Source organism: Vibrio sp. MMH1-50, from assembly GCF_022347645.1.
In the GTDB taxonomy this organism is placed as follows: Bacteria; Pseudomonadota; Gammaproteobacteria; order Enterobacterales; family Vibrionaceae; genus Vibrio; species Vibrio harveyi.
Genome location: NZ_JAKRGG010000007.1, coordinates 1 through 115,343 on the forward strand (window position 1 = coordinate 1; position 115,343 = coordinate 115,343).

Genomic DNA, 115,343 nt, shown 5'->3' on the forward strand with positions numbered 1-115,343 from the left:
ACAGCAACAGCAACAGCAACAGCAACAGCAACAGCAACAGCAACAGCAACAGCAACAGCAACAGCAACAGCAACAGCAACAGCAACAGCAACAGCAACAAAAGTCTCAAAATGAGGCTAAGAAAGAGCAAGGACAACAGTCACAAAATCAGCAAGAATCTGAAAATAAAAAAGAAAAGCAGAAAGCCGAGCAGCAACGCGCTAAACAAGGAAAAGAGAAACTGGATGAGCAGAAAGGTCAGCCAATGCAGGCTCAAGCTCAACCAGAGAAAACGCATCAGGATGACCCTGAGTTCCGACGCTTAGAAGCGGTGGAAAGTGCTCGTGACCCAAGCTTCCTGATTCGTGCTCAAATGCAGTTGCAAGCTCAACAAAAACAACCTCCACAACAATCAAATAAGGAGTGGTAAGTCCATGATGAAAAAAGGCGCAAAACTGGTCTTTGTTCTAATGGCCAGCCTACTAACTAGCTTTTCGGTTTTTGCTCAAAGCCTTCAAGCCAGCGTAAATAAGACTCAGGTGGCTAAAAACGAAGTGATCAACCTTAGGATCATGGCAGACACAGAGCTAGGCTCAGATGCGATTAACTTTGATGCTCTGAAAGATGATTTCTTTTTGGGTCAGCCGCGTTATGGTCGCTCGAGTAATAACATCAATGGTCATAAAACCGTTCGCACTGAATGGAGTATTTCAATTGCTCCAATGAAAGAAGGTGTCGTGACCATCCCTAGCTTCTCTGCTGATGGAATGACAACAGAGCCTATCAAACTGCGCGTCACCAAAGATCAAACAGAACCAGACATGGATGAACTGTTTAGTTTCAACATGGACGTGGATAACCATACGCTTTATCCCCAGCAGTCTACAACGGTGCGAATGCAGTTAGTCATAAAGGCAGATCCTCGTCGCCTTGATAACCCTCAAATCCTCCCACCAAGTATTGAAGGGATGAAAATCGAGCCAGCAAGCGATGCCAAACAAGGTCGTCGCGTTATAGATGGACTTGAAGTTACGGTGTTAGAACAGTCATTCCACATTACTGCGGATCAACCAGGCACGTACACACTTAACGGCCCTAAGCTGACTGGTTCATATATCTATGGGGACAGCTTAACTGGCTCAACCAAGATCATGCCAATCAACACAAAAACAGAGCAAATGACAATTACCGTCAAGCCAATTCCAAAAGACTTCAAAGGAAACTGGCTGCCTGCAAGTGCGTTAGAAATGACACAGAGCTGGCAAGATGATCAGGGTAATCCTCTGTCTGTGAATAAGATAAACACTGTGAAGCAAGGTTCTTCTATCACTCGTACGATTCGCATTCGAGCACATGGTACTCAAGCGGAATACTTGCCACGTATTGGTATTATTTACCCAAGTACATTACGTGTTTACCCTGAACAACCACAGTTTGAAACCTCGCGCGATGGCACAGTGACGATGACCGTCAAACAAGTGCTAATCCCTACCGAGGCAGGCAGCCTGACACTCCCGGGGTATTCTGTAAATTGGTGGGATAGCAATCGAGATCAAGAGAGAAAAGCAGAGATCACCCAGCTCAAATTGAATGTCGAAAAAAGTGATAGTGGTTTAATTACCTTGCCAGAAAGTGCGTTACCAACGCAACCTGCAGCTACTTCGGCACCCACTGCGCCAAGTGGTGTAGATTCAATTTGGCAAACACTCACTTTCGTATTCGGCGTATTGTGGCTTGTCACTTCTGCTATCGCGTTTGGACTATGGAAAACACGCGCAACTCAACAAACAGAAAAGGCAGTAAGCGCGCGTCATGGTTCGCCAATTCAAGATTTAGAGCGCACCATCAAACAAGGTGACAGCGTGATGATTGAAAGAGCAGTTAATGACTACCTAAACACCCATCATAGCAGCAGCGAGTCTGACGCAGTAAGAGCGGTGAAAGAGGAGTTAGCCATTATGAACCAATCTCGCTTTAGTGCGACACAACAAGTGTGGAAAGCAGAAACTCTACTCGTCAAACTTAAACAACTGGCGAAAGAGAAGCACACTAAATCTAGCCACCAGCTAGAAAAGTTGTAATCTCCTTCATCTTACTAACGCAAAATGGCAGCTCAATCAGAGCTGCCATTTTTGTATTTTGGTGATCTTAAGCAACGATTTGATCCGGCGTGTCGAACATACGAACACAATTTCGACCGCTATTTTTCGCCTGATAAAGCGCTTTATCTGAAAGTTGATAAAGGTGATCAAAATTAAAATCTTTTCCTTGAGTTTGATAACAGGAATAACCGACAGAAACCGTAAGCAATTCACCTTCTGGGTTGTGACAATGCTTGATTCCTTCATCCTCGATACAACGTCGAATACACTCCGCACGTAGCCTAACCTCTTCTTGGTCAGATCCGATCATAAGAAGGACAAACTCCTCACCACCAATGCGACAAAATACTTCGTCTTCATCTTTGGTATGATGCTCAAGAATATTGCCAATTCGCATTAAGGCAATATCCCCTTCTAAGTGCCCATAATGGTTGTTAAACAAACCAAAATGGTCAATATCGATCAGAATAAGACCGAAAGGCATCACCTCATTATGTTCGATATAACAATACTTTTGCATCACATGCTCTAACATGCGGCGGTTGCCCAAACGTGTTAGCGGATCAAGTTTGGACAAAACCTCCAATTGTCGATTCGCTTCTTCCAGCTCTTTTGTTCGATTCTTGACTTCAAGCTCTAGGTTCTCATTGAGCTCTCTAATCGCTTCCTGCGCTTGCGTTCTTTGCAGCACTTCAGCAAGGCTTGAAGCAAACATTCGAATCACTTCACGTAGCTGAGATGTCAACGGTGCACGGGTAAGGAGGTTATCCACGGCGATAAAAGCGATAGGACCGCTGCTATTCGATGTCAGCACTGTCATGGCAGCCCAACCGAACCCTACAATGTTACAGTCATGGTAAATAGGTACCGATTCTTCAAAGGCGACCTCATTTGGCATCGAGCGGGCTAAATTGATCAAAGAGAAGTCTTGCGTCTCACCAAAAAAGTAAGATTCATCAACCACATTCCCTTGAATGTCGGTTCCCCACGTTCCTTGCATATAAGAGCAATTTTCATCGGTTAAGAACACGGCCATACGGTCAATGCCAAGGTTCTTAATTGCAAACGTCACCGCAGATTTACAGACATCACTCACGGTCGTACAACGTGATAATTCAACCATACTGGAGTGCAGCATACGCACATTTTGCTCTTGGCGTTTTCGGATAAAAATTTGAGAGAAAAGCGAACCAAAAGACTCCAGCATTTGCTTTTGGTAAGCGGTAATCGGTTTACGGTGAATAAAGTTGTCCAACGCAAACCAGCCAAATGGCTCATTCCCATCGCGCAAAATCAACATCGCGTTCCATCCCTGCCCGACAACTTTGCCTGCGGTATATATAGGGGCATCTTCAACGATGACCAGATTGCGCTCTATGCTCGACAAAGCGGCGATGTACTCTTCACTCAATTGGTGAAGATCATACTGAGTGTGGAACTCGTCAATAGTAGTACCCGACTCATCTGTACCGTACGTGCCACTGAAACTGCGCTTTTTCATATCAAGCAACATCAAGGTTGAGCGATCAAAGCCTAGACGCTCACGCAGTGCCTCTACTGCTTTTAGATAGAGATCTTTCAAAGAGTCTGGGTTGGAAATTTCTAAAGCGACTTGTTGTACGAGCTTCATATTTTCGATGAACCGTTCACGTTGGCTGAGTTCATCAACATATTGGGCTTCTCGTACATCGCGATGCTTCATCTCAAGCGACGCGTGTTTTTCAGCTCGAATGCACTGCCAACGAGCAGCAGCGAGCTGCATAGCGTCGTAGCTTTCTTCGTAAATATTGTGAGCCGATCGGGCTTGAACGTTTTGTACTAGTAGATAGGTGCGCTTAATCGGTGTGTTATCGAGCATCATGATGTAGCTGTCGCCACCCAGGTCTTGAATATGTTCCCAATTGCAGGTGTTGATCGCAAGGGGAATAATACTTTCTGAGGTATCAAACTGGCTTGCCCAATCCCAAAAAGCTTCTGGATACTGACGAATTGGAAATAAGTCACCACGGGAAAAAAGAATGGTCCCGGTTGGATTAGTCAGCGGATCGTCGAAAATCGCTATCGCGCTGGGGGAAAAGTGCTGTTCTAGATGCTCGAAGATGGCTTCCGCCAAGAGCCTATGATCTCTCGTCGAAGAGACTGTTCTTGTAAAACTTTTTAAACTCACCTGACCAACCTAATCTACTTTTTTATTTTCGATAAAAAACTACTTAGGTGTAGATATGCAATCAATGGAATCCAAGTTGAGCTGTTAAGTCTTTCGCAAAAAATATTAACTTAATTTCACATTCGAGAACCTTTCAACATTTTTAGACAGGTGTTTCATCAGAATTACATACTGCAAAAAAAATGAGCAAAAATGAATCAACATGAGCATTGCTAATAATGATAGGCAGTCACACCCAAAATAAAAAAAGCCCCTCACTAGGAGGGGCAAGAGTACCATCGCTTATAGTTATTAACGTATATGCTTGTAAATACTGTAATTAACCAAAGTCACCGTTTACATAACCTTGGGTGCGGTCGTCTTTTGGATCGCTAAAGATAACTTGTGTATCGTCATGCTCAACCAATTCGCCCATCAGGAAGAACGCAGTACGATCTGAGATACGACGCGCCTGCTGCATTGAGTGCGTTACGATCACGATGGTGTAGTTCTTCTTCAACTCTTCCATCAATTCTTCGATTTTGTGGGTCGCTATCGGGTCAAGTGCTGATGTTGGCTCATCCATTAGAATCACATCAGGCTCCATCGCGATTGTACGTGCAATACATAGACGCTGCTGCTGACCGCCAGATAGACCAAACGCGTGAGACTTAAGACGGTCTTTTACTTCATCCCAAAGTGCTGCACCACGCAGGGATCGTTCCACGACTTCATCGATGTGCTTTTTGTCTTTGATGCCTTGAGCTCGCAGACCGTACGCCACGTTTTCATAAATACTCATTGGGAATGGGTTTGGCTTCTGGAATACCATACCAACCTTAATACGAAGGTCAGCAACATCGATATTGCCGTAAATATCTTCACCGTCCATTGCCAACTTACCCGTGATCTTAACGCCTTCAATCAGGTCATTCATGCGGTTCAAGCAACGTAGCAATGTTGATTTACCACAACCTGAAGGACCGATAAGCGCCGTCACTTGGCGTACTGGGATTGGTAAGTTGATTGATTTCAGTGCTTGGTTGTCACCGTAAAACAGATCTAGGTTTTCAATATCAAACTTGTTCATTTTCTTAATCTCTTAAATCTTGAATTCGTGTCTTTTAACGTGCGTTCTTAATTCGTTTTGTTAGTAAGTTGCGGTGTTAAAACGTCGTGCGATAAGTTTTGTAAACATGTTGATCAGTAGAACAACAACAATCAGAACTGTCGCGGTACCGTAAGCCTGATTCCATTCTTCAATGGTAAACAGTTCGGTAGTCAGTTTGTATAGGTGAACGGTTAACGTACGACCTGAATCCAATAGAGAATCCGGAATACGTGCAACCATGCCTGCTGTCAGGAATACTGGAGCAGACTCACCAATGACACGACCAATACTTAGAATGACCGAGGTTAAGATACCTGGCATTGCGCTTGGAAGAATTAAACGCCAGATAGTGTAAATCTTAGAAGCACCCAGACCGTAAGAACCTTCACGGTATGTTTGCGGTACTGCCATCAACGCTTCTTCCGTAGTACGGATGATCACTGGCAGGATAAGGATACTTAGCGTTAGGGCACCTGATAGAATCGAGAAGCCAAGACCAAGAATTGCCACAAAGAAAGTCATACCGAATAGACCGAAGATGATCGACGGGATACCCGCCAATGACTCAGTACAAAATCGGATAATCTTCACTAAACGACTGCCTACTTTCGCGTATTCGGTCAAGTAGATTGCTGTCATGATACCGAGTGGAGCAGCCACTGCGATAGATGCGATAACCATGTAAATTGTTGCCACAATCATTGGGAAGATGCCCTGCTCTTCACCTGTACGCGTATAGTTATCAGTAATGAAGTTCCAATCTACGTGTTGTAGACCGTTTGATAGGATGTACCAGATAATCCAGAACAAAAAACCTACCGTCAGTGCTGCCGAGATCCAGACAAATGCGTTAAAGACATTATCTTTGAACTGGCGTGCTTTTTTAAGTTTTGCGCGATCCATAATAGTCACCTTTAACGAGCGATTACTTCGCTTTTTCTCGGTTTAGGTAAAGTAGTACAGCGTTCAACGACATGATGAAAACCAGAAGTACCACACCTGTAGCGTAAAGTGCGTTTGCGTGAACACCACTTGCGTAAGACATTTCAATAGCGATGTTTGCCGTTAGCGTACGAGCCGAATCCAAGATGCCTTCTGGCATAGCTGGCGCGTTACCCATAACCATAATGATCGCCATGGTCTCACCCAACGCACGACCGATACCCAGAATCACACCTGTCATGATGCCTGAGCGAGCCGCTGGAACGAGCAATTTAAAGATGGTGTAGATTTTAGATGCGCCTAGCGCCAAAGAACCTTCTTTGTAAGTACGAGGAACCGCGCGGATAGACGTTTCAGAAACCGTAATTACCGTTGGTAGAATCATCACACCAAGAACGATGATACCTGCAAGGATAGTATTACCCGCTGGCACATCAAAAACGTTTTGAATCAGTGGAACGATAATAACTAGACCAAAGAAACCGTAAACGACGGAAGGGATACCTGCGAGCAGTTCTACTGCCGGGCGAATAATGTCCGCCAAGCGCTTTGGTGCGATTTCCGCGATAAAGATAGCAGTCAAAACACCAATTGGAACACCCACTAAAACCGCGCCAGCTGTCGATACGATAGAAGCGACGATCATAGTGGCAACACCGTATAGTGCAGGTGGTAACCAGTTTTGACCTAGGACAATGCCCGAGACGCCCGCTTCTTGGAATGCTGGGATACTCTCTCGAACGATGAAGTATGCGATAACTGCTAATGATACGATGCCGATAACAGCACTCGTTAGGAACAAGCCGTGGAAGATGCGTTCTCTCCAATCGACGCGGCGTTTTTCGCGTAAACCTGGCTTGCTGATCGCTTTAGCGTCAGTAGTCATAAGCTTTTCACTATTTGTTGCGATGGTCATAAAAATCTCACGGTTCTTGGCAATGCCGTTGAACACAATGGATAGAAAAGGCTCAGCCCGAAATGTTGGGCTGAGCAAACTTTAGAGTCCCGATAGGATTAGTTAACTGAGATGTAACCTTTTTGGTCAACTAGCGCTTGCGCTTCGTCAGTTAGCATCCAGTCTAGGAATTTTTGAGTTTCAGCAGATGGCTTGCCTTCTTTGTAAAGGACAAGGAAAGGACGAGCAACTTTGTAAGAACCGTTCTTCACATTGTCTACCGATGCTTCGATACCATCGATTGGAAGCGCGTTTACAGAGCCATCAACAGTACCAAGAGAAATGTAGCCGATTGCGTATGGGTTAGAAGCAACCATAGTCTTCAGTGCACCGTTACCGTTAGCAACTTGAGCGCGTTGAGAGATTGCAGATACTTTCTTACCAGAAATTTTCATTTTTAGAGACATGATGTCTTCGAATGCGCCACGAGTACCAGAAGCCGTATCACGAGTGATTGCTACGATTGGCTTATCTGCACCGCCAACATCTTTCCAGTTTGTCACTTCGCCTTTGTAGATAGCAGTAACTTGCTCAGCCGTTAGACCTGATAGTTTGTTTTGTGGGTTTACAACAACTGCGATACCGTCTAGAGCAACTGTCTCTTCTTTTAGAGCAGGCTCTTTCTCAGAGTCTTTTAGGTTACGAGAAGACATACCTAAGTCTGCAGAACCGTTTTTCGCTGCTTTAACACCAGCAGATGAACCAGGACCTTGAACTTCGATAAATACGTTCGGGTTTGTCTTCATGTATGTTTCAGAGAAAACTTCCATCAGTGGAGTTACGCTGCTAGAACCCACTGCAGAGATAGTTTCTTTAGCAGAAACAGGAGTCACTGCCATTGCGCCTAGAAGTGCGATTGCACCGATTACTGTCTTTTTCATCACAATTTCCTTTAAGTGGCCTTATTGCCGTTGTGTTTCACTTGAACGGTGCTCACTTTAGAATCCAAATATGACAGTTGTGTTTCACTTAGTTGAAGCCTCTATGACACGTTGTCATTTCTGCTTAATAAATCAGCAATCAAACTTTATTTACTTTCGAGCTCAAAATACTTTGACTGCTTTTTGTAATAGCAAAATGCCAACTACATCGCTTTTAATATATTTCATAACAAATAAACATTGTTAAATGATTGATATATCGAGACTAATGATTAGAATCGTTACGCTTTACTTACAAAAATGATAATAGTTACAATCTTTAGAGGGTCAATCATGCGTCAATTACTTAGTGCGCTGTCTATTAAGCTACAGGTTTTCGTGCCCGTACTTTTCACTGTCATACTTCTCATCGTAGGTTTGAGCGTAGGCATAGGAAAATTAGAGCAAGCGTTCGATAAAGTTACGGTTTCAACAAATAACCTTATCGTGCACAAAGAAGAACTGAGCTCAATCGTAGACAACACTTATGCCATGCGCATTAAGGCTATCTACAGTCTTTTCAGGGCTGAAGATGTCAAAACACTTAACCAAGAATTACAACGACGTCAGGCGACAAACCAAGAATTTTTAAACTCAATCGATCAAATTGAAGGTATTCATGCAGAGGTAAATGCCATGCGTGAGGCGATGAACCACTATGTGGATTTCACTCGAGTCACCATGACACCTCTGTTAAATACCAAGCATTCATCGGACTACACAACATCGGATTTTGACCAAGAATACGAAACCGCAATGGGCAAATACCGCCTCGCTGGTGAGGCAATGATCAATGCCATTGACAGCTTGTCTAAAAAGCTCAATCAAATCGTAACGGATGAAGTAGAAGAAAACGGAGTATTGCACTCTAATACGCTAACCTACAGCACCATCTCGCTGGTCATCATCCTTTCTATTGCTTCATTAATCAGTTGGCTGCTGGCAAGCTATATTGTTGCGCCTATTCGTAATCTGCAACAAACCATGAAAGAAGTAGCAAAAGGCAACTTGCTTGTAGAAGCAGAAGAAGTAGGTAAAAACGAAGTATCCGAATTGGCGAGTGACGTTAACCAAACGATCCATCAGCTTCGTGGCACCGTCGATTCTCTAGTACGAATCAGTGAAGATGTCGCTTCGGCGTCTACTGAGCTTGCGACAGTCATGACACAAAGCAGCGCAAACTCTGATCAAGAAAAACAAGAAGTAGAACAAGTCGCTTCTGCAATTAATCAACTTGAATCTACCGCTGCGGAAGTGTCAACTAACGCACAGCAAGCGGATAGCGCGTCTAATGAAGCGACGAAATTAACTTCACAAAGTTTGAGCATGTTTGAGGAAAGCACGCGTGCAAGTACTAAGATGGCAGATCAACTCAACGAAGCTGCCCACGTAGTGACATCACTAAAAGACCAGTCGGAACAGATTGGTAAAGTGATTGAGGTAATTGAAAGTATCTCTGAACAAACCAACCTGTTGGCACTCAATGCCGCTATTGAAGCAGCACGCGCAGGTGAAAGTGGTCGTGGATTTGCCGTAGTTGCAGATGAAGTACGTATGCTTGCAGCAAGAACTCAAGAATCGACCAAAGAGATCCAAACCATCATTGAAGAGCTACAACAACAGTCTGGTCAGGCAAACGAAAGCATGCATTCAAGCTTAGCCATGCTAGAAGACAACCAGGCGCTTGCTGCAGAAGTAAGCCGTTCTCTGAGCGACATCAACAGCGCGATTTCTGACTTGAACGCGATCAATACTCAAGTCGCAACCGCTTCAGAAGAACAGAAACAAGTCACCTCTGACATCAACAACAACTTAAGCACTATTTATGAGTTGGTCAGCCAGAACGTAACGGGTATCACCCAATCAGCCGCTGCAGCGCAAGAGTTGTCTGGTTTGGCAGAAAATCAGAAACACCAGCTTAAGCAGTTCCAAATCTAAGCGTTCGACTCAACGCATAATTTACACACGAGAAAACAAAAAGCTCCGCAATCGCGGAGCTTTTTATAAACAACAAAACTATAAGTCTTTGTTGATATAATGATTATTACTCATCCGTCACTAACAATACAGTAGCTTTGAAGGCTGAATTTAACGGCTTTCGATTAAAAATCTCACCATTAGTCGTGTCAAAAGTTGCAACATGCTCACCGTCGCCATTAGGTGTGTTACTCCACACATAAATCCCTAGAACATCATCTCCACCTTTCAAACTATAGCCGCTAACAAACCCTGTACCATTCATAGCTGGACTGTGGCAAGCTCGCTCAGTTAGAGATACCAGCTCTTTGATATTTGCTAGTCGCCAGTTTTTTTTGCCAGCAAAATTGTGAAGAGGATGGTTGCCGTCCTTATTACGAATTTGTTTTGCTGTGGAGAGAGCTAATTGCCATGACATTGTAGATCGCGTCCCCTGACATTCTTGATTTCCTACATTCCATGTCATACCGACTGGACAGCGCATCCATGTTAGACCTGTTTTCAGATCAGTTACGGTACCGTTCTCAGAATATGTATAACGCGTGTTAGGTGCCGTTTTAGAAAAGTCAGTAGAACACTCTTGTGCAGCCATTCCAGTTTGAGAAACCAAAGCAAGAGATAGTACAGTTATTAATTTCTTCATCTTATTGCCCCTTAACTGCGACTAGACGGATTGGGAATTGGTAAGAATCATCAGCACCTACACTTGTGTTGCTTGAGCGAATCTCGACGTATGAAATAGTTCCTCTTTCTACGCCCCGAGAGACAATCGCAGGGAAATAAACCTCACCATCAATGAGCTGTGATGATGCATTCGTAAACTTAAAGTCGCTATGCCAAAACGCACCATATTCTAAATAAGGACTACCTATGGTTTGCTGTGGGAAGTATTTAACATTAAAACCATAGACGTTGTATGGCGCATATTCGTCGTTCGGAGCAAACAGTGTTTGTTCACCAAAGTCTAGTAAGTCATAAGTCTCACGGTAAGTCGGCAAACGCCAACTAGCAATTCCACATAACGACTGCTTGTTCGTGTACTCAACGTATTGGCTTGTTGTACAAACTTCATCACCCGCGTCTTTACAACTTGCAAGATCGACATCTTTGCTAAATGGTTTAAATGTTTCAGACTCAAACGCAAATAGGCGGTCTTTAAATTGAATTGAGTTAGAATCCCCACTCTTGTTTTCCCAAACTAGACCAGTACGCTCATCCAAGGTACAAGACCACTCTGACGCATCATCAGCCAAAGCTGTACCTTTCGCATCAAGCTTGACAAATTTAAGTCCTGATCCTGTTGTTGTTTGCTTGTCGGTTTTATCGAAGCCATAAGAAGCATCCTGACCTGGGTAATCTAGCGGTTCTTTCGCAACACCAGAAGTTCCTTCAGCGAAAAACAACACGACACCGGTGTCGTTACGACCTATAGTCTGATCAGCAAGTTCACTAATTTCTTTAGCCAACGATGCGATTTGAGCATCAGATAGCGACTCTGAGACAAGCGCTTTACTTTGGTAGCTAAGATTCTGAGAAAGGAGAGCAACACCTTGCTTCATTTGCTCCGGCTTCATACTTTTTAGTACGGCAGCCGTATTTTGTTCGAGTGTGCTTAGCTCGCTTGCCGTTGCACTTGACATCACGGAACCAGACAAAGAAACGCCCGCACCAGCCAATTGCGTTTTTACAATTTCTTCCGACTGAGCAAGCGTTTTACCATCTACAACTAAGCCCGAAATTAGGCTTGTGACACCATTAAGCGTGTTGCCTGTCGCTAGGTTTTGACCTGGGGCACTTACTCGAAGTGTTTGATTTGAGCCCTGAGCAACTTCAGCAAGAATCGTGCTAGTCAAAATGTTTTTGTCGCTTGATGTCAGGGTGAACTTACCAGCATTATCACTTTTTGTACTAGGTTCAGATGAATCACAAACGTAGTTTTGGTTTAAGTCGATACACACAGGGGTATCCAGCAATGTGCCTTGGGCTGCAATCGTACCCGCTAGGTTGTATGTCGGAGCGGCTGTGTCACCACCAGAACCGCCGCCACAGCCAGCAAGGGCGAGCGATATAGCAATGAAAGAATATTGAAACTTCATAAATATTATCTTCTTTTGATTAATAATTTGTGGTTTAACGAGAGCGAATCACTCTCACCATTGAAAGCAGTAACAGACCAAACAATGCGAAAGGTGAACCACTACCACCCGAGCCACCATTACTGTTTTCATTAGTGGTATCAGCACGACACTGATACTGAGCAAAGTGACTCACACCCCACTCTTTCAACACCCCAGAGTTTCCAGACACGCGATCCGAAACCTCGAGACGCCAAGTACCCCAACTCGGTTCGCCAACGAGTTCTTTTAACTCATCATCGTACTGAGCTGTAAAGTAACCTTTAAATCCATTTGAATTACTTGTTTGATGACTAAGCAGCACGGCAGTCTTGCCCTGAGGCGATACCAACGTCACTTGTAGATCTTGAAGAGACTCATGTTCAATATTTAGGTAAACAGCAAACGAATCATCAATCTTTAGAGACCTATCAGATAAAGTTTGCGAAAAGAGCCTGTCACCTTGTTCTGGTAACGCTGAATTCAGAGCTTGAGGTTTGATGTCTAATTTAGGTACGCCGTTAACCAGCTTGATACTTTCTGTCCATTGGTGAGTTTTTAGATCTTCACCAAATCGATAATCGAGCGCGATAGAAGAGTCAAATTGAGTCCCACAAGTAACCCCCTGCGGTAAAGCAACCTGCATAGATGTAGAATCCGAAAGCGCCTGATCAATATCGAACACCGACTTACCATCGAGTTGCCATTGACCTTTAATCGTCGCAATTCGACCGTTCTGAGCAATGCTAACTCCGACATCTTTACCAACTTGGATGTAACGCGCGTCATAACGCGCACGAAATGGTGCTTTCAACAAATTGTGTTTGTTAAAGCTATCTGTCAAAAATTGCGCATACTCTTTATCTGGAAACAGTGTTTTTGCCGCAAAAACTGTAGATTCTGCAAGGTCATGCATTTTCACGCCACGTCCTATACCATACATGCCCTCCAACACGATGCTATCGAACTCACGAAAGACCTTATCTGTACCGTCTCCATAACGCATAACCGAGGTTTTTAACGCTTGGAAAAGTGGCGTAGACCAAAGCTCATCACCATTCTCTCCTCCTACGCTTATATGAGCTGGGTACTCTGCACCTTCAAAATATCGAGCACGCTGGTTCCATAAGCTTCTTGTCCCTCGACGAACGCCGAACATCCCGTCCCAATTAAAGACAGTATCAATCTCAAATTCTTGCCCACGGCGGGTGGCATCTTGATATTGTGTTCGATAGCTAGCACTTCCTGCCCAATAATCGGCAAAGCCTTCGGCTATCGCACCGGTATGACCGTATGCCCAGTCAGGAACGATTTGATAGTGAACACCATGCCCGAATTCATGTAGCACAACGTCAGCATCAACAGCATCAGGAGACACACCACCGACGCCAAGCATCAGAGCGCGTGGACCGTAGTAATAAGTAGAGTTATCTTTTGCTAGACCTCGACCATCAAAACGCAAAGGAGCATTAAAGAGCTCATAATTAATACTCCTTAGGTACTGAATCGAGTTATCAAGGTGGTAAAACGCCATTAACTGTGGAAACGCATTATCTCCAAACTTCGTTTGCTGCATTTGTTCAATGCTGTCAAAAGACTGGAGACCTTCGGCAGGTAAAAAATTCGTTGTATCGCGCTCAGGCTCTGCACCAGGGGCTGTCACTGCTAACAACGCCGTGGCGTCAACTTGTTTTACCCGACTGTTCGATAGGTAAAACTTACCACCAGACTGGAGAACTTGGACCGATTTGGTGACATACTCGATTGGTCTTGGGTAATCCGATAGGGAAGACCACGCAGACTCTGGCGCAGGCTGTTGCTGCATAGTACGCAAATCAGGATTGAACAGTGATACATCCACATCCACCATATGACCGGTGCTAAGTGCTGGCGGTTCTTGCGCTTCTAGCTGTCGAGGTGTTTCCATCTCAGCTGCAACCGTCGGTTTGCCATTGCGGATGATGGTGTCCTCGAGGCTCTTAAATACTCGAACCACATGGTGCTCTTTGTCCGTTGTTACCACTACTGTTCTTTGAGCTTGGTATTCTCCTTTAACCCAAACATCAAAGTTGTAATGCTCACCGAGCCGAGATTGCGTTTTGTAACGGAACTTAAATTCACCTGCATTCGCGTAATTACTATCTAAATAAGTCTTCGCTTCAGCTTCATTATTCACTACAGAGTTCGTTATGGGGTAGTCCCACTCTGCGGCCTGTACCGAAAAGGTACAGGCAACAACAAGTGAAAGCGCTAATGGTTTTAGCTTCATGATTTCGTCCTAGAATTCGTATTTCACGTTAAGTGTGACGTAGCGTCCTGGTTCAGTTGAGTAACGTTTGCTTTCCTCAGCGATACCAGCAACGTCTTGGTAGCGGATGTATTCTTTGTCGAGAAGGTTGACGATGTTTGCGCTCAAGCGCAGGTCTTTTGTCACTCGGTAGGTAGCACCGATATCAAAAGTATTCCATGCGCTCGTCTGAGCACACTCTGTAGCTAGACCGAGTGAGGTCTGACATTTCGGCACTCGATCCATGGCCGCGGCCCAATTCCAAGCGACATAAGCCCCTAACTTTTGACTCATGTAATCAAGCTGAACATTACCTTCAAAGGGAGTGATACTTCGAACGTAGTCACCATCAGCATCTTTACCATCGACATATCCAAACTTGGTGTTGATATTCCAGTTTCTGGTAAATGCATAACCCGCAGAAACCTCAGCACCGTAAGTCTCTACCCCATCAAGGTTTTGGTACTGCTTGATGAAATTACCCGAGTTGGAGTCAAACCCTGTTGTTACAACATCGATGAAGTTGTCATACTTGTTGTAGAAAGCAGCCACAAACAAATGCACGTGACCGTTATCGAACTTATTACCAATTTCAAAAGAATCAGAGGTTTCAGCTTTGAGGTCTAGATTAGGTGCAATAACAAAAGGAGTTAGTGGTACAAAATCATGATTTACGAAGCCATACGCTTTATCGTATTCAGGAGCGCGATAACCGTGGTTGTACGAGACATAAACGATGTCGTTAGCAAACACTTCACGAGAAACCGACAAGCTTGGCGAAACTTCCGAACTATCAATGTCTTTAAGAGCAAAACCACCAATCTCACCTTTTCCATCTGGTGTTAGTCGGTGCGCATCGAATCGCAATCCGCCCGTAATGGTCCACTTATCTAACTCCACCATATCTCGGACATATAGACCAAAATTATAAGATCGAGCTGGGGCGAAAGGTTGCTTTATAGAAGGTGTAACACCATTCCAATCAATCTTAGAATCACTGTCTTTGCGCTCGTAATAATCTGTCGATAGCTCGACACCATAAGCAAGCTGGTGCTCAGTGTTTATCGCGTTAATTGTGTGTGTGAAATCTCCTCGGAATCCCATCGTTTCATCAATAAACTTCTTGTGCTCAAGCTCACGACGTCTAACAGTCAAACCATTGTGGTCTGTCTGTCGCATCAAACGATTTGTATCTTCAACCACTTCGGTATGGCGCCAGTAAACTTTGGCATCGAGTTCTTCAAACCAAGTAGGTTCAAGAGGCGTCATTTCCACACCAACGTAAGTACTGTATTCTTCGGAAGCTTCATCCTCATCAAATGTTTCGATATCCCAGCGCCCGTCAGGTTGAATTGATGGGGAACCTTCTAAACGCTTTTGGTTCTGGGTGTAAAGTTCTGTTCGTGCTTTCAACATCAATTCATCGCTGTAGAAATGATTGATCGTGTATGCACCGCTATAACCATCAAGATCTCGGTTATACAGGTCTTCATCAAAGTTTCGAGTTTCTTGTCCTTGCCAGTAAGCTACATTGAAGAGACTTTCCGTATTGCCAGAACGAAATGCTAAGTTACTTGTCGCTTTGTACTTCTTGCTGATATCGGTAAACGTTCCAGATGCATCCACATAAAAGTCTTTATTCTTTAGGAACTCACCCGGTTGTTTCGATTTCAGGATAACAGCACCACCAATGGCTCCAGAGCCATGAATAGATGAGCTCGCTCCTTTGATGATCTCCAACGAACCAAAATTTGATAAATCAAAAGTATCTCGTCCTACCGCATCGTTAATATCATTTGCGCCAAATCCGTCCGCAGAGCGAATACCGTCACGCATGATCATAATTCGGTTACCCGTCATACCTCGGATAGTAATGTTTTGAGGACGACCAGCTCCTCCAGTCACACTTACTCCAGGTTCGTTACGTAGTGCATCATAAAGTTCGGTTTCTCCCCGCGACTCAATTTCGTCGCCAGTAACAACCACAACACTGCCCGCGACTTTCGATAATGGTTGTTCAATTTTATTAGCAGTTACAACTACCTCTTCCATAGAGAAAACGTTAGATTCGGCGTGCACTTGACTGGCAGCAAGTACCGATAGTACTGCCGCTGACACTGGGGTAAGCTTCATTTACTGCTCCGCTTCAGATTTTTTGATTAGTGATAATAAAAATGCATATTCCTTTGCTTGTTGCTCCCTAGCCTGCCTTGGGTCCATGCGGTGGCCTGAGTTAAAGTCCGTTTGCAACAAATAAGGTCCTGTCGATTCACTAGTCGACGAAATTTTGGCGAGATATTTAGCACCTTCCCAGTAAGGCACACGTTGGTCGTTCAGTCCGACTTGAACCAACATGGGTGGGTAAGCGTCTTTATAGATATTGAGGATAGGGTCGTAAGCTTGCATGATAGTGCGTTGCTCAGGGATGGTCGGATTCCCCCACTCACCATATTGTTGAGCCGTTAATGGCAATGATTGGTCAGACATGCTTGCTACAACATCAACGAATGGTACTTTTAGCACAGCACCAGCAAACAAATCAGGTTTTTGGTTGATTGCGCCAGCAACCAAAGTGCCGCCAGCGCTTGAACCGAGTGCATAAACATCACGTTTACCACTTTTGAAGTGTTTTAGTGCTTGAGCGACAGCAGTAAAGTCATTGATAGAATTAGCTTTAAGAAGACCACGCCCCTGTTCATGCCACTCGCTGCCAAAGTAGCCACCACCACGGACATGCGCAATCGCATAAATAACGCCTTGGTCAAGCAAGCTTACCGTTTGAGGCATAAAGTATGGTTTCATCGTAAAGCCGTAAGCTCCATAACCATAAAGGACGACAGGAGCGTTATCAGAAAACGTATCTTTTCGGTAAGCAAGCGACACGGGTACTTCTATACCGTGGCTTTCAACCATAATACGCTTGGATACGTAGTTTTCGCTTGAGAAGTTGTTGTAAGTATCCTGAGATAAGTCAGATTTCACCAGCGTTTCGACATCGAACTCTTCCCAGAGTGGAGGCGTTATCATTGACATACTGCGAATGCGTAGCTTGTTTGACTGGTAATCTCCGAGTGTACTCAGCCAAGCCACTCGCCCTTCAGTTTCTAAAGGAAGTGATTTTTTAGCCTGACCATCGTATGAGTACACAGTCATCGTCGTAGCATTTTCCCTCTTAGCTAATGCCACAAGTCCCGCATCATAAAGATAAAACTGCTCAATACCGCCTTCTGCACTCACAAAAGGGTGCCACTTAGATGCAGGCGATTGCAGTTTAGTATCAGAGACTTTCATCTCAAACAGCTCAAAGCTACCGTTAAGATTACTGTTGATGAATATGGTGCCCTTAGCGACATCCGCATAATACTCAACACCAAGTTCAGGCTTACGTAACGAAGCCGTTAATTTTCCTGAATCCAAATCCAGCAATTTTTGCTCTGTCGTAGAATCATTATTGCTTTGTACTAGCGCATAACGAGCATCAGCAGACGGATAAAATGACATTAACCAGTCATTTTTATTCTCTTGCCAAATAACTTTGCTTTCACGCGTCTGAGTATCGATTTGAATAATTCGATATGGGCGTTGTGTTTTCGCTTCTTTCGCTACGGCATAAGCAAACTTTCCATTGCCTGACAACAACACATTGTCATCAACATTCTCGGTCAGTTCTGTCGTCTGGTTGTTGGAGACATTCACGAGTACAGCACGATATTGTTCGCCGCCATCAACATCCTCAGTGAACAGTAGCAAAGAACCTTGCATGCGCCACTGACCGATTTGGTAGTATTGGTGTTGATTCTGTCGAGATGAAAAATCGTAAACAACTTTTTCTTTCGCAGTTTTGCTTGGACGAGACAGTAGAATGTAATTGCCTTCACGACGAGTCAGGTTCCATTCTTGCCCATTACTGATTCTCCATGGCTTGTCACCTTTCTCTGCCGTCATCAAATCCCATTTATCTAATAGATTTTGAGTAATATCACTGTAACCTTTTTGATAACCCTCTGTTGCTTGGTTTTGCTTCTTGAGGTAAGCAATGACTCGTTGATCTTGACGTGAGTCATCTCTCAGCCAATTAAAATCATCAGCAGCAAAGCTAGGTAAAGAGGTAACGAAAAGCCCCAAAAAAACATGACTAAATTTCATATAAAAGGCACAGATATTTATAGAATTAATGATATCGGCGTATTCTGCCCTTAAATGAAAATGAGATCAATTATCATTACGGAATTTGTTTGGTATTTTTATCTAATTACAAAACGCAAACGTTTAAATGTTAGGCAAATGCACTAAGTGGAATAGTATTTACTGGAGAAGTAATCTGTAAGAAAGAGACAAACTTTACGGTAGCGTCTCCTAAATACAGAGGCAATACCGCAAAGCTTTCAAATATCAGGTCACAGGAAAGCAAGACTCAATTAGAAAAGATGTGTCGTTACAACCCAAATTAGAGCGAGGAAGCCAACAAAATAAAGTGAGGAAACAACAATGGATTTTATCAACTCTCCCATCTGTGATTTCTCAGTAATCATGGGTTCCTCCACGATACATAACCAAAGCACAGCTTATTACTGCCATACAGAGAAACGAAAACATCTCAACGAACACAGTTGTTTGTTCCCACCCTAGTTCTCGACATTGTTGCTCGGTAAGGGTCATGTCTATTTCTTCTAACCATTGCTCTTTTTGCTGCTGAAGATCTTGTTGCTGCATGTCGTATTCTCCTCTTTACACCCCGCTCATGCTAAGCAAAAAATCCGTTCAGAAAAATCAAAGCGTCTTTAACCCACGTTTAGAATAAATAAACGTAAAGCTTATACCCAAATAACCTCAAGATGCTTGGTTCAGCGAGGATGACTTGGTTTGTAGACGCGGCGGCGATTTAAAGGCTTGGTGGGTCTAAATCAAAAATCGACAACAAAGTATACAAGCCAAGGCCCTTACTATTTACAAAGAGTGCCCTTCGGGAGCGTGTCATTGACTCGCTTTTTTAGTCAAACAAATGGCTACGTCAAACAACTTGGAAAGAGCTGGCTATTACGCTGCGTCGTTTTCCTTGAAGTCAAATCAATAACAACGCTCTGAACTCTGCATCTTGAAGTCACTTGGGTATATCTGTATCGTTTGTTTGAAAGCATAAGGCATAAAAAAACCGAGCTCTTAAGCTCGGTTTTCGTCTATCAGTTTTGTCACTTTCGCTAAAGATTAATCTTCAGAACTTGGTGCTGCTGGCTTCTTTTTAGGGATAAACACGTTATCACCCACTGCCACGTTTTGATAGAAACCTTTGTCGCGCTGAGCTGGTTTCTTCGGCGTTTTCTTAGCTTGAGGACGTGCTTTCTTAGGAGCCACTTTCTTATTGCGGAAATCTGGCTTACGTGGCTTCAGGCCTTTGAATTTACCTTTTAGATCTTCAAACACAGAGAAGCTCAAATCTTGCTGTAAGTAAGTTTCTACGCGCTTGAAGCTATCCCAATCTTTCGGGCCGACCAACGAAACTGCATCACCTTTGTTACCCGCACGACCAGTACGACCAACACGGTGAACGTATTCTTCTGTATGCTTAGGCATATCGAAGTTAATTACGTGTGTCACAGTCGCGATATCAAGACCACGAGAAGCAACGTCCGTTGTCACCAGAATCTTAAATACCGCACGCTCAAACTGGCTCATGATGGTATTACGTTGAGTCTGGTTCAAGTTACCGCTTAGTGCGATAGCTTTCAGTTTCTTCTCGTTCAACTTCGCTGTTAGACGCTCAGTATCATCGCGAGTCGCAGTAAAGATGATCACCTGACGGTATTCAGCTTCTTCTAGAACTCGTTCAAGAATCGCTTCTTTGTGATCTAAGTGATCACATAGGTAGAATTTCTGAGTAATGTCTTTGTGTTCTTCGTTCGAAACACCAATTGCAATACGTTTTGGCGCATTCAGCATTTCTGCCGCGATGTCATTCACTTCTGCGTGATCAAGTGTTGCAGAGAACATCAAAGTTTGACGACGACGGTGTTTTGCCGCTTTATGAATGCGACGCAACTCTGGAGCAAAGCCCAGATCCAACATACGGTCAGCTTCATCTAGAACCAATGTTTCCAGACCATCAAGGAACAAAGAACGGTGCTCCAGATGATCAGCCAAACGACCTGGAGTGGCAACGATAAACTTAGGGTAGCGACGCAGTGCTTTAACCTGATCGTTAAAATTTTCACCACCAAGAATCAATGCAGCGTCGTAGGACAAACCACCAAGCATTGAGCGAAGCTCACCATATACTTGTTTTGCTAGCTCACGCGTTGGCGCAAGAATCACAGCTCGTGGGTCTTTTGCAGAAAACGACTTATTCTTTAGTGACTTATGTAGCATTGGCAATACAAACGCCAAAGTCTTACCCGAACCCGTTTTCGAAGATGCCAATAGATCCTTGCCTGCAATCGCAACAGGAATCGCCTGCTGCTGAATGTCAGTCGCTTTTTTGAAATCGTAGTGTTTTAGGTTCTTCAACAATCGGTTGTCTAGGCCTAGATCTTTAAATTGCAAAGTATTCTCCAATAAATAGTCAGCGTCTTGAGCGCTTTTTCAGTGTCGTTTCCGCTCTAACGCAGCAAAAAATAAAAGCTCGATATAATACCGCAAATCATAGGAGTATAGATAGAGATCACACAAACTAATTCCAATAGAAAAAATAAAGTTTCCGCTTAGAAACTTTCATTTGTGTCAATATCGTCTAAATTATTGATATCAGGTAGTAGCAAAAGAGCTGCTGTACTACCTGATACTGGCGTTAGCAAGTGAGTAATCACTTACATTTGTAAGAAGAAAGTTAGCGTCCGTATCAGGTACTCTATGAAATCCTTGGATTTTTTTGACTTTTGCTACATCATGTTCTGATAGAATGTATTCACATTTGACCCTATGACTATATGACACAGAATTTATAGCGTAGGAATTTCACTATATGCAAGGAGTTCTAATATGAACAAAACGTTGATCGCAGCTGCAGCAACTTCAGTACTTCTACTAGCAGGTTGTGCTTCTTCTGACGAAGCAGCAACAGCTACTAAACTAGACGAACTAAGCAACCAAGTTAGCCAACTAAGCCAAGACGTACAGTCTCTACAATCTGACGTTCAAAAGTCTAACGACGCGGCTATGGCAGCTCAAGAAGAAGCTGCACGTGCTAACGAGCGTATCGACAACATCGCTCAGTCTTACACTAAGTAAGATTTGATTCCGCGCTTTAACGCCCGTTAAGGCGCGGTTATTTCAACTGGAACACCATTCTGCGCAGCAATCGCTGCTTTCGCTTTAGCATTCGTCATACCAAACTCATCAAGCCACCAGTCCAATTCTTTTGGAATGACTAAGTGATCCTTCTCGCCATTGCTGCGAGTTAACGGCTCGTGGGCTTCAACAAACACACTACGATCTGGTTCTAATGCGACTTTAACCGGTTGATTGATGATTTTTACTTTTTCGCCACGACGTACTTTATCAAATAACCATTCGATGTCTCTTGGGTCCATACGAATACAACCCGCACTCACACGCATACCAATACCAAAATCTTTATTGGTGCCGTGGATCAAGTATTCACCATGCCCATATGCCAAACGAAGTGCAAACATACCTAGTGGGTTATCTGGTCCAGCAGGAACGACAGCAGGTAGGTCAATCCCCTTTGCTTTGTACTCTGCACGAATAGAGGAAGGTGGCGTCCAAGTCGGATTAGGACGCTTTTGACTGATGCTTGTAGTCATTTCTGGAGTGTCTCGACCGATTCGACCTATACCTACAGGAAAAACATGAACCACGTTTTCGTTTTCTGGGAAATAGTAAAGTCGCAATTCGGCAAGGTTAATGACAATACCTTTATGAGGGACATCAGGAAGAATAAGCTGAGTAGGGATCGTTAAAACGTGACCATCTTGAGGGAGAAACGGGTCAACCCCTTTGTTTGCAGCCATTAGCGCAAGCATGCCAACATCATATCGCTTCGCAATATTCGCCATGGTTTCGCCTTGTTCAACCACATGGTTTTCCATGCGACCTATAACGCGAGCTCCGTCCTCTGGTAGTTGGTACATTTTAGCGAATGACAAACTACTCACTAAAGACAACGATACAGACAACAGGGTTCTTTTAGCGATACTCATTGGACGCTTCTTGCTAGGCATCTCTCTCTATTCCTTGGCATTTTTGAAGAGCCGTAAGGTTATCTCTCTTTCCACCTTGTGATCAACCATCGGCTTGTGATAATCCAGTAAATTAAAGCCACTCCATAGCCAAGGGTTATGAATGAATTTGTTTGGTACTTGTTTTATTTCCGGCACCCAATGGCGAACAAAGGTTCCGTCAGAGTCAAATTTCTCGCCTTGGCTGATCGGATTGAATATGCGGAAGTAAGGCTGCCCGTCGCACCCTGTTGATGCCGACCATTGCCACCCACCATTGTTGGCGGCAAAGTCTCCATCCACCAGCTTACTCATAAAATAAGCTTCACCCCACCGCCAATCGATATGAAGATCTTTGGTTAAGAAGCTTGCCACTATCATACGTAGTCGATTGTGCATCCAACCTGTTGTATTAAGTTGGCGCATTGCCGCATCCACGATAGGGTACCCAGTATTTCCTGCTTTCCAGCGTTCGAAGGCTTGCTCATCGTACGACCACTGAATCTTGTCTTCCCAAGCAATGAAGCCTCTGCCCTTGACCAACTTTGGCTCGAATACCAATAAGTGTTGATAAAATTCTCGCCAAATGATTTCGCTCAGCCACGTCGCTTTACCATCTGATAGGTCAACCATAGGGCTTTCAGCATACAACCTAGCGATGCACTGCCTTGGTGACAGAGCGCCGATAGCCAAATACGGAGACAATTGACTCGTACCATCAACAGAAGGGATATCCCTTTCAGCTTGGTAGGCATCACTACGGTCTCGAGCAAATTCTCGCAAATGCTGAACAATATCACTGGTTGCTGCGAACCATCGCTTGCTAGATTCTCTAGGATAAGAGAATGCGACACCATCATGGTAGCGATCTGGCTGAATCGGCTGGATGGTAGACGGTGACAGCTCGGCTTGCGGCTCAGGTTTCGATACAACTGGCATTTGAAACTTTGCCAACCAAGCACGTTTAAACGGGGTGAATACTTTAAAGTACTCCCCCTGTTTATTTAAAACGGTAGTCGGAGCATGAACGCACTTATCGTGAAAAGTATCAAAGGCAATGCCTCGAATTGAAAGTGCGTGAGAAACCTCTCTATCTAGTGCTTGTTCATTCACCTCGTAATGGATGTTCGCCATGACACGTTGAGCGCTTAAAGAAGTAGCCCAATCATTTATGACCTCTGTTACATCGGCAAACTCGGGCACCTCTTTGTATAAAAATGGGATGTTGAGTTTGGCGAGTTCTTCATTAAGGTGAGATAAACGTCGAGCAATCAAATCAGCTTGCATCGGTGCCATATGGTGCTCTCGCCACTGCTCAGGGGTCGAAACAAAACAAGCAACAACCGGAAGCCCAGTATCCAATGCAGCCTTAAGTGCTGTGTGGTCTAACGTTCTTAGGTCACGTCGAAACCATACAAGAATCATGTCGCCTCCTTACGAGGATGGATTTATTGCGGGAAATGCAGTTTTTCGATGACTTCAGATAGCTGCACTTGCTTCGGAGCTTGCTCTAATAACGTCGCCAAAGCTTCAACTTGCTTGATAGGCAGCGCTTTATTCGAGAAGAAATGCACGTATTGGTAACGTGACATCACATCATGCTCAACTAAACCCGAGATGTCTTCGACTTTATCAATCAGAGTAATGTGATACCCCTGTTCACACAGCTTTGCCGCCTGAATCCAGCTCTCTGAGTCACGAACTTGTTCAAAACTCAAAAGCAAACATTTTCCCTTGGAAGATGCCTTATTTTCCGAATCGACAACCAAGGCTAATCGAGTAATCAAGCAAGTTTGGAACAAACCAAGCTGTAAAGAACGTAGCGAGACTTTCACCAAATCTAACGCTTCAAACACAGGATTGATCAGTTGTTCAATGACAATGCTGAGTGGGTACTCTTTTAACACATTCGATAACAGCGTTTCTGTTTTGCCACGATTGAGTTCAGATAACGCTTTGAGCATTGACTCCACTTCTTCTAGTCGTTGGATATCGGTCACTAAATCCACATCTGATTCCTGACCTAGCAAGCCTTTGACTTTGCCAATCGCAACGCCTTTCGCAAGCCAACCTTGAATTTCACGAATAGTATCTAAATCCTGCTGTCGATACAGGCGGTGACCCTTCTCTGTTCTTTGTGGTTGGATCAAGTTATAGCGTCTTTGCCAAGCGCGCAAAGTAACGGGTTTTACTCCCGTTAACTCTGATACATCTCGAATTGCGTATAGTTTTTCTTCTTGGCTACAATCCATAACGAAGTCTCATCTCCTGTGGATACGGTTCTAAGTATTTTTGTTTCTGTAAGTACGCGTCGGGGTACGTATTGAGATAGTGCTTAATTAACGTTAACGGGGCAAGTAATGGTAACAAGCCCGTACGATAATCACTGATCACCGTCGCCAGCTCCGCTTTTTCATTAGCGGTTAAAGAGCGTTTAAAATAGCCTTGCAAATGCATCAGGACGTTCGTGTTGTTTTTTCGACTGGCGCGATTCTGTAACGCTTTCATCAGACCTAGACGATATTCGTTGTAAAACTGTTCCATTTCGTAACTTGATACATCTGCAACCAAGCGTCCTAGCGAACGATAAGACTCTGGATGGTGCGCCATTAAAGTCAGCTTATAGCGAGAGTGAAAGTCAATAATTTTGCCGCGTGTGGGCTCGCCGCCCATCGACTCATAAAAGTCATTCAAACAGTAAACACGCGTAATGAAATTTTCTTTTAAAACCGGATCGTTTAGACGACCGTCTTCTTCTACAGGCAACCACGGCATTTTTTCCATTAATGTTCTGGTATACAAACCGATACCTTCTTTCGCCGCACTATTTTTGCTGTATACCTTCACTCGCTCCATGCCACACGTTGGTGACTTCGCACAGACGATGTAACCACACAGCTCTTCACCCTCTAATTCGTTCACCTTATTTTCTGAGTACGCAAGCATGTTGTCAGTGTGGTCGTTTTCTGGATTTTTCGTTTCTACCAGCGCGATTCGCTCCTCATTGCTTACCAAACGAATGGTAGGGCGTGGAACAGACATACCAACACCGACTTCTGGACATACGGGAACAAAGCTAAAGTAGCCGTCGAGCTCTTTCGTTACGAAGTTACTGATTTTATGTCCCGAATCGAAACGAACTCGTTCGCCTAGTACACAAGAACTGATACCAACTTTGATTGAAGATTCCATAACGAAGCATCCTATACAAAATGTTTTGTTGTATAACTTATAGCAAGTCAAATTACATTGTACAAGAAAATAAATTGTACAATTTAATCGTTTTACTCACTCTCTTCGAATATCGATCAGAAACTTTTAAGAAAAAATTTTGTGCTGAAAGACGAGATTTTGTGCGCGCAATCGACAAACTGCTCAAAAGCAAATCGATTGCCTTTTTGCTTTCAACAGATTTAGTTATCAACAGATTATTTAAACAATAAAACCGACCATTTTGTGACTCAACTCTCATGCCCCCTTACCCCGTCCCGATATTATTGCCTCAACGAAAACGAACAAGTTCAACAGAATTGGTAATAGCATTCTATAATTGATGCGTTTTACCTGAACAAAACTTTGGAGAGCACTTATGGCAACCCCACACATCAACGCACAACCAGGTGATTTCGCTGAAACAGTACTAATGCCAGGCGACCCATTGCGTGCAAAATACATCGCAGAAACTTTTCTAGAAGATGTGAAACAAGTTTGTGACGTTCGCAACATGTTCGGCTTTACTGGCACATACAAAGGTAAGAAAGTGTCTGTTATGGGTCACGGTATGGGTATCCCATCTTGCTGTATCTACGTACACGAGCTAATCGCTGAATACGGCGTGAAAAACGTTATCCGCGTAGGTAGCTGTGGTGCAGTACGTGACGACGTGAAACTAATGGACGTTGTTATCGGTATGGGTGCTTCTACAGACTCTAAAGTTAACCGTATCCGTTTCAACAACCACGATTTCGCAGCAATCGCTGATTACGGTCTTCTAGAAGAAGCGGTTAACCAAGCGCGTGCTCAAGAAGTACCAGTTAAAGTAGGTAACGTATTCTCTGCAGACCTATTCTACACACCAGAAGCTGACATCTTTGAGAAGATGGAAAAACTAGGCATCCTAGGTGTAGATATGGAAGCGGCAGGTATCTACGGCGTAGCTGCAGACCTAGGCGCGAAAGCTCTAACTATCCTGACAGTTTCTGATCACATCATCCGTGGTGAAAAACTAAGCTCTGAAGAGCGTCAAAAGTCGTTCAACGACATGATGAAAGTTGCTCTAGAAACTGCAATCAACATCTAAGAAATACTTAAGTAGTAATTTGCAGCCGGAGCCTGACCGGCTGCCTGAATTATCCCGAGGGGGCGATTGTGTCTAACGGCGAACTGCCAAAGGACGCAGATGGGTTACAACTCAACTTTTGTAAAACATTGGCGTGTGACAACTTTGGATTGAGTGATGCAAAGCGTTACGTCTTGCAGCATGCTAACCCTAAACGTCCGGCGATGGTGTGCCGTGAATGTGGAGCTTTCCCCCCCTTACTTAACAACCGCGATGTGGTCAACGAACTTCATCGTTTGAGACACGTCCACAGTGATGGACTACCTGCTTGTCGCAATGATGACTGCGACAACTTCGGACTTTCTGTCCACACTCATAAACACCTCTATCACGCTTTTGGTTACAGTGGCGATCGCCAACGTTACCGCTGTAAAGTGTGTCAAAGTACTTTTGTCGATAAATGGTCTGGTGCCAACAAAAAGCTTCAATTTCAAGAGAACTTGATGGGCTTGCTGTTCACGGGATATTCCGTCCGAGAAATCTGCCGTAAACTGAGCATCAATCCAAAAACCTTTTACGATCATGTTGATCACATTGCTAGTCGTTGCCGCCGTAAGCTTGCAACCATTGATGCACGCTGGGTAAACCACGCGCAGCATTATGAGCTCGCTTCTAGCTACGTTGCATTGCAACCCCATAGTAATAATGGCGTGTATTGGATTGCTTCTGGTGAGGCACATTCGGGCTACATTCTTTGTCAGCATGTGAACTATTCATCTGATGATGAGCCAGTGGCGTCCTTGGATCACAATCCATACGATGAAGTTTCTCGCTTTGTATCACAAGAATACACCGCTGAAGCAAGTGAACCACCACCAGAGCCATCAAAAAAGCTGCGTGAGCGCATCGATCAGAAATACCAAACGATTTTGGCCCGTGGTAACGTCGAAGATCCAATGGGAAATCTCTCTGTTTTCCACTATCCGTCTAAAGGTGCCTTAATTCGTCCACCTTATACCTCGTACGCACACTATCTTCATGTATTGGATATGTGTTGCCCAGAGAAGCGCGTATCGATCTACATGCCACAAGATCCCCTGCTCCGCTCAGCGGCGTTGAGCGTCTGTTTGTCTCGTATTCAAGAGAAAAACGTCGATCTTATGTACGTAGAAGAAGACGCAATTTGGGATATGAATGCCCCGTTTGGTAAGGTAGATATCGCTTATATGAGTTGGTGGCGAGATCGCTGGGCGATTTCTAGTCAATACGAATGTAACAAAGGTATTTGTTATCTAGCTGGTGATAAAAATGAACCTGAAGCTTGGTTCAATGTAGCAACAACTCGCCACATCCAATTCTATCAAAACCGTTTCCAACTGCTGTTTGAGAGCTTCATCAACGAGCCACGTCGCAAATTAAGACCTGCTGGTATATTGCCTCTTTTAGATATATTCAGAGCTTGGCATAATTTGTGCTATCAGGATAAGCAAGGACTCACTGCCGCTCAGAGACTGAAAGTCACCGACGCACCACTAACGATCAAACAATTGTTGTCATGACTATTTAACAGTTTACTCATTTAGAAGTGGTAAGTAAGCGCTGAACACGGTATACATTACAGTATCCGATCCCTTATTGGTGTGGCGATTTTCCACACCGAAATGATAAACGCATCTAACCACTTGTTTTTAGGTGTAAATTCCAGTTCTATAGTCATGGATGTGAACGTTGGATAAAAGCCAAATTCAGCTCGAAACTGAGCTAACTGCGCTTGAAGGTCAGATAAAAACTGATCCTGAGCGCGCATTTCGAATTGCAGAACAATGCCGGATACGCGCAGAACAAATTCTGTTTGTTGACGGTGAGATTCGTGCGCTTATTGTTATGTCCCATGCCTGCTGGTGTAGCATGGATTATCGACACGGCTTAAAGCTGGTTAAAGACGCCTATAACCTTCAAATTCAACTCGACACTGACGACCACTTACCTGAAATACTTCACTTATTTGCCCTACAATACTGGGGACAAGCTAAGTACTACTCTGCTCAGCAATACTGGATTAATGCTCTAGAGCAGTCTGCGCTAGTCGACGATATCGAGATTCAAATCGAAGCTTTGATTGGTCTTGGTAATGTTTGGCGAATCACCAATGAACACAAACTTGCCGCCTCAACCCATGAGCTCGCGGTAAAAGTGGCAAACAACGTTCGCATAGCTTGGCTAGAAGGGAAAGCCAGAATCCTGCTTGCTTGGGATTACTACTTGCTGAATAACTTTGTCGAAATGCTAACAGTGCTCGACGGTGCGACCGAAGTACTCCGAGATCACGAAGACAGCACTTGGCACGCAGAAATCTGGGATTTCAAAGGTCTCGCTCTACTGGGTTTAGAACGTTTAGACGCAGCGGAAGAAGCTACTCAAAAAGCCCACCAGCTCGCAATTGAACAAGATCTTACGTGGATGAAAGCGCATTCTTTCATCAGCCGAGCAAGGCTCGAATTACTGCGTAAAAATACCGAAAGTGCATCTGAGCTACTGCAATCAGCAGAACAATCCGCCCTCGCGTTTGATAACGGCGAATTGCTCAGTCAAATTTGTTTCCAACAATCGCGCGTAGCGGAAGAGCAAGGTGACTATCAAGGTGCTTTCCAAGCGTTCCAGAAATACCGCAAACACGCACTCAAAATGCTGAAAGAGCAAACGCATCGAGTCAGCATGGACAAAGCTCGAGGCTCAAAACGCCAGTTAGAACAGCGAGCACGCAAGCTCATCAATCGTATCCGTGCTCAACATGAATATAACCCAGAAAAGCAGTTCTCAAATGTAGTATCAGAAACTTACTGGTGGGAACAACTGGTTCTGTTTAAGACCGAATTAAAACGCTCTAATCATGCGATCATCATGATCCGCCACGCTGAGCCCGCATTTCTCGATATTTGTACCGAACTGGTTCACTCATTGACCACTTCCAGTGATTTAATTTCCCGCCTAAGCAGCGATCGCTTAGCCATGCTTATCGCAGAAAAAGACCAAGCGGCAGAAGATCTGTATCAAACCGTGTGTTCGATGTTAGACATCTATCCTTGGAAGCGTCGTGGTCTTGATGGTCCAAAACCGACACTTTATCTACAGGACATCCTAACCTTCCCGTTCACCTTAGAGCAGTTGGAAGAAAGCCATATTGAGGTATTGAAGAATGGAACAACTGCTTAGTAAGGTCACTGATGCGGGAATGGATCCCTCTTCTGTCGCCGGTGAAGAGGCATTGATTCTGTGGGAGCACATTCGCCTTCATATCGCCTCGACCAACAAAGAAAAAGCGCATTGCTACATCATTAGTGCTGAATATCGTAGCAAGATTAAACAGTTAACCGAGAGTATTGAAGAGCTACGCCTCGCACTTGATCTACTAAAACTCCCAGAGGATGTAGAAGATATCCTATCGGTAAAAGCGAGTTTAAGTGATCGCTTGGTAGAAAAAGGGGACTATAACGCAGCACTGACCGAATACATCGCCTCAACCAACATCGCCGTTGAGTACGGCTATATCGATGAATATGTTCTCGCCATCATTGGTATGGGCAATCTTTGTGATGCGTATGGGGATCATAATCGTGCCCTACGTTATTACCAGAAAATCGACGCGATTGACCATGCAATCGGTAGCCGTTCACTAAGACTGCGTTACAAACTCTACATGCTAGCGTGCTACATCAGCCTGCAACGCATCGGCGCAGCAACCGAGCTACTAAGTGAATGCGAAGAACTGAGTATCCTAGTAAGTGATAAGAACTTAACTGGGCAAATTCATTTATATCGCGCCAAGTTATATCGTCTCCAAAAGGAATATGAACAAGCCTTACTTGCGATTTCGCAAATCCAGTATGCGACAGGCAAGCAACATACTTACTGGCTCTCAACCATGGTAAAAATTGAAACGGCTTACTGCTTAAATGAGGTCGGTCATCAATCTTTAGCGAACTTGCTGCTGGCATCAACGGGCAAACGTATTAATGAGCACTCCTCACCACTTATTGCGAACCGATTCTACAATGCAATGAGCCAAGTATGCGCGTCGCAAGGCTTGTTCAAAGAAGCGTTAAACTACGAGAAGAAAGCTTTTCGAGTTGAGTCTGACTTAGTCAAGCATATTCCGATTAGTGAGTTGGGACCAGCACAGTTGCGCCGCCTCACTCGCTTTGAGCTGCAACTAAAACTCATTCTGTCTGAGATTGAAAACAAAGAACTCAAAGAGACCACCAAGCAACACAAAAATACCGTAGCTCAGCTTCAACAAGATGTATTCACCGATCCGCTGACTTCTTTACATAACCGACGTTGGTTGGAAGTGAAACTAAAAGATCTGCTGCTGCACGACACGCCATTTGCACTTATGGTGATCGACATTGACCACTTCAAATCGATTAATGACGAACTCAGCCACCTTGTTGGTGACAAGGCGATCGTCAATGTGTCGAAAGAACTCTCAGGTTACTTTAAATTCCGTGGGTCTTCATGTGTACGTTTTGGTGGAGAAGAGTTCTTGGTTATTCTTGAAAACACCGAAGTCGCTAAGGCTGAAATGCACGCAGAAAACTACCGAGAACGTATTTACCAATTTGGGTGGCATGAGATTCTTGGTGAACGCGGTCTGACCGTGTCGATAGGCATTACTTTACATCGGGAGGGAGAGAACACGCAACGTACCTTCTATCGCGCCGACAAAGCCCTATACCGCGCCAAAGCCAATGGTCGAAACCAAGTCTGCACTGAACTATAAAAAACGCCCCAGCAACAACTGGGGCGTTTTTATAAGCCGAATGACAAGCTTAAAGAAAAAACAAAGAAATACCGCCAAGTGCGACTAATGTACCAAGCATACTCTTCACGCCGACCTTTTCTCCTCGCAGAGCATAAATCACCAAAATAAACAGTGGGCTGGTTGCAATTAACGTCTGAGCAATGGCGGGGTTAGCGTATTTCAACGCGATTTGTTGTAGCCATAATGCCAGAAATGTCCCCACGAAAATTGCCAACAACAGCCAAACTAGCGCTTTGTTGCCCATTGCTTTTAGGTGCTGTTTAATGCTGCTAAATGGCACCGGTTCGACAATTTTCACCACCAAACACACTGCCAACACGCCAATACTAAGACGAATGAGAGCACCGAGCAGCGGTGGAAGATCGCCCGCAACCAACGCATAGTGAGAGATCACCACACCTGAGGCTTGGCACACACTCGCGAGTAACCCAAATCCGATACCGCTCCAGTTTGTTGCCGCTCCCGAGGTTGATGGTTGAAATACCACAAACGTAACCGCAACCGTGGTCACTACCACGCCCAGCCAACTTTGTAGTGTGAGTTCAGACCCAAGAAAAACCATGGCAAGCACGCCAGATAAAGGCGGTGCAAGGGATTCTAAGAGTAATGTTTTGTTCGGACCAATGCGCTTTAATGCAGCAAAATAGGCACTGTCACCAACAGCAATACCAATCACACCAGAAATTGCCAACACCGCGAGATGTAACGGCTCAATGTACGCAGGTATACCTTGAGGTAGAAAAGGAATAACAACCACCATCATCATTGAGGCGATCACACCTTTTACTATGTTCAACTGCATTGCTGAAAATCGGTGGCTGAATTGGCTGTAAATCCAAGTCGCAACCGCCCAAACGATGGCTGCACTTATCGCGGCAAGTTCACCAGAATAATGCACTACTCACTCCTTCGTATTCCATGCCGTATCTCTCAATAACTGTGTATCAAATTATAAATTACTTGATCCACCTATTGTTCTATCAAATACTTAAACAGTTAATTTACGTAAGTTTTTCTATTTAGCAACAAGCACAGGGAAGTAAGATGTTTCTAGACTATTTTGCACTTGGGTTACTCATTTTCGTTGCTCTGGTTATCTTCTACGGGATCATTGTCATTCACGATATTCCTTATGAAATAGCGAAGGAACGTGAACACCCTCATCAAGACGCCATTCACTATGCAGGCTGGGTCAGTCTTTTCACACTTCATGCTCTTTGGCCATTTCTGTGGATCTGGGCAACCTTATGGCGCAAAGAACGCGGATGGGGTTTCAAACAACTTGAGCAAGAAACGCATGATATCCATCATCGCCTCGAAGAGCTAATTGACGAAGTCAATGAATTGAAAAAAGAAGTCTCAACACTCACAGGTCAAAAACCTGCACAAAGTGTTCCTGCACAAAAAGAACAAGGTAAGGAGGAGCAATAATGGATTTACTACTGGTTCTGACTTACGCCGCATTATGTATCGCCATTTTCAAAATCTTTAACATTCCACTTAACAAATGGACAGTGCCAACCGCTGTGCTTGGCGGCGTTGTATTGGTCGGCACACTAATCTTGTTGATGAACTATAACCACCCGTTCACACAAATTGGTAATCAAGTATTCTCTACCACACCGGTGGTGTCAGGCGTTCGTGGGCGCGTCATTGAAGTGCCTGTACAACCAAACCAACCTCTACAAAAAGGCGACGTTCTTTTCCGTATCGACCCGATTCCATTCCAAGCAGAAGTCGATAAGTTACGTGCAAAAGTGAAAGAGGCAAGCCAAGGTGCACTTGGGCTTGAGTCTGGCGTGCAAGAAGCGGAAGCAGCGGTTATCAAAGCGCTTGCCGAGCGTGACAAAGCACAGCGAGAATTTGACCGTTATCAACGCGGTTTTGATCGCGGAGCATTCACTGAGCAGCAATTGGATACTCGACGCCAAGCATACAAAGCCGCACAAGCCGCATTGGAAGTCGCACAATCTAAGCAACAACAAGCGCAAATCGCGCTGGATTCTGAAGTGGGTGGTGAAAACACCCAAGTCGCTTCATTGCTTGCAGAACTTCGCCAAGCAGAGTTCAACCTAGAACAGACCGTCGTTACAGCTCCTACTGATGGCTATGTTACCCAGCTCGCACTGCGTCCTGGTGTTATGGCAGTACCATTGCCTCTTGCTCCAGTGATGACCTTTGTTCATACCGAAGATAAACTCTATACCGCTGCGTTTCGCCAAAACTCACTACAGCGTTTAGAACCGGGATTTGAAGCGGAATTTATGTTCCGCGCGCTACCGGGCAAAGTCTTTAAAGGTGAGGTTGTTGATGTATTGCCAGCCATCGGCGAAAGCCAATTCCAAGCTCGTGGCTCCCTGCTTGGTACAGAGGCATTGCGTACCAGCGGTCGTGTATTCGTGACGCTGAAAATTACCGATGAGCTTGCTGAATATCACCTGCCTATGGGTACGGCGGTAGAGGTTGCCGTTTATTCTGACAGCTTCACTCATGTCTCCATCATGCGTAAAGTTCTCATTCGAATGAAGAGCTGGCAAAACTACCTATACTTAGACCATTAATTTATCGATAAAAATCGCATTAAAAAGTGTAATCAGGGGCTGACAGTTAGCCCCTGATTTCATTCTAGCCATCCAGACAGATAGCATTCCCACTTTTATCAATATTCTGTATAATGCGCGCCTTATTTTTGATGCTTGCTGAAAAACTAAGCCAGTCAATAGAGTGCGTGAATCCAATCACACATTTCTTGAAGAAAAACAGAGCAAACAATAAGCAGCTTGGTTGTTTCTTAACTTTGTTACACAATCAGCGCTATACAAAAAAGCAAGTGAACGTTCTTTAAAATCGACAATTGAACTGAGGTTATCTATGAATCTTTCCGCTAAAACCGTTGTGGTTATTGCAATCGGTGCTGCATTGTACGGCATCGGTGGTCTGCCAATGTTCGGTATTCCAGTATTTGCAAACACGACGCTAAAACCAGCAATGGCGGTATTAGCATTGTTCTCAGTACTATTCGGTCCTCTTGTGGGCTTCTTGGTTGGCTTTATTGGCCACTGGGTCACTGACCTGTTCGCAGGTTGGGGGGTATGGCTTACTTGGGTACTTGGTTCAGGTATTGTCGGTTTAATTATCGGTCTTTTCCCTTCTCTGACGCGTAACCGCTTGGAGAAAGGTGATTTCAATATGAAAGACTTTGTGTTGTTCGTGGTACTTGCTCTATTGGGTAACGTATTTGGTTACGGTTGCTCAGCCTTCCTAGACACCATCTTGTACGCAGAACCGTTCACTAAGGTATTTACTCAGCTATCTATCATTGCAGCTGGTAACACCATTCTTATTGCTATTGTGGGCTTCTTCATTCTTAAGTCTGTCGCAAAACGTAACAAGCAAAGCCGCAACTTAACAGAGGCTTAATGTCGAATGACAATCGAATTTTCTAACTTCTCTTTTAGATATGAGTCGCTGGACAAACCGACGCTAAAAAATATCAATCTAAGGATAGAGAAAGGAGAGAAAATCGTCATTATCGGTCCAAGTGGTAGTGGTAAATCTACCCTTGGCCAATGTCTTAACGGACTAATCCCACACGCAATCAAAGGGGAGAACAGTGGCAAACTGACCATCAATGGTCAAGACACAACCCCTTTTGACATGCACCAATACACCGAGCAAGTTGGCACCGTTTTACAAGATACAGATAGCCAATTTGTTGGGTTAAGCATCGGCGAAGACATCGCGTTTGCACTAGAAAACCAGCTCACTTCTAACATCGACATGTACCCGTTAGTCAAAGCAACGGCGAAAATGGTCGACCTAGAACAAATGCTAAACCGCTCCCCTCATGATCTATCTGGTGGTCAGAAGCAGCGTGTTTCTTTGGCTGGTATTTTGGTGGACGATGTCGATATCCTACTGTTTGACGAGCCTCTAGCGGCACTCGACCCGAAAACCGGTAAAAAGACCATTGAAATCATCGATGACTTGCACCGTGAAACAGGGAAAACCATCATCATTATCGAGCATCGTCTTGAGGATGTGCTGCACCGTTCTGTCGATCGCGTTATTTTGATGGAAAGTGGTGAGATCATCGCCGATACAACACCTGATGCAATTTTGGCGTCCCCATTGCTGGAAGAATATGGCATTCGTGAACCTCTGTATCTTTCTGCATTGAAAGAAGCGGGCTGCGCGATTGAAGGTGACGGGAAACCATCAAGCCTAGATACGTTGCCACTGGCTCAGTACCAAGCAGCTGTCGACTCTTGGTTTAACACTTCACAAGAGACTTCAATAGCCGCCCCACTCGACTCACTGCTAGAAGTGCGTAACTTAACCTATTCTTATGACGGCGAGAAAAATGCCCTCGAAAACGTCAGCTTTGATGTTAAACGTGGCGAGTTCGTTTCTGTTTTGGGAAAAAATGGTTCTGGTAAATCGACGATAACAAAGTTGGTGATGGGCGTTATCGAAGCTGATCAAGGCTCGATGTCGCTAAATGGTCAAGACCTTAGTGAACTCTCCATCTTCGAACGCAGCCAAAAGGTTGGCGTAGTCATGCAAAACCCAAATCATATGATTTCACATCACATGATTTTTGATGAAGTGGCATTTGGTCTGCGCAACCGTGGTGTTGAAGAGAAACAAGTCGAAGTGAAAGTACTCGAAGTCTTAGAGTTATGTGGTCTCAGTAAATACCGTCATTGGCCAATTGAAGCTCTTAGCTACGGTCAGAAAAAACGCGTAACCATTGCATCTATTTTGGTGCTAGAACCTGAGCTATTGATTCTTGATGAGCCTACTGCTGGTCAAGATTACCGCAACTACACATCGATGCTGAGCTTTATCGAGAAACTCAACAGAGAACTCGGCATCACCGTGATGATAATCTCTCATGACATGCATTTAGTCTTGGAGTACACCACTCGTTCCATCGTGATTGCCGACAGCAAACTCATTGCTGACGCGCCGATGACGGCGGTTTTCAGCGACCCTGCACTGTTAGATCAAGCAAACTTAACGACCACCAGTTTGTATGAACTCACAACTAAGTTGAATATTGAGAATACGAACGGCTTTATGCAGCACTTTATCGATGTAGAGAAAGCGAGGCGAGCAAACAAAACCGAAGCTGAGATTACCGTTCAAGCACGAGAAAACGTTGAGAAAGTAGTGGCATGAAAGACAACAAAATGAAGTTTGGTATCAACTATATTGATACACAGTCGCCACTGCACAAGCTGAACGGCATCACTAAGTTCTTGATGTTTATCGCTTGGGTGACAGTAGTGCTGACGACATTCGATTTACGCATCATCGCATTATTGATCATTGTCGGTCTTGCCCTGCTCAAAATGACTAAGGTGCCATTCCACGTATACAAGCCATTGTTAATTGGTACAGGTAGTGTATTGCTTATCAACGCATTGTTTATGTTTGCATTAGCCCCACAACAAGGCACTGAGTACATGGGGTCAACGACCGTTTTATTCTCATTGCCAGGTAACTACTCCCTGACTCAGGAAACCTTGTTTTACCTTGTAACGGTAACGCTGAAATACTTCAGTATGTTCCCTATCGCTTTGGTGTTTGTGTTTACGACACATCCTACTGAGTTTGCGGCAAGTTTGAACCGTTTGGGAGTGCCTTACAAAATCGCTTATGCCGTCAGTTTGACCTTACGATACTTACCTGAGGTGAAGAAAGACTTTGTAAATATCATGCATGCGCAACAAGCTCGTGGCGTAGAACTTAGTAAGAAAGCACCGTTGTTTACTCGAATGAAGAATGTCGCCAAGATTCTGGGGCCGTTGATTTTCTCTAGCCTAGATCGCGCAGACCAAATCTCCAATGCAATGACATTACGTGGTTTTGGTCGTCACTCATCTCGCACTTGGTATAGCTTAAAACCGCTAACTAAAGCAGACATGCTGTGTATGGCGGGCATCGCTGTTATTGTTGCGGCAGCAATCGCTAAACGAGTATTAGACGCTCAACTGTTCTGGTATCCGCTGTAATACCGCAACACTAACAATAAAAAATGGGATGCCGCAGCATCCCATTTTTGTATCTAACATCTCATTTATTGAGAAGTGAGCACTAACTCAGTTCCATCTCAACACGCGTGTTTCATTACCCTCTTGCGGCTTGGCTGGGATGTTCAACGAAAGCAACAGGCTCACCGCCGCCATGCCTGCGCCTATATAAAATACGCTTGATGGCGATACCAACCAAATCACCCCGAAAGTAACTGGGATGACGACAGCTGCAATGTGGTTAATCGTAAACGCCACGCCGGCAGTTGAAGCCATATCGGCAGGATCGGCAATCTTTTGAAAATACGTTTTGATCGCCAATGCTAACGCGAAGAACAGATGATCAATAACGTAAAGCGCAGCTGCCCATTCCGCTGTTTGAACCAAACCATAGCCAACAAAAACAAAAATCAAACCAACGTATTCGAACATCAAAGCCTTACGCTCACCAACAGCGCCGATAAAACGTCCAATACGTTTAGCAAACAAAAAGTTAAAGACGTAGTTAATAAGGAAAAGTAACGTAATGTCCGCAGCCGAATAACCGAACTTCTCTACCATCAAAAAGCCAGCAAATACGGTGAAAATTTGGCGACGCGCCCCGCTCATAAAAGTCAGAGCGTAATACAACCAGTAACGCTTACGTAAAACCAGCTTCTTATTTTGTGGTACTTCGGTTTTAAACTCAGGGAAAGCAAACGCCATCACGATAATCAAGACAAAACCAATCCCCCCAGCAAGTAAGTAAACGGTTTTGAAATCGAACTTAAGTTGCTCTAACAGCACCCAAATCGCACCGTAAGTAAAGAGTGAAGCCAACGCACCAACCGAGATGAATTTACCCAGCATCTCTGGCGCCTCTTCTTTAGAGAGCCACTGCAGCGACAAAGATTGCTTTAATGTTTCAAAATAGTGGAAGCCCGTCGACATCAACAGAGTAGTAAAAAGAAGTCCAAATAAAGATGGGAAGTAACCTGTTATTGCCGTCCCTAACGTCAGCATTGCCAACGACACCAACATAAAGCGCTGCTCACGAATAAACAGCAATACAAATACGACGGTAAAGGCTAGAAAGCCAGGGATCTCTCGCACGCTCTGTAGTAACCCGATATCTGCGCCATCAAAGTTAGCTTTTTCAATGACAAAGTTATTTAACAGCGCCATCCAAGTCGAGAAGGCGATAGGAACGATAATAGAAATCAGCAGAAGAAAGTTTTGTGGTGTTCTCCAGCTTTTCGGTGACGTGCTCATGATGTGTCCTTAGAATATGAAGCCGCCATCATACCGCCAAATGTAACAAATTCGCAATATCATTATTATTTCCTCGTTTACTTGGCTTTCTTTTTTATTTCATCGTGTTAGCTTAAGAAGCAGATTCATCTCCTCGTTTATCAAACGATTTTATGTGACTATTTTTAAAGTATATTTTACAAAATTATTCCGTATTTCTAGACACCAACATTGAACCGCAACATCGTGATGAAGCGATAGGTGATGAGATAAAGGAAAGATACGTGCTTCTTGTTACACACCGGCAGGGTTATACTGTGCCAATCAACGTTTATTTTGACGTAAGTCTCTGCAATTCCTAATTTGATATGATGAAAAAACAAGTTTTGTTCCTTTGCACAGGTAACTCCGCGCGCTCGCAACTTGCCGAGGCAATTTTCAATCACATGGCGGGGGAGTTGTTTCATGCAGACAGCGCAGGTCTTCATCCTAGTGAGGTCGATGAAAGAGTATTTGAGGTATTACAAAGCCATGGAATGAGTGGCGAAGGTTTACGCTCAAAAGATTACGCAGAAGTCGAAGACAATCACTACGACTTCGTTATCACACTGTGCGATAACGCAAAAGACGAATGTGTCATCTTCGAACAAGATATCGACCAACTGCACTGGAATCTTACCGACCCAAAACCGCTTGATGGTATTCAACCATTCCAGAATACGGCAAAAGAGTTGGTCGAACGTATTAGCTTGTTTTTGTTGTTAAATAGCGAAGAAAACACCAGTCATGTGGACCCAAGCAGTTTCTTCAAACTGATGAGCGATCCCTTGCGTCTGAAAATTTTGATGTTGCTGGAAGATGAGCAAGATCTGACAGTGACTGATCTTAAAAATGCACTAAATGAGAGCCAACCAAAGGTATCTCGCCACTTGGCATTACTGCGTGATACCACGTTTTTAAAAGACACACGCCATGGGCTTTGGATTCATTATCGTCTCTCACCATCGCTACCAATGTGGATTAAGCATCTGTTGCAAACGGTGCGTGTCGGTAATCCTGGTATCATCAATATTGAAAAAACACGCCTGAAATCACTCCAGAATCCGGAGTGATTTCACTTCTTTTAGTGGTCCACCTTCCCTAGCATCAGTTTAACTGGACCACTAATCAATGTTCTTCACCTTGAGTCGGTTTTGGAATTCAAACACTTTTTCAGGGCACACATCTAAGCATCGACCGCAACTCATACAAGTTTGATCCATGACTCGTCGGTCACCTTCTTTGAGGGGTTGGCGCAAAATATCTGGTTCAGGACATACATAAAAACAGTCCATACATTTGGTACAATCTTCTCGACGAACAGCCGTCACTCGCAACAAACTCTTACTACCAATTACGCCATACATTGCTCCCAGAGGGCACAAGTGACCACACCAACCATGCTCAACCAAGAGTAAATCCAGCACAAACACAAGTAGTATCAATACCCATCCAGCACCCATGCCAAAGACTAAGCCTCGATGAAGGGCGGCGACGGGGTCCAACCATGTCCAAAGTACAGAACCTGATATCGCACTGCCAAGCATTAGAGCAGGGATCAACCAATAACGGATGTTCGGCGACCAACGGTAGCTCGCTTTAAGGTTAAGCTTTCTGCGCAACCACGCCGCAAAGTCTGTGACAATGTTCAAAGGGCACACCCAAGCACAAAACGCTCTCGGGGCAAGAATCGCGTAAAAAACTAAGACAATCACAACCCCTAGCAGAGCATTAAACTCTGGGATATGACCTGTCGCCAGCGATTGGAGAACAATCAGAGGATCGCTTAACGGCACTGTATTAAGCAACATACTCGAAGATAAGTTACCTTGCAGAATACCCCATGTGGGACCGGTCATAAACAGAGCAATGATCGTCAATTGGCATAATCGGCGTACAATAAGAAAACGATGCGCTTGCCACCAGCCAAGCTTCTCGACAGCTTCTTTGCCAGCATCTTGCGCTAAATTCTTGGCCATCACTGACCTCCTTTAAGCGACTCTAGAGCACCACTAGGCACAGGTGTTTCTTCAGGCAATACGTTTTCGAGCGGCTTGTCGATTTCTTGCCAGCCAAAATTGTAGTGACTACCAACTTTGCCCTTGGCTAAATCTGTTGGAACAACTTTAATCGCCGCAACATCTAGCACACATGCTTGCTCACACTTACCACAACCAGTGCACACATCAGAATTAACCGTTGGAATCAATTTAGCGTGATAACCCGTTCGATCATTTCGGATGTTTTCTAGCGTTATCGCTTCATCAATCAGCGGGCATACGCGGTAGCAAACATCACAGCGTAAACCTTGCCAGTTGAGGCAGGTTTCATGGTCAATAAGCACAGCCGTTCCCATTCTTGCATCGTCAATGTCCGTTAAATCATGGTCTAAAGCCCCGCTTGGGCAAGCGACGACGCAAGGGATGTCTTCGCACATTTCGCATGGAATATCACGCGCAGTGAAGTAAGGAGAACCTGTTGCGACAGGAGACAGTAAACTAGCAAGCTTTAACGTGTCGTAAGGGCATGCTTGAACGCACAACCCGCAACGGATGCAAGCCGATTCAAATTCACCTTCAGGTAACGCGCCAGGAGGTCGAATCGGTACGCCTTTAGTTTCTCGCGCTTGGCTTTGCATTGACTGCAAGCCAAGAACACAAGCCGCAGCACCAACACCAGCCGCAGTGCGTGCGGTGTCACGCAGGAATCGTCGCCGACTTTGCGAGACTTTTGATTGAGAGGATTTCATTATTATATTCCTCAACTACGCTCTAATTGCTCTTAAATAAGTTAAGCATAAATAGCGTTAAAAAGGCGGTCTCCCCATACCCCATAAGAGGTAACTCCAACCTGTCTTGATTAAAATCAACTCGTTGCAGATACCCAGTTCACATTTTGGTGAAATGGCTTTATTTCGATCAATATACCCAAGCAACTTCAAGATGCTGGACTCAGAGCGTTGTCATTGATTCGAGGTCAAGGAAAACAACTTGGAACGGCGAGCTCTTTCCAAGTTGTTTGAAGCAGAGATCGAGTCAATGACCCCTCCCTAAGGGCACTCTTTGCAAATAGTAAGGACCTTGGCTTATATACTTTGTTGTTGATTCTTGATTTAGACCCACTAGACCTTTAAATCGCCGCCGCATCTACAAACCAAGTCATTCTCGCGGAACCAAGCATCTCAAGGTTACTTGGGTATGCAACTTCACCATTATTCCCCATAAAGGTGAAGTTCTTTAGTATAAAAATTCAACACAAAATCACTCTCATTGGTGTTTTCGATGATAACTCACTATAAAAAGTTGAAATGAGCACTCGATAACCCACTAAATTAAAAGCGATTTAGTCTATAAAGTTCAAAAAATGCTATTCAAAACAGAATTCTCTCGTTAGATTGAAGTTAATTCCAAAAAACTACAAAGGAGAGAAGCATGGAAATTATCGTTCGTCCAACCACTGTTGAAGACGCTGCTGCGCTAGTCGAAATTTATTCACAAACAAAAGCACAACGTGAAACCCTGCAACTCCCTAAGCCATCTGTCGCTATGTGGGTCGAACGGTTATCGAAGATACCAGCAGGTGTGTATAGCTATGTCGCAGAGATCGATGGCAAAGTAGTCGGAAATATAGGCTTTCATCACTCACAGCGTCCAAGAACATCACATACCGCATCATTTGGTATTGGTGTTCATGATAAGTACCACGGTTTAGGGGTTGGCAGCGCATTGATCAGCACGGTCACCGAGTTGGCGGATAATTGGTTGAATGTAAGACGCATACATATTGAAGTAAACTCAGACAATGAGGCAGCCATTGGCTTGTACAAAAAACATGGCTTCGAGATAGAAGGCGAGTTTGTCGATGCATCTTTTCGTGATGGTGAGTTTATAAATACTTACAGTATGGCTCGCATCAAAAAACCGAAAAACTAACCAACACTAACGATAAACCTCCCAAAGCACCAATACCCAAGTAACCTAAAGTTGCTTGGGTATAACGCGGCAATTTCCTGGGAGTTTTTATTTACTGGTGAGAACCTAAATCGAGCTCATCGAGTGCGCGTTTGGTGAGTGATTCCGTATAGGGATTAATTTTCCAGTGCTCTGGACTCCATCCTTTCACAAATCGTTGAAAATCAGCCCAAGCAAGTGCGAACAATGGTCGCCATTCTTGCTCGACGACGTTGTTATCAAGGTCGGGCTGGTAGTGATTCAGCGCATTCGTTAACGCAGAAAAATAGTTATCTAACACCCAAGACTCCATCTCAGTACACTGACTCGGCTCGATTGCACTGCTCATAAACAACGCAACATCTTTCATCGCACAGCCATGCCCCACGTACTGGAAGTCTACCGCTGCCGCCGCTGAGCCTTGTTCGTTAAAGCAAAAGTTTGCCAGCTTGGCATCACCATGCACTAAGGTTTGAAACCGAGCCTGACGCAACGTTTGGTCAATGCTCTCCGCGCGTTGCTTGAGCCTATTATCTTGTAACGCAACCAATTCATCCGGTCGCGTTTGCAAATGCCAGTAGGTTCCGGTTTGCCAAAGTTCATCATGGCGACCCCCAATATGGCGCGCATGAAAGTTGGCTAACCACGTCAAGCAAGCTTTTAACTGACCTTTGGTCGCGTCTTTGACGACGTTTGGATAACCCGCCAGAGCCAGATCTTCCATCACAATCAACCACTCTGTTTCATTCTGAAAGCACTTCAATCCTTGTGGAATTCGACAACGTTCATCAACAGGTTGGCTGAAGTGCTGATACCAACTCACTTCAACTTGATAAGAATGCAGTTTACGTTGATGCGAGCGGTCTGTATTCCACCCTCTCGGATGTTGTGACGGTCTTGGTAATTTGACGTGTTTTACGATAACGGAACGGTCTGGAAAAGTCAGTCGAACTAACTCCCCATAACCGCCCCATAAAGATTGAATCACATCGATGTGCTCTAAAGTGCCAAGCGCTAGCTCGTCACCTATGTTCTGATAAAGCGGATTATTCATTGGCTCCATTATGCGAGTAAATGTGCCCATTCAGGGTGCGTTGCCATGTATTTAATCACGTATGGGCAAACGGGTACAATGCGATAACCTTGCGCTTCGATCTCTGGTAAAACAGCTTCCATCATCACTTTGCCATACCCCTTCCCTCTTACTTCTTCAGGAATAAGCGTTGAAATGATATGCATCTCTTGCCCATCGAGCTTATAAACCACTTTCGCTTTGTGGTTTTCCTCCAAATCGACCCAAAAAATTTGGCTTGTTGTGTCTTGTGTCACTTTCTGCATTATCCGTGCCCCACTTTTCACTTGTGCTTTATTGAAACTCGCTATGCGACTGCATAGAATGATATCCACGCAATAGTCTAGTAATTTAGTATTACCATAACATAGCGCGAAACGTCTTCTCACATTAGGTACGACAATAATAATGAGAAATATGATGACGAGTGCAAGGGACAATCGTTCGTCTCAGCCAAGCAAAAATGCACCTGAACGTCAGGCAACAACATTAAACAGCACTGATGCAATGGCAATGGTGGAGCACGGTAGTGAAGTGACATTGAATGTTACGACGCCCGTGGGGACTAAGTTCATCACCACCAGCACCTTTATGGGCTGTCATTCCAACAATACCGCGCTAATTGAGATCCCAAATATCTCCGATGACGATTTAAAGTTTTATTTTCAAGAGGGATTTTGGATTAACGTGAAAGCTTATTCACACCGTGGTGAAGGCGCTGTTATTCCTTTTCGAGCACAACTTCAACATCGCCTTGGAGACCCATATCCACTCTTAGTTTTAGGCTTGCCAAATACCATGCAGGTCTACCAATTGAGAAAAGAAGTGCGATATGAAGTGAACTTACGCTCTCGACTCCAGTTTGAACAATTCCGTGCAGAGTGCGAAATTCGAGATCTATCAAAAAGCGGTTGTCGCTTTGTGACTTCACCGATGAGCCGAACACTTCAAGTTGGTGATCTTGTCACGTTGGATATCGCGATGCCCGGGAATGGGCGTATGCTCGCACCACTCAAAGGGCGAATCTGCAACTTACAGAAATCCACACATTATGCGCGATATGGCATGGAGTTTGATGACTTCGGCAAAGCAAATGCAAAGAACCTATTGAGCCATCTTAAATTTGATGGCACGAAACTGAAGCTGAAGGGATAACCCTCCTCAGCACCCAAAACAAAAAGGCACCGATAGTCGGTGCCTTTTGCTTTTCTGCTCAAATTACAATTTGAAGAAGCTTAATTGCTCTTTTTGCTTTTCCGCCAATTTAGACAGCTCGCTGCTTGCACTTGCACTTTGGCTAATACCAGCAACGTTCTGGTTGACCAGTTCAGACATATTGACCACATTACGGTTGATGTCTTGAGTCACCTGAGATTGTTGTTCTGCCGCCGTTGCAACTTGTGTATTTGAGTCGTTGATGTCTGCAACAGACTCTGTAATTCCCACCAACGCTTGGTTCGCTTGATGAGCCAACTCGTTGTTGCGAGACAACATATCTAAGCTCACTTGCATGCTGTCATTCGCCAAACCCGATTGCGCTTGCAGTTCTTCAATGATGGATTGGATCTCTTGTGTTGATTTCTGAGTGCGAGCAGCCAGCATACGAACCTCATCCGCTACGACCGCAAAACCACGTCCGGATTCACCTGCACGAGCGGCTTCAATCGCAGCATTCAGCGCTAACAAATTCGTTTGTTCTGATACACCGCGAATCACCTCAACCACGTTGCTGATTTGCTCAGACTGAGTTTGAAGACGCTGAACCACCTGAGCTGCGTCATTCAGTGCTTCTGACATCTGTTCACTAGCGTGTGCACTCTCTTTGAAAATGGACAAGCCCGACTTCGCCAAGCCATCAGCTTCACGTGCCGTGGAGTCTGCTGCTGTTGCATTACTGCTTACATTGTCTGCGGTACTTGCCAATTCATTGACTGCCGACGCGACTTGTTCAATCTCGATCAACTCTTGTTGCGCGTTAGCTTCTGCTTGAGTCATCACAGCAGCCAGTTCGGTTGACGCCGAAGCAACCTCTTCACTGATACGCATCAATTGATCTACGGTGCTACGCAATTGTTCTGCGGTTAGGTTTACATCTTGGCTTAGTTTCGCCATTTCGTTTTCACCATCCGCTTCCGCACGCACGTTCAGATTACCCTGGGCAAGCTGACGCATCACACCTTGTAGATTGATGATTGGTGTCACTATCTTGCCAGACAGTAACCATGCACCGATAAGCGTTAGGGCAAACACTGACAGAACCGTGAACGTCGCATTGTCTTGTACACGTAGGTTTTGACGTTCACTTTCTGCCATGCTTTCTGCAGCAACTTCATTAACACGCTTAGACAACGCATTCATTACTGTCACCATGTCGTTACCTGCACGGCGGTATTGAGTGATCATCTCCTCACGCTGATCTGCGCTGAGTAAACCTTGATCGTATTTTGTCACAGCATCAATCACTCGATGAGCTTGCTCGATATATGCGCTTACTTTCTCACGCACATCGTTAGTTTGCGAATGGTAAGCAGGGTTCGCACCAATTTGACTTACCTTATTGTCTATCTCTTTTGCGATGTTGTTGAGCTCATTGATGTAATTTGTGCGACGCTCAGGGATGTACATGGCGTAAATGCCGTTAATTCGAAGGGGATAAACCAAGTTGTCGATTTCTGACAATAGGTCTTTGTACAGAATGACAGACTCGCTATTCTCCGTACTGCGTTTTAACTCTACTTGTAGCTCATTACGTGTGAACCACAGAGCAATAACCACTGCTAACGCCGTTGCCAAAACTGGCAAAAGTACCTGCATTCTGACTGACAGGTTTTTTAATAATTTCTGCATTTCCGAACCAATAAAAAAATAAAAGACGTGGGGGGCACGTCAAGTTTTGTAAAATGGGCGGGAATGTTATAGATATCAGTAACTTTCAGCCAACAAATTATGTTTATCGTATTGATAAGCAAGCTCAATAAAATGCTGGAATTATGGATAAAAAAATCCCCAAGCCTTCGCTTAGGGATTCTCGTAATATCAATTGGCGCGGATTGCTTATAGTTTAAAGAAGCTCAATTGCTCTTTCTGTTTCTCAGCAAGGTGAGAAAGCTCTGTACTTGCGCTCGCGCTTTGGCTGATGCCTGCTACGTTTTGGTTTACCAGTTCAGACATGTTAACCACGTTACGGTTGATGTCTTGAGTTACTTGAGATTGCTCTTCTGCGGCAGTCGCCACTTGCGTGTTTGAATCGTTAATGTTTGCAACAGACTCTGTAATGCCAATCAACGCATCGTTCGCTTGTTGTGTCAGCTCGTTATTACGGTTAAGCATTTCTAGGCTCACCTGCATGCTGTCGTTTGCAAGACCAGACTGCGCTTGAAGCTCTTCAATAATTGATGAGATTTCTTGCGTTGAGTCTTGAGTGCGCGCTGCCAGCATACGAACTTCGTCTGCTACGACAGCAAAACCACGACCAGATTCACCAGCACGTGCAGCTTCGATCGCTGCGTTCAGTGCGAGAAGGTTAGTTTGCTCAGATACGCCACGAATCACTTCAATCACATCGTTGATTTGAACAGACTGCTCTTTTAGGCGCAATACCACTTGCGCTGCATCGTTCAGTGCTTGAGACATCTGCTCGCTTGCTTGAGCGCTCTCTTGGAAGATCGACAAGCCAGACTGTGCTAGACCATCAGCTTCACGCGCAGTCGCATCTGCAGATGTCGCGTTATCACTCACATTGTTTGCTGTGCTTGCTAGCTCGTTAACCGCTGATGCAACTTGCTCGATTTCAGCCAATTCTTGTTGTGCATTCGCTTCAGCTTGCGTCATTACCGCTGCAAGTTCTGTTGAAGCAGACGCCACTTCTTCACTGATGCGCATCAATTGATCAACCGTATCGTGAAGCTGTTTCGCTGTTTGGTTTACGTCTTTGCTTAGCTGAGAAATTTCGTTGTCGCCATCAATGTCTGCACGCACTGACAGGTCACCACCTGCTAGCTTACGCATCACTTCTTGCAGTTTTTGGATTGGCGTAACAATCATGCCAGATAGGAACCAAGCACCCAGCAAAGAGAACGCAAATACCGCAATCACAGAGATCATTGCATTGTTTTGTACGCGAGTATGCTCACGAGCGCTTGCTGCAGTTGCCTCAGTCGCAATCTCATTCACACGTTGTGATAGTGCGTTGATGGTTGCCACCATTTCGTTACCAACACGGCGGTAACCTGAGATGAAGTTTGTGTATTCGCTATCAGAAACCAGACCACGATCATGACGGTTGAAGAACTCTACAGCACGTGTTGAGTAATCAATGTATGCATCGATGCTTTGACGTACTTTTTGCGCTTCTTTACTGAACGTGCCGCGCTCATCAACAAGATCAAGATCGATATCAATCGCTTTCGCGCCTGACTTTAGATCAGCAAGGAATGCATCACGACGAGAAGCATCATAGATCGCGTAAACCGCGCTTATGCGCAATGGGTAAACTTGGTCATCGATTTTCGCTAATGTGTCTTTATAGAACACAAGAGAATCGGAGTTAGAAGCAACCAATTCTTGCTCTGCTTCTAGGTTGTTTTGAGTGATCCACAATGTAATAAACAGAGTGATCGCGGTGAATAAAACTGGAACCAAAACTTGCGTACGTACCGACAAGTTTTTCAGTGATAGCTGCATGAGTAACCTCAGGTATTTGAGTGTTGGCTTCCTTGCGATGGGATTATTCCCAGACGAATAAACAAGGAGGCAAATACTAGAGGTAGATCACACTTTTGTCCAGAACGAAAAGCCATCAATTTCATAACTTTATCGACAATATCCCGTCAAGTGCGACGGGATATTGTCGTTATGACAAGTTATGAAAATTTGTACGCTTTTCTATCAATTTTTATGTTAATAAGCGCCTATTTTCTCAACGCATTGAGCTTAGCTTGTGCCAAACCAAAAATAGTATCGATTGGGTATGTGCCTTCATCTGTTGCTTCGCCCGCCGCTTTGCCAGTGAACAGCTCAACAGCCTCAGTAACATGGTCGATTGCCCAGATATGGAAGTCCCCTTTCTCTACCGCTTTAACAATGTCAGAACGAAGCATCAGGTTATGTACGTTTGAGCGCGGAATAATCACCCCTTGTCCATCGTGACGACCTTTAATTTCGCACACATCGTAGAAACCTTCGATCTTCTCATTTACCCCACCGATAGGCTGTGCTTCACCAAATTGGTTCATCGAACCTGTGATAGCAATGTCCTGACGGTTTGGCTGCTTCGAGAATGCCGATACTACCGCACAGAACTCCGCCATACTCGCACTGTCACCGTCAACACCACCATATGATTGCTCGAAAGTAATCGTGGTTGTCAGTGGAACACGTGCCGTCTTACCAAATACAGACGATAGATAAGCCGACAGAATCATCACACCTTTCGAGTGAATGCTGCCGCCAAGATCAACGCTTCGCTCGATATCAATCACGTCGCCATCGCCATAACAAGTAGTCGCTGTAATTCGGTTAGGTGCACCGAACATGTGATCGCTGGTGCTCAGCACTGACAATGCATTTACCTGCCCTACCGCAGAACCTTCGGTATGGATCAAAGTCGTGCCGTTGACAAAGGTTTCCATCACGCTGTCTTGCAAACGACTCACTCGCATTTCCTGATTACTCAGCGCCTCTTCTACGTGCCCGATACGAATCATATTGGAGTTCGCTTGGCGAGCCACGTAGTTAGACTCACGTAATAGGTTTGCAATGTTGGCAGAGTGCAGTGAAATCTTCGTCTGGTCACCAGACAAACGAGAGCTGTATTCAATGATGCGTGCGATGGCTTTCTTATCGCAATGCAGCATATTATTGTCGTTCACCACGCTTGAAATAAAGCGTGCATATTGTAGTTCCGAGTCCGGTGTACGCTTCATCTCATCTTCGAAATCAGCCGTAACACGGAATAGTTCACCAAATTCTGGATCGTAGTGCTGTAGCAATTGGTAAGTGCGGTAATCACCAAACAAGATGATCTTGATATCCAATGGAATCGGCTCAGGATCGAGCGAAACCGCCCCAGTCAACGTCACCTCTTTCTCTAGCGAAGTGAAGCTCAATTGGCGAGAACGCAATGCGCGCTTCAACCCATCCCACACATAAGGTTGCTCAAGCACCTTTTGTGCATCCATCAGCAGCACACCACCGTTCGCTTTGTGTAAGCTACCAGCTCGAATCAAAGAAAAGTCCGTGAACACGGTACCTTTGAACGTCGCCGTTTCAATTGAGCCAAACAGTGAGTGATAGTTTGGGTTTTCTTCCACCACAATAGGGAAATCACAATCTTTACGACTCACCAACACGTTTACTTTGTAGCGGCGTGGAAGCTTCTTATCTAAAGATGCTGTTGCAATCTCACCTTGCTCTCCGCTCTGCTCCAAGAAGATCTCTGCATTTTCAACAATGTCTTTTTGCAGATCGGTCAGGTACGTTTTGATTTCTGGGTACTCTGCATAATCCAATTTCAATTGCTTAATGAAATGGGTGATCACATCCAGAGTCACGTCATCGTTGAGCTTTTTGATCTTCTCACTGAACGTGTCTTCCCACTCGGTCAACTCGCGAACCATGTTGCGCAGGCTGATTTCCAATTCATCAATGCTGCTGCCGAAATACTCTTGTTCTTTCTTACTTAGCTCATCGAAAGATTCTTCGGTGTGCAGTTCTTCACCGTTCATCGCCACAAATTGGTAATCGCCTTGCGCCGTAATCGTTAGACTAATGCCCTTCTCTTTGGCTTCTTTACTGATACTGTCTAACTCTGATTGCTGCTTATTCGCCAATTGGTTTTTTAGGCGATCGGCACGGCTATAGTACATCTCGTTATCGAAGGCGAGTGGCAATGCGTTAAGCAATTTGCCCATCAGCTTTTCGATATCCACTTTCAGCTTATTACCAATGCCACAAGGCAGCTTAAGCACTTTCGGTATACGCGTATCTTCAAAGTTCGCAACGTAACACCAATCAAACAGTGCCGCAGCATCATGTTGATGACGGTTTAAATAGCGCAGGATCATCGTGCGCTTACCTAGACCATTCTGACCTATGGCGTAGATGTTGTACCCTTTCTCCTTGATTGACATAGCAAACTCAACCGCTTTTTGTGCGCGCTCTTGTCCAACAATTTCGTCAATCGGAGGTAATTCCTTGGTCGACTTACATGGCAAATTCTCTAACTCAGCTACAGAATACAGCTGTTTAGCTTCCAATCTTTGTACTGCCATACTTGCCTCCTTTTCTTATTGTCTTTACCTCAGTGTAGAGATTATTTGTTTAAATTTAAGTGATTTATCTTCCACCCCGGTTCGTTTGCACATTTTACGAGCAGCTGTTCTAAGTTTAAAATGCTAATAAGTCGCACTTGCAATTGATAATTAATTTCATTTAATATCTATCCAAATCGAATTTTGTGGAGACGAAGATGAATATTGAGCAATGCTGGATGCGCTACTTGAAAGCAGAGCAATTGATGGAGCAAGGTCACTGGCCTGAAGCCCATCGTCTGTACGAAGATGTGCTCAACCATTTGCCAAATCACATTCACTCCGCTCTTGAAAATGAACAAACTAAGCCATGCCAGTTCGTATGTTTAGTGAGTGGTTTACGCGATGCCAGCGTGGCGCAATCTGAAATCCTAAACAAACTCGGAATGCAGCAAGAGGCGTTCTCGGCTCTTAATCAATCTTATGCGCTACTCCAGTTTTTACAGCTAGAAACCCACGATTTAATTGGTCGAGTGAGCCAGATGCTCAGCAAACACAGTGAAGATTTGTTGGCTCATATGGCAGCGTTTTGCTCTGCTCAGAGAAATGCAGAGTGGATGATAGAACTCGATCATGTCACTCGTGCTCATGAGCAGTTCTTGTATTTACAAACCATGAGTTCTGCAGAAACCGGAGCGACTCAGCTATATAATTGATCGTTCAAGATGATTGATCATTTGAGCGATAAGGCATAGGAATTTGCCACGGCAAGGCGAGAGCATAAAAGTAATAACAACTCGATACACAAGGAAACGTGATGTCCACACAAACCATTCTTTCGGTGAGTAACCTATCTGTCAGTTTTACGACAAACGATGGTATCGTCGATGCAGTAAAGAAGGTGAGCTTTGATCTCAAAGCTGGTGAAACACTGTCTATCGTAGGCGAATCCGGCTCAGGAAAATCAGTATCAACCAATGCGTTGATGAAACTGCTGCCAGACAATGCCATTTTGCACTCAGATTCTTCTATCTTCTTCGAAGGCGAGTCCATACTGGATAAAACCGAACGTCAGATGCAGAGTATCCGCGGCGATCGTATTGGCATGATCTTCCAAGAGCCGATGACCTCACTCAATCCTTACATGCGCGTTGGTATTCAAGTGGCAGAAGCCATTATGTGTCATCGTCCTGTAAGTAAAAAACAAGCCAAAGCTAAAGTACTTGAACTGTTCGATTTGGTGCATCTACCAAATCCTCAACAAGCTTATGATAAGTACCCGCACGAATTTTCAGGTGGTCAGTTGCAGCGCATCATGATTGCCATGGCATTGATCAACGAACCAGATATCCTGATTGCTGATGAGCCAACCACTGCGCTCGATGTCACCGTCCAAGCAGAAGTGCTTTATCTGATTAAAGAGATTCAAGCTAAAATGGGCATGGCGATCCTATTTATCACTCATGACTTAGGCGTTGTGAAGCACTTTGCAGACCGAGTATTAGTCATGTGTAAAGGTGAAGTCGTCGAAGAGGGCATCACTGAAGCGCTCTTCTCAGACCCGCAACATGATTACACTAAGATGTTGATTAATTCGATTCCAAAAGGCAGCAAAGACCCAATTGAAGAAGATGCGACTGAACTGCTAAAAGCCGATGACATCCGCGTTAAGTTTCTTGTTAAACCTCACTTCATTGCGAGTAAAAATGAATACTTTGAAGCCGTGAAAGGCATCTCCTTAGCGTTAAAACAAGGAGAGACCCTAGGTATCGTTGGCGAGTCTGGCTCCGGCAAATCAACCCTTGGTCGTGCATTGATTGGCTTACTGCCGTCAACGGGTAAAATTCAGTTCAAAGGGCAAGACCTAGCGCTTCTGACGGACAAAGAACGCTTTGCGCTTAAGAAAGACGTGCAAATGGTTTTCCAAGACCCATACGGTTCGCTTTCGCCTCGTATGACCGTTGGCGAAATCATTACTGAAGGACTAACCGTTCATCAACCTCAAATGAACAAAGCGGAACGAATGCAAAAGGCGCGTGATGTGCTGCGTGAAGTGCGTCTAGATCCAGCATCTATTAACCGTTACCCACACGAGTTTTCTGGCGGTCAGCGTCAACGTATTGCGATTGCGCGCGCATTGATTCTTGAGCCTTCTTTCATTTTGCTTGACGAGCCAACCTCAGCTCTCGACCGCTCTGTTCAGTTAACCGTCATTGATTTGCTAAAAGATCTGCAGAAAAAGCACAATATTGGTTACCTCTTTATCAGCCATGACCTTTCTGTCGTTAAAGCACTCTCTGACCGTGTATTGGTCATGCAAAAGGGTGAGGTAATGGAGCAAGGGACTGCGGAAGAGATCTTCCATAACCCGAAAAGTGATTACACTAGAAAGCTGATTGATGCCTCATTTGATCTTGAAAACAATGAAAATCAACATGATGCTGCTTAGATTAATCACAGTTTCATATTCATACACTAGGATTAAAGTATGGTGAGATTTTCGCCATAACTACGAAAATGGTATAGCTGCCATTCGGTTTGGCCGCCGAGACTGGTTGGTTCAAAGTTAGGCTTAGTCACCCTAACTATCAAATTGAGTTCCCCCAACCATGAAAAATGCCGCGAATGATTTCGCGGCATTTTTTATTGTGTTTCAGATGGTATCTCGCACCTGACTGGCTGCTAGCCTCTGACGCCAAGGAAAACAACTTGGCGTCAGGTCGTTAGCCTTTAAATATCGAGTGCCGTAATGCCCATGTTATGTAACGCAAACGCGTAAACATCCGTGGTCAGATCGATTTGTTTACTCAAAGGCATACCCGCACCATGTCCTGCGTTAACATCAATACGAATCAATACTGGATTGTCTCCCTGATGCTTGTCTTGCAACTCTGCGATGAATTTGTATGAGTGTGCAGGTACCACACGGTCATCGTGGTCTGCGGTCGTGACAAGCGTCGCAGGGTACGACTCGCCCTCTTTCACGTTGTGTACGGGTGAATAACCGAGTAGATACTTGAACATAGCCTCAGTTTGCTCTGACGTGCCGTAGTCGTACTTCCAGCCTTCACCAGACGTAAAGGTGTGGTAGCGAAGCATATCCAATACACCAACCGCAGGAATCGCGACTTTAAACAGCTCTGGACGTTGAGTCATACACGCACCAACTAACAAGCCGCCATTTGAGCCCCCACGAATCGCAAGACGCTCTGAACTGGTGTAGTTCTTCTCAATCAAATATTCCGCTGCGGCAATAAAGTCATCAAACACATTTTGCTTTTGTTGTTGAGTACCTGCATTGTGCCAAGCTTTGCCATACTCACCGCCACCACGCATGTTTGCCACCGCGTAGATGCCGCCCAGTTCTAACCAGTTCGCAACATTTCCCGAGAACATCGGCGTCAAACTGATATTAAAACCGCCGTAGCCATAAAGCATGGTTGGTGCGCTACCATCGAGTTTGGTGCCTTTTTTGTAAGAGATGATCATCGGTACTTGCGTGCCATCTTTCGAGGTATAGAACACTTGTTGAGATTCGTATTCTTGACGGTCAAACGGCGCTTTTGATTCTTGGTAAAGCGCTGAACCACCACTTTCTACATCAAAAGAGAAGATGGTTGGAGGGGTCACGTAGTTAGTAAAAGTATAATAAAGCGTCTTGTCTTCTGCTTTGCCTTGTAAGCCATATACGGTGCCTTGATCGGGTAGAGTGACTTCGCGTACCAACTCCCCCTGATAAGTAAACTGCTGAACCTTGGAGAGAACATCAACCATGTAAGTGGCAAACAAATAACCACCACCTTTGCTGATATCCAGTGGTTGTTCCTGCTCGGCTATGATCTCTGTCCATTGTTGAGATTGAGTGTTGTAGCCAACCACCTTGCCGTTTGGCGCATCCAAATTGGTGTAAAAGATCAATGTGTCATCTTGGTTATCGATAAGATAAGTGTCACCTTCGACAGTATCTTGAAGCGTACTCACTGCTTGCTCTTCTGAAGTAAGATCGACATAAAACAGTCTGTTTCCTGATGTCGATTCCGCACCAGTGATAATCAAGAAACGATCATCTTTGGTTGTCACTCCCCCTACATAACGGTGCTTTTGTGACTCCAATGCACCAAAGATCACTTTGTCTTCAGATTGTGATGTGCCTAGCTCATGGTAGTAAAGCTTGTGCTGCTCAGTGCGCGCTGAAAGCTCACTGCCTTTTGGTTTGTCATAACTTGCATAATAAAAGCCTTTGTTGCCAAGCCAAGAAATCGTAGTGAACTTAGCATCTACGATTTCAGGCTCAAGTTGCTCTTTCGTTTCGACGTCAATGACAAAGATCTTACGCCAATCACTACCACCCTCAGAAATTGAATAGGCGACAAGAGTGTCGTCATTAGAGAACTTCACTTCCCCAAGCGATGTCGTTCCTTCCTCTGAAAACGTGTTTGGATCGAGAAAGATTTCCGCTTCTTCATCCCCTTTACGGCGGTATAAAACGCTCTGGTTCTGCAAACCGTCATTTTTATAGAAGTAGGTATAGTCACCATGAACAAAAGGTTGAGAATACTTTTCATAGTTCTGACTGTTCGCCACTAGTTCACGAATTTGCTGGCGGAGAGGAATCTGACCTAAGTAATCGAAGGTGATTGAGTTTTGTCCTGAAACCCACTCTGCGGTTTCTTGGCTCAAATCGTCTTCCAGCCAACGATATGGGTCTGCGATGTCGTGACCAAAATAAGTGTCGACGACAGAATCTTTACGAGTTTTTGGGTAATGCATAACGTCCGTGTTACTCCATTTGAAGTTAAGTGTTTAGTTTTATTATTTTATTGAGATTTATTCTCAATACCTACCTTAGGGTTCAGGTACAGAATTTCAACCAATAGATTGAAACATTTCTTATATTTATGAACCGACTAAAAGTAATGTGAGATAGTGAGATATCGCTCTCGAATGTGTTCTATTAAAAGCTTCACTTTGTTAGGCGGTTGACGAGTAAAAGGGTAAACCGCGTAGATACCTAGCTTTTTACCAACCAATTCTGGGAAGATATCCACCAACTCCCCACTACGAATGTCATGATAAACCAAGCAACGCGGTACGTAGGCAATGCCGTGCCCACCCAAAGCTGCTTTTCGTAATGCGGTAGCGTTATCTGTCGAGAAACATCCAGAGACTCTAACGATGTAATCGCCATCTTTGCCTTTGAACTGCCAATCCGTTGCCCCCGTGGTTTGATAGGCGTATTGCAAGCAGTTGTGTGTCGTTAAATCGATCGGTTCGATCGGTTTACCATGTTTAGCAATGTAAGAAGGAGAAGCACATACTACCCATTGAGAGTCCAGAATATGCCTCGCAATCAGACTGGAATCTTCCAAGTAGCCGGTACGAATTACCAAGTCAAAACCACCAGCAACCAAGTCGACAAAGCGGTTATCAAGCGACATATCCACTGTTAAACCAGGATGCATATTACAAAACTCTGCAACCGCGTCCGCTAGAATCAAATCACCGGAGATAGTCGGCACCGACATTTTAATATGACCACTGACATTCTCACCAAAGCCTGAAACTGCATCCATAGCCTCCTGAGTGGCTTGCTTCACATTTTTAGCACTATGTAACAAAACCTTTCCCGCTTCGGTCAGGGTCAATTTACGCGTTGTTCGATATAATAGCTGAGCGCCAATTTCTTCTTCCAATCGAGCAATTCTTTTACTAACTACCGAATTTGTAAGGTTATTTTCTTCAGCCACCTTACTAAAGCTGCCCATTTCTACTACCTGAGAGAATAGGATTAGGTCGTCTGCACGCATCGATTATGTCACTTTTGGAATAAATTAATTTCATTATTTCCCTATATCTATAAAAAATAAAGGGGTAAATTCACGCCAAATTAACAAAACCATTACAACAAAAATCATCTCTACAGCATAAAGCCGTTCGAGAAGTCAGCGTACGAGGATGTACCAATGAGTGAAACCCTACTTGCCCTTGTGGCGTTTTCGCCAATTGTTGTCGCCGCCATATTATTGGTTGGTCTCAACTGGCCTGCTAAAAAAGCTATGCCTGTTGCGTTCGGTCTAACCGTCGCTATCGCCCTAATGTTTTGGGATATGTCAGCTACTCGCGTACTGGCCTCTGTATTCCAAGGGTTAGGAATTACTGTCTCTGTTCTATGGATCGTGTTCGGTGCCATCTTCTTGCTCAACACTTTAAAACATACCGGAGCGATCACGACTATCCGCAATGGATTTACTGATATTTCGGCAGACCGTCGAGTGCAAGCCATCATCATCGCTTGGTGTTTTGGTTCATTCATTGAGGGTGCATCGGGGTTCGGTACACCTGCAGCTATCGCAGCACCACTATTGGTTGCGATTGGTTTCCCTGCTCTTGCAGCGGTCCTGATGGGCATGATGATCCAATCAACACCAGTATCATTTGGCGCGGTTGGTACACCAATCATCGTGGGTGTGAATAAAGGTCTAGATACACACAACATTGGTGAAGCACTTGTCGCACACGGTTCAACGTGGGATGCCTACCTGCAACAAATCACCGCAAGTGTGGCAATGATTCACGCGACCGTTGGCACGCTAATTCCTGTACTAATGGCAATGATGCTGACTCGCTTCTTCGGTAAAAACAAGAGCTGGAGCGAAGGTCTAGACATTCTGCCATTTGCACTATTTGCTGGTGTTGCTTTCACCGTTCCTTACGCACTTACAGGCGTGTTCTTGGGTGCAGAGTTCCCATCACTAATTGGTGGTCTAGTGGGTCTAGCCATTGTGGTTACCGCGGCGAAGAAAGGCTTCCTTGTTCCAAAAACAAAATGGGATTTCGAAAGCGAAGATAAATGGCCAGCAGAATGGCTCGGCTCTCTAAAGATCAATCTGGATGACAACCCAGGCAAACCAATGAGTCTGACCAAAGCATGGGCTCCATACGTACTACTAGCGATTATCCTCGTAGCAAGCCGTGTGAGCCCTGAGTTCAAAGGTCTACTTAAGAGCGTAAGCCTTTCGTTTGGTAATATTCTTGGCGAGACAGGCATCAGCACAGCGATTCAACCTCTATACCTTCCTGGTGGCATCCTAGTCTTCGTAGCATTGCTTGCGGTTCTTCTACAAGGTGGTGGTGCGAAATCATTGGGTAAAGCGTTTGGCGAATCGAGTAAGACGTTAATTGGTGCAGGTTTTGTTCTTGTGTTCACCATTCCTATGGTTCGCATCTTCATTAACTCAGGTGTCAACGGTGCAGATCTCGCAAGTATGCCAGTAACCACGGCAAACTTCGCAGCAGACCTAGTTGGCTCAGCATTCCCGGCGTTGAGTGCTACCGTTGGTGCCCTTGGTGCATTCATCGCCGGCTCTAACACAGTGTCGAACATGATGTTCAGCCAATTCCAGTTCGAAGTAGCACAGACACTGACCATCTCAAGTGCCATTGTCGTGGCTCTACAAGCGGTAGGCGCAGCTGCGGGTAACATGATTGCTATCCACAACGTGGTTGCTGCATCCGCAACCGTTGGCCTGTTAGGACGCGAAGGTGCAACGCTACGTAAGACGGTAATTCCAACGTTCTACTACCTCGTGGTAACTGGCATCATCGGTCTGATTCTAATTTACGGTTTCCAAATCACCGACGCTTTAATGAATTAATAATAAATGCAGGGCTTCCCCCGCCCTGCTCTTTCTCTGGTACATCGGTCTGCACTACTACCCCGACACTTTTGGTGTGGCTTGCTGCATCAATCCCCCGACCGGTGTACCAGTCTTTTTCAGTGCAGATAATTGATTGTTCAGTGTATGGAATCCACCACAGCTCAATCACTTATCTATACTCTATTCTGACGTCGACTGCCGAAAGGATGGCAGTCAGTGGAACACTGACAGAGCAGGTGCTCATTGACTCAGGACGCAATCTTAGAATAACAGCCAGGACACACTATTATGATTATCTCTGCTTCTACAGATTACCGCTCTGCTGCGAAAGCCAAGCTGCCTCCATTTCTTTTCCATTACATTGATGGTGGTTCATACGACGAGCGCACGCTGAAACGCAACACCGATGATTTAGGTGATGTTGCGTTGCGACAACGTGTTCTGCGTGACATGAGCGATCTAAGCCTAGAGACTGAGATCTTCGGTGAGAAACTTGCTATGCCAATCGCACTTGCTCCTGTTGGTCTTACTGGTATGTACGCAAGACGTGGCGAAGTACAAGCCGCGAAAGCCGCAGAAAAGAAAGGCATTCCTTTCACCATGTCAACGGTATCCGTTTGTCCTATTGAAGAAGTCGCACCTGCGATCGAACGCCCAATGTGGTTCCAACTGTATGTTCTAAAAGACCGAGGCTTTATGAAGAACGTACTTGAGCGCGCGAAAGCGGCAGGTGTAACGACACTGGTTTTCACCGTAGATATGCCAGTTCCAGGTGCTCGTTACCGTGACATGCACTCTGGTATGAGTGGTCCAAATGCGGCGATGCGCCGAGTATTCCAAGCCATGCGCCATCCAAGCTGGGCACTGGATGTCGGTGTATTAGGTAAACCTCACGACTTAGGGAACATTTCTACTTACCGTGGCGAACCAACGAAGCTGGAAGATTACATTGGCTGGCTCGGTGCAAACTTTGATCCTTCGATTTCTTGGAAAGATCTAGAGTGGATTCGTGACTTTTGGGACGGACCAATGGTCATCAAAGGCATCCTAGACGAAGAAGATGCAAAAGACGCAGTTCGCTTCGGTGCAGACGGTATCGTTGTATCCAACCACGGTGGGCGTCAACTTGACGGTGTCCTTTCGACAGCGAAAGCTCTGCCTAGCATCGCAGATGCAGTAAAAGGTGACCTAAAGATTTTCGTCGACTCCGGTATCCGCACTGGTCTGGATGTCGTTCGTATGTTGGCGCTTGGTGCTGACTGTACGTTGCTTGGTCGCTCTTTTGTTTACGCCCTAGCGGCACAAGGCGGTGCGGGTGTTGAAAACTTGCTTGATTTGTATGACAAAGAGATGCGCGTAGCGATGACACTCACTGGCGCAAAAACTATCGCCGATCTGTCGCGTGATTCTTTGGTGAAGATTCCATAGACCTTACCGACTCTCCCCCTAACAAAAAAGCGAGCTCAATGAGCTCGCTTTTTTTAGAAATTTGAATTAGCGGACGTGATGTTCGTATTCAATCACCACTTGGTTGCCTTCAATAAAAACGTTACGAATGTCGCCGTCTACGGTCACTCTGTTTTGTAAGTAAACTGAACCAGAACCCGATACATCGCGTTCGGTCATTGATGGGATAACTTGTCCGGGACGAACGTGCAACTGCTCACATAACTGCTTAACAAAGCCCAAAGTCAACGGTGCGTTACCGCGTAACAACGAAGAGAACTCATGTAGACTTAAACCTAGACGTTTTGCCATCTCCATTTGGGTAAGGTGCATTTTTGCTTTTTGCGACATCCAAATGTCGTAGAGCGCATTTCGGTCTAGCTCTGTAAATTCCATGGTTCATCTCCGCATTTCAAAGTGACCTTAAAGTCTCATATTTAAATGTGATAAATGTTAGCGATGAGTCAAAGAACCTACAATTGATGGTTCGTATGGTAGTGCTTATCTTTCAATCTACGAGTTCTATCACATCTCATAGGTTGATTTACTCATACTTTACATTTCGTCATACCTATCATCATCTTGAATTAATATAAAAGTCATTAATGGCAATGTAAACAGCAAAACATCCCTGTTACAACACAACGAGACTTTGTCACTTTCGTTCCGCCTCATCATTTTTCTAGGGCGAATTGGTAAATTCTGCTACCTTTCCCCCATTGTTCTATAAAAAGAAACTTTACTTATGCCACAGTGGTTTACAGAACTTCAAACTTACGTCATGGCTAACCACCAAGATTGGAGCAGCAGCGTTTTATTTATCACGATAGCCAGCTTCTTTGCTTGGATTGCTTGGCGTGTCTTGCATTCGCGCCTCGCGATTCTTGTAGAGAAAACCCCCTTCCATTGGGATGACCTTTTATTAGAAGCGTTAAAAACCCCCGTCAGCACACTCATTTGGTGTTGGCCCGCTACGGTATCAATCGGCATTGTTTTGCAAAGTGAGTTAGGCAACGAGTTCAACTGGCTTAGCACACTCAAACTCATCCTAGTGATCAGCATATTAGTTTGGATAGTGATGCGTCTTATCACTAATGTTGAGGACTATGTGCTGGAACAGAAAACTCGTGATGAAACCACGGTGCAAGCGATCGCCAAAGTCGCGCGCCTGTTCTTCATCGTGATTGGTGTGCTTACCGTCATGCAAGCATTCGGGCTTAGCCTTTCTGGTTTGCTAACCTTTGGTGGCGTCGGTGGTTTGATTGTCGGTTTAGCAGCAAAAGACTTACTGTCCAACTTCTTTGGCGGCTTAATGATTTACTTCGATCGCCCATTTAAAGTTGGCGATTGGATTCGCTCGCCAGATCGTAAAATCGAAGGCACTGTTGAACGTATTGGATGGCGCATGACCAGTATCCGTACTTTCGATAAAAGACCGCTCTATGTACCAAACTCAGTGTTCAGCAATATCGTCGTAGAAAACCCATCGCGCATGCTAAACCGACGCATCTTTGAAACGATAGGATTACGTTATGATGATGCAGAAAAAGTACCCGTCATCATCGATGCAGTACGTGAAATGCTACAAAACCACAAAGATATTGATACGCGCCAAACTCTGATTGTGAACTTTGATTCGTTTGGAGCTTCCTCACTAAACTTCTTCATTTACACCTTCACTAAAACGGTGAACTGGGTGCGTTACCATGAAGTGAAGCAAGATGTGTTACTGCAAGTAATGGCGATCATTAAAGAACACGAAGCGGACATCGCATTCCCAACTCAAACGCTCAAACTCGATCCAATTCAAATGGCGAAAGCACAAGCTCAAGAAGAGCAAGGCTACTAGCGATGCAGACTGCCGTCATCTAACGATGGCTTATCGAATAAGGACCAAGCCCCGGACGTTATGCTGGGGCTTTCTTTTTATCGATAGGACAAGTTCGAGCAACTATTGTTAAAAAGCGTAGGAATTGGATAAGCTAGCTTCAAGCTCAAACGAATGAACAGGACAGCGCAGTGAATTTAAGACAATTGGAAGTCTTTTACGCCATCATGCAAACCGGAACCGTTTCTGGTGCCGCGCGCTTATTGCATGTATCGCAACCCAATGTCACTCGGGTACTTGCCCACACGGAACAACAACTTAGCTTTGCCCTGTTTGAGCGCGTCAAAGGCCGCTTAGTACCGACCCAAGAAGCCAAAGCCCTATTACCAGAAGCCGAGAAAGTCTACCAACAGCTTGGGCAATTTCGTTCCCTCACCAGTAAAGTGAAACAAGGCACTCAGCACTTGAGAGTCGGAGCACCTCCTGTCTTAGCTTCCCAACTGCTTGCTCCAACGGTTGCTGCACTGTCGAAGCAACAAGGCATCTCATTTGAACTATTAACGGCAAACCGTGATGAGCTGTGTTCAGGCTTACTTAAGCACGAATTGGATGTGGCGATTGCCTTCGGTGAAGAAGCGCCACCCGCAATTTTGAGTGAGGTGTTACTCAAGCAACAACTTGTTCTGATTGCGCCAAAAGAAGCGCTCAGTTCAACTGAGGACTCGGTATCGTTTGATGATTTGATTCAGCACGAATTGCCAATCATCGGCTTGGACAGTCGAGACCCACTCGGTTTGTTGCTTCATCAAACACTCTCGGCACGCGACGAACATTATCACCACGCTATCACAGTACGCAGTTACGCCGCTGCTGCTGAACTGGTCAAACACCATGCCGGCTTTGCGATTGTCGACCCATGGACATCAAAACAGTATCAAGATGATGAATCGGTAAGCGTGCGCTCACTTTCTCCTGCGCTGTCATTTTCAATCTCTATCATGTTTGCGGAACATACACCGCAATCCATTTCGACCAAGCTTTTTATTGATTCACTTAAGCGACATGTGAATCAGTAAGTTAGCACTCACCTTACCCTATAACCTCAAGTAATAGACGCACAACAAATAGGCATTCGGCTTCCCTCTTCAAACTGGCTACATTGTTTGAAAACGCCATTACTTGAACGTATTGGTTAAAAACGTCTTGTTTGAAAACGTACTGTTTAAAAACATACAGAATGACAGAGGGAACCATCATGCAAATTGCTCAACCTTACTTACTTTTTCTTGGTGACGTCACCGATCCATTAGCCGCAAAAACTGCGCGCGGTATCCATCAATGGCGCCCAGAGATTTGCTTAGGGCAGCTTCGTCTTACGTCAGAAACCGTTTCATTAGGTTTAACCGATATGACGCTGCAACAGGCTCAGCAGCAAGGCGCAAAAACGCTCGTCATCGGCACAGCAAACCCTGGTGGTGTTATTCCTGAATCATGGCAAGCGACGTTACTAGAAGCGGCGGAAATGGGGTTTGAAATCGCCTCAGGTATGCACCAACGTCTTTCTGAATTCGCTCCTTTAGATGACTTACAACAACGTGGCTTAACCAAGTTACACGATGTACGCCATTACGATGCCTCGCTCAAAGTGGGTAATGGTAAAGCGCGCTCGGGGAAACGCTTACTAACAGTTGGCACCGACTGCTCGGTTGGCAAGATGTTCTCTGCCCTCGCGATTGAGAAAGCTTTACAGCAATCTGGTTGTAACGCTGAGTTCAAAGCCACAGGTCAAACGGGCATCTTAGTCGCGGGCAGTGGTATTTCGATTGATGCTGTTGTCGCGGACTTTATCTCTGGTGCGGTGGAAGCCATCAGCCCTGAGTTCACAGACCATGAATGGGACATCATTGAAGGACAAGGCTCGTTGTTCAATCCTTCTTTTGCGGGCGTGAGTTTAGGCTTGCTTCACGGCGCACAAGCGGACGCGTTGGTATTGTGTCACGAGATCGGTCGCCCACACATTCGCAACCTTCCCCATGCGAAATTGCCAACGATTGAACAAACCATCGAGGCAAATTTACAAGCAGCACGTTTAACAAACCCTGACACACAACTTGTTGGAATCTGCTTGAATACCTCTGCAATCAGTGAAGGTGATGCCGCACAGCTTTGCCAAGAATGGACGGAGAAATACCAAGTGTCCGTAACCGATCCTGTGCGTTTTGGCGTAGAGCAAATTGCTCAACAGATTATTGCGATTTAAGGATTGTAGATGCGATGAAAATCCATGTAGAGCCCGTCACCATTGCGATGGCGACGCCTTTTCGTATATCCCGTGGCAGCCGAACCGAATGTCACGTGGTGCGCGTAACCGTAGAACAAAGTGGCATCAGTGCCCAAGGTGAATGTACGCCTTACCCTCGTTACGGCGAGTCGGTGGAATCGGTAATCAAAGCCATTTCTCAAGCCGCTCAAGAACTGCAAAGTTTGTTTGCCAAAGGTGACGCGAACATAGTCTCCCTCAGAGAAAAACTACAAACTCTTCTCCCTGCCGGGGCGGCACGTAATGCGCTCGACTGCGCGATGTGGAACTTACAAGCCAAACTCGCAGGCAAGCAACATGCCCAAGATCTATTTGAATTGCCGACATCGATTGTCACTGCGATGACCGTGTCGATTAACACGCCAGAGGCAATGGCAAACCAGACCCGCAGCTACATCGAACAAGGCGCAAAACTACTTAAAGTGAAGCTCGATGGCGAACAAGTGATTGAACGCGTTCGCGCTGTTCGTGAGGCGGCAGGCGACGCGATGATCGTGCTGGATGCAAACGAAGCATGGCAAGAGCTGGATTTAGACGCCACGTTTGCCGCGTTAACGCCACTGAATATTGCGATGATTGAGCAGCCTTTACCCTCGAATGACGATGACAAGCTAAAAGACATTTCGCACCCAATTCCACTTTGTGCCGATGAAAGTTGCCATACACGCCAACAATTGCATGAATTGGTAGGCAAATACGAAATGGTCAACATCAAACTCGACAAGACGGGTGGTCTTACCGAAGCCTTATTGCTTGCAGAAGAAGCGAAACACCTTGGTTTTACCTTGATGTCCGGTTGCATGTTAGGCACTTCATTGGCGATGCGTGCAGCGCTACCCATCGCGGTCCAATCGAAAGTGGTTGATTTAGATGGTCCGATTTTACTGGGTCAGGATATTGAGCCCGCTTTGGTATATCGAGAAGGAGAAATCGTTCTGTAAAGAAGCGATGATAACCCCATCACCGATTTCATGACCTAGATTAAAAAACAATCACCATCAGCATGAAATAAGTCACATAAATTACGAGGTTATTACGGCATGCTAACACGGTAGTAACCTCTAATGCGCTTTTTCAGCAAGGTGGTGGTTGTATGTATAGAGTCATCCGAAAAATGACATGGAAGACGAACAGGCGGTAAACCCGCCCTACTCCAATGCAGTTCGTACCTGATATCAGGTTTGCTTTGGAACCGTTGATTTGCCGATAACGGCTCACTCGGTTTCGCACGTCATTTGCAAGGAGGCTCTATGCCTATCAATAAGATCCGCAACGTCGCCTTTGTCGGTCAAACGGGTACCGGCAAAACCACACTGATAGAAAAACTGCTCTACACCTGCCAAGCCACTAGCCATTTAGGGTGTGTGGAAAAAGGCGATACGGTGACCGATTTCGACCAACAATCCATCCAATATCAACACAGTATCGAAGCCACACCAGTCGCCCTCAGTTGGAACAAACACCGCCTCAATATCATCGACACCCCCGGACAAAGTGAATTACTCGGACGCACACTCAGCGTGTTCCCTGCCGTTGAAACTTCCGCGTTGATCATCGACCCACAAATGCCCATCAACCAAACTTCTGACCGCTTGTTCGCCTTTGCTAAAGAGCAGCAAAAGTGCCAGATGATCATCATCAACAAGCTCGACAATCACGGCAACCAACTTGAAGCCGTGATGGAAAATATCATCGAACACTTTGGTGATAATTGCTTACCAATCAACTTACCTTCAGCCGATGCTCAATCGGTGGTGGATTGCTATTTCGAACCAGAGATCGAACGCGACACTTTGCTCGCTAAAGTCGAAGAAGCGCATGAAACCTTGATAGACCAAGTGATTGAAGTCGATGAAGAGCTGATGGAACTGTATCTCGAACAAGGCTCAGAACTGACAGCAGAACAGCTGCATGATCCGTTTGAAGAAGCATTGAGAACCGGACACGTAATTCCCATCTGCTTTGTGTCGTCCGAAACAGGCGCGGGGGTAGAACTGCTGCTGAGAACTCTTGCGGAAATCATGCCGATGCCAAATGAAGGCAACCCACCGCTGTTGGAGAAAAACGGCAAGAAGGTCAAAGTAAACTGTGAAGCACTTGAGCGCAGCGTGGCGCATGTGTACAAGATCAGCGTCGATCCTTACATGGGTAAACTCGCTTATTTGCGTGTTTACCAAGGTGAAATCAACGCAGGCAGCCAACTCTATATTGGTGAAAGCAACAAAGCGTTCAAAGTTGGTCATCTTTACCAGTTGCAAGGCAAAGACAGAACGGAGATCCCAAGGGCGCTTGCCGGCGATTTCTGTGTGCTCGCCAAAGTGGATGAGTTGGAATTTGATTCCATTGTTCATGACTCTCATGAAGAAGATGGCGTGCAACTCAAAACCCTCAACTTCCCAGATTCGATGTACTCGCTGTGCCTAAAACCCGTTAAGCGTGGCGACGAGCAAAAACTTGGGGATGTACTGAATAAAATTGCCAGCGAAGATCCTTCTCTTCGAATCGAACATCGTGCACGCACCAATGAAACCATCATCAGCGGTCAGGGTGAATTCCACCTCAAAGTAGCGCTTGAGAAAATGTCTGCAGTCTACCAACTGGAAGTGGAAACCAGCCAGCCAAGCGTCGAATACTTTGAGACCATAACCAAACCAGCAGAAGGCCACTATCGTCATAAGAAACAAAGCGGCGGCGCGGGTCAATTTGGTGAGGTGCAATTAAAAGTACGCCCACTCGAACGCGGTGCGGGCTTCAAGTTCATTAATAAAGTGGTTGGCGGCGCGATTCCTACTGCACTCATCCCAGCAGTGGAAAAAGGCATTGTTCAGGCATTGGAAGAAGGGGCGATTTCTGGCAACCCAATCAAAGATGTCGAAGTGACCGTTTACGATGGTAAATACCACTCGGTTGACTCGAAAGAAATCGCGTTTGTCATCGCAGGTAAGAAAGCCTTCTTAGATGCGATCAACAATGCAGACCCGATAGTGCTCGAACCGATTGTACAAATGGAGCTTCATATTCCAACCGCAAACGTGGGTGATGTATCCGGCGACTTATCCGGTAATCGCGGGCTAATTGAAGGAACAGAGCCTATCGACGCAAACTTCACAATGTTAAGAGCCAAGTCTCCAGTCAACGAACTGCAAGATTATGCTCGTCGTCTGCGCTCAATTACTGGCGGTGAAGGTAGCTTTAACATGACACTCAGCCACTACGAACCAGCGCCACCAGCTGTGCAAAAACAGGTCTGCAACGAAGCGACGCAGCAAAGCTAAGGCTTAATACGTTTAACCTCACTAACAAAAAACGCCCTCAAAACTTGAGGGCGTTGTTGTATTCAGTTGAGGTCTATTTGTCTAACGACATACCAATATGTTCAAGCTTGGATTGGAACTGTTCAACACTGTCGGCTTTATAGGTAGGAGAACCGTTAAAATAGCGTGGCTTCTCTGGCAACATCGCATTCTTGAGTTCTTGTTCCTGATCGACATTGTCATGGTACACCGTTACACGGTTTGGGATATCCTGCTTCATAAATGCCATTTTGGTTCTCCTTTATTAAGACGAATCTTAAGCGTAGAACTGAACAAAAAATGCGCAAAAACTCATCATTAAAAATTTGATCTTCTAGACAATATTAGGATCTATTGACCTTTCGAACTTGGCTCTTGGATCTGATAGAGGCGGCGTTCATTCTCTGCGCAAGTAGTCTCACAGTTACACACTTTGTCAACGCCGACGTTATTCAAGCCACCGCAACTGCCTTGAATGCGTTTATTGTGAAAGATCACACCCAGTGACATCAACAAAATGATGGCTAAGAACCCAAGAAAAGTGAACAACCAAACCATTACTTCACCTCTTTCACGTAAGAAGAAACCAATGCTTTAAGTTTAGTTGGGCGCAACGTCATGAGTGTGTTTTTTGATTGAGATTGAGGATTGATCAATAGCGAAGGCGCTTTTTTGCTACCACAGCCACCGCAACCACCTTTTTTGACGTGATTGGTCGAAGGGCGACCTTGCGTCGCAACCGTTAATGGCGATCGAGGCACACCCATTACATCATCCAGTGAGCTGCGAGTCGATAGCTTAAAGACTTGTTTACCACTGCTCAAAAGCTTACCAAGCGCACGTTCCCCAATGTTGCGAACCAACACTGCATCCACATGATATTCTTGCAAAGATTGAATAAGTTGAGATTTTGCTTTACAGCCAGCTTGTGGCATAGAAGCAATATTAGCTAGGTTTTTCAACAGCCCTTCCGTGTCGGAATAAATCGCAATGTATGGGGCTTTAACAAAATGATTGGCGACGCGTTCGCCGTCATTCGGAATAGCGTAAATCATGAGTTTGACTCCTGGTCAGGAAAAACAAGTGCATGACCCTCAACTAGGCTTTTCGCGACTTTAAAACGCGCGCTTTTAACCGTATTACCAAAGGTCTGGCGAGAGACTCCCATTTGGTCGGCAGCTTGCTGCTGGCTCAATCCTTCCAGATCGGCTAATCGCAATGCCTCTAGTTCTTCTGGCAATATGTTGACTTTCTCCAGCTCATAAAACGGTACGCCATTGGGCTTAAAACAATGGTGTGCTGCACGTCCACATATGCGTCTTTCTATTTTTGGTCTCGCCATCACATCCTCTCTACAAAACGCCTTAACCTTACGCTCGTTTATGGCATATGCCAATTATAGTTTTTAGCATATGCCAATATCTTAGTTTGCAAAAATCGTATTCATGGCGAAATATTCGTTAGACATCTAATAATAATGCAACAGTACATACAAACCACCATACGATTCATTGACATGAGTCGATAAAAAACCTTTCATTTCTGTGGCTATTTTCATCAAAAATTCACCAACACTTTCACGCTCATTAATAAACAAAGCTATAATTCACCTAACACATTAGTTTGAACACTAATGATTAATTAGTTACCCTAAGTGAGCAATTTAGAGAAAGGAAACTCAATATGACGTACAAAACTCCCTTACTACTAGCGATTGGTGCGCTAGCAGCGACCAACGCAAACGCAAGTGAGTGTGGAACGGTTACCATTGCAGATATGAACTGGAACTCTGCAACACTGATTGCCAACGTGGACCGTTTTATTCTTGAGCACGGCTACGGCTGTGATGCCGAACTCATCCCTGGCGACACCATGCCAACTGGCACCTCAATGATCGAAAAAGGACAGCCCGATGTGGCACCAGAGCTTTGGAGTAACAGCCTTAAAGATGCACTAGATAAAGGTGTTGAAGAAAAGCGCCTACGCTATGCTGGTAAAGCACTCGTCGATGGCGGTGAAGAAGGTTTCTGGATCCCTGCCTACCTTGTTAAACAATACCCTGAAATGAAAACCATCGAAGGTGTGAAAAAACACGCGAAGCTGTTCTCTCATCCAGAAGACAAAGCAAAATCGGCATTTTACAGCTGCCCAGCTGGTTGGAACTGTCAAATCAGCGCCGGTAACCTTTTCAAAGCGATGGACCTTGCCGGATCAGGCTTTGATATTATCGACCCAGGGTCAAGTGCAGGTCTGTCTGGCTCAATAGCAAAAGCCTACGAACGTGAAGAAGCCTGGTTTGGTTACTACTGGGCACCAACTGCGGTTCTCGGTAAGTACGATATGGTGAAAGTGGATTTCGGTAGCGGCGTTGATGAGAAAGAATTTGTCAGCTGTACGACACAAGCTGATTGCGAAAATCCAAAACCAACCATGTACCCACCTTCACCGGTTCACACCATTACGACTGAAGAGTTTGCTTCACGCTCTCCGGCTGCATACAACTACTTCACTAAACGTGGTTTCACCAATGCAGACATGAACCAATTGCTGGCTTGGATGGAAGACAACCAAGCGGACGGTGAAGAAACCATGTTCCATTTCCTAGAAAACTACCCACAGATCTGGACCGCATGGGTTCCTCAAGACGTAGCTAAAAAAGTGCAAAGTGCACTGTAAGACTTAGACGTTTCGTAAATGGTATAGGAATACCAAAATTGTTGTATGCCGAGGCTCACTTGGGTCTCGGCAAGAAAAGGAAGTAAACATGTCTGACTCGAATTGGCTTAGCGAATTCCCAGAAATGGATCGCTCAGATCTCAGAGCCATCCGCAAAACCTTAGATGGTGCCTACCGCGATTTCTCTCGCGAATACGGTGACCTTATTGAATCATTCTTCGATCCTCTTCTCTCATTTCTCGTTTGGTTCGAAAAACTCCTCATTTCTACACCATGGATGATCATCCTTGGTGTATGTACCGCGTTAGTTTATGCCGCAAGCCGATCGTGGAAACTGGCTGTCGCGTGTTTCGTGTCATTAATCCTGATTGGGTACTTTGGCATGTGGGAAGACACGATGCGGACGCTCAGCATCATCACGGTGTGTACCATGCTCGCCATTGCGCTCGGCATTCCTATCGGTATTGCCATGGCACGCTCCAATCGCGTGCAATCCGTCGTGACACCACTGCTCGACGTGATGCAAACCATGCCCGCGTTCGTCTATCTGATTCCGGTCGTTATGCTCCTTGGTATCGGTAAGATCCCAGGTTTGATTGCTGTTGTGATCTACGCGATTCCACCAGTCATTCGTTTAACCAACTTAGGCATTCGACTCGTAGATAAGGAAGTTCTTGAAGCCGCCACCGCCTTTGGTGCAAGTAACAAGCAACGCTTAGTCGGCGTACAATTACCTTTGGCAATGCCAACCATTATGGCTGGTATCAACCAAACCATCATGATGGCACTTTCTATGGTTGTTATCGCTTCTATGATTGGCGTTAAAGGCTTAGGTCAGCCAGTATTAAAATCAATTACCAACCAGTATTTCACCCTTGGTCTGCTTAACGGGCTAGCAATTGTGGCACTGGCGATTCTGTTTGACCGAGCGTCGCAAGCTTACGCGAAGCGAACCCAAGCACACTTAGGAGATCTGAAACATGACTAAGCCACTTATTGAAATTAGCGGGCTGTATAAGATCTTCGGACCAAAGCCAAAAACAGTGATTGAGCGAGTAAAACAAGGCCAGAGCAAAGACCAAATTCTGGCTGATACGGGTCATACCGTTGGTTTAAAAGACATCAATCTGCAAATTAACAAAGGCGAAATCTTCGTTATTATGGGGCTATCTGGCTCTGGTAAGTCAACCATGATTCGCCACTTCAACCGTTTAATTGACCCAACCATGGGGCAAATCTTAGTTGAAGGCGTCGACGTAATGCAGCTGTCACCAAAAGAGCTAGAAGAGTTTCGCCGCCATAAAATGTCGATGGTATTTCAACGCTTCGGTCTTTTGCCCCATCGTACTGTGGTTGACAACGTAGCTTACGGCTTGGAAATCCAAGGCATCAAAAAAGAAGCGCGTCTTGCGAAAGCCAATGAATGGTTGGAGACAGTTGGTCTGAAAGGTTACGAGAACCAATACCCTGCGCAGCTTTCTGGTGGTCAGCAACAACGTGTAGGCTTGGCTCGTGCTCTGGCGACTGACGCCGAGATCCTATTGATGGATGAAGCGTTCTCGGCACTCGATCCTCTGATCCGTAGCGAAATGCAAGATCAGCTGATTGAACTGCAAGAGAAGCTACATAAGACCATTATCTTTATCACTCACGATTTGGATGAAGCGCTTCGCTTGGGTGACCGTATCGCTATTTTGAAAGATGGCGAATTAGTACAACAAGGTTCTCCAGACGAGATTCTGCTCCACCCTGCCGATGAATATGTAGAGGCCTTCGTGAAGGACGTAAACCGAGCACGCGCTCTGACGGTTGAAACCGTGATGCAGCCACCAGCTTATCGCATTGCAGCGACAACCATTGAAGAAGCCCTTGTTGAGATGAAACGCGTGAAACAAGACTACGCGTACCACGTGACCGATGATGGCTATCAAGGAGTGGTTACCAAAGAGAGCTTGCTAGATGCTGCGAAAACCAATGCAGCACAAGAGCTGGCAGAAGAGATCTACGAAGAAGTGCCTGTTGTCTCTCCTGATTCCGTAATTGAAGAAGTACTTCCAGACACCATGTCTTGTGACTACTCACTGCCGGTTGTGGATGACGAAGGTAATCTGCAAGGTGAACTAGAACGTAGCGCCGTGGCTGAAATCTTTACTGATAATACCGAAGAGGAGTCTCCGTCAAAGGAGGTCAAAACACCACCCGCAATGGATAAAGCATCCTAATACGCAAAAGGCTCATCAGATGATGAGCCTTTTTTATCTGGTGGCGGTTTAAAAATTGCGCTACGAAAGTCAAAACATAAACACAAGGAACACAACCAACAGAAAAATACCAAAATAGCTGATGCGTATTCGCATCGCTTTCGACATTGGTTTGTGCGGACGCTTGCCTAAAGTGATAATCGACAGCCCGATATAACCGGTGCAATAACTCAATCTCCACAGGAAAATTTCGATAATAATAGAACGAACAATTGCTCGAAGAACGACTGTAACCAATTCTTCCATTTTCTTCTCCTATCCCTTTTATTTGCAAATCACTGACGTTAAAGATTTTTTCTTACAGAGGTCGTTCAATGGTTTGCTTTGTTCTGACGCAGGTTTAGGAAACAAGTCTATTATTATCACGGTATACCTAAGTGACCTTAGCATACATGCAACGAGATTACTTTGGTATATCAACTTGTTGATTTAGAGAGGAATAAAATGAAAAAGACACTATTAGCACTCACTGGTGCGGTCGTTATTCTAGCAGGCTGTCAGGATGAGAAACCAGCAGAGACAACTGCGGTTGACATTCCTCAGGCCTCAGAAGTTGAAAGCACCGTTGATGCAACACCGATTGAAGAAGAGCAAATGATCACGACAGATACCTTTGTAGATTCTGGTCACAATGCGCAAAATTCGTTGGATTGGAACGGCATTTACAAAGGCAAACTTCCTTGTGCAGATTGCGCGGGTATCGATACAACGTTAACCCTTAACGAAGACGGCACTTATACATTAGTAGAGCTGTATGAAGGCAAAGAAGGCAACCCAATCAAATCAGAAGGTAAGTTCACTTGGAATGAATCAGGCAACACCATTACATTGGTTGATGAGTCTGGTCCAAACCAGTACTTCGTTGGTGAAAACATGCTAATGAAGTTGGATATGAACGGCGAAAAAGCGACTGGCGAACTAGCTTCATTTTACAACCTGAGCAAGATGCCTTAATACGGTATAACCATTTAATCTAGTCCTGATAAAGACCAAATCCGAGCCTCCCCCCGCTCGGATTTTTTCATTCTTGTTATTTAGAACGACAATCAAGAATTTTCATTTATTAAGAAAAATAACAATTCAACCAATTGACGCAAACGATTGCTATTGGTAGATTTCGCCATCTTTCTCATTTGTAAGTATGTCGTATGCAAATCTTTAAACGTTTCGCTGCACTTTTTCCTGCAGTACTTTCTTTCTCTGTTTTCGCTCAAACTCAACCAATCCTTGTGCAAGGTGCGATGGATATTGAAACCAGCACCCTAGTTGAAGCATTGGATGATGCCAAACAAACCACCATTGGTTCTTGGACCTTCTGGCAAGGTGATATAGATGGCTATCCAGTCGTGGTTTCTCGTACCGAAGTTGGCTTGGCGAACGCTGCAGCCTCTACCACTATTGCGATTGAACACTTCAATCCAAAGTATATTATCAACCAAGGTACATCTGGTGGTCACGATCCTAAGTTATACCGCGGTGACATTGTGGTTGGCGAAGCGAGTTTCAACATGGGCGCTTACAAGTCTGAGTTTACCGAAAAAGGCAAAGGCATCGACCCAATGAAGTGGCAGAACTTCGACGTAACCATGCGTCTACGTGAAAACGGCGAGTTTGTTGAACACAAACAATTCAAAGCGGATCCGGCACTGGTTGAAACCGCTCTTTCTTTGTCTGAAGAATACAAAAAAGGCAAAGTCGTGAGAGGCTTGATTGGCTCAGCGGACGAATGGAACCGCGAAGTGGATCGTATCAACTGGTTCCATGAAACATACGGTACGTCTGTTGAAGAAATGGAGACTTCCTCTGCGGCATTGGTTGCTCAAGCTTACCAAGTGCCTTTCGTTGGTATCCGTATACTTTCGAACACAGATCAACACAAGCAAGACTTCGATCCGCAAACCGCGGTCGATTGTCAGCTATACACGATTGATGTGATTAAAGCGCTGATCAAAAAGCAATAGTCGCTTTTAGAATCATAAAGGGAGGCTTAGCAAAGCCTCCCTTTTACTTTGTAATCTTGAGTGAGGGCTCAGTCCAAATATGCGACGAGCAAGTCTGCCTCAATAGCATTGGCGAGCTTGGGAATAGAAGAGAACAAGCGGCTCATAAACTTATGATGGTGACCACACACCACCAAATCGATGTCATTTTCCTTCGCTATACCAGCCAACTTAATATGTAGATCCCCCACCACCACCATGGTCTCGCTAATTGGATAATCACTCTGCTTAGCTAAAGCATCAAGTTCTTGCATTAGCTTTTGCTCGTCCTTCGATTCCAGCGCGACCCTATCGTGATCAACAAAAACAAAAGACACCTTACTGTTTGCATCTCTTGCCATCGCAATAGCTTTGTCGATCACTACTCGACTCGAATCTGATAAATCAACTGCCACCAAAATGTGCGCGTAGCTCATGATACTCTCCCAACTGACCTGCCTAAATTAAGTCTAGCATCACAAGGAATACCACGAAGCAATCACACAATCTGCGCTATAAGCACTGCTGTTTAAGCCAGTTAGTCAACTTGATGATTTCAGGCTGACGAGCACGATTCTTCTTATGTACAAAGTAAAAGCTATCCCCAGTTTCTAAGCCGTGAGAGGGGATATAAACCAAGTCTTGAGCCTTATCCCGTTCATTCAACATAAAGTCATTGGCAAACGTAATGCCTTGGTCATAGCGAGCAGCTTCGATAGCCAGCAGCATGTGACTGAAGTGCTGCATATCAATATCTTTTGGCAACTCAAACCCACCGGCTTTGCACCACTCTGACCAATCTTTACCGCGCTCACGATAGATAGAGTCGGTCGAAAGGATCGGATAGTGCCAGAGTGCATTCGGCATTGGTTGGTCTTGAATTTCTTTCCAGATATTGAGGCTACATACCGGATACAAAGTCTCATCATATAAACGCACAGCCACGTAATTACGCTTAGGCTTCTGCACTGTGATAAAACAGTCACCAACGCTGTCGGTTTGTTCTGGATCTCCTGCAACCATGTTGAGCGTAAGATCAATTTCCGGATGCTGACGCTTGAAGTCCGCCAATCGTGGGATTAACCATTTCACCGCCAGCGAGCTGTAAATTGCCAAGCGTAGACTGCCCTTTTCGCCTTCACGCACTTTTTGACTCGCCATCGCAATGGCACTAATAGCAGGACTGATATCTTCAAGATAACGAAAGCCAGTATCCGAGAGCGATAACTTACGCCCCTGACGAATGAACAGGGCTTCACCAAGGTAGTCTTCTAATATACGAATCTGATGACTCACCGCACTTTGCGTCACGTTGAGCTCCTCTGCTGCAAGGGAAAAGCTCAAATTACGAGCAACGGATTCGAAACAGTGAACCGCTCTAAGAGGTGGCAATTTCATTATCTAAAAATCTCATACTTAAACTAATAAATATCATTTCACTTCATCCTATGACATCACCTACTCTTTGGCAAAGAATGAGGAGAGGAATAACGTGAAAGTCACATCTGTCGGCGCAGCCATGCTGCTATTAATTGTTGGTAACCTAATTGCGGTGCTCTCAGACGCTTTGATCAAAAGCGTCGGTAATGAGGTGCCGGTTTTTCAGTTTGTGTTTTACCGACAATTGTCAGCTGTGATGATGTTATTACCCGTATACCTACTCACTAAACAAGCCCCATTAATGGAAGGCTTTAAATGGCATGCAGTGCGTGCCCACGTTTGGCTAACTGGTGCGATTTTTATGGTGTTTGCCATCTCTTCAATGCCACTCGCTACGGCAAATGCGATCTTTTATGCCGCACCTTTGATCATGTTGCCACTGGCAGCCATCTTCTTTGGAGAGAAACTTTCTGCACAATCTATTGCAGCGGCAGTGATGGGCTTTGCAGGTGTACTTGTGATTATTCGCCCTGATCAGATTGATTGGGCGGCGCTATCGGCATTGGTTGTCGCAGTCACTTTGGCGATCAACAACCTGCTAATTCGGAAGTTACCGAAGAACCAATCCGTACCACACACACTTTTGATGACGAATCTAGCCGGTATGCCTGTATCACTCTTGTTGGTGTTTATCGAGGGCGAAGCATGGGATTGGAGCTCATTCCCTGTAGCAGCAGGTTCAAGCTTATTCATCATGATTTATGCAGCAACCTGCGTGTTGGCTTATCGCTCTATCGATAGCAACAAAATTGCTAGCGCAGAATACAGCGGCTTGATTGGTGCCGTGATCGTTGGTTTGATTTGGTTCGGTGAAGTGCCAGATATTTTTATGGCAATTGGTACAGTAATGATTGTCGTGCCTCTGATTTGGCTATCAAAACGAGAACGCCGCAAACAAAAGCAAGCACAAGCCGCCAAACTCGCAGAAGAGCAACATCACCGAGCCCCTGCAGCGTAAGTATTTAAAAAGCCGAGCGTTCATCGCTCGGCTTTTGTATTTTAGTATCCGATATTCATGCTCGCTTCTGAAACTCACTCTATGCGCAGACATCAACACAACACCCGAATTGTCGTTGCCCTTAATTACTTGTAGAAGAGGTGATCTTACCTAGCCCGTACAGCGTGATTTCTCGCTCATTCATATTGTAGATATTGTCAGCCGATGCTGCGTTTATAGTGAAGTAGTAAAAGCCTTCTGGGTCGGGTAATCCCATTTTTCTGTAGTAATCAATGTATGGCTGATGATATTCGTGACCAACAGGAAAGTCTGTGGCAATGTCATCCCCAGCTCCCCAAGAATGCACTCCGATCGTCGCCCCACTTTCTATCGTTCTATTCACGCCAGCTACAAACAAATCTGTACCACCAGAGGCTATTTCTCCATCAGCAGCAATGTAAGAATCTAATTGGCTTGCACGTACTTGGTAAGCGAGCTCTAGGTTTGCATCATCATCAGCAGAGCCATCAATACTAATAAACTTAAGTAGTTTAATCTCTGGGTGCTTTTTCATCATACGTTCAAATGCAGCAGGTGACCCTTTACAAATGACCCCTTGTAATTCTGCCACATCCCCCTTAACTGCAAAGGACAGACTAGGTTCATCTGGAAACAGTTGATCTCCACATTGTGATACAAACAAATTAGGTGCATTAGCTGGAGTAGAAGAATGGCTTTGTCCTTCGATACCACAGCCTGTCAACGCAATCAAAATAATCATCGTCAATGTTTGTTTCTTCATCACTACTCCAATAAAACATCATTCAATAAAGAGACAAATTTTAAACAAAAAAACAGCCTCTTCTATCGATGCTTACATACGCTTACAGACTCTCCCAACGCTCGTCTCGCTGTTAACGTCATCGAACTTGAAATTCAATGAAGCGTTGCCTGCTATAGTTAAAACAGTAAATAACAAAATTAAGGCAGCATTGAATTCATCATTACCTCTCGGAAACTCTCAACACTCGGGCTTTTTTGTGCAAGAAATCGCTCTTGATTCAATTCAGCGCTGCCACTTTTTTGAGGGTCTGCGCATGCAAATTGGTTTGAAAACGACACTTCAATTCCTTGTAATTACAACATTTTTGCTTCTTTCTTTACTGACTAGTTCCTCTAACGCTTCTCCGCTTAAGGTCGGGACTTACCCATGTCCTCCTTTTGTTATTGGTTCTGTTGACAGTGATTTGAACGGTCTCAGCATTGAATTATGGGAGCAAATTGCCAAAGAAATGAGCGTCGAGTTTCGTTTTGAAAACCAACCTTTAGACGATCTACTCAACGCGATAGAAACAGAACAAATAGATATAGGTGTTTCATGTATTTCTATAACTCCAGAACGCGAACTGTTCGCTGATTTTTCTCATTCTTTCTACGAAACCCATCTCGCGATTGCGGTAAAAAACCAAGGCTATCTGCATACCTTGCAATCTATCTTTTTAAACCCGGCTTTGTGGCTCATCGTTGGTGCCATCATATTGGTAGCTGGCTTAGTCGGAGCATTTTTCTATGCGTTAGAAGAAGGGAAAAACGAAAAGCTATATTCAATGAAAAACAGAAGCGGTCGCTGGGTTGAAAGCTTTATTCTTGGCTTGCTGTTTATTACCCGAGGACCGTTTAACTACTTTGAATTTAAAAGCTTAACTGGGCGAATTGTGACGGTATTCATTGGTGTTTTCAGCATGCTTTTTATCGCCAGTATTACTGCAGTTTTGGCTAGCAAACTCACCCTTAGCCAAGGTTATTCACAAATCAAAGGTATCAATGATCTTGCCAATGTTGAAGTCGGTACCAAAACGGCCACCACCTCTTCCTTGTTACTCACTAGCTTTGGCATTCGCCACAAAGACTATGCAGACATGACGGCGCTTTTAACTGCCTTAGACAAAGGTGAAGTCGAGGCGATTGTCGCGGATGATGTTGTGCTCAAATACATGATTGGCAGCAGCAGACTATCTGGGCAATTTGAGGATTTAGAAGTGTTGCCGTACCAACTAGAAAAACAGAACTACGGCTTCATCATCACAGAGAACAACCGTTATGAGGAAGAGATTAACCGCGCGCTGTTACAAATCCGTGAATCACGAAAGTGGCGTAAAACGTTGGTCGACTATTTCGCAGACAAGTAGTATTCACCACTATCTTCTAAAACGAAAAAAGCCCTTAAGTTCAATGAACAAATGGGCTTATGTATTCAATCTAGTTGGCGATTATTGCGGTAGAACCACTTTACCATCTTGAATTGGGAAAGTTTTGCCTGCAGGTTTGCTCTTCATGCGCACAGTCGTTGGTGCACCTGCAACTTCATAAGTGACATCGTAACCTACTACTTTTTCTGAAGTGGTGTATTCAGTGTGACATTGTTTCTCTGTTGAAGTCACAACATCGCCCTTCTGCACATTGTCTTGAATTTCACGCCCCGCCATTGCACCGGCGATGGTTCCTGCCGCCGTTGCAATCACTTTGCCTGAACCACCACCGATTTGGTTACCTAGTGCAGCACCCGCCGCCGCACCGCCAACCGTGCCAAGGATCTTGTTGTTGTCTTTAGGTGCAACTTGGTGCGTCACTACAACATCTTTACACACTTGATGTGGGTTCTTCACGGTTTCAGTTACCGCTTCAACAAGCGTAATGTTTGCTTCAGTTGGTGCAGGTGGCGTTTTGTCTTTACAGCCTGCCAGTACAGCAACCACTGCCGTCGCGATTGCGATAGATTTCATATTCATGGATTACTTCCCAGTACAGTTATCTTTGATTGGCGGTATAGTAAATCGTGAACTGGAATTCACATCAGGTAAAAACAAGCCCGAGGTCATTAGCAGGTTAAAAAACGGCGTTTTATAAACGGAATGTCAGGAGGTAATCTTGAAAAGGTCAATCGGAGCCAGATCACATCAATGCTGACTATGAATCGCCCAGCAACTACTAAGTCAGATTGAGCAAACTTTAAGCAACCACCATCCATCGAGTCCAAAAGGCGAGCAAAATCGATGCGAACATGACCCAAACCAGCGTCGCGGCTGTCAGTGTCCCCACCAAGCTCAAGCGGTAGCTAAAGTAAAAGACAGACATCAGATACGCCGCATAAGGTATTAGAGAGTAGATACCGAACAGTGCGGTTTGGCGCAGTGCCTCCATATCTCGCTCGCTGCCCACAATAAAGTGCGCAATCAATGCGAAGGTCGGAAACAAAGGCACCAAACCTGCAATATAGAAGCTTTTTGATTTAGAGAGCATGGCAATGACGAGTACTGCCACCGCACCGAGTAACGATTTGAGAAAAAGACTGGTCATCAATATCTATCAAACCATCTAAGCTAAACTCAAAAACAGCTCATCATCTGTCAGATATTTATGACGATGGCTTAGACTGCGTAAGTGCATAAACATAAAGTCAGGAAAACCTGGAGCAATGACGTTGTTTGGCTCCCAGAAGATGCCACCCACGAAAACGTAGCGGCCTTGCTTTTCATCATCATGCAAAGGGTTATTGATTGGTGTCGACAATTCAGCGCGGCATCCTTCAACTACACAGACGATTTGCCCTTTAAAAATGCCAATTACACGTTTAACAAGGTTCGCTTTTATTCCGCACTTCCATGCTTGGCGCGTTGCCCACTCATAACCGTGTTTGTTAATCGCTTTTTTCTGTAAATGCACAACCAAATTCATCGCTCATTCCCGAGTTGACCTTTGTTTGTACTATAACCAAATCGCCTTCTCGGTTTACCGATTTTAATTTGTCGAAACCATAGAAGATAAAAATCAAGAAACGGGAGCTTTACAACAATTCGCCTTTTACTTAACGAATTTTAGGATTTTTCTGACAATATAAAACAACTTCTGTTGCATAGAATGGCGTCATATTTATAAAAATAACGACAACAATAAGGTGACGTATGGCTTTTGATGACTATTGGAAGAAGGTTCGTGAAAAGCACTTAAAGAGTGCCAACTTAGAAGGGCTTATTGTTAAAAGAATACGAGCGAATACAGGCAGTAAGAGGCTCCCATATCGAACGAAGTGTGGCGCACTGTGTGAAATCAAGTACAACGAAGTGTGCGACAGTCAAAAAGAGTGATGATTCTGCACCACCCTTTTCTCAGTATTTCAACTTTACCGCCGATAAACACCGTTCTTACCGGACTACGCGTCAATAAGGTAGTTATCGCCTTCGTTTTCTAGGCGATCGATCAGTACGCGACACTCATCGAGATCAAGCGGCTGCTCAAAACGACGCTTCAAATTCATTAAAAAGAAGATGTCTTCGCACATCGCTTTCTCTGGCTCATCGCTGATTTTCGCAACAGGTGAGCCGTTGCATGACACCATTTTAATAACGATAGACAAAGGTTTGTACGCAACACCTTGTGCGTTCACGTAATCACCCATATCGTTCGCAAGCGACGTACCAATGCCAAAACTCACTTGAACACGACCTTGGAAGTGCTCACAAATATCTAGCGCTTGATCGAAGTTCAAACCATCGGTAAACACCAAGGTTTTCGTCATTGGATCGATGCCAAGCGATTGATAATGCATAATCATCTTTTCGCCCCATGTGTAAGGGCAGCCACTATCATGACGCACTCCCACATAAGCATTACTGAGCTCTTCATCAAAGTCTTTTAAGAACGCATCAATACCAATGGTGTCCGTTAATGCAATGCCTAACGCGCCATTAAACATCTTTTGCCAACGCTGCAGTGCTACCTTTTGTGAATCACGAACATTCACGAGCGCTTGGTGCCCCATAAACCATTCGTGTGCCACTGTACCGATTGGCGTGAGATCGAGCTCTTTCGCCAAATGGTAGTTACTGGTTCCAGTGAGGCTGTCAGGCAACTCTTCGCTCAGATACTGCAACATTGATCGCTGAGCTTGGAACGAGAAACGACGACGAGTCGACATATCAGCAAACTTAAAGTTGGTGATATTACGACGTTTCAGCTCTGCTTTAAGGAGACGAACCTTCTCTTCTAAAACCGATTGGAACTGCTCGACTGGGATCTCTGCCCAACGTGCACGGCTACGCACTTCGGACACAATACTCATGATGATGGTTTCGTAAAGAATGGTTTCTTTCCAAAGACCATTGATGGTAATGCGTAATTGGCTTGTGCCATCAGCCATGGTTTTCGTATTGAAAGAAACATCGCGTTGAGGGTTAAAACGAAACGCATGCAGTGAATTAACGAATTCAGGACTTAGATAAGGCGCAACACCTTTCATGTACTCAATTTCTTCTGCAGAGAAGGTAATATCTTGCAGTTTAAGTACTTCAGCTTTCACCTCTGGCAGCAATTCAGATAGGTCTTCTTCACTGCGCACGATGAATTTATAAGACACCATCGCATCGGGATAAAGCGCTGCAACAGCACTCATCATGTTCACTTTGTATACGTCAAAATCTAACGCACTTTGGATGATGCGAGACGAAAATAAATTGGTGGTCATTCGGAGCCCTTCTACACGCCCTTTTTCGTTTATACCCAAATTCCCTCAGCACGGTACAAACCGCATCTTATTGTTTTCCCGACAAAGTTGGGGGAAAGTTCTCAACAAGGCAAACTTGGGTATATAACTTGTTGTTACTAACTTAATTGCGTAAACAATAAACACCCACTTAGGGTTTGTCAACTTTTGTTACTAACCACTCATTTTTATAAGGTTTTTACGCACAAAATTCGGACAGTTATTGTGGATAACCTGAGTAGATAAGCACACATTTGCTTAAAGAGGAACGCTAGACAACAATGAACACGTTTCTAACAATCGGTTACTTACCCATTGATTGACTACTTGTTATGCGCTAGATTACTTACAAATTATTCTCAGGACCAAATCATGATCGTAACCGTCGACATTATTCCATTCAGACTATCTGGCTGCGCCGATAAGGGGTTGGAAGTGTTGCTGATCAAGCGTTCGAACCCGGAACGTCCGTACCACGGTGTATGGGCCCTACCCGGCGGGTTTGTGTTTGATAAAGACATGACCCACGAAGGTGGACGCCCGGCGGACGAGAACTTTGAAGCAGCACGACGCCGTATCTGCCGCGAAAAAATCCATACCTACCCTCGTCACTTTAGTGAAGCCTTTGTCGATGGCGACCCAAAACGCGATCCTGAAGATTGGAGTCTGAACATCACTCACTACGCCTTGGTTGACCGTAACAACAAAGAGCAAATCGACAACGCTGGCGTTCCAGAATGTCATCTAAAGTGGTTCCCACTACAAGCAATCCTTGATGGCGAAGAGACCCTCGCTTTTGATCACCAAAAGATGATTGAAAAGGCATGGCAGAAGTTGCGCGCCTCTATCGAATACACCTCGGTCCTATTGTTCGCACTTGATAAAGAGTTTCTGGTTGCTGACATCATTGCCGCCTATCAAGAGTTCGGTATCGACATCAGTCGCATGACGATCAAACGACGCTTGATTGATTCAGGTGTACTCAAGCCAACCAACAAAGTCGCTTCCACTAACAAAGGTAAAGGCGGCAAACCAGCGATGGTCTACACCCTAGCAAGCGACGAAGTAACCTTTTTCCAAAACTGTTTGCGTGGCTAACGCAAGCATAAAGACAGACAAGGAGTCTGCCATGACAGTTCGAGTTAATTACCAAACCACAGCAGTGATCGACGTGGATCCTGAGAAAGGTTTCACCGAACTTTGCCCTGACGAACTGCCAGTCACTGGCGCATTAGAAATCGTTCCAGAACTACTAAAGAACCACGCGAAAGGCCGCTTAAAGCTCGTCAGCCGTGATTTGCATCCACCAAAAGCGGCGTGGGACGCAGAAACGCCAGCGAATATGCTTGAACCAGTAGGCTTACCTAACGTGGATATTAAGTGGAACCGCCATTGTGTGCTTGGCACTACGGGCGTTGAACTGTTGGACGGCCTACCTCCTGTTCTGGAGTACGATTTCCAAGTGAACAAAGGCATGGACCCAGACGCACATCCTTACGGTATCTTTTTCCACGACGTGGCTGATACCAAAACCACAGGTGCGAATGAGTTCCTCAAGTTCAACAACATCGATACAGTTGTTGTCGGCGGCTTAGCGCTCGATTTTTGCGTAAAAAAATCCGTCACTCAAGCACTCGACTTAGACTTCAAAGTAATTGTGAACCTAGCTTCTAGCCGTGCGGTCTTGCCAGATACTGTCGATGCGGTAATTGCAGAGATGAAAGAGAAAGGTGCGATATTTGTCGACAAGGCGGATGACATCATCGTTGAGAACTTCGCGTAATATATGTCGATTTAAATCTAAGCCCATCAGCTTTTGCTTAAAAAGAAAACGGTCCAGCTTATCTGGACCGTTTTTTGTTTGTGGCGTCTAAGAAGGGGATTACTTAATCACACCACACACAATGCGAGCACCGCCGCCGCCAAGTTTCGCCGGATGGTCAGAGTGGTTATCACCACCAGCATGAACCATCAAAGCACGACCTTTTACGTCATCAAGTTTCACTCGTGGTGCCAATACTGGCTGATCCGCCATTCCATGAGCATTCACGTAAAGCGCCGGTAAATCGCCAAGATGATTGTCGTCCGTCCAAGGGAAGCCATGCTTGCCTGTTTTTTCTGGGTCATAATGCCCACCCGCAGCACCGCCAAGAATGGTTTTACCTTCTTTGGTAATGCTGTCACACGAGCCGTTAGCGTGTAAATGGAAGCCATGCGTACCAGCGGGTAAACCCTGTAGTTTCGGTGTAAAAACGGTGCCGTAATCACTGTCGCTGATCATCACGGTACCAGTTGATTGCCCAGAGCCAAGGTCAATCATTTCTACGCTTACTGTCTCGGCAAAAGTTGGGGAAGAGAGAAGCGTTAGTGCAGCAAGCCATGTTGTTTTATTCATACTGTGGGTCCTATTTATTGTTATTTATCAGTGTTGAAGCGATTTCAACACATTGGATTGACCATAGATCTCGGCAAATTCTTTCAAATTTAGCCCAGCTTTATTGCGCAGCTCTGGTGAACAATCCGCTTGATAGAGGTCTTTAGCTATGCCTATTTCACGTTTGATGAGTGCCCCCATTAATGCAGTGTTACCACGCTTATCTTGTAGGCAGGCGTTGGCTCCGGAGTCGAGCAGCAAGCGAACGGTTTCTCTATGTCCTTGATATGCGGCCACCATCAATGCGGTATAACTTTGGTTATTGCGTTGGTCGATTGGGAAGCCTTGAGAAACAAATGTATCGACCACTTCGTTATTACCAATTCGCGCAGCATCGAAGAACAGTTCAACCAGAGATTGGTATTCCTCTTCCAGCTTGTCTTCGGCGGCCAATAAGCTCAGCGAAAAGCTCAAAGAGAACAGAACGGCACTGAGCAAAAACACGGTTTTCATTTACTCACCCTCATTAACAAAATTGGAGAATGACCCACGGGAGCCCTGATTTTCGGGCAGAAAAGAGCAGATAAATCTCCCGCAGGTCAAAACTTATTGCTTACATCATCGCTTTGTTTTTCACTTGCTTGAGATTGGTATCTGTCGCCTCAGCCAGACGCGTACCGTACTCTTTGTCTGCGCGGTAGAAATAGCTCACCATGGTTTCCTTAACGTCTTTATCCATCACCTTGTTCAGGTCACCCGCTAAGTTGGCAATCAAATCACTCTGGTCTTGCTTGTTCATGCTGCGGAACAACACACCCGCTTGGTAGAAGTTACGAGGATTGCTGATCGCTTTTTGTTGAACAGTGCCAACCAACTTGGTTTCAACTGCTTTAAACTGCGTGTCTTCTGCCAGCGCCAGTTTACGGCTTGGTTCGTAGTTCACATCACCATTGCCTTGCTTCGCGTTGTTGCTCAATCCATCTTGGTTATGGTTATTCACTGATGCTAACGGACGGTTTACTGGCAGTTGGAACAAGTTCACACCCAAACGGTACAACTGTGTATCTGCATAAGCGAACAAACGACCTTGTAGCAAACGGTCTTCCGATGGTTCGATACCAGGAATCAGATTCGAAGGCGCAAATGCCGACTGTTCAGTGTCTAAAAAGAAATTTTCTGGTAGGCGATTCAACGTCATAGTGCCGACTTTTTGATCCGGTACATTCAGCCATACTTTGGTTGCATCCAACCCGTTGTAATCCAGTTTGCTCAGAGCTTCTGGTGACAGCACTTTCACGTAGAGATCCCACTTAGGATAGTTACCACGCCCAATTTCTTTGTACAGATCATTGGTTAAATGGTTGAAGTCCTTACCCTGCATCGCAGTTACTTCATCAGGACGAAGGCTTTCAATACCTTGTTGGCTCTTCCATTGGAACTTCACGTAGTTCACATCGCCTTGCTTATTGATCCACTTGTAAGCGTGCACACCAAAGCCATCCATCGTGCGATAGCTTGCTGGCGTGCCTAAGTTGCTATAAACCCAAGTCAGCATGTTGGTCGCACTCGGCTCATGACTGAAGAAATCAAAGAATCGGTTTGGATCCTGAACGTTGTTAACTGGAGACGGTTTGAGAGAGTGCACCATATCCGGGAACTTAATCGAATCACGGATGAAGAACACAGGCAGGTTGTTCCCTACCAGATCCCAGTTACCCTGTTCAGTATAAAATTTAGTGGCGAAACCACGAGGATCGCGAAGTGTCTCTGGTGATCCTTTTGAGTGAATAACGGTCGAAAAACGTACGAAAACAGGAGTTACCTTTCCTTTGTTAGTAAAAGGAGCGGAAACCGTTAAGTCACTAAAATCACCCGATGCAACAAACTCACCGTGAGCACCTGTACCACGAGCATGCACAACACGCTCAGGAATTCGCTCTCTAGCAAAACGCTGCAATTTTTGGATCAGGTGAACGTCTTGCAGTAATACGCTGCCATTTTCACCTGCTGTGATTGAATTCTGGTTGTCACCAACTGGTGCACCATTGTCTCTTGTCAGGGTTTGCGCCTGTAGAGATGTGCTGGCTAAGCCAACTGTAATTAATAAAAAGCTTTTTGACATCTGCATGGTTGCTCTCCAATGCGTGCTAACCATTTGACCAGTCGAGTGGTCAATGGATACTCAAAAGCTCTTTTCTGCCCACCGAGAATATATCTTCAACAATTACATTTGTTTAATGGGAAATAACGATAGATTTAATAGGGAGAACCAATGAAATTTTTGAGGTTTTATCGGTTTGATTAATAAAACCTAGACTCGGGCTGAGAAACTCGACGGAAGAGTTAATACACTGACAGAAAAGCACAGCGATGAAAAGGACACCAGAATGCACCAACATGAAAAGTTAAATTACGTTGAGTTTGGCACGCGAGACATCAATGCGACTAAACAGTTTTTCGAGCAAGCCTTTGGATGGGGCTTCGTTGATTATGGTCCAGAGTACAGCGCCTTTTCAGATCAAGGTTTAGACGGTGGCTTTTTTGCAGTAGAGCAAGTGAGCCAAACAACAAATGGGGCGGCACTACTGGTGTTCTATAGTTCAGATATTCACACTACGTTAGCTAAAGTCGAGCAGTTTGGAGGTCAAGTAATTCGTCCGATCTTCGAATTTCCCGGCGGTTGTCGTTTCCATTTCACCGAGCCGGGTGGCAATGAATTCGCGGTCTGGTCTGAAAACCATTAATTAATGACAGGTAAAACAATAATTAATGACAAGTAAAACAGCAACGTACCATTACATTCGATAATTGACTCGAAGAGTTACAAACCAGCTCGCCTCGCCTTCTCATTTATTGATAACGCGGGGCTTTTAGAGCGGTTAAATCTTATACAGTTGTTTTTGTTCTTTAAATACAAAAGCAAAGGTAAAACATGGAAGTTTTGAAGCGTTGGTTCATCGCCCTTTCAATAGGGGTTGTATTATCGGCATGTGGCGGGGGAGATGGCTCCTCTGTAGACAGCAGCTCCGCATATGTTCCTGCGGAAAAAATACAAGACAATATTTTTTCCAATATCACTGGCGTTAGTTATCCCTACGACATCTACTTGCCAGAAAACTATGATGAGCGCACGACATCTTTACCCGTCATCTACGTTTCCGACGGTAATGGGACAGGTCAGGGGTTTGGTAACCTCATCGCCAATGCCGAACTCGATGTCATCCTAATCGCCATTCATGAAGGTCCTCCTGGACGCAGAAACATTGATTATTTGCCACCAGGCGTCGATGACTTCTACCTTTTCTTAACCCAAGAACTCATCCCAATTGTTGAAGCCGAATACGATATTGATCCAAATGAACGCACACTGGCTGGACATTCATTTGGAGGCGCAAAAACTGCCTATATCATGCTAACGGAAGACATCGGCGTCGAGTTCTTCAAAAATTTCATCATCTCTGACGGGTCATTTTGGCGCATTGATGACACCATCTATTCTTTGGAGGAGCAACGTTACGAGGCTTCACCATGGTTAGAAGCCACCGCTATATTGAGCTCAACAAACATCGGAAATCATCCATCGGTTGATGCTTTCTATAAACATATCCAATCGAAGGGCTACATGGGTTTTAATTTGCCACCGCTCATCGAGTACAAAAAATTAGATCACGGGAAGATGTGGTACCACACCTACAGAGACAGTCTGCCAATCTTGTTTCCAAAAGAAGAAATTTAAGACCATCAAAATAAGTCAGTGGTAGCCAGATTCGGAACTGACATTGCATTTCTGGTTGATCTCATCCTTGGTTTAATCCACTGTTAGCGCAACAATTAATCAATGGGGCGCTAGACCTCGACCAAGGATGTATCATGACTGCAGCCAGTTTTTTTCGCTTACTTTGTCTCGCTGCTATTTGGGGTGGCTCGTTTCTGTTTATGCGAGTCGCCGCTAATACGTTCGGACCGGCTTACTTAATCGAGTTTCGTGTTGCATTTGCGGCAATAGCATTGCTCTTGATAGCTTTCTATCTCAAAAAGAAACTTGCCTTCACAAAACACATTAAGCACTTTTTCATTATTGGCTTGTTTAATAGCGCCGTGCCCTTTCTGCTTTTTGCTTATGCTGCTCAAACGCTGAATGCGTCGACCTTAGCCATTCTCAACTCAACCGCACCGATATGGGGCGCGTTAATTGGTTTTGTTTGGTATCGCAGTCCTTTAACGGCAAAAGCCATTCTAGGTATGATGATTGGTATTGGTGGTGTGGCTGTACTTGTCGGCTTGGATTCTTCAACCATCGGCAGAGAGGCTATCTTCCCCATCGGGGCAAGCCTAATGGCTTCTTTCAGCTATGGGATTGCAACCAACTACACTAAAAATGCTCCGCAAGTTCCAGCTTTCGACAATGCACACGGCAGTATGTGGGCAGCGGTTATTTGGGTTCTACCGTTATTGCCTTTTCTACCGATGCGCGCTGAACCGAGCAGTTTTGAATGGAGCTCCGTCATCGCTCTTGGCGTTGTGTGTACAGGTTTCGCTTATTTACTCTACTTCCGCTTAGTTTCGGATATTGGTCCTGCTTCTGCCTTGACCGTCACTTTCCTTGTCCCCGTTTTTGGTATTTTATGGGGTTACTTGATTCTGGGTGAACCTGTCGGTTTTAACACCATCATAGGGACAATTTTGGTGCTAGGCGGAACCATGTTGGTGACAGGTTTCTCTCCTGCTGCAATGCTGGCAAAGCGAAAACAAAGAGTGGCATAACGATCGTTGTAGTGCGCAGTCACCATATTTATACCCAAGTAACATCAAACCATTTGAGACCGCGGTAATAGCGGTCTCAGTGCATGAGATAGACAAAGCACTCAGTTATACGCTCTTGCTAGCAAGCCACTCCCTCGATATTGGTAAAACTTACAATCGTTAGTGATAAATGCAGATTCTCCGGCTTTAAGGGTCAGACTTGCCTCTGATGTCATGACCTCAACTCTGCCTTCAACACAAAAAACAATCTCTGCACCACGCACAAACTGTTGTTTGCATTCGCCATCGGAAGAGAGAATATCAAAACCAAAATCATCTACCGGAATTGGATAGCTCAACTTGCCCTCTTTATGAATTGGCGACAGCTTAATCAGTTCCGGTTGCGTGGTGTGAAATGCCGTATTTGCGATAAGCTCATCCACATCAATGTACTTGGGCGTTAACCCAGCTCTAAGCACGTTGTCAGAATTCGCCATGATTTCCAACGCTGTACCTTGCACATACGCATGAGGCGTTTCGGCATGGAGAAACATCGCTTCACCAGGTGCAAGTTCTATCGTGTTCAACATCAACGGAGACAGCAATCCAATGTCTTTCGGGTAATGCTTTTGAAACTCAGCCACATAACTGAGCACTTCTCTTTCCAATGCCGTCTTTGGACCACGCTCTAATGCTGCGTCCAATTCTGCCAAGGCTTGAATTTTATGAGCTTCGCTCAAGGTCATGATCACCGTGAAGAAGTCTTTCAGCCCGTCTTGATTTGGGTGCTCGGCTAACGCTGCCACCTTACCATCTAAACTGCGAATACCAAATTGGCGGAACAGCGTCAGTATCTGTTCTATCGGACGAAAGCCATTCATCGCCTTGTAGAAAGTCAGTGCGTAGACTAACTCTGGCTTGTGATTAGCGTCTTTGTAGTTGCGATTAGGAGCATCAAGTGGAATACCTTGTTCATTCTCTCGTGCAAAACCAAGCTCAGCTTTTCGCTTGTTAGGATGAACTTGAATCGAGAGCGGAGAATCCGCCGCAAGCACTTTGAATAGGTACGGAAGTTCACCGAAACGCATCATGGTGTAATCACCAAACATGCTTGCTTTGTCTCTCGCAATCACATCAGATAATAACTCACCAGTTGCTGCGAGGCGCGAGCAACCATTAGGGTGCGCTCCCATCCAAATTTCAGCTTGAGGTTGATTTTTCGCATTGTCGATGCCAAATAGTTTAGAAATCGACTCTTTACTTCCCCAAGCGTAGTTTTGAATCACATTATCTAACTTGAACAGTGACATCTCACTCTCTCCCGCGGTGTTTTAACACTGCAATTTGATCGCTTGAATCAAGGCTGAAACGCCCTGCTCGACTTTGCTTCTTGGGCAACCCAGATTGAGTCTGAGATAGCCTTTCCCAGAATCGCCATAAACATCTCCAGACATGATGGCAATATTGAATTGCTCAATTAACGCCTGATTAAGCAGCGTCATATCTAGATTCAAAACAGATAAGTCAATCCATGCTAAATAGGTCGCGTCTGGGACAAGGTAACTCACTTCAGGAAAGGCGCTTTCCAGTGCTTCTTTCACGTATTGATGGTTAGCCAATACATACTCGTTGAGCGCCTTTAACCAAGGTTCTCCGTGACGATAAGCCGCCATCGTACCAAGCACGCCCATAATAGAAGGCGATGAAAGACCATCCACCTCTTTGAGTTTATGCAGATAACGTTCGCGAGTTGGTGAATCCGCGATCAACGCATACGCGCCATTCAAGGCTGGAATATTGAATGATTTAGACGCCGATGTGACGACAGCCCAATCTTGTGAACAACCAAACCCCACGTAAGGGACATGACGCTTAAAGCACACATCCATGTGGATTTCATCGGAAATCACTTTGACTTGGTGTTGGTTGCAAAGCTCCGCCATCTTTTCCAACTCGCTTTGGCTCCACACTCGCCCTGTTGGGTTATGAGGGCTGCACAACAACAGCACAGTGTTATTCTGGTCAGCGAGTTTGGTTTCCAGATCTTGCCAGTCAATTTCAAATCGACCCTGCTGTTTGATGAGCGGACTGCGAACGCACGTACGGTCTTGCCCTTCAATCATTTTGTCGAACGCATCATAAGCTGGCGTATGGAACACCACGCCCTGCCCCGGCTGACTCCATTGCTCAATCAACTTTGACACAATGTAGATAACCGAAGGTCCGTACACCACTTGCTGAGTATCGATTTCGCAGTCAAAGCGAGTCTGATACCAGTAGCGAATCGCGGACTTAAAATCCTCATGATTCCAGCGGCTATAACCTAATACCGGATGCTCTAAACGTTGTTTAAGCACATTCATTACAGGCTCTGGCGCAGCAAAATCCATATCTGAAATGGTAAACGGGAGTAGACCCGCTTTACCAAATCTATCCTGAACGTAGTCCCACTGCGTGCAGTAAGTGCCAGTGCGATCAATCGGTGTATCAAAGTCGAAATTCTGAGTCATACGAATATTCCAATATTAAGGTCCCTCGTCACAATCTCATTGGGGGGGGAGGATGGAGATTGTGCCGAGGGGGAGCATCTATCAAAGCAATGATTAGCTAGCAGACATGATGGCTTGCATTTCATTCTTCACTAGGTGAACTTGTGTGCCAATCACGACTTGCAGGTTGTGCTCATCAAGCTTCACTACACCCAGCGCACCGTTGGCTTTCAACTTTGCGTCGTCGACCAAACTCATATCGTTAACAGACAAGCGAAGACGAGTGATGCAGTTATCCAAAGCTGTGATGTTCTCTTTACCACCAAGAGCTGCCAATACTGCAGCACCTTTGCCAGATTCGTTGATGAATGCCGCTTCAAGTTCTTTGTCCACTTCCGCCGTATCGACTTCACGACCTGGTGTTTTTAGGTTGAACTTAGTGATCGCAAACTTAAATACTGAGTAATAAACCACGAACCAAATACCCGCCACAAGCGGTACTAAGTACCATTTCGTTGCCGTGCCTTGCAGGATACCGAACACCAAGAAGTCAATCAGGTTGCCGTCTGTGTTACCGATGGTGACATCAAGCAAGCCCATCACCATAAAGCCCAGACCAGTCAGAATCGCATGGACGAAGTAAAGCACTGGCGCAACGAATAGGAACAAGAATTCAAGCGGCTCAGTGATACCGCCTACCACACAAGCTACGACGCCAGAGATAAGCAGTGCTTTAATTTTTGAGCGGTTCTCAGGGCGAGCACAGTGGTACATCGCAAGAGCTGCACCCGGTAAACCGCCTAGGAAAGTTGGCATTTTACCTTGAGACAAGAATGCCGTGACTTCCGGTGTAAATGCCGTTGTGTCAGGACAAGACAATTCAGAGTAGAAGATGTTTAATGCGCCAGACACGGTTTGACCACACACATCCATAGTACCGCCTGCTTCAGTGAATCGAATCAGCGCAACCAAGATATGGTGAAGACCGATTGGCAGCAATAAACGTTCGCCTGTACCAAACAGCATAGGACCGAAATCACCCGCGCCTTCGATCACATGACCGATACCATTAATGCCTGCAGCAAAGTAAGGCCATACGAATGGGATAAATACACCGACAACGCCCAGTACCAATGCAGAAATGATTGGAACAAAACGAGCACCACCAAAGAACGCTAGCGCATCTGGCATTTTGAAGGTGTAAAAACGCTGGTGAAGTTTCGCAACAATCACACCAACGATTACCGCGCCAAGGATACCAGTATCAATCGATTCAATGCCGATGATGCTTTTCACACCGTAGGCGGCACGTTCCGCTTCACTGTCTAGTACACCAGCGACGGTTAGGAAGAAGTTGATCGCAAGGTTGAACGCAGCATAGCCAACGAAACCCGCGAAACCTGCCACGCCTTTCTCTTCACGCGCTAACCCAAGCGGGATAGCTACTGCGAACATTACAGGTAAGTAAATGAATGCGACAAGACCGATTTTAGTCATCCACATAAACAGGTATTGCAAAGGAGTGTTGTCTAAAAATGGGATGGCTTCTTTGATAGCAGCGCTAGAAAACGAGCTGCCGACACCAAGAAGAATACCTGAGAATGCCAGCAGCGCGACTGGCAACATGAAGGTCTTGCCGAGGCTTTGCAAGAACTCCCACATGGTCGATTTATTGCTTTTAGACATAGTTTGTCTCCGGAATTTGAGAACTTGTAGGGCTCATACACATCACATTATGTGCGCATGAAGTGTTGTTTTTATGCACTCAATATACGCTGCTAAAAATTTTGATAAAACGTTTTACCAAAAATTCTGTGATCGAGTTAGATATCTTTTTCCACAAACTGTCTAGGGCTTTTAAAATCAACCTAATAGGGTTACAGTTTGATGATAAAACGTTTTTCTAATCCATAAAGTGAATCTATGTCGTCAAAAAAAGTGACCATTACAGAAGTCGCTAAACATGCTGGCGTGTCAGTTACCACCGTCTCTATGGTGTTGGGGAATAAAGGGCGGATCTCTCCAGACACAATAGAAAAGGTCAACGCTGCGGTTGAAGAGCTTGGCTATATCCGTAACCGTGCCGCTGCCAACCTACGATCCAATTCCAGTGAAATCATTGGACTGATCCTCAAAGACATCAGTGATCCCTATTACGCAGAAGTCACGGCAGGATTGAGTGAGGAAATCGAGCAGCAAGGTTACATGCTGTTTCTGGCTCAGAGTGGGGATAGTCAAGAAAAGTTTGAGAAGTGTGTATTAACCATGGCACGCCAAGGTGTCGGTGGTATCGCATTTTGCCCGATTGGTGAAAGCCAGCAGTTCAACATCGAAAACCTCAAGCAACACAATCTGCCAATGGTGTGCATTTCACGCGCTTCGGTGGATAAGCAAATCGACTATGTAGGACCAGACAACATGTACGCCGCCAAGTTGGCGACGGAGCATCTGGTTAAGCAAGGGCATCGCAGAATCGCTTATGTCGGTGGCGCGAGCAGTTCTTTGTGCCGTGCTGAGCGTATTGGTGGGTATTGTTCAACCCTGATGCAGTTTGGTTTGCCTTTCAAACCTGAGTGGGTGGTCGAGTGTGAGAAAAGCCAAGCGTCTGCCGCTCAAGCTGTGCAGCAGTTGTTGTTGGAACATCCACAGATTACTGCGGTTCTTTGTCACCATTCCTCGACGGCACTAGGCGCGGTTTATGGGATACATCGAGCAGGACGTTCTATCGGTAAAGATCAGTTTATCGGCGAGCAAGTATCGGTGATTGGTTTTGATGACGTTGAAGAAGCAGAGTTAATTGAACCACCGCTCACCTTCGTTAATTCCAATGCACGAGAGATGGGAAGACAAGCGGCAAAACGATTGATCAATCAACTGAAGCAAGAAGACAGCGAACCTTACAGCTTGATCCTGCCTCCCAAACTCATTGTTCGTGAGTCGGCTTAACCCAACACCACTTCCACGCCTTGCTTTCTCAACTGTTCGAGGTCGCTTTTCGGAGCGGCTTTGTCGGTTAACAACACAGAGATTTCACTCGTTTTACCAATCGAAGATGGGTAGATTTGCCCAAACTTGCTTGAGTCCGTCAGCACGATATTACGGCGCTTTTTCGCAATGATGGTTTCAGCTATTTCTGCACGCATCATGTCTCGGCTAGTAAAGCCTGTGTCTTGATGGAAACCGTCAATACCCAAGAAAGCCGTGCTGAAATGAATGTTCTCAATACACAGCTTAGTCAGCGGTCCAACCAAGCTCTCGCCTTGATGCTGATACACACCACCAAGCAAGATGATGTTAGCTGAGGTGTTACGGATGAGGTGGGCGATGTACGCTGATGGAGTAATGAGGGTGACGTCACCACGTTCAGCCAATGTGCGAGCCAAGAGCGCATTAGCACTGCCGCCTTCGATCAATACAGTTTCGTTTGGTGATACCAAGTCTGCCGCTTTGTTGGCTAACGCTTGTTTGATGTCGAAACGCACTTCGAGTCGCGTATCAATATCGTCACTTTGTAGCGCCATCGCAGCGCCGTGTACGCGCTTTAAGTAGCCTTGTTGCTCAAGGAAGTTCAAATCCTGCCTGATGGTCACGCCCGACACGCCAATGATGTCAGAAAGCTCCGTCACTTGAACGCGTTTGCGGTCATTAACCAATTGCAGGATTTCATTTTGTCTTGAGTTCACAGGCTCGCTCCTTATTGATGAGCTTACAGTATACGCCCGAACACTTTCATATGAAAGCAGCCTGTGAACGATGGAAGTAAGCTAAGCTGCGTTACACCGTAAGCTCAAGACGGTTGCCATCCGGATCTAAGATGCAGCTTTCGTAGTAACCATCACCTGTTTGTCTCGGACCGTCGACCCATTGGTAGCCATCATCTACTAAGGTTTTGGTTAGTTGGTCGACCGCCTGCTCTGATCCTAAGGCGAAGGCAAAGTGTGCCAACCCTGTGACCTGCATTGCATGAGATTTTTCACAGGCGGTCACACCTTCCATCGACATCAACTCCAATCGTGCGCCACTTTCAAACGAAAGAAAGTAAGATGAAAACTGCTTGGTTGGATTGTGGTATTTGTCGTTAGACACCGCGTTAAAGTATTTCTCATAGAAGGCTTTTAGCTCTTCCAAACGTTCAGTCCAAATCGCGATATGTTCTATTTTCATTAGGATTCCCCCTAGCTCTTAACTGCGCTCAATCTAACGAGGAAACACAGCACAAAAAAGAGAGCAAATCACTTCTGAGTTGTTCCTATTTTATGGTTGGAGTTGTGTTTGAATGAAAGTGATGCCCATAATGGCGCAAAGTTTTTCAGGACAGAATGATGGAAGAAATTTACTTCGCAGGCGGCTGCCTTTGGGGCGTTCAAGAATTTATGCGTCACCTTCCGGGCGTAATCAGCACCGAAGCAGGACGAGCAAATGGCACGACGGACAACACTCAAACCGAATACGATGGCTACGCGGAATGCGTGAAAACCCAGTTCGACCCTGAACAAGTGTCGGTTGAAACTTTAATAGGGTATCTGTTTGAGATCATCGACCCGCACAGTGTTAACAAGCAAGGTGAAGACGTAGGTGAGAAGTACCGCACCGGTGTTTATAGTCAAAACGAACAACACCTAGCGATTGCCAAAGCATTTATCGCAGCAAGACCAGATGCCGATAAGATCGCCGTAGAAGTGCTGCCACTCACGAACTACGTGCCAAGTGATGATGAGCATCAAGACCGACTCACACGCTTTCCAAACGACTACTGCCATATCCCGTTAGATTTGCTGCATAAGTACAAGCAAACCTAGAGGCATCCACTGAACACTTCCCAGTTTTCCAATAAAAAAGCCCAGCATGTCGACTGGGCAAAATTGCTGCTTAAAAAACATGACGTGCCTTAATCAAGGCAAATAGGACAGATAAAAGCAGTATGCTTGGATATTTATCGTCTATCGCAATACTAGAAGTTGTAGATCACTGCGATTTCGGCACGAGTAATGTTGTCGCTTTGAGGACCGACAACATCACGCGTATAGTCACTATCCAACGCATAGTACAGGTTCAACTCCGTTTTTAGGTTGCCCGTAATGTAGTTGTGGAACTGCAGATAAAATTGAGTGTAAGCGTATTTTTCATCAGAGTTTTCACCGAACAAAATATCCTGATTTAAGGTATAAATCGCATCGTCTGTATCGGCGCGCCACGTTGACATAAAGCCAGTGATAATGCTCTGTTTTGGCATGTACTCAATAACTGAATAACCGCCAACCTGCATCGCGTTACCGTAAGCCCCGTCATGAGCAAAACCTAGAGGATCCCCCGTCCATAGTGGGTTGAACGTGTTCACTTTATCGCTATCCTTGCTTGTTCCCGATGCATAATGAAGGTTTAAACCTGCACGTACATTCCAATCTGCACTCCAGTTGTAGTTCAGATCCGCATAAGCCATATACGCTGAAATATCTTTGCCAGCATGGTCACCAAACTGATAAACACCATCAACCATGTACCCGAAACCTTCACGAACAAAATCATGTGCGTGCAAGCCCAATACTTGAATATCCACATCCCCATCAGGAGCATTAACGAATGAACTGTTGATCACGTCATTGCTCATGAAATAAGCCTGCATTGCGCCATAGTCCGTGCGCCAATTCGCAAAGATACCAGTGGAGGTTTTTCCGTTGGTTTTGTCATCCCAGTTCCCACTCCAACTGCCATCTTTGCGCAATGGGAAGACTTCTTCACCGTAATAAACATCAAAGTTGATGCCATTCACTCTGTATTTGGCACTCGCCGCATTCCAACTCGATTGCACGGGTGTTGGTTCTCGGTTCATCATTTGCCATTCATTGAGGTAAATCTCTTGGCGTCCTAAACGTGTGCTCAAATACTGTTCACCATCATCGAGCAGCTTGAACTCTGTGAATAGTTGGTGGAAGTCAGTACCAGCATCATCTACCGGACCAGGGTTATCTAAGTTGGTGTAGTTGGTGCGGATTTCACCGTAGATTCGAGCCCAATCTTGGTATGTCACATCAGTAGCAAACTGCATTCGGCTACGGAACTCATTTTTCTTACGTACATCAGAGTCATACATATGATTCCAACGATTATCAAAAGCCGCTTTAATGTTACCGCTAAATGAAACTTTCCACTCTCCATCATCAGTAATATCAAGGCGTTTTAACTTCTCTGAAAAGCTCTTTTCGCTCTCCGCAAGATTGTCTACGTAGCTCCAATCTTCATTTGCACGATCACCCCAAAACACGATTGGGTTTCTTTCAGACCATGTAGGGGCTTCGGTTGCGTGTAGCGCACCAGAAATACTCACTGCAAGCAAGGTTAGGGACACTTTTGTTATATTTTTCATAATTATATTTCCATATTTTGGGTACAGAAATCCCTACCCGTGGTGCTCGCACCACAGGAGGGTTCACTTGTTATTGGTTTTTTATTTGTAGGGGGGAATGATTAAGAGTCGACGCCCAGCGCTTCTTTAATACCTGACGCAATGGTAATAACGTTCGCACCGTAGATGACCTGAATTCCTTTTGGCATTCTCACCACGCCAATTGCATTCAGTTGTTTTTTCCAGACATCATCTGCTGCCGCTAACGTTTCGTCATGTAGGGAAACCCTTAAGCGTGTGGCGCAGTTTGAAACGTTATCGATGTTCTCAGCACCACCCAGCGCTTTAATAATTTCGACTGGAAGACCTGCAGAGTTCTGCTCTTTTTTCTTCTTGAAGTCTGCTTTTGAGTAAAGAGCGATATCTGCATCATCGTCCTCTTCACGGCCTGGTGTTTTAGAGTTGAACTTCAGAATCACGTACTTAAATGTGTAGAAGTAAACAACGAAGTACAGTGGGATAATCCATAGCAACGCCCAAGCATGTACCTTCTCTGGCTGTAGTAGGTTTGGCACCATAAACAACAGTTGGTTACCATGAATAGAGACGCCAAACATCTCAGTAATGACATAAGCCAAACCATTTAATGGCACGTGCACAGCAAAGAACAAGAATGGTTGAACAAACAAGAAAGTGTATTCAAGTGGCTCTGTGATCCCGATAACTGCTGCAGTAAATACGGCAGGGATCATAATCGCAGCGACTTTCTTTTTGTTTTGTGGTTTCGCGGTGACATACATCGCATAAGCCGCACCTGTAAGACCACCAATCTGAATTGGAATACGACCACTAGTAAAGTTATGTGTGATGTAACCAGTTGCCTCAGGGGAGCTCATTTGACCATTCATGATATTACGTACACCTTCGTACACAACGCCATCAATTTCCATTACCCCACCCACACGAGTGTATTCAATTGGGAAGGCGATGAGATGGTGGAGACCAAATGGTAGTAACCCCTTATCAAACACGCCGAATAGGAAAGAGCCAAAGATACCCGAGCTAGTAATAAGCGTCGTGATAGATTGCAGCCCACCCGCGATCGGCGGCCAAGCATGATAAGCAACAAAGCTGATCGGCATAATCGCAAGATAAGCAAAGATTACGACAGCACGTGGACCAGAGAAGAAGCTCAGCATTGCTGGCATTTCAAATTTGTAGAAGCGGTTGTGCAGTGCCGCTGTGATACAGCCCACAATGATCCCGCTGAAGATCCCCATGTTGTATGAGAATACGCCTAGGTTTTCACCCCATAGTGAATTGAAATTTTGTGCGGCAACTTTGTCGTAACCCATGTTGTTAACAAGGTAATCAACACTGGTCGTTTCCGGTGTCCAGCCGTTAAAAGCGGCAATGGAACCAATCGCGACGTTGAAACACATAAACATGGTAAAGCCTGTAAATGCTGCCCAACCTTTTTCAGATTTTGACAAGGCAAAGGCTAAACCAATCGCAAAGAATGGTGGTAGGTTTCGCATTACCATCAAACCAAGATCGAGCATCAGTTTGAAGAACGCAAAAATGACAGAGTCTTGAGCTGACATTTGGTTTACAACGCCAGCGCCTATCCCTATAAAAATACCTGCAATGACCAGTACAATGATGGAAACCATCATACCGCCGGCAAGTGCTTGAACCTTATCTCTCATAATTTACTCCTGAAGTGATATGAGAACTTTCACGTATATCGTTATTGCTTTTATTAGTGACTCTAGGTTGAGCTGTTCATTTGGCTCGTGCACGAAGGTCACTTCTTCAGGGAAAGTTGGTCCAAAAGCTACTCCATGCTCCAATGCACGCGCGTACGAAGCCGCGCCTTTACTAAAGCAATTTGCATCCGTTCCAGTAACATCGGAATAAGCTTTCCCCATCGCTTGGATAAGGGCACTTTCGGGAGAGAGGTAGGATAGAGGTAAGTACTGATGTTCGACAAAGTTCACACCAGCTTGTTGGGATAAAGCCAGTAATTGGGAACGAACTCTCTCGATACTCAGTCCTTTAGGAAACCGAAAATCAAAATCCAAATTGTAGCCATGCGAATCCATGTTGATGGCAGAAACACAACACGTTGTGTATCCCATCTCATCATCGTTATGGTATAGACCTAACTTATGCCCGACGCAGTCATTTGCAAAGTGGGAATCAAGCAAGTGGACCAAGCTGGCAGAGTTTGGATCTAATCCTTCCACATGACGCATAATGTTGACGAACTTGTCCATGCAGTTATCAACTTTATGCGGGTTGCGGGATTTCTCCCACGGCGTTGAAATCTCAACGCGGTAATGTGACTGACAGTCAATCACATCAGCAAAAGCAGCAAACTGATGCGCTACTTTTTCAGCACTAGAGCCTGCCAATTCAAGCACCAAAAAGTGACAAGTGGATGTTCTATCTCGTTCACTCTCGATGCGTCTAATTTGGCATGCGCTATCACTGCTTCTGGCAGAAAATTGCTTCCCCAATGACGCATACAAAATACCCTTTTCACCGTTGACGATTGGGAAGTCGCCATCTGGAGAAAAGCCATATTCTGGCTGCGGATTGTGTTGAAAGTAATGCTCTACACATTCCCAAGTTGTCTCTTCTGCACCACCAATAATGACTCTTATTTTCTTATTGAGGGGGACAGTAAGTTGTTTAAACAACTTGAGGATGTACAAGCTAGCAATCAGTGGACCTTTGTTGTCTGTTACGCCTCGTCCAAAAACCATGTTATCAATTTTAGTCATACGGTATGGCGGCGTTCGCCATAGCATCTCATCCCCTGCTGGCACCACATCAACATGGTGCAGCAGAGCGATTTCTTGATCACCTTGCCCAAAGCTTATGTCCAAAGCATAACCTTGGTGATCACGCACTTCTAAACCTTCTCTTTCAGCAAATTTGATCAAGTAATCAAACGCTTGTCTAATTTGATAACCAAACGGAGCATTCTCTGTTTGTGTCGTCAAATCACGTACTGATGGAATAGCAACTAGCTCAGATAAATCGTTAAGTAACTCATCAATATGCTGTTCAAGATACTCGATTGCTTCTGTCGAAAACTTGCTTTCCATCATGTTTAATCCCTTAAATCCCTAACCAAGAAGAGGTTATTAATAAACTTGTTATCAGGCTCTCAATTTACCGATAACCAACGAACGCCTTGTGTATTTGAAAACGCCATATAGTGCGCACGGCATTGAGAAAATATGCCATTCTCAACCACACCTGAAAGGGAGTTCAGTCGCTGTTCTAATTCGGTTGGCTCACTCATATCTAGACCAGAAACATCCAAAATGATATTGCCATTATCAGTAACGCAATCAGGGCGTTGCAAAGGACGACCACCAAGGGATTTTAAGGCGAGAATAACTGGCATTTTCGCCGCTGGGAGGACTTCAATTGGCAGAGGGAATCTCCCCAACGTCTCCACTAAACGTCCTTCATCTGAGATGGTGATAAAGCACTTAGTCATAGAGGCAATGACTTTTTCACGCCCTAAAGCCGCGCCTCCACCTTTGATTGTGATGCCGTTTGTTAACCCTTCATCAATGCCATCAACGTAATAATCCACGTACAAGCAGTCTGCGAGAGGGATTTCTTTCAAACCTGAACTCTGGATGGCTTTAGAAGAGCGTTCTGAACTTGATACACAGTGAGCAAACGCCACGCCACTAGCTGCCAATAATTGGACAAATACTTCTGCTGTTGCACCTGTACCAATTCCAATAACCGTATCTGGAGTGACATTTTGTAGAATGTGGTCCAAGGCTGCTTTCGCAGCCTTGACTCTTACACATTCATCCACCGTATTTGTGATGAAAGTTTCCATTACGCGTTCTCCATCATACGCTTGGCAGTATCCACAACGTTTGCCACAGTAAAGCCGTACATTTCAAAGAGCTGATCAGCTGGTGCAGACTCACCAAAGCTCGTCATACCGATGATCTCTCCTTGTAAGCCAGCGTACTTAAACCAGTAATCTCGAATACCAGCTTCAATCGCGATACGCTTGGTCACATTGGTTGGGAGAACGTGTTGTTGGTATTGTGCACTCTGCGCGTCAAACACGTCGGTTGCAGGCATCGAAACCACACGACAGCGAACATTGTTCAACTGCGCCTTTGCGTCCATAGCAAGAGCAACTTCAGAACCCGTGGCAATGAGAATAAGCTCAGGTTCACCGTCACAGTCGGACAAGATGTAACCACCTTTCGCGATGCTTTCTAATGTCTCCTCATCACGCTCAAATTGAACAAGATTCTGGCGCGAGAAAATCAGTGAAGTTGGACCATCCGTTCTCTCGACAGCGGCTTTCCAAGCGACTGCGGTCTCGACTTGGTCACAAGGACGCCATGTGCTCATGTTTGGCGTTAAACGCAGTGATGCGATTTGTTCCACAGGTTGATGCGTTGGACCATCTTCACCCAAACCAATTGAATCATGCGTGTAGACAAAGATGCTGCGTTGCTTCATCAATGCGGCCATACGCAATGCATTACGTGCGTATTCCATAAACATTAAGAATGTGCCGCCATAAGGAATAAAACCGCCGTGGAGAGCAATGCCATTCATCATGGCTGACATGGCAAATTCACGAACTCCGTAACTAAGGTAATTACCTGAAGCATCCTGAGCGGTAATTGCTTTTGAACCAGACCAATTCGTTAGGTTTGATGGAGTTAGATCTGCCGAGCCACCTAGGAATTCAGGTAAGTGCGCGCCGAAGGCCTCAATCGCGTTTTGCGATGCTTTGCGAGTCGCGATAGTCGCAGGTTTGGCTTGCAAAGTTTTAATCACATCTTCACTGATTTGAGCCCAGTTTTCTGGTAGGTCGCCCTTTACTCGACGATTAAACTCTGCTGCCAGCTCTGGGTATGCCGATTCATATTCCACAAAGCGATTCGCCCATTGCGCTTCCGCATCTTTACCTGCAACTTTGGCATCCCACGCTTGATAGATTTCATGCGGGATTTCAAACGGGGCGTATTCCCAACCTAGGTTTTGACGTACTAGCGCTACCTCTTCTTCACCTAACGGTGCACCATGACAATCGTGGCTTGCTGATTTGTTTGGCGATCCAAAGCCAATAATGGTTTTACAGCAAATTAACGTTGGCTTACTGGTTTCTGCCTGAGCCTCTAGAATCGCTTGGCGAATTGATTGAGCGTTATGACCATCAACATCCGCAATGACGTGCCAACCATATGCTTCAAAACGTTTAGGTGTATCATCCGAAAACCATCCCTCAACCTCGCCATCAATTGAGATGCCATTGTCATCCCAAAACGCAATCAGCTTGCCTAAACCTAATGTGCCAGCTAACGAACAAGCTTCGTGGGAAATGCCTTCCATCATGCAGCCATCACCCATAAACACATAAGTGTGGTGGTCAACGATCTCATGACCAGGACGGTTAAACTGATCAGCTAATACCTTCTCAGCGAGTGCCATACCAACCCCATTGGTAATGCCTTGACCTAGCGGACCAGTCGTTGTTTCAATCCCCGGTGCATAACCATATTCTGGATGTCCCGCCGTCTTTGCATGCAACTGACGGAAAGATTGAATATCTGCCATCGTCAAATCATAGCCAGACAAATGCAATAAGCTGTAAATCAGCATAGAGCCATGACCGTTAGAAAGAATAAAACGGTCACGATCCGGCCAATTAGGGTTGGTGGGATTATGTTTTAGAAAATCACGCCACAGAACTTCCGCAATATCCGCCATGCCCATCGGTGCACCAGGGTGACCAGAGCCAGCTTTTTGCACCGCATCCATACTCAATACACGAATCGTGTCTGCAAGTTTATTTCGAGAGATCATCTTCACTTCTCCTTACAGACGTGCTTCAATCATTGCTTCTAGTTTGCCTTGGTCTACGGCAAAGTTACGAATACCCTCAGACAACTTCTCTGTCGCCATTGGATCTTGGTTCATTTCCCAACGGAACTCAGCTTCAGTCATTGCCGTTGGCGCAGGGTTCACATTCGTGCGTTGAGCATAAAGCTTTGGTTCAACCTCACCTTCTTGCGCTGCAAGTTGATCTAAGATTGCAGGACCAATCGTTAGACGATCACAGCCAGCTAGAGCGAGCACTTCGTCAGCATTACGGAAGCTAGCACCCATAACCACAGTGTTGTAGCCATGATCTTTGTAGTAGTTGTAAATCTTAGAAACCGAGACAACACCCGGGTCTTCATGTGGAAGGTATTCTTTTTGATCAGTATTGTTTTTGTACCAATCTAAGATACGACCAACAAATGGAGAGATAAGGAATGCCCCCGCTTCTGCACACGCTTTTGCCTGAGCAAAGTTAAACAGCAGCGTTAGGTTACAGTTAATACCTTCTTTTTCGAGTACTTCTGCTGCACGAATGCCTTCCCATGTTGACGCCAGCTTGATCAAAATGCGCGCTTTCTCAATGCCAGCTTCTTGGTACATGGCGATCAATTTTCGCGCTTTCACCAAACTGGATTCTTTATCAAATGATAAGCGAGCATCAACCTCAGTAGAGATACGCCCTGGTACGGTTTTTAAGATTTCTACGCCGATGTTGACCGCCAATTTATCGCTTGCATCGATGATCTGCTGTGCTCTATCTGCGCTTTGTTTTTTCGCCCATTCAATCGCATCTACAATCAAGTGATCGTATTGAGGCATCTCTGCCGCTTTAAGCACTAATGAAGGGTTTGTCGTCGCATCTTGAGGCTGGAATGCAGCAATCGCATCAATGTCACCAGTATCAGCAACAACCGTTGTGTATTTTTTCAATTGTTCTAATTTGTTCATAACTCTATCTCGATAAGTTGATAATCAATTGCGCTAGCGAAATTTGACTCATTGACGATAAAACAATGTCTGCATGCGAGACATCTAAGTGCTGAGTCAGGTAATTGGTTACCGCAACTGTTGAAATACCTGCCGCTCGAGCCGCTGTAACTCCTGGAGGAGAGTCCTCAAAGGCAATGGCTTGACTGGCAGAAACTCCGAGTTTTTCTAGGCTAGTGAGATAAACGTCCGGAGATGGCTTACGACGTTCAATCGAGATTTCTTCTGCTCCGGTGAAACAGTCAAAGTAATGTTCTAAATTCAGGCGCTTCAGAATCGGCATGTAATGCTCGTATTCAGAACTTGTTGCTAACGCCATCTTAAGCTCCATTTGCTTTGCTGTGTCTAGATAGCAGCGAACACCTTTTCGTTCTGTTTGAAGTGCAATCAGTCGATAAGCATGACTAAAGACTTGTTGTCTGATTTCATCATCAGATAACACTTGCTTTGAATGATATCGATAAAGGTCACAAAGAGAGGTTGCTGGTACTGAGCTCCCAACTAGACCAGCAACCTGGAGTGGCGAAACATCAATCCCGAATGGCTTCATTAGAGCTTCCCAGGCCCTAAACAAACAGGTTTCTGTATCGACGAGTAGACCATCGAAATCGAAGATTAACGCTTGAATATCACGACGTTTGATGTCCTCTCTATCCACATTCAACGCTGCAAATTTCATTGTTTTTACTTCGTTTTCCATGTTCTCAACCCCTTTTTGTTCTGCTATACCAAGCTGGCGTGCAGAATCGTTTTCATCTCTTCGCCCGTTGTCAAAGGTAGGTTGAAGCAGAACGCTGGTTCTAATGCCTTTACGTCTTCCTCTGTGACTCCTACCTGCGTTAGGTTGTGCTCTAAACCAATTTGCCCTAAAAACGTGACTAAGTGCGTTGCTAGCGATTGCGCTTTTTCTTCAGTGCTTCCCACGGCACCAAATAGCTCAGCAACTTTTGCGTAACGTTCTGGTTGTTTACGCCATTGCAGTTGAACATAAGCGGGATAAATCACCGCTAGTGTCAAACCATGAGGTAAATTCGTTTTTCTACTACCTAAGATTTCACCTAGAGGATGCGGTGCGCCTGCGCCACCATTAGCCAAGGAGATCCCAGCCAACGTATCAGCGCTTGCCAATCGACAACGACCTTCGATATCGGAGCCGTTCTTCACAACAGCAGGCAAGTTTTCTACCACCAGCTTCATGGCTTCTAGCGCCAAACTATCAACTAATGGTGAAGGCTTTGTGCCGGTGTACGACTCAAACGCATGTGAAAACGCATCAAAACCAGTCATCGCTGTCATACGAGGTGGTAAGGTCAGCATTAATTCAGGATCAATAATGGCTTCACATGGATAAAAATCAGGATGGAACAATGTCAGTTTTGAGTGGCTATCAAGATCAGTAATAACCGCTGCATGAGTAACCTGAGAGCCCGTTCCAGATGTTGTTGGTATCGCAATCAAAGGCACAGTTGATGCTGGCAGCGCCTTAATATCACCAAAAGGCGAATCATAATTTTTAAACCAGTGTGCCCAATCAATTGTGTCAACCTTCATGGTTGCTGCGATGATCTTCGCGGTATCGATCGATGAACCACCGCCAATGGCAAGTACAACGTCACAGTCAGCTTCGATACCAACTTGTCGTCCAAGCTCAACAACCGTCGTTGGCGGATTAGGTACAACGCCATCGAAGTGCGTTACATGAATATCTTGTTCGGCAAGCAAAGCAAAAATACGCTCATAAGCTGGTTTAACTGCTTCAAATATCGGTTCAGAGACAATCAAACAGCGTCGACCGTATTTGGCAATCATATGACCAATTTGGCTCACATTGCCCGGGCCAAAGCTCAGCTTAGTCGGTTGGTAGTGATTAAAATGTGTCATGGCAATTCCTTGGTTGGTGTCGAGCCGGAGCATTTCGAGGGGGAAGTTCAGCCCGACACCATTAACTCTAATTAAGCTAGTTCAGCGGCAACGGCTTCTTCAGCAGCATTCAGTGCAGCACGGAAATCTTTTACGCCAGCTGTAATGCCTTCTTTGTGACCGAAGATGTTGGTTGATGCCACCATCACATCAATGTCTTCTTTCAACAGCGGCTCTAGGTTGTGGTTACGGATACCACCGTCAACACACAATTCACAGTTAGGGTTACGCTCGTTAATTAGCTGACGCGCTTCGCGAATCATTTCAATCGCAGACTCACGCCATAACCATTCATCGTTGTTCACGCCATGAATAACAATGTGTAGTCGGTCTAGGTAGTAAATTGCTTCTTTAACGAAAGAGACAGGAGTAAAACAGCCAACGGTTAGACCAAACTTCATGTTGTAGTCACGGCAGTACTTCATCATGTACGCCAATGGCGCACCCAAGAAGTTCTCTGCTGGAAGAATCAGCATGTCTGCGCCAGCTTTAGCAATCTTTTCTACAAATAGACGATCACAATCTTTAAAGTAAGCGTGGACTTCGATTGGCTTATCCGTGTACTGACGAATACCTTCAACGATTTGATGACCACCCATAAGCTGCATGTTTTTCAAATCATGCATATCAGCAGCATCACAGTGAATGTAATCCGCACCCGCGTCAGACACTTCTTTTACGATATCTGCGATGTGGCCGTAATCTACGTGTGCAAGACCTGCTGCGATTTTTACTTTTTTCATTGTGTTTCCTTAATAGAAGTAAGAGTGTTGGCATGAATGCTGACCTTCAGACACGATCAATCTGAGGTACTGCCCAATGCCGCAACCGTTGTTATCTGTGACAATTAAGTTCGCTAACCCACGAATGGCTGGACTAGCGTTTTCCATTGCTACGGGTTCTCCAACAACGCGTAACATTTCTGCATCGTTGTCTCCGTCACCAAAAGCAATGGTGTATTTCGGATTCAGGTTGAGTTGATTAAGTAGGTGAAGAGTTGCGGTGCCTTTGTTCGCTCCCTTCGCTGTGATATCAAGCTTGTTCGGCGTTGAAAGATCGGCTTGTACATGATGATGAATCAGCGCATCACGTAATTCACAGAGAGCGACTTTGTCTTCGCTAGAGACCAAGACTTTATATACATCACCACATTCATTAAGTAGTGAACGAACACTCGGTACAATTTTCATGTTGTCCTCAACGCCCAGTGCCAACATCTGTTGCTGAAGACCTAGGAAGTGTTCAGATTGTTGAGTCGCAAAAATGCCGTTTTCGCAGTAAAGCGTGAAATAAAACTGACCAATATTGAGAGTGTCGAGTAATGCATTGAGTACATTTGAACCAATGACTTGGCTATCGTTGATGCTGCCTTGAACAGGGTCAAACTGGTAGGCTCCATTACAGCAAATCATCGGCAGTTCAATGCCAAGCTGCTTGGCAAAAGGAAGCATCAGGTTATGTGGACGACCACTTGCTAATGTGACTTTATAACCTTCACTAATCGCAAGTTTGATCGCTTCGATATTGTTACTACTGATCTGATTATGGTCATTTAACAGTGTGCCATCTAAATCGATAATGATTGCTTGATACTTCATCTTGGTCCCCAATGACTCTTTGTGACGCAAAATGACTATAAACGGTCAAATAACGTCACGTAAAGTCATTTTTGACTTAAAATGATTCAAAACAGGCTAAAGATCACAAAAATCGGTCACAAACAATTCAAAAAACGTCATTTTGATTTTTTATTTGCTCAAAACGTCAAATTCGGTCAAAATTGGTCAAAACAAAAATCAAGGACTTAACTATGAATGAAGCTCAGCGTCATAGAAGGCTTTTGGAGTATCTAGAAAATCACACGTATATCAGCACGAGCGACTACGTTGAGATGCTTGATATTTCTCTATCAACAGCCCGACGCGACATAACAAAACTCGCAGAAGACGGGAAACTCACTAAGATCCGCAATGGTGCGGAAGTGATTAAATCAGAACAAGTAGCCACACAATCTCATGTTGCTTCTCATTTCATTCCTTCAGAAAAAGACATTGAGAATTTTGCAGCTAAATCTCGGATTGCCCAAGCCGCCGCTGAAATGTGTGATGAAGGTGATAGTGTGGTGGTAAGTGGCAGTAACACAACGTTATTGTTGGGTGACTATTTAGCTGGCAGCAACATTCAAGTGGTGACCAACTTTATGCCACTTGCTTACCAACTCATTCAGAAGAAACATTCTAGTTTGATCATTCTAGGTGGGCAGTATCTACCAGAGCGTCATATTACCATCTCACCAGATGCTGAAAATACTGACGACTATTCAAGTCGTTACGTTTTCTTCACAGGTACCGGTGTTTCGAAAGCTGGCGTATACACTTCTGATCTCTTGGTTTACATGGCTGAGAAGAAACTATTGGAATACGGTGATCGTCTAGTAGCATTAGTCGATAGTAGCAAGATAGGCAAACACGGCGGAAAGCTTCTGGCTTCAGCCTCTCAACTTGATACCCTAATTACGGATCAAGGTGCCGATGAAACAACACTTAAAGCACTAGAAGAAGCTGGCGTTCAAGTAATTACGGTATAGCAACGTATTACCATAGACATAACAGCCGGAAGCAACAGTCATGTTCTTCCGGCTTTTTCAATTAATATTTGATTCCCTTCTCGTTTATTTTCAAGCTTCATTATTAATTTCAAAATAAATGGAATATAAGTCACAATACTAATTCCCTTCTAGCTCATTGATATTAATGACTTCTATCACACTTAGCTCTCAGTGATACAAAAATATAGTTATTGGATTTTTTTTACTATTTCAGAAAACCGTAACATTAATTAAATTTGCCTCATTACTTCAGTACCAATGAGTCAAAAAATGATTACAGAACTAACAAACGTCAATTTAATTAAAGGCAACCTTCAAGCAAATAATAAAAAAGAAGTCTTTGAAGAGCTAGCACAGATGCTATTCGAAAATAATCGAGTCAGCAGCAAAGAGGCTTTTTTAACCGACATCGAAGCGCGTGAAGCATTAAGCGTCACTTCAATGGACGGCATCGCTTACCCACACGCAAAAAGCAAAGCGGTTACCGAGCCTGCAATCGCTGTTGGCGTAAAGCGCGAAGGCATCGAGTATGGCGACGAAGAGGGAGTCAAACCGACCGTATTCTTCATGATTGCCTCACCAGATAACGGTGCCGACCACCATATTTATGTTCTTCAAGAATTGTTCGGTAAATTTAGCGAAGAGTTTATTGAAGATATTCATAACGCAAAAGACGAAAACCAAATACTAAATATTTTAATTAATTCATAAGGCGTGAAATTATGAGTACAATCACAGCTCAAGCTAGTAATAATAGCGATTTCAAAAAAATCCTAAGTACCATGAAAGGTCACCTTTTATTCGGTACTTCTCATATGCTTCCATTTATCGTTGCGGGTGGTGTACTACTAGCGCTAGCGGTAATGGCATCAGGTAAAGGTGCGGTTCCTGCGGACGGTTTATTGGCTGATATTTCTAATATCGGTATTAAAGGTCTGGTGCTGTTCCCAATTATTCTTGGTGGCTTCATCGGTTACTCAATTGCAGACAAACCAGCTCTAGCACCAGCGATGATCTCTTCTGGCATCATGGCTGACATGGGCGGCGGCTTCCTTGGTTGTATCGTAGCGGGCTTCATCGCAGGTGGTGTGGTATTCCAACTTAAGAAGATCCCTCTTTCTGCTAACATGACTGCGTTGGGCGCTTACTTCATCTACCCTCTACTAGGTACGCTTATCTCTGCAGGTATCGTTCTATGGGGTATCGGTGAGCCAATCAAGATCTTCATGGCTTCTATGAACGAATTCCTAGCTTCTATGGCTGGCGCTTCTAAAGTGGTTCTAGGTACGATTCTTGGTGGTATGACTGCATTCGATATGGGCGGCCCAATCAACAAAGTAGCAACGCTATTCGCTCAAACTCAAGTTGATACTCAACCATGGCTAATGGGTGGTGTTGGTATCGCAATCTGTACGCCTCCTCTAGGTATGGCACTAGCAACATTCCTATTCAAGAAGAAGTTCACTAAGCAAGAACAAGAAGCAGGTAAAGCAGCAGCAATCATGGGTTCTATCGGTATCTCTGAAGGTGCTATCCCATTCGCAGCAAACGACCCTGTACGCGTTCTTCCTTCAATCGTTGCTGGTGGTATCGTTGGCTGTGTGTTCGGCTTCCTAACAGACGTACTGCTACACGCACCATGGGGCGGTCTAATCACAGCTCCTGTATCAAGCAACATCCCAATGTACGTTGTGGGTATCGCACTAGGCTCACTAACGACAGCAGTTATCGTTGGCTTCTGGAAACCAGTTGCTGAAGAAGAAGCAGAAGACGAAATCGCAGAAGCAGCACCTGTACAAGCTCAAGCGGCTCCAGCAGCAGGCGAAGGCGAGTACGACATCGTAGCAGTAACATGTTGCCCATCTGGCGTAGCACACACATTCATGGCAGCGAAAGCACTAGAGAAAGCAGGTGCAGCAGCGGGTCTGAAAATCAAAGTAGAAACTCAAGGTCAAAACGGTATCCAGAACCGCATCACTGACCTAGATGTAGCAAACGCGAAGCTGGTTATTCTAGCTCACGATATCCAAGTAAAAGACGCTCACCGCTTTGCAAAAGCAAACGTTGTTGAGTGTTCAACGAAAGAAGCGATGCGTAACGCAGCGACTCTTGTGAAAGCTTAAACCTTAAGCTCCTCCCCCTAAGAGCCCTTTCCCCCAAAGGGCTCTATTTCAAGTTTTTAAGTTTTAGTAATACCCCTGATTTTTTTAACTATATAACCCTACAATTTACAAGGCTTTAAAAATGAAATTCAAACCTTCCCTACTCGCTTGCGCAGTTCTCAGTGGTCTAGTCGGTCTGACAGGCTGTAACGACGACACAACCAACATTTATGAAGGCGGTGACACCAACCCTGCACTGCCGGATATTCCTGACGGCGGCAAGCCAGTATGTCCTCCAGTTGGCGATGGCGACTGTGATGACAAGCCAAACCCAGAAACACCTGAAATCGACATGGGTGTTCACATCCCAGTAGATTTCGCCGATATGGACGTAACACGCTACGTCAACCCATTCATCGGCACAGGTAACCTAGGCAACACCTACCCTGGTGCAACCACACCACACGGCATGGTGCAGCTTTCTCCAAACAACGGTTCTAACGGCTGGGAATACATTTCAGGCTACTACTACCACGACGCACGTACTTCCGGTTTCTCTCATACCCACCTTTCCGGAGCAGGTGCTGGCGACTTGAACGACATTCTCGTCATGCCAATCAACTCGCGTTCGGATTACATGATTGATGAAGGTTCGGCAACGCTAAACCTAGAAGCGTCTCGCTTCCAACATCGTGACGAGCAAGCGACAGCAGGTTACTACAAAGTCGATCTATTGGATTACGACATCAAAGCTGAGTTGACGGCGTCGGATCGCGTTGGTGTGCACCGCTACACCTTCCCTCGTGATGAGAAGTCAGAAATCATCGTGAACACTGGCTTCAAAATTAACTGGGACTACACCTCAGATTCTTACTTGAAATGGGACAAGGACAATAACCGTCTTGAAGGTCACCGTTTCTCTGATGGTTGGGCACCAAGCCAAAAAGAATTCTTCGTGATGGAATTCGACCAACCAATCAAAAACGTTCGCTTTGCTTACTACGATAAAGAGCAAGGTCGTTACATGGACGTGCCAGAAGGCATTTCGGAAATCGGTAACGAGACTCGCGGCAAGTATCAGTACGCGCGCGCTTACGTAGAATTCGACACATCCAAAGACGGCTTGACGGTTGAAGCGAAATTGGCGCTATCAAACGTTGAGATTGGCGAGAATGGCAAGTCTGGTGCTTCTCTTAACATGACAGAAGTTGCGGGCATGAACTTCGACCAAGTACGCGAAGCGGCAACGAAGAAGTGGGAAGACGAACTAGGCAAGATCCAAGTCTCTGGCGACGAAGATTACAAACAGACGTTCTACACCGCGATGTACCACTCGTACCTAGGTCAAACCATTCACTCTGACTTAGATGGTCGCTACCGCCAAGTTCACCAAGGTCGCAACGCTTACCCAGATGGCAACACACCTTGGGGCGATAAGATTGATACGCTGAAAGAGTCAATCCGCACTGCCGATGCTAACAAAGATGGCAAAGCAGACTTCACGCGCTACGACACTTTCTCTTTGTGGGATACCTACCGCGCAGTTCAACCGCTGTCTTCGATTCTTGAGCCAGACCGCCTAGCAGACGTGGTGCTGTCTATGCTGTCTTACGCCGAAGAAGAATGGGTGGACGACAAAGGCAACGTGCGCAAAGGTCGCCTGCCTGAGTGGACATTCAAAGGCAACGAAACCGGCATGATGATGGGCATGCACTCAACGCCTGTGATTCATGATGTGTTGTCGAAAGGCTCACTAGAAAAACGCATGATCGATCTTGGCTTCACAGAAGCAGAACGCAAAGACGTGAAAGAGCGCTTAGTTGAAGCAATGATCACTGACGCGCGCGCAGCAACGAGCCAAGGCGTGGCATGGATCAAAGAGTACGAAGAACAAGGTTACGTGCCAGCGCAATTGCACGATACTCCACCAGATTCTTACGGCGGTCACTCACCATTTAAAGACTCTTGGACAGCATCTTACTCGCTTGAATACTCAATGAACGACTGGGCAATCGCACAATCGATCAAAGAAGTGTTCGGTGAAGAAGATCCACGCTACACCGAGTTCGCTAACCGTTCTAAAAACTGGCAAGCGCAATTCGACTTCGGTGGTAAGCAATACCAAGGTTGGTTCAAAGCCCGTGACTACGATGGCGAGTTTATCGATGCAGGCTGGGTAGACCCAATCACCGGTCGTGCGGTTGGTAAAGACTGGCGTCCAGACATGTTCAACTGGTCATTCTCTGAATCGAACGGCTGGCAATACTCGTTCAGTGTTCAGCACGACATTCATGGCTTGATTGACCTCATGACACGCTTCGATAAGACACAAAACCCTGAAGCAGAACGCGGTGACTTGTTCGCAGCACGCTTGGATGAGTACTGGTCAACCTACCCAGACCGCAACGCAGGCGACAACCAATTCCCAGTGTTCAACACAGGTAACGTTGGTCAGCACGTTCAAGGTAACGAACCAGATATCCACGTTCCGTACTTGTACAACTACGTAGGTCAACCTTGGAAAGGTCAGGCAGCCATCGCCGCAGCAACCAACATTTGCTACAAGAATACCGCTGACGGCATTTGTGGTAACGACGACTTCGGTACGCTCTCTGCGTGGTTCGTGTTCCGTGCGCTTGGCTTCTACCCAGTGAACGCTTCTTCTGGCATCTACGAAATCGGTACTCCGCTGTTTGAAAGCGCATCTATCGATGTCGGCAACAACCAGAAGTTCACGGTTACCGCGAAGAACGTTAGCCGCGAAAACATCTTCATTCAATCGGCTCGCTACAACGGCAAAGACTTCAACCGTACTTACCTGACTCATGACGAAATCATGTACGGCGGTGAGTTGGAGTTCGTGATGGGCGACAAACCAAATCAACGTTGGGGCTCTCTAGAGCAAGATCTTCCACCAGCACAAGGCATCGGTGAGTTCTTGCATGAAGACGAGATGCCAGCAGGTTCTCGTTAATCCCAATAGTGACAACTCAGCCGGGGGAGCGCATCTCCCGGCTATCCCTACAAGCAAATTTTATAAGCAGTCCTTTATAAACAGTCTCTTATAAACACTTTTAATATACGAATAACGACAAAACGGTATGCACATGTTTAAACGTAATCTTAT

Annotated in this window: 102 protein-coding genes and 1 pseudogene (1 of these 103 running past the window's edge); 45 read left to right on the top strand and 58 right to left on the bottom strand. The window is 45.1% G+C overall.

Annotated features, from left to right (window positions below):
- Together MHO32_RS07315 and MHO32_RS07320 are read left to right on the top strand one after the other, a co-directional pair.
- Window positions 1–409 (top strand): annotated as a pseudogene (locus MHO32_RS07315) (hypothetical protein); the annotation flags it as partial.
- Between the two features lie 4 nt (window positions 410–413).
- Complete coding sequence (locus tag MHO32_RS07320) at window positions 414–2,060, top strand: BatD family protein (RefSeq protein ID WP_239211029.1); 1,647 nt, start codon at window positions 414–416, stop codon at window positions 2,058–2,060.
- A gap of 67 nt (window positions 2,061–2,127) precedes the next feature.
- On the opposite strand, the gene MHO32_RS07325 is transcribed toward MHO32_RS07320, so the two are convergent.
- The 5 genes from MHO32_RS07325 to MHO32_RS07345 form a co-directional block, all read right to left on the bottom strand.
- Window positions 2,128–4,194, bottom strand: a complete 2,067-nt coding sequence (locus MHO32_RS07325) for a sensor domain-containing diguanylate cyclase (RefSeq protein WP_017818511.1) — start codon at window positions 4,192–4,194, stop codon at window positions 2,128–2,130.
- A 373-nt stretch (window positions 4,195–4,567) separates the two neighbouring features.
- Window positions 4,568–5,317: a phosphate ABC transporter ATP-binding protein PstB gene (gene pstB / locus MHO32_RS07330; RefSeq protein ID WP_005452851.1), complete on the bottom strand. Its 750-nt coding sequence runs from the start codon at window positions 5,315–5,317 to the stop codon at window positions 4,568–4,570.
- Window positions 5,318–5,377: 60 nt separating this feature from the next.
- The gene (pstA, locus tag MHO32_RS07335) at window positions 5,378–6,241 is read right to left on the bottom strand and encodes a phosphate ABC transporter permease PstA (protein WP_005452853.1); all 864 of its coding nucleotides are present in this window, start codon (window positions 6,239–6,241) and stop codon (window positions 5,378–5,380) included.
- Between the two features lie 22 nt (window positions 6,242–6,263).
- Window positions 6,264–7,196: a phosphate ABC transporter permease subunit PstC gene (gene pstC, locus MHO32_RS07340; RefSeq protein ID WP_005452855.1), complete on the bottom strand. Its 933-nt coding sequence runs from the start codon at window positions 7,194–7,196 to the stop codon at window positions 6,264–6,266.
- 98 nt (window positions 7,197–7,294) lie between these two features.
- Window positions 7,295–8,116, bottom strand: a complete 822-nt coding sequence (locus tag MHO32_RS07345) for a phosphate ABC transporter substrate-binding protein (protein WP_038899359.1) — start codon at window positions 8,114–8,116, stop codon at window positions 7,295–7,297.
- Between the two features lie 333 nt (window positions 8,117–8,449).
- On the opposite strand from MHO32_RS07345, the gene MHO32_RS07350 reads away from it, so the two are divergent.
- Window positions 8,450–10,093 (top strand): methyl-accepting chemotaxis protein, encoded by a 1,644-nt coding sequence (locus MHO32_RS07350; RefSeq protein ID WP_050908003.1) that lies wholly within the window; start codon window positions 8,450–8,452, stop codon window positions 10,091–10,093.
- Window positions 10,094–10,199: 106 nt separating this feature from the next.
- Here the strand turns inward: MHO32_RS07350 and MHO32_RS07355 are convergent, their stop codons facing one another.
- From MHO32_RS07355 to MHO32_RS07385, 7 genes are all read right to left on the bottom strand, one after another.
- On the bottom strand, window positions 10,200–10,775 hold the full coding sequence (locus MHO32_RS07355) for an Lcl C-terminal domain-containing protein (protein WP_005452860.1): 576 nt from the start codon (window positions 10,773–10,775) through the stop codon (window positions 10,200–10,202).
- Between the two features lies 1 nt (window position 10,776).
- Window positions 10,777–12,228, bottom strand: coding sequence for an Lcl domain-containing protein (locus tag MHO32_RS07360; protein ID WP_239211030.1), 1,452 nt, complete (start codon window positions 12,226–12,228; stop codon window positions 10,777–10,779).
- A 34-nt stretch (window positions 12,229–12,262) separates the two neighbouring features.
- Window positions 12,263–14,515, bottom strand: a complete 2,253-nt coding sequence (locus tag MHO32_RS07365; RefSeq protein ID WP_199449390.1) for a proprotein convertase P-domain-containing protein — start codon at window positions 14,513–14,515, stop codon at window positions 12,263–12,265.
- Between the two features lie 9 nt (window positions 14,516–14,524).
- Window positions 14,525–16,666 (bottom strand): TonB-dependent hemoglobin/transferrin/lactoferrin family receptor, encoded by a 2,142-nt coding sequence (locus MHO32_RS07370; protein WP_239211031.1) that lies wholly within the window; start codon window positions 16,664–16,666, stop codon window positions 14,525–14,527.
- Window positions 16,667–18,679: a prolyl oligopeptidase family serine peptidase gene (locus MHO32_RS07375; RefSeq protein WP_239211032.1), complete on the bottom strand. Its 2,013-nt coding sequence runs from the start codon at window positions 18,677–18,679 to the stop codon at window positions 16,667–16,669. It abuts the gene before it with no gap.
- A 375-nt stretch (window positions 18,680–19,054) separates the two neighbouring features.
- Window positions 19,055–19,246 (bottom strand): hypothetical protein, encoded by a 192-nt coding sequence (locus MHO32_RS07380; protein ID WP_050908009.1) that lies wholly within the window; start codon window positions 19,244–19,246, stop codon window positions 19,055–19,057.
- 492 nt (window positions 19,247–19,738) lie between these two features.
- Window positions 19,739–21,082, bottom strand: a complete 1,344-nt coding sequence (locus tag MHO32_RS07385) for a DEAD/DEAH box helicase (RefSeq protein ID WP_017818510.1) — start codon at window positions 21,080–21,082, stop codon at window positions 19,739–19,741.
- 423 nt (window positions 21,083–21,505) lie between these two features.
- On the opposite strand from MHO32_RS07385, the gene MHO32_RS07390 reads away from it, so the two are divergent.
- Window positions 21,506–21,754 carry an Lpp/OprI family alanine-zipper lipoprotein gene (locus tag MHO32_RS07390; RefSeq protein WP_005441096.1) on the top strand — a complete coding sequence of 83 codons (249 nt, stop codon included), beginning with the start codon at window positions 21,506–21,508 and terminating at the stop codon, window positions 21,752–21,754.
- Between the two features lie 26 nt (window positions 21,755–21,780).
- Here the strand turns inward: MHO32_RS07390 and MHO32_RS07395 are convergent, their stop codons facing one another.
- Genes MHO32_RS07395 through MHO32_RS07410 form a run of 4 tightly spaced genes read right to left on the bottom strand, consistent with a single transcriptional unit; the run spans window position 21,781 to window position 25,896 of the window.
- Complete coding sequence (locus tag MHO32_RS07395) at window positions 21,781–22,707, bottom strand: L,D-transpeptidase family protein (protein WP_081097996.1); 927 nt, start codon at window positions 22,705–22,707, stop codon at window positions 21,781–21,783.
- A 6-nt stretch (window positions 22,708–22,713) separates the two neighbouring features.
- On the bottom strand, window positions 22,714–24,129 hold the full coding sequence (gene phrB / locus MHO32_RS07400; RefSeq protein WP_050938341.1) for a deoxyribodipyrimidine photo-lyase: 1,416 nt from the start codon (window positions 24,127–24,129) through the stop codon (window positions 22,714–22,716).
- A 23-nt stretch (window positions 24,130–24,152) separates the two neighbouring features.
- The gene (locus tag MHO32_RS07405; RefSeq protein WP_239211033.1) at window positions 24,153–24,956 is read right to left on the bottom strand and encodes a MerR family transcriptional regulator; all 804 of its coding nucleotides are present in this window, start codon (window positions 24,954–24,956) and stop codon (window positions 24,153–24,155) included.
- The gene (locus MHO32_RS07410) at window positions 24,946–25,896 is read right to left on the bottom strand and encodes a YbgA family protein (protein ID WP_005452880.1); all 951 of its coding nucleotides are present in this window, start codon (window positions 25,894–25,896) and stop codon (window positions 24,946–24,948) included. Before MHO32_RS07410 ends, MHO32_RS07405 begins: the two co-directional genes overlap by 11 nt.
- A gap of 397 nt (window positions 25,897–26,293) precedes the next feature.
- On the opposite strand from MHO32_RS07410, the gene deoD reads away from it, so the two are divergent.
- The 4 genes from deoD (at window position 26,294) to MHO32_RS07430 (ending at window position 31,763) form a co-directional block, all read left to right on the top strand.
- A complete protein-coding gene (deoD, locus tag MHO32_RS07415; protein WP_005375140.1) occupies window positions 26,294–27,004 on the top strand; it encodes a purine-nucleoside phosphorylase in 711 nt (236 codons plus the stop codon).
- A 68-nt stretch (window positions 27,005–27,072) separates the two neighbouring features.
- A complete protein-coding gene (locus MHO32_RS07420) occupies window positions 27,073–28,542 on the top strand; it encodes a hypothetical protein (RefSeq protein WP_005452883.1) in 1,470 nt (489 codons plus the stop codon).
- Between the two features lie 169 nt (window positions 28,543–28,711).
- Complete coding sequence (locus MHO32_RS07425; protein ID WP_152164491.1) at window positions 28,712–30,196, top strand: hypothetical protein; 1,485 nt, start codon at window positions 28,712–28,714, stop codon at window positions 30,194–30,196.
- On the top strand, window positions 30,180–31,763 hold the full coding sequence (locus MHO32_RS07430) for a GGDEF domain-containing protein (protein WP_017818508.1): 1,584 nt from the start codon (window positions 30,180–30,182) through the stop codon (window positions 31,761–31,763). Before MHO32_RS07425 ends, MHO32_RS07430 begins: the two co-directional genes overlap by 17 nt.
- Before the next feature lie 49 nt (window positions 31,764–31,812).
- Here the strand turns inward: MHO32_RS07430 and MHO32_RS07435 are convergent, their stop codons facing one another.
- On the bottom strand, window positions 31,813–32,703 hold the full coding sequence (locus MHO32_RS07435) for a DMT family transporter (RefSeq protein ID WP_050907574.1): 891 nt from the start codon (window positions 32,701–32,703) through the stop codon (window positions 31,813–31,815).
- Between the two features lie 146 nt (window positions 32,704–32,849).
- Here MHO32_RS07435 and MHO32_RS07440 point away from each other — a divergent pair, with 146 nt between their 5' ends.
- The 5 genes from MHO32_RS07440 (at window position 32,850) to MHO32_RS07460 (ending at window position 37,825) form a co-directional block, all read left to right on the top strand.
- Complete coding sequence (locus tag MHO32_RS07440; protein WP_239211034.1) at window positions 32,850–33,236, top strand: DUF3302 domain-containing protein; 387 nt, start codon at window positions 32,850–32,852, stop codon at window positions 33,234–33,236.
- A complete protein-coding gene (locus MHO32_RS07445; protein ID WP_017818506.1) occupies window positions 33,236–34,366 on the top strand; it encodes an HlyD family secretion protein in 1,131 nt (376 codons plus the stop codon). The genes MHO32_RS07440 and MHO32_RS07445 overlap by 1 nt, the downstream gene beginning before the upstream one ends.
- 310 nt (window positions 34,367–34,676) lie before the next feature.
- Entirely contained in the window at window positions 34,677–35,225 is a 549-nt protein-coding gene (locus MHO32_RS07450) for an ECF-type riboflavin transporter substrate-binding protein (RefSeq protein WP_005452889.1), read from the top strand.
- 6 nt (window positions 35,226–35,231) lie between these two features.
- Entirely contained in the window at window positions 35,232–36,989 is a 1,758-nt protein-coding gene (locus tag MHO32_RS07455) for an ABC transporter ATP-binding protein (RefSeq protein WP_239211036.1), read from the top strand.
- A complete protein-coding gene (locus MHO32_RS07460; protein WP_005452891.1) occupies window positions 36,986–37,825 on the top strand; it encodes an energy-coupling factor transporter transmembrane component T family protein in 840 nt (279 codons plus the stop codon). Before MHO32_RS07455 ends, MHO32_RS07460 begins: the two co-directional genes overlap by 4 nt.
- Before the next feature lie 87 nt (window positions 37,826–37,912).
- On the opposite strand, the gene MHO32_RS07465 is transcribed toward MHO32_RS07460, so the two are convergent.
- Window positions 37,913–39,094: an MFS transporter gene (locus tag MHO32_RS07465; protein ID WP_009697882.1), complete on the bottom strand. Its 1,182-nt coding sequence runs from the start codon at window positions 39,092–39,094 to the stop codon at window positions 37,913–37,915.
- Between the two features lie 347 nt (window positions 39,095–39,441).
- Here MHO32_RS07465 and MHO32_RS07470 point away from each other — a divergent pair, with 347 nt between their 5' ends.
- On the top strand, window positions 39,442–40,185 hold the full coding sequence (locus MHO32_RS07470; protein WP_050938160.1) for a metalloregulator ArsR/SmtB family transcription factor: 744 nt from the start codon (window positions 39,442–39,444) through the stop codon (window positions 40,183–40,185).
- Between the two features lie 51 nt (window positions 40,186–40,236).
- On the opposite strand, the gene napH is transcribed toward MHO32_RS07470, so the two are convergent.
- Together napH and napG are read right to left on the bottom strand one after the other, a co-directional pair.
- Entirely contained in the window at window positions 40,237–41,091 is an 855-nt protein-coding gene (gene napH / locus MHO32_RS07475; protein WP_050907578.1) for a quinol dehydrogenase ferredoxin subunit NapH, read from the bottom strand.
- Window positions 41,091–41,861: a ferredoxin-type protein NapG gene (gene napG, locus MHO32_RS07480; protein ID WP_005452896.1), complete on the bottom strand. Its 771-nt coding sequence runs from the start codon at window positions 41,859–41,861 to the stop codon at window positions 41,091–41,093. Before napG ends, napH begins: the two co-directional genes overlap by 1 nt.
- A 682-nt stretch (window positions 41,862–42,543) precedes the next feature.
- Between napG and MHO32_RS07485 the strand changes: the two genes are divergently transcribed.
- Window positions 42,544–43,044 carry a GNAT family N-acetyltransferase gene (locus tag MHO32_RS07485; protein WP_199479066.1) on the top strand — a complete coding sequence of 167 codons (501 nt, stop codon included), beginning with the start codon at window positions 42,544–42,546 and terminating at the stop codon, window positions 43,042–43,044.
- Window positions 43,045–43,135: 91 nt separating this feature from the next.
- On the opposite strand, the gene MHO32_RS07490 is transcribed toward MHO32_RS07485, so the two are convergent.
- Window positions 43,136–44,125 (bottom strand): phosphotransferase, encoded by a 990-nt coding sequence (locus MHO32_RS07490; protein ID WP_017818498.1) that lies wholly within the window; start codon window positions 44,123–44,125, stop codon window positions 43,136–43,138.
- A complete protein-coding gene (locus MHO32_RS07495) occupies window positions 44,125–44,400 on the bottom strand; it encodes a GNAT family N-acetyltransferase (RefSeq protein WP_009701951.1) in 276 nt (91 codons plus the stop codon). Before MHO32_RS07495 ends, MHO32_RS07490 begins: the two co-directional genes overlap by 1 nt.
- Window positions 44,401–44,542: 142 nt before the next feature.
- Between MHO32_RS07495 and MHO32_RS07500 the strand changes: the two genes are divergently transcribed.
- Complete coding sequence (locus MHO32_RS07500) at window positions 44,543–45,289, top strand: flagellar brake protein (protein ID WP_017189597.1); 747 nt, start codon at window positions 44,543–44,545, stop codon at window positions 45,287–45,289.
- Between the two features lie 63 nt (window positions 45,290–45,352).
- On the opposite strand, the gene MHO32_RS07505 is transcribed toward MHO32_RS07500, so the two are convergent.
- The 3 genes from MHO32_RS07505 to MHO32_RS07515 form a co-directional block, all read right to left on the bottom strand.
- Window positions 45,353–46,981 carry a methyl-accepting chemotaxis protein gene (locus MHO32_RS07505; RefSeq protein WP_005452906.1) on the bottom strand — a complete coding sequence of 543 codons (1,629 nt, stop codon included), beginning with the start codon at window positions 46,979–46,981 and terminating at the stop codon, window positions 45,353–45,355.
- Between the two features lie 207 nt (window positions 46,982–47,188).
- On the bottom strand, window positions 47,189–48,817 hold the full coding sequence (locus MHO32_RS07510; protein ID WP_005452908.1) for a methyl-accepting chemotaxis protein: 1,629 nt from the start codon (window positions 48,815–48,817) through the stop codon (window positions 47,189–47,191).
- 227 nt (window positions 48,818–49,044) lie between these two features.
- Window positions 49,045–51,405: a Lon protease family protein gene (locus MHO32_RS07515; protein ID WP_239211038.1), complete on the bottom strand. Its 2,361-nt coding sequence runs from the start codon at window positions 51,403–51,405 to the stop codon at window positions 49,045–49,047.
- A gap of 197 nt (window positions 51,406–51,602) precedes the next feature.
- Between MHO32_RS07515 and MHO32_RS07520 the strand changes: the two genes are divergently transcribed.
- Together MHO32_RS07520 and MHO32_RS07525 are read left to right on the top strand one after the other, a co-directional pair.
- Entirely contained in the window at window positions 51,603–52,100 is a 498-nt protein-coding gene (locus tag MHO32_RS07520) for a hypothetical protein (RefSeq protein WP_017189599.1), read from the top strand.
- Window positions 52,101–52,201: 101 nt separating this feature from the next.
- A complete protein-coding gene (locus tag MHO32_RS07525) occupies window positions 52,202–53,833 on the top strand; it encodes an ABC transporter ATP-binding protein (RefSeq protein ID WP_005452912.1) in 1,632 nt (543 codons plus the stop codon).
- A gap of 281 nt (window positions 53,834–54,114) precedes the next feature.
- Here MHO32_RS07525 and MHO32_RS07530 read toward each other — a convergent pair whose 3' ends face one another.
- Both MHO32_RS07530 and MHO32_RS07535 read right to left on the bottom strand, forming a co-directional pair.
- Window positions 54,115–56,154: a prolyl oligopeptidase family serine peptidase gene (locus tag MHO32_RS07530; RefSeq protein ID WP_239211040.1), complete on the bottom strand. Its 2,040-nt coding sequence runs from the start codon at window positions 56,152–56,154 to the stop codon at window positions 54,115–54,117.
- A gap of 137 nt (window positions 56,155–56,291) precedes the next feature.
- A complete protein-coding gene (locus tag MHO32_RS07535; protein ID WP_005452914.1) occupies window positions 56,292–57,191 on the bottom strand; it encodes a LysR family transcriptional regulator in 900 nt (299 codons plus the stop codon).
- Window positions 57,192–57,347: 156 nt separating this feature from the next.
- Here MHO32_RS07535 and MHO32_RS07540 point away from each other — a divergent pair, with 156 nt between their 5' ends.
- Window positions 57,348–59,039 (top strand): L-lactate permease, encoded by a 1,692-nt coding sequence (locus tag MHO32_RS07540; protein WP_005452915.1) that lies wholly within the window; start codon window positions 57,348–57,350, stop codon window positions 59,037–59,039.
- Window positions 59,040–59,330: 291 nt separating this feature from the next.
- Window positions 59,331–60,470, top strand: a complete 1,140-nt coding sequence (gene lldD / locus MHO32_RS07545; RefSeq protein WP_239211044.1) for an FMN-dependent L-lactate dehydrogenase LldD — start codon at window positions 59,331–59,333, stop codon at window positions 60,468–60,470.
- Between the two features lie 66 nt (window positions 60,471–60,536).
- On the opposite strand, the gene MHO32_RS07550 is transcribed toward lldD, so the two are convergent.
- Window positions 60,537–60,884, bottom strand: a complete 348-nt coding sequence (locus MHO32_RS07550; protein ID WP_005452917.1) for a helix-turn-helix domain-containing protein — start codon at window positions 60,882–60,884, stop codon at window positions 60,537–60,539.
- 349 nt (window positions 60,885–61,233) lie between these two features.
- Between MHO32_RS07550 and MHO32_RS07555 the strand changes: the two genes are divergently transcribed.
- The 5 genes from MHO32_RS07555 to fusA all read left to right on the top strand — a co-directional run bounded on the left by MHO32_RS07555 (window position 61,234) and on the right by fusA (window position 67,911).
- A complete protein-coding gene (locus tag MHO32_RS07555; RefSeq protein ID WP_029788240.1) occupies window positions 61,234–62,337 on the top strand; it encodes a mechanosensitive ion channel family protein in 1,104 nt (367 codons plus the stop codon).
- Window positions 62,338–62,507: 170 nt separating this feature from the next.
- Entirely contained in the window at window positions 62,508–63,392 is an 885-nt protein-coding gene (locus MHO32_RS07560; RefSeq protein ID WP_047514134.1) for a LysR family transcriptional regulator, read from the top strand.
- 179 nt (window positions 63,393–63,571) lie between these two features.
- The gene (gene dgcN / locus MHO32_RS07565; protein ID WP_050924937.1) at window positions 63,572–64,576 is read left to right on the top strand and encodes an N-acetyltransferase DgcN; all 1,005 of its coding nucleotides are present in this window, start codon (window positions 63,572–63,574) and stop codon (window positions 64,574–64,576) included.
- 14 nt (window positions 64,577–64,590) lie between these two features.
- The gene (dgcA, locus tag MHO32_RS07570) at window positions 64,591–65,577 is read left to right on the top strand and encodes an N-acetyl-D-Glu racemase DgcA (RefSeq protein WP_239211048.1); all 987 of its coding nucleotides are present in this window, start codon (window positions 64,591–64,593) and stop codon (window positions 65,575–65,577) included.
- Between the two features lie 309 nt (window positions 65,578–65,886).
- Window positions 65,887–67,911 carry an elongation factor G gene (gene fusA / locus MHO32_RS07575; RefSeq protein WP_239211049.1) on the top strand — a complete coding sequence of 675 codons (2,025 nt, stop codon included), beginning with the start codon at window positions 65,887–65,889 and terminating at the stop codon, window positions 67,909–67,911.
- A gap of 73 nt (window positions 67,912–67,984) precedes the next feature.
- Here the strand turns inward: fusA and MHO32_RS07580 are convergent, their stop codons facing one another.
- From MHO32_RS07580 to MHO32_RS07595, 4 genes are all read right to left on the bottom strand, one after another.
- Entirely contained in the window at window positions 67,985–68,179 is a 195-nt protein-coding gene (locus MHO32_RS07580) for a hypothetical protein (RefSeq protein WP_009697894.1), read from the bottom strand.
- Window positions 68,180–68,280: 101 nt separating this feature from the next.
- On the bottom strand, window positions 68,281–68,487 hold the full coding sequence (nqrM, locus tag MHO32_RS07585) for a (Na+)-NQR maturation NqrM (protein WP_005452936.1): 207 nt from the start codon (window positions 68,485–68,487) through the stop codon (window positions 68,281–68,283).
- Window positions 68,487–68,984: a NifB/NifX family molybdenum-iron cluster-binding protein gene (locus MHO32_RS07590; protein ID WP_005452938.1), complete on the bottom strand. Its 498-nt coding sequence runs from the start codon at window positions 68,982–68,984 to the stop codon at window positions 68,487–68,489. The genes nqrM and MHO32_RS07590 overlap by 1 nt, the downstream gene beginning before the upstream one ends.
- Window positions 68,981–69,271 (bottom strand): DUF134 domain-containing protein, encoded by a 291-nt coding sequence (locus tag MHO32_RS07595; protein WP_005452940.1) that lies wholly within the window; start codon window positions 69,269–69,271, stop codon window positions 68,981–68,983. Before MHO32_RS07595 ends, MHO32_RS07590 begins: the two co-directional genes overlap by 4 nt.
- A gap of 341 nt (window positions 69,272–69,612) precedes the next feature.
- Here MHO32_RS07595 and MHO32_RS07600 point away from each other — a divergent pair, with 341 nt between their 5' ends.
- The 3 genes from MHO32_RS07600 (at window position 69,613) to MHO32_RS07610 (ending at window position 72,827) form a co-directional block, all read left to right on the top strand.
- The gene (locus tag MHO32_RS07600; protein ID WP_085319590.1) at window positions 69,613–70,605 is read left to right on the top strand and encodes an ABC transporter substrate-binding protein; all 993 of its coding nucleotides are present in this window, start codon (window positions 69,613–69,615) and stop codon (window positions 70,603–70,605) included.
- A gap of 88 nt (window positions 70,606–70,693) precedes the next feature.
- Window positions 70,694–71,593 (top strand): ABC transporter permease, encoded by a 900-nt coding sequence (locus MHO32_RS07605; RefSeq protein ID WP_005429511.1) that lies wholly within the window; start codon window positions 70,694–70,696, stop codon window positions 71,591–71,593.
- Window positions 71,586–72,827, top strand: a complete 1,242-nt coding sequence (locus MHO32_RS07610; RefSeq protein ID WP_009697898.1) for a quaternary amine ABC transporter ATP-binding protein — start codon at window positions 71,586–71,588, stop codon at window positions 72,825–72,827. The genes MHO32_RS07605 and MHO32_RS07610 overlap by 8 nt, the downstream gene beginning before the upstream one ends.
- A gap of 69 nt (window positions 72,828–72,896) precedes the next feature.
- Here MHO32_RS07610 and MHO32_RS07615 read toward each other — a convergent pair whose 3' ends face one another.
- The gene (locus MHO32_RS07615) at window positions 72,897–73,112 is read right to left on the bottom strand and encodes a hypothetical protein (protein WP_005452947.1); all 216 of its coding nucleotides are present in this window, start codon (window positions 73,110–73,112) and stop codon (window positions 72,897–72,899) included.
- Window positions 73,113–73,310: 198 nt separating this feature from the next.
- Between MHO32_RS07615 and MHO32_RS07620 the strand changes: the two genes are divergently transcribed.
- The gene (locus MHO32_RS07620) at window positions 73,311–73,820 is read left to right on the top strand and encodes a copper resistance protein NlpE (RefSeq protein WP_009697899.1); all 510 of its coding nucleotides are present in this window, start codon (window positions 73,311–73,313) and stop codon (window positions 73,818–73,820) included.
- A 194-nt stretch (window positions 73,821–74,014) separates the two neighbouring features.
- Window positions 74,015–74,827: a 5'-methylthioadenosine/S-adenosylhomocysteine nucleosidase gene (locus tag MHO32_RS07625; RefSeq protein WP_154202893.1), complete on the top strand. Its 813-nt coding sequence runs from the start codon at window positions 74,015–74,017 to the stop codon at window positions 74,825–74,827.
- A gap of 68 nt (window positions 74,828–74,895) precedes the next feature.
- On the opposite strand, the gene MHO32_RS07630 is transcribed toward MHO32_RS07625, so the two are convergent.
- Together MHO32_RS07630 and MHO32_RS07635 are read right to left on the bottom strand one after the other, a co-directional pair.
- Window positions 74,896–75,282: a universal stress protein gene (locus MHO32_RS07630; protein WP_005452953.1), complete on the bottom strand. Its 387-nt coding sequence runs from the start codon at window positions 75,280–75,282 to the stop codon at window positions 74,896–74,898.
- 76 nt (window positions 75,283–75,358) lie between these two features.
- The gene (locus tag MHO32_RS07635) at window positions 75,359–76,243 is read right to left on the bottom strand and encodes a LysR substrate-binding domain-containing protein (RefSeq protein WP_009697901.1); all 885 of its coding nucleotides are present in this window, start codon (window positions 76,241–76,243) and stop codon (window positions 75,359–75,361) included.
- 94 nt (window positions 76,244–76,337) lie between these two features.
- Here MHO32_RS07635 and MHO32_RS07640 point away from each other — a divergent pair, with 94 nt between their 5' ends.
- Window positions 76,338–77,243: a DMT family transporter gene (locus tag MHO32_RS07640; RefSeq protein ID WP_009697902.1), complete on the top strand. Its 906-nt coding sequence runs from the start codon at window positions 76,338–76,340 to the stop codon at window positions 77,241–77,243.
- A gap of 121 nt (window positions 77,244–77,364) precedes the next feature.
- Here the strand turns inward: MHO32_RS07640 and MHO32_RS07645 are convergent, their stop codons facing one another.
- Window positions 77,365–78,024 carry an alpha/beta hydrolase gene (locus MHO32_RS07645; RefSeq protein WP_038899336.1) on the bottom strand — a complete coding sequence of 220 codons (660 nt, stop codon included), beginning with the start codon at window positions 78,022–78,024 and terminating at the stop codon, window positions 77,365–77,367.
- A 295-nt stretch (window positions 78,025–78,319) separates the two neighbouring features.
- On the opposite strand from MHO32_RS07645, the gene MHO32_RS07650 reads away from it, so the two are divergent.
- Entirely contained in the window at window positions 78,320–79,411 is a 1,092-nt protein-coding gene (locus MHO32_RS07650; RefSeq protein WP_038899365.1) for a transporter substrate-binding domain-containing protein, read from the top strand.
- An 81-nt stretch (window positions 79,412–79,492) separates the two neighbouring features.
- Here MHO32_RS07650 and MHO32_RS07655 read toward each other — a convergent pair whose 3' ends face one another.
- The 3 genes from MHO32_RS07655 to MHO32_RS07665 form a co-directional block, all read right to left on the bottom strand.
- The gene (locus MHO32_RS07655) at window positions 79,493–80,011 is read right to left on the bottom strand and encodes a glycine zipper 2TM domain-containing protein (protein ID WP_005452967.1); all 519 of its coding nucleotides are present in this window, start codon (window positions 80,009–80,011) and stop codon (window positions 79,493–79,495) included.
- Window positions 80,012–80,231: 220 nt separating this feature from the next.
- Entirely contained in the window at window positions 80,232–80,579 is a 348-nt protein-coding gene (locus tag MHO32_RS07660; protein WP_009699273.1) for a GlpM family protein, read from the bottom strand.
- Window positions 80,580–80,597: 18 nt separating this feature from the next.
- Window positions 80,598–80,957, bottom strand: a complete 360-nt coding sequence (locus tag MHO32_RS07665; protein ID WP_005452972.1) for a hypothetical protein — start codon at window positions 80,955–80,957, stop codon at window positions 80,598–80,600.
- 227 nt (window positions 80,958–81,184) lie between these two features.
- On the opposite strand from MHO32_RS07665, the gene MHO32_RS25825 reads away from it, so the two are divergent.
- Window positions 81,185–81,367 carry a hypothetical protein gene (locus tag MHO32_RS25825; protein WP_005452974.1) on the top strand — a complete coding sequence of 61 codons (183 nt, stop codon included), beginning with the start codon at window positions 81,185–81,187 and terminating at the stop codon, window positions 81,365–81,367.
- A 65-nt stretch (window positions 81,368–81,432) separates the two neighbouring features.
- Here the strand turns inward: MHO32_RS25825 and pncB are convergent, their stop codons facing one another.
- The gene (gene pncB / locus MHO32_RS07670) at window positions 81,433–82,743 is read right to left on the bottom strand and encodes a nicotinate phosphoribosyltransferase (protein ID WP_029788255.1); all 1,311 of its coding nucleotides are present in this window, start codon (window positions 82,741–82,743) and stop codon (window positions 81,433–81,435) included.
- Window positions 82,744–83,133: 390 nt separating this feature from the next.
- Between pncB and MHO32_RS07675 the strand changes: the two genes are divergently transcribed.
- Both MHO32_RS07675 and MHO32_RS07680 read left to right on the top strand, forming a co-directional pair.
- Window positions 83,134–83,859 (top strand): NUDIX domain-containing protein, encoded by a 726-nt coding sequence (locus MHO32_RS07675; protein ID WP_009697909.1) that lies wholly within the window; start codon window positions 83,134–83,136, stop codon window positions 83,857–83,859.
- A 31-nt stretch (window positions 83,860–83,890) separates the two neighbouring features.
- Window positions 83,891–84,544 (top strand): nicotinamidase, encoded by a 654-nt coding sequence (locus tag MHO32_RS07680; RefSeq protein ID WP_239211050.1) that lies wholly within the window; start codon window positions 83,891–83,893, stop codon window positions 84,542–84,544.
- Between the two features lie 99 nt (window positions 84,545–84,643).
- Here the strand turns inward: MHO32_RS07680 and sodC are convergent, their stop codons facing one another.
- The 3 genes from sodC to MHO32_RS07695 all read right to left on the bottom strand — a co-directional run bounded on the left by sodC (window position 84,644) and on the right by MHO32_RS07695 (window position 87,263).
- On the bottom strand, window positions 84,644–85,156 hold the full coding sequence (sodC, locus tag MHO32_RS07685; protein WP_017818482.1) for a superoxide dismutase family protein: 513 nt from the start codon (window positions 85,154–85,156) through the stop codon (window positions 84,644–84,646).
- 27 nt (window positions 85,157–85,183) lie between these two features.
- A complete protein-coding gene (locus MHO32_RS07690) occupies window positions 85,184–85,648 on the bottom strand; it encodes an ankyrin repeat domain-containing protein (RefSeq protein WP_009697911.1) in 465 nt (154 codons plus the stop codon).
- Window positions 85,649–85,748: 100 nt separating this feature from the next.
- Entirely contained in the window at window positions 85,749–87,263 is a 1,515-nt protein-coding gene (locus MHO32_RS07695) for a catalase (RefSeq protein ID WP_009697912.1), read from the bottom strand.
- A gap of 259 nt (window positions 87,264–87,522) precedes the next feature.
- On the opposite strand from MHO32_RS07695, the gene MHO32_RS07700 reads away from it, so the two are divergent.
- The 3 genes from MHO32_RS07700 (at window position 87,523) to MHO32_RS07710 (ending at window position 89,899) form a co-directional block, all read left to right on the top strand.
- Window positions 87,523–87,879, top strand: a complete 357-nt coding sequence (locus MHO32_RS07700; RefSeq protein WP_239211057.1) for a VOC family protein — start codon at window positions 87,523–87,525, stop codon at window positions 87,877–87,879.
- A 188-nt stretch (window positions 87,880–88,067) separates the two neighbouring features.
- Window positions 88,068–88,871 carry an alpha/beta hydrolase gene (locus MHO32_RS07705; protein ID WP_038899332.1) on the top strand — a complete coding sequence of 268 codons (804 nt, stop codon included), beginning with the start codon at window positions 88,068–88,070 and terminating at the stop codon, window positions 88,869–88,871.
- 134 nt (window positions 88,872–89,005) lie between these two features.
- Entirely contained in the window at window positions 89,006–89,899 is an 894-nt protein-coding gene (locus tag MHO32_RS07710; RefSeq protein WP_005452998.1) for a DMT family transporter, read from the top strand.
- A 101-nt stretch (window positions 89,900–90,000) separates the two neighbouring features.
- On the opposite strand, the gene manA is transcribed toward MHO32_RS07710, so the two are convergent.
- The 3 genes from manA to malX all read right to left on the bottom strand — a co-directional run bounded on the left by manA (window position 90,001) and on the right by malX (window position 94,053).
- Window positions 90,001–91,188 (bottom strand): mannose-6-phosphate isomerase, class I, encoded by a 1,188-nt coding sequence (gene manA, locus MHO32_RS07715; protein ID WP_239211059.1) that lies wholly within the window; start codon window positions 91,186–91,188, stop codon window positions 90,001–90,003.
- A gap of 21 nt (window positions 91,189–91,209) precedes the next feature.
- A complete protein-coding gene (locus MHO32_RS07720) occupies window positions 91,210–92,388 on the bottom strand; it encodes a MalY/PatB family protein (RefSeq protein ID WP_114320605.1) in 1,179 nt (392 codons plus the stop codon).
- 93 nt (window positions 92,389–92,481) lie between these two features.
- Window positions 92,482–94,053 (bottom strand): maltose/glucose-specific PTS transporter subunit IIBC, encoded by a 1,572-nt coding sequence (malX, locus tag MHO32_RS07725; protein WP_045421789.1) that lies wholly within the window; start codon window positions 94,051–94,053, stop codon window positions 92,482–92,484.
- 237 nt (window positions 94,054–94,290) lie between these two features.
- Between malX and malI the strand changes: the two genes are divergently transcribed.
- A complete protein-coding gene (malI, locus tag MHO32_RS07730) occupies window positions 94,291–95,313 on the top strand; it encodes a Mal regulon transcriptional regulator MalI (protein WP_239211061.1) in 1,023 nt (340 codons plus the stop codon).
- Here the strand turns inward: malI and MHO32_RS07735 are convergent.
- Entirely contained in the window at window positions 95,310–96,050 is a 741-nt protein-coding gene (locus MHO32_RS07735) for a DeoR/GlpR family DNA-binding transcription regulator (protein WP_005453002.1), read from the bottom strand. The two genes, malI and MHO32_RS07735, sit on opposite strands and share 4 nt — an antisense overlap.
- 91 nt (window positions 96,051–96,141) lie before the next feature.
- Window positions 96,142–96,531 carry a VOC family protein gene (locus tag MHO32_RS07740; protein ID WP_005453003.1) on the bottom strand — a complete coding sequence of 130 codons (390 nt, stop codon included), beginning with the start codon at window positions 96,529–96,531 and terminating at the stop codon, window positions 96,142–96,144.
- A gap of 158 nt (window positions 96,532–96,689) precedes the next feature.
- On the opposite strand from MHO32_RS07740, the gene MHO32_RS07745 reads away from it, so the two are divergent.
- Window positions 96,690–97,166 (top strand): peptide-methionine (S)-S-oxide reductase, encoded by a 477-nt coding sequence (locus MHO32_RS07745; RefSeq protein ID WP_239211141.1) that lies wholly within the window; start codon window positions 96,690–96,692, stop codon window positions 97,164–97,166.
- A 152-nt stretch (window positions 97,167–97,318) separates the two neighbouring features.
- Here the strand turns inward: MHO32_RS07745 and MHO32_RS07750 are convergent, their stop codons facing one another.
- The 10 genes from MHO32_RS07750 to MHO32_RS07795 all read right to left on the bottom strand — a co-directional run bounded on the left by MHO32_RS07750 (window position 97,319) and on the right by MHO32_RS07795 (window position 109,104).
- The gene (locus tag MHO32_RS07750) at window positions 97,319–98,731 is read right to left on the bottom strand and encodes an alginate export family protein (protein ID WP_239211063.1); all 1,413 of its coding nucleotides are present in this window, start codon (window positions 98,729–98,731) and stop codon (window positions 97,319–97,321) included.
- 101 nt (window positions 98,732–98,832) lie between these two features.
- Window positions 98,833–100,419, bottom strand: a complete 1,587-nt coding sequence (locus MHO32_RS07755; RefSeq protein WP_005453012.1) for a PTS transporter subunit EIIC — start codon at window positions 100,417–100,419, stop codon at window positions 98,833–98,835.
- A gap of 3 nt (window positions 100,420–100,422) precedes the next feature.
- On the bottom strand, window positions 100,423–101,829 hold the full coding sequence (locus tag MHO32_RS07760; RefSeq protein WP_239211064.1) for a Sapep family Mn(2+)-dependent dipeptidase: 1,407 nt from the start codon (window positions 101,827–101,829) through the stop codon (window positions 100,423–100,425).
- A 59-nt stretch (window positions 101,830–101,888) separates the two neighbouring features.
- The gene (gene rpiA / locus MHO32_RS07765; RefSeq protein ID WP_009697920.1) at window positions 101,889–102,584 is read right to left on the bottom strand and encodes a ribose-5-phosphate isomerase RpiA; all 696 of its coding nucleotides are present in this window, start codon (window positions 102,582–102,584) and stop codon (window positions 101,889–101,891) included.
- Entirely contained in the window at window positions 102,584–104,581 is a 1,998-nt protein-coding gene (tkt, locus tag MHO32_RS07770) for a transketolase (protein ID WP_239211065.1), read from the bottom strand. Before tkt ends, rpiA begins: the two co-directional genes overlap by 1 nt.
- A gap of 12 nt (window positions 104,582–104,593) precedes the next feature.
- Entirely contained in the window at window positions 104,594–105,547 is a 954-nt protein-coding gene (gene tal / locus MHO32_RS07775; protein ID WP_009697922.1) for a transaldolase, read from the bottom strand.
- Window positions 105,548–105,551: 4 nt separating this feature from the next.
- Window positions 105,552–106,286 carry an HAD family hydrolase gene (locus MHO32_RS07780; RefSeq protein WP_017189624.1) on the bottom strand — a complete coding sequence of 245 codons (735 nt, stop codon included), beginning with the start codon at window positions 106,284–106,286 and terminating at the stop codon, window positions 105,552–105,554.
- Between the two features lie 23 nt (window positions 106,287–106,309).
- Window positions 106,310–107,467, bottom strand: a complete 1,158-nt coding sequence (locus tag MHO32_RS07785) for an iron-containing alcohol dehydrogenase (RefSeq protein ID WP_239211066.1) — start codon at window positions 107,465–107,467, stop codon at window positions 106,310–106,312.
- 71 nt (window positions 107,468–107,538) lie between these two features.
- Window positions 107,539–108,249: a ribulose-phosphate 3-epimerase gene (locus MHO32_RS07790; RefSeq protein WP_005453033.1), complete on the bottom strand. Its 711-nt coding sequence runs from the start codon at window positions 108,247–108,249 to the stop codon at window positions 107,539–107,541.
- Window positions 108,250–108,258: 9 nt separating this feature from the next.
- Window positions 108,259–109,104, bottom strand: a complete 846-nt coding sequence (locus MHO32_RS07795; protein ID WP_239211067.1) for a Cof-type HAD-IIB family hydrolase — start codon at window positions 109,102–109,104, stop codon at window positions 108,259–108,261.
- A 212-nt stretch (window positions 109,105–109,316) separates the two neighbouring features.
- Between MHO32_RS07795 and ulaR the strand changes: the two genes are divergently transcribed.
- The 5 genes from ulaR to MHO32_RS07820 all read left to right on the top strand — a co-directional run.
- Window positions 109,317–110,093 (top strand): HTH-type transcriptional regulator UlaR, encoded by a 777-nt coding sequence (ulaR, locus tag MHO32_RS07800; protein ID WP_005453036.1) that lies wholly within the window; start codon window positions 109,317–109,319, stop codon window positions 110,091–110,093.
- A 291-nt stretch (window positions 110,094–110,384) separates the two neighbouring features.
- The gene (locus MHO32_RS07805; protein ID WP_021018112.1) at window positions 110,385–110,825 is read left to right on the top strand and encodes a PTS sugar transporter subunit IIA; all 441 of its coding nucleotides are present in this window, start codon (window positions 110,385–110,387) and stop codon (window positions 110,823–110,825) included.
- A gap of 11 nt (window positions 110,826–110,836) precedes the next feature.
- Complete coding sequence (locus MHO32_RS07810) at window positions 110,837–112,237, top strand: fructose-specific PTS transporter subunit EIIC (RefSeq protein ID WP_239211069.1); 1,401 nt, start codon at window positions 110,837–110,839, stop codon at window positions 112,235–112,237.
- Between the two features lie 121 nt (window positions 112,238–112,358).
- The gene (locus MHO32_RS07815; RefSeq protein WP_045406004.1) at window positions 112,359–115,190 is read left to right on the top strand and encodes a GH92 family glycosyl hydrolase; all 2,832 of its coding nucleotides are present in this window, start codon (window positions 112,359–112,361) and stop codon (window positions 115,188–115,190) included.
- Window positions 115,191–115,323: 133 nt separating this feature from the next.
- Window positions 115,324–115,343, top strand: partial view of a GH92 family glycosyl hydrolase gene (locus MHO32_RS07820; RefSeq protein WP_239211081.1) — the 5' portion only. Its footprint extends 2,401 nt past the window's final position; the window shows 20 of its 2,421 coding nt (coding positions 1–20); its start codon is at window positions 115,324–115,326; its stop codon lies off the right edge, out of view.

Coding starts and splice junctions, on each gene's coding strand:
- MHO32_RS07320 (WP_239211029.1), top strand. CDS start 414: ATGATGAAAAAAGGCGCAAAACTGGTCTTTGTTCTAATGGCCAGCCTA.
- pstB (WP_005452851.1), bottom strand. CDS start 5,317: ATGAACAAGTTTGATATTGAAAACCTAGATCTGTTTTACGGTGACAAC.
- pstA (WP_005452853.1), bottom strand. CDS start 6,241: ATGGATCGCGCAAAACTTAAAAAAGCACGCCAGTTCAAAGATAATGTC.
- pstC (WP_005452855.1), bottom strand. CDS start 7,196: ATGACCATCGCAACAAATAGTGAAAAGCTTATGACTACTGACGCTAAA.
- MHO32_RS07345 (WP_038899359.1), bottom strand. CDS start 8,116: ATGAAAAAGACAGTAATCGGTGCAATCGCACTTCTAGGCGCAATGGCA.
- MHO32_RS07350 (WP_050908003.1), top strand. CDS start 8,450: ATGCGTCAATTACTTAGTGCGCTGTCTATTAAGCTACAGGTTTTCGTG.
- MHO32_RS07355 (WP_005452860.1), bottom strand. CDS start 10,775: ATGAAGAAATTAATAACTGTACTATCTCTTGCTTTGGTTTCTCAAACT.
- MHO32_RS07360 (WP_239211030.1), bottom strand. CDS start 12,228: ATGAAGTTTCAATATTCTTTCATTGCTATATCGCTCGCCCTTGCTGGC.
- MHO32_RS07365 (WP_199449390.1), bottom strand. CDS start 14,515: ATGAAGCTAAAACCATTAGCGCTTTCACTTGTTGTTGCCTGTACCTTT.
- MHO32_RS07370 (WP_239211031.1), bottom strand. CDS start 16,666: ATGAAGCTTACCCCAGTGTCAGCGGCAGTACTATCGGTACTTGCTGCC.
- MHO32_RS07375 (WP_239211032.1), bottom strand. CDS start 18,679: ATGAAATTTAGTCATGTTTTTTTGGGGCTTTTCGTTACCTCTTTACCT.
- MHO32_RS07380 (WP_050908009.1), bottom strand. CDS start 19,246: ATGCAGCAACAAGATCTTCAGCAGCAAAAAGAGCAATGGTTAGAAGAA.
- MHO32_RS07390 (WP_005441096.1), top strand. CDS start 21,506: ATGAACAAAACGTTGATCGCAGCTGCAGCAACTTCAGTACTTCTACTA.
- MHO32_RS07395 (WP_081097996.1), bottom strand. CDS start 22,707: ATGCCTAGCAAGAAGCGTCCAATGAGTATCGCTAAAAGAACCCTGTTG.
- phrB (WP_050938341.1), bottom strand. CDS start 24,129: ATGATTCTTGTATGGTTTCGACGTGACCTAAGAACGTTAGACCACACA.
- MHO32_RS07405 (WP_239211033.1), bottom strand. CDS start 24,956: ATGGATTGTAGCCAAGAAGAAAAACTATACGCAATTCGAGATGTATCA.
- MHO32_RS07410 (WP_005452880.1), bottom strand. CDS start 25,896: ATGGAATCTTCAATCAAAGTTGGTATCAGTTCTTGTGTACTAGGCGAA.
- deoD (WP_005375140.1), top strand. CDS start 26,294: ATGGCAACCCCACACATCAACGCACAACCAGGTGATTTCGCTGAAACA.
- MHO32_RS07430 (WP_017818508.1), top strand. CDS start 30,180: ATGGAACAACTGCTTAGTAAGGTCACTGATGCGGGAATGGATCCCTCT.
- MHO32_RS07440 (WP_239211034.1), top strand. CDS start 32,850: ATGTTTCTAGACTATTTTGCACTTGGGTTACTCATTTTCGTTGCTCTG.
- MHO32_RS07445 (WP_017818506.1), top strand. CDS start 33,236: ATGGATTTACTACTGGTTCTGACTTACGCCGCATTATGTATCGCCATT.
- MHO32_RS07450 (WP_005452889.1), top strand. CDS start 34,677: ATGAATCTTTCCGCTAAAACCGTTGTGGTTATTGCAATCGGTGCTGCA.
- MHO32_RS07455 (WP_239211036.1), top strand. CDS start 35,232: ATGACAATCGAATTTTCTAACTTCTCTTTTAGATATGAGTCGCTGGAC.
- MHO32_RS07460 (WP_005452891.1), top strand. CDS start 36,986: ATGAAAGACAACAAAATGAAGTTTGGTATCAACTATATTGATACACAG.
- MHO32_RS07465 (WP_009697882.1), bottom strand. CDS start 39,094: ATGAGCACGTCACCGAAAAGCTGGAGAACACCACAAAACTTTCTTCTG.
- MHO32_RS07470 (WP_050938160.1), top strand. CDS start 39,442: ATGATGAAAAAACAAGTTTTGTTCCTTTGCACAGGTAACTCCGCGCGC.
- napH (WP_050907578.1), bottom strand. CDS start 41,091: ATGGCCAAGAATTTAGCGCAAGATGCTGGCAAAGAAGCTGTCGAGAAG.
- napG (WP_005452896.1), bottom strand. CDS start 41,861: ATGAAATCCTCTCAATCAAAAGTCTCGCAAAGTCGGCGACGATTCCTG.
- MHO32_RS07485 (WP_199479066.1), top strand. CDS start 42,544: ATGGAAATTATCGTTCGTCCAACCACTGTTGAAGACGCTGCTGCGCTA.
- MHO32_RS07490 (WP_017818498.1), bottom strand. CDS start 44,125: ATGGAGCCAATGAATAATCCGCTTTATCAGAACATAGGTGACGAGCTA.
- MHO32_RS07495 (WP_009701951.1), bottom strand. CDS start 44,400: ATGCAGAAAGTGACACAAGACACAACAAGCCAAATTTTTTGGGTCGAT.
- MHO32_RS07500 (WP_017189597.1), top strand. CDS start 44,543: ATGAGAAATATGATGACGAGTGCAAGGGACAATCGTTCGTCTCAGCCA.
- MHO32_RS07505 (WP_005452906.1), bottom strand. CDS start 46,981: ATGCAGAAATTATTAAAAAACCTGTCAGTCAGAATGCAGGTACTTTTG.
- MHO32_RS07510 (WP_005452908.1), bottom strand. CDS start 48,817: ATGCAGCTATCACTGAAAAACTTGTCGGTACGTACGCAAGTTTTGGTT.
- MHO32_RS07515 (WP_239211038.1), bottom strand. CDS start 51,405: ATGGCAGTACAAAGATTGGAAGCTAAACAGCTGTATTCTGTAGCTGAG.
- MHO32_RS07520 (WP_017189599.1), top strand. CDS start 51,603: ATGAATATTGAGCAATGCTGGATGCGCTACTTGAAAGCAGAGCAATTG.
- MHO32_RS07525 (WP_005452912.1), top strand. CDS start 52,202: ATGTCCACACAAACCATTCTTTCGGTGAGTAACCTATCTGTCAGTTTT.
- MHO32_RS07530 (WP_239211040.1), bottom strand. CDS start 56,154: ATGCATTACCCAAAAACTCGTAAAGATTCTGTCGTCGACACTTATTTT.
- MHO32_RS07535 (WP_005452914.1), bottom strand. CDS start 57,191: ATGCGTGCAGACGACCTAATCCTATTCTCTCAGGTAGTAGAAATGGGC.
- MHO32_RS07540 (WP_005452915.1), top strand. CDS start 57,348: ATGAGTGAAACCCTACTTGCCCTTGTGGCGTTTTCGCCAATTGTTGTC.
- lldD (WP_239211044.1), top strand. CDS start 59,331: ATGATTATCTCTGCTTCTACAGATTACCGCTCTGCTGCGAAAGCCAAG.
- MHO32_RS07550 (WP_005452917.1), bottom strand. CDS start 60,884: ATGGAATTTACAGAGCTAGACCGAAATGCGCTCTACGACATTTGGATG.
- MHO32_RS07555 (WP_029788240.1), top strand. CDS start 61,234: ATGCCACAGTGGTTTACAGAACTTCAAACTTACGTCATGGCTAACCAC.
- dgcN (WP_050924937.1), top strand. CDS start 63,572: ATGCAAATTGCTCAACCTTACTTACTTTTTCTTGGTGACGTCACCGAT.
- dgcA (WP_239211048.1), top strand. CDS start 64,591: ATGAAAATCCATGTAGAGCCCGTCACCATTGCGATGGCGACGCCTTTT.
- fusA (WP_239211049.1), top strand. CDS start 65,887: ATGCCTATCAATAAGATCCGCAACGTCGCCTTTGTCGGTCAAACGGGT.
- MHO32_RS07580 (WP_009697894.1), bottom strand. CDS start 68,179: ATGGCATTTATGAAGCAGGATATCCCAAACCGTGTAACGGTGTACCAT.
- nqrM (WP_005452936.1), bottom strand. CDS start 68,487: ATGGTTTGGTTGTTCACTTTTCTTGGGTTCTTAGCCATCATTTTGTTG.
- MHO32_RS07590 (WP_005452938.1), bottom strand. CDS start 68,984: ATGATTTACGCTATTCCGAATGACGGCGAACGCGTCGCCAATCATTTT.
- MHO32_RS07595 (WP_005452940.1), bottom strand. CDS start 69,271: ATGGCGAGACCAAAAATAGAAAGACGCATATGTGGACGTGCAGCACAC.
- MHO32_RS07600 (WP_085319590.1), top strand. CDS start 69,613: ATGACGTACAAAACTCCCTTACTACTAGCGATTGGTGCGCTAGCAGCG.
- MHO32_RS07605 (WP_005429511.1), top strand. CDS start 70,694: ATGTCTGACTCGAATTGGCTTAGCGAATTCCCAGAAATGGATCGCTCA.
- MHO32_RS07610 (WP_009697898.1), top strand. CDS start 71,586: ATGACTAAGCCACTTATTGAAATTAGCGGGCTGTATAAGATCTTCGGA.
- MHO32_RS07615 (WP_005452947.1), bottom strand. CDS start 73,112: ATGGAAGAATTGGTTACAGTCGTTCTTCGAGCAATTGTTCGTTCTATT.
- MHO32_RS07620 (WP_009697899.1), top strand. CDS start 73,311: ATGAAAAAGACACTATTAGCACTCACTGGTGCGGTCGTTATTCTAGCA.
- MHO32_RS07625 (WP_154202893.1), top strand. CDS start 74,015: ATGCAAATCTTTAAACGTTTCGCTGCACTTTTTCCTGCAGTACTTTCT.
- MHO32_RS07630 (WP_005452953.1), bottom strand. CDS start 75,282: ATGAGCTACGCGCACATTTTGGTGGCAGTTGATTTATCAGATTCGAGT.
- MHO32_RS07635 (WP_009697901.1), bottom strand. CDS start 76,243: ATGAAATTGCCACCTCTTAGAGCGGTTCACTGTTTCGAATCCGTTGCT.
- MHO32_RS07645 (WP_038899336.1), bottom strand. CDS start 78,024: ATGAAGAAACAAACATTGACGATGATTATTTTGATTGCGTTGACAGGC.
- MHO32_RS07650 (WP_038899365.1), top strand. CDS start 78,320: ATGCAAATTGGTTTGAAAACGACACTTCAATTCCTTGTAATTACAACA.
- MHO32_RS07655 (WP_005452967.1), bottom strand. CDS start 80,011: ATGAATATGAAATCTATCGCAATCGCGACGGCAGTGGTTGCTGTACTG.
- MHO32_RS07660 (WP_009699273.1), bottom strand. CDS start 80,579: ATGACCAGTCTTTTTCTCAAATCGTTACTCGGTGCGGTGGCAGTACTC.
- MHO32_RS07665 (WP_005452972.1), bottom strand. CDS start 80,957: ATGAATTTGGTTGTGCATTTACAGAAAAAAGCGATTAACAAACACGGT.
- MHO32_RS25825 (WP_005452974.1), top strand. CDS start 81,185: ATGGCTTTTGATGACTATTGGAAGAAGGTTCGTGAAAAGCACTTAAAG.
- pncB (WP_029788255.1), bottom strand. CDS start 82,743: ATGACCACCAATTTATTTTCGTCTCGCATCATCCAAAGTGCGTTAGAT.
- MHO32_RS07675 (WP_009697909.1), top strand. CDS start 83,134: ATGATCGTAACCGTCGACATTATTCCATTCAGACTATCTGGCTGCGCC.
- MHO32_RS07680 (WP_239211050.1), top strand. CDS start 83,891: ATGACAGTTCGAGTTAATTACCAAACCACAGCAGTGATCGACGTGGAT.
- sodC (WP_017818482.1), bottom strand. CDS start 85,156: ATGAATAAAACAACATGGCTTGCTGCACTAACGCTTCTCTCTTCCCCA.
- MHO32_RS07690 (WP_009697911.1), bottom strand. CDS start 85,648: ATGAAAACCGTGTTTTTGCTCAGTGCCGTTCTGTTCTCTTTGAGCTTT.
- MHO32_RS07695 (WP_009697912.1), bottom strand. CDS start 87,263: ATGCAGATGTCAAAAAGCTTTTTATTAATTACAGTTGGCTTAGCCAGC.
- MHO32_RS07700 (WP_239211057.1), top strand. CDS start 87,523: ATGCACCAACATGAAAAGTTAAATTACGTTGAGTTTGGCACGCGAGAC.
- MHO32_RS07705 (WP_038899332.1), top strand. CDS start 88,068: ATGGAAGTTTTGAAGCGTTGGTTCATCGCCCTTTCAATAGGGGTTGTA.
- MHO32_RS07710 (WP_005452998.1), top strand. CDS start 89,006: ATGACTGCAGCCAGTTTTTTTCGCTTACTTTGTCTCGCTGCTATTTGG.
- manA (WP_239211059.1), bottom strand. CDS start 91,188: ATGTCACTGTTCAAGTTAGATAATGTGATTCAAAACTACGCTTGGGGA.
- MHO32_RS07720 (WP_114320605.1), bottom strand. CDS start 92,388: ATGACTCAGAATTTCGACTTTGATACACCGATTGATCGCACTGGCACT.
- malX (WP_045421789.1), bottom strand. CDS start 94,053: ATGTCTAAAAGCAATAAATCGACCATGTGGGAGTTCTTGCAAAGCCTC.
- malI (WP_239211061.1), top strand. CDS start 94,291: ATGTCGTCAAAAAAAGTGACCATTACAGAAGTCGCTAAACATGCTGGC.
- MHO32_RS07740 (WP_005453003.1), bottom strand. CDS start 96,531: ATGAAAATAGAACATATCGCGATTTGGACTGAACGTTTGGAAGAGCTA.
- MHO32_RS07745 (WP_239211141.1), top strand. CDS start 96,690: ATGGAAGAAATTTACTTCGCAGGCGGCTGCCTTTGGGGCGTTCAAGAA.
- MHO32_RS07750 (WP_239211063.1), bottom strand. CDS start 98,731: ATGAAAAATATAACAAAAGTGTCCCTAACCTTGCTTGCAGTGAGTATT.
- MHO32_RS07755 (WP_005453012.1), bottom strand. CDS start 100,419: ATGAGAGATAAGGTTCAAGCACTTGCCGGCGGTATGATGGTTTCCATC.
- MHO32_RS07760 (WP_239211064.1), bottom strand. CDS start 101,829: ATGATGGAAAGCAAGTTTTCGACAGAAGCAATCGAGTATCTTGAACAG.
- rpiA (WP_009697920.1), bottom strand. CDS start 102,584: ATGGAAACTTTCATCACAAATACGGTGGATGAATGTGTAAGAGTCAAG.
- tkt (WP_239211065.1), bottom strand. CDS start 104,581: ATGATCTCTCGAAATAAACTTGCAGACACGATTCGTGTATTGAGTATG.
- tal (WP_009697922.1), bottom strand. CDS start 105,547: ATGAACAAATTAGAACAATTGAAAAAATACACAACGGTTGTTGCTGAT.
- MHO32_RS07780 (WP_017189624.1), bottom strand. CDS start 106,286: ATGGAAAACGAAGTAAAAACAATGAAATTTGCAGCGTTGAATGTGGAT.
- MHO32_RS07785 (WP_239211066.1), bottom strand. CDS start 107,467: ATGACACATTTTAATCACTACCAACCGACTAAGCTGAGCTTTGGCCCG.
- MHO32_RS07790 (WP_005453033.1), bottom strand. CDS start 108,249: ATGAAAAAAGTAAAAATCGCAGCAGGTCTTGCACACGTAGATTACGGC.
- MHO32_RS07795 (WP_239211067.1), bottom strand. CDS start 109,104: ATGAAGTATCAAGCAATCATTATCGATTTAGATGGCACACTGTTAAAT.
- ulaR (WP_005453036.1), top strand. CDS start 109,317: ATGAATGAAGCTCAGCGTCATAGAAGGCTTTTGGAGTATCTAGAAAAT.
- MHO32_RS07805 (WP_021018112.1), top strand. CDS start 110,385: ATGATTACAGAACTAACAAACGTCAATTTAATTAAAGGCAACCTTCAA.
- MHO32_RS07810 (WP_239211069.1), top strand. CDS start 110,837: ATGAGTACAATCACAGCTCAAGCTAGTAATAATAGCGATTTCAAAAAA.
- MHO32_RS07815 (WP_045406004.1), top strand. CDS start 112,359: ATGAAATTCAAACCTTCCCTACTCGCTTGCGCAGTTCTCAGTGGTCTA.